This is a genomic window from Actinomadura pelletieri DSM 43383 (genome assembly GCF_003634705.1).
Classification (GTDB): domain Bacteria; phylum Actinomycetota; class Actinomycetes; order Streptosporangiales; family Streptosporangiaceae; genus Spirillospora; species Spirillospora pelletieri.
The window spans coordinates 341,922-456,389 of record NZ_RBWU01000003.1 but is presented as its reverse complement, the minus strand read 5'-3'; the positions used below and the strand labels follow the sequence as shown (position 1 = coordinate 456,389).

The following is a 114,468-nucleotide window of genomic DNA, read 5'->3' as shown; positions in this document are numbered from 1 at the left end:
ACGCGGGCGCCAACGCGACCGGCGTGGAAACACCGGACGGCTCGCCGCCCGCCGCCGCGTTCAGCACCTGGCTCAGCAGCTCGGCGATCGCGACGTCGGAGGCCGGGCCGTTCTCGGGCAGCAGGTCGTAGGGGCGCGTGGAGCGATGGCCGCGGGGCCGCGGGTCGAGGTCGGTCGGGCGGGGCGGCTCGGGACCGTCCGGGCCGGTGCGGACGAGTTGTTCGATCCGCACGATCCGGAACCGCCGCCCGGCCGCGATCACCTCGTCGGCGGCCTCCTCCTGCAGCGTCCGCGCCGCGACGGTGAGCCGGCGGGCCTCCTCCGCGTTCGCCAGGGCCGCCCGGTCATCCAGATGGACGGCCAGGAGTTCGCGTGCGCCCTGCGGCAGCGGGTCGCACGGGCACACGATCTGCCAGCCGCCGGGGACGCGCTCGGCCGCGGTGAACAGCGCGCCCAGCACCACGAGTTCCGGGTAGGCGGAGACGGCGCGGCACGCGTCGGCCAGCATCACCGCGGCGACCGGGTCGACGCCTTCGAGATCCTCCGGGAACAGCCGCCCCCCGGCGTCACCATCGCCCGATGTCATGGCGGCCATCCTCGCCCCGCGCGCGTCCCCGGGCCAATGGTTCAGACCAATTTGTTACCGGGCTGTGCACGTTCGGCTGCTTTCCGCCGCCGAACGGGCGCGACGAGGACGACCAGACTCACCGCCACCAGCCCGAGACCGCCGAGCGCGATCGGGCCGAGACGTTCGTCCAGCAGCGCGATGCCCAGCACCGCCGCCACGGCCGGTTCCGCCAGCGTCAGCGTCGTCGCCGTGGTGGCGGGCGTCGTGCGCAGGCCGCGCGCGAACAGCAGGTAGCCGCCGCCGGTGGTGACCACGCCCAGGTAGAGCGCGATCAGCGCGCCCGGCGCCGTGGCCAGCCAGCCCGTGGGCTGGGTCAGCAGGACCGGGACGAGGGGGACGGCCGCCGCCCCGAACAGCGCCCCGGCGACGGCCCGGTCCTCCTCGCCCCGGGTGATGAGGACGGACGCGACCGTCGCGTACACCGCGTACGACAGCCCGGACAGTAGCGCCAGCGCGATCCCGGCGGGGTCGGCGCCCGCGTCCCGGCCGCCGCCCACGAGGAGTGCGCAGCCGGCGACGGCGCCGGCGGTCGCCAGGGCCCAGCGGCCGCCCGGCGCCGACCGCCTGACCACCAGCCCGATCGCGCCGGTGAACGCGGGCGCGCTGCCGATCGTGACGACGGTGGCTATGGCGACGCCGGTGCGTCCGGCGGCGACGAAGAACGCCGTCTGGTACAGGGCGATCGTGACCGCGCCGGCGCCGACGAGTGGCACGTTGCGGCGGTCGCGGAACAGGTGGCGCAGCCCGGCGCCGCGCCGGGAGGCCGCGGCGAGCGCGAACAGGACCAGCCCGCCGACGACGACACGGATCGCGGCGACCGAGAACGCCGACGAGCCGTCCGCGAAGGTGCGGACGGTACCGGTGGTGCCCCACAGGGACGCCGCGAACAGGATGTGGAGGCCGCCGCGCCGGGCGCGGGCGGCCGTGTGCTGTGACACGAGGAGTGACTCCTGGACTCGAATTCGGAGAGGGGATCCGGATTCGGGGCGCAGGAGGACACCGGCCGGGCGCGCAGCGCGCCGGGCCGCCGTCTCAGGACTCGGTCAGCGAGTGCGGTCGCCGCGCCCCGTGCGGGGCGCGGGCGGGCCGCAGTTGGGGGTCCAGTACTCCATGGTGGGAACGATACCGATCAGGCGGGCACGGCGTCGGGGTCGGTCGCCCGGGTGAGGGCGCGGCCGACGATCGGCGGCAGGTCGCGGACGAGCTTGGCGAGTTCGCGCAGGTCGCCGTCCACAAGGGCCTGCGGGCCGTCGCACAGCGCCGTCTCCGGGTGCGGATGCACATCGATGATCACGCCGTCGGCGCCGACGGCGATCGCGGCGCGGGTCAGCGGCAGGACGAGGTCGCGGCTGCCGCCCGAGTGGGACGGGTCCACGATCACCGGCAGGTGGGAGAGGCGCTGCGCCACCGGCACCGCGGAGATGTCCAGGGTGTTGCGGGTGGCCTTCTCGAACGTGCGGATGCCGCGCTCGCACAGCACGATGTCGAGGTTGCCGCGCTGCGCCACGTACTCGGCGGCCATCAGCCACTCCTCGATCGTCCCGCTCATCCCGCGCTTCAACATGACCGGCTTGCCGGACTCGCCCGCGGCCTGGAGCAGCGCGAAGTTCTGCGCGTTGCGGGTGCCGATCTGGAGCATGTCGGCGTAGGAGGCGACGAGGTCGACGTCGGCGGCGTCCACCACCTCGGTGACGACCGGCATGCCCGTCTCCTCCCGCACGTCCGCGAGGATGCGCAGCCCGGCCTCACCGAGGCCCTGGAACGCGTACGGGGACGTCCGCGGCTTGAACGCGCCGCCGCGCAGCAGCGTCGCCCCGGCCGCCTGCGCCATCTGCGCGGCGCCGAGGGTCTGCTCGGGCGTCTCCACGGCGCATGGCCCGGCGATCAGCGTCATGGTCCCCGGGCCGATCGGCACGCCGCCGACCCGCACGACCGACCGTTCGGCGTGGTTCTCCCGGCTGACAAGCTTGTGCGGTGCGGAGATGCGCAGGACGTCGTGGACGCCGCGCAGCGCCCGCAGATTCAGCGAACCGAACTGCTGGACGTCGCCGACGAGCCCGACGATGGTCCGCTCCACGCCGCGGCTCACGAAAGCCTCACCCCCCGCCATCTCGACCAGCGAGACGACGGCCTCGATGTCCGCTTCGTTGGCCTCCGGGGCCATGACGACGACCATGGGTGTTGCCTCTCTCGTTCGCGCGGGGTCCCTGGTGGACCCCGCGAACATGCCCTGAAGACGACGGAAGCCCCGGGCCAGTGCGGCCCGGGGCTTCTCGTCAGGTGGTCTGTCAGCGCAACGTCCGGCAGACCAGCCGCCCGGGCTGGTCGAACCAAAAGAAATAGACGACGTTGCGCACGGACTCAGCTTAACCGGTCCGGCTCCGCGCCGACACCGCGCGGTCCCCGCGCGCACCCCGAATATGGCTCACCTCACGCCGGATGGCAGGATGGCCGCGTCATGTCCCACCCCGAACAGCCCGCACCGCCGCCCGGCGATCTGCCGCCCGGCCAGTACGTCCCCCGGGGCTGGCCGGTCCTGCACTACGGCCCCGTCCCGAAGTTCCGGCCCGACGACTGGGACTTCCGCGTCTTCGGCGCCACGGAGTCGGGGGAGCAGTACCGCTGGTCATGGGACGAGTTCGACGCGCTGCCCAAGTCCACCGCCGTCGGCGACTTCCACTGCGTGACGAAGTTCACGATCCCCGACAACGAGTGGGCGGGCGTCGCGGGCTCGGCGATGGTGGAGCTGGCGCCGCCCGCGCCGGACGTGACGCACGTGATGGTCTGGGCCGAGTACGGCTACAGCGCCAACATCCGGATGAGCGACTTCCTCGCCGACGGGACGATGTTCGCCACCCATCGCGACGGCGAGCGGCTCACCCCCGACCACGGGTTCCCGCTGCGTATCGTCGTCCCGCACCTGTACGCGTGGAAGAGCGTGAAGTGGGTGCGGGGCGTGGAGTACCTGGTGAAGGACCGCCGCGGATTCTGGGAGGAACGCGGCTACCACAACGTCGCCGACCCCTGGCGGGAGCAGCGCTACTCCTACCAGGAGGACGAGGGCGAGTCCCCACCGCTGTGACCGGGCCGCCGTGACCGGCCGCTGCGATCGGGCCGCCGTGACCTGTCGCTGCGATCGGGCTGCGGTAATCGGGCCGCCGTGACCTGTCGCCGTGACCTGTCGCCGTGACCTGTCGCCGTGACCGGCCGCTGTGACCGGCCGTCCGCCGCCACCGCGGATGTGGCCCAGCCGAGACCATCGTAAATGGGCAACACACTGACCCGCGGGGGCGACAGACGTTACCGTACGTTTCCATGGTCCTACCGTCCGTCGCCGCGGTCGTGGGGTGCGCCACGACCGCCTGCGCCGCCGCGGGGGCGTGGGCGCTGCGCCGGAGGCTCGGACTGCCCCGCGACCTTCGACGCGACCTCCCGCGCGGCTTCCCGCGCCCGCGCGGCCTGCTGCGCGGTCTTCCGCGCGGCCGGGCCCGCGGCCTGCCGCGCCGGGCGCCCGGTGACGCGGCCGAGAAGGCGACGTTCGCGGCGCTGCACCTGATCGCGCGGGCGTCGCCGCCGCTGCGCGGCGGGCTGACCGAGGACTCCGCCCGCACCGCCGCCCGGCGGCTGCGGCCGCTGCTCGGCGCCGAGGCCGTCGCGCTCGTGGGGGTGCTGCCGCCGGAGGAGGGGTTCGACGCCCCCGGGGTCCCCGGCGACGGTGAGTCCGGGCACGTCCCGGCGATGCCGAGGTTGCTGGCGTGGGACGGCGCGGGCCGCGGCGCCCACGCGCCCCGGGCCGTCCGGGACGCCCTGCCCGTGCTCGCCTCGGGCCGCCCCCGGGTCGTCGCCCCCGAGCTGCTCGGCTGCCGCGATCCGCGGTGCCCCGTCCAGGTGGCGATGGTCGCGCCGCTGACCGTCGAGGGGCACGTCGAGGGGGCGATGACGGTGTACTGGCGGACACCGTCCACGGCCAGGGTCCGGGCGGTCGGCGAGGCGGCCCGGCTCGTCACCGGCCAGCTCGAACTCGCCGGGCTCGACGACACCCGCCTCCGGCTCGCCGAGGCCGAACTGCGGGCCCTGCGCGCCCAGATCTCCCCGCACTTCGTGTACAACTCGCTGACGACGATCGCCTCGTTCGTCCGCACCGACCCCGAACGCGCCCGCGCGCTGCTGCTCGACTTCGCCGACTTCGCCCGGTACTCGTTCCGCAACCCGCGCGACTTCACCACCCTCGCCGACGAGCTTCGCTCCATCGACCGGTACCTGCTGCTGGAGCGCGCCAGGTTCGGCGACCGGCTGAAGGTCCGGGTCGAGATCGCGCCCGAGGTGCTGCCCGTCGCGGTGCCCTTCCTCGCGTTGCAGCCGCTCGTCGAGAACGCCGTCCGGCACGGCATGGCCGACGCGGGCGGGGTGTTCCACATCTCGATCGTGGCGCGCGACTCCGGCGCCGAGGCCGCGATCAGCGTCGAGGACGACGGTGTCGGCATGGACCCCGAGCGGCTCCGGGAGATCCTTTCCGCGCCGCTCGGGCGCCCGGGGCCGGTCGGCTGGGGGAGCGTCGCGGCCCGCGCGCGGCGCGGCGACTGCGGCGCCGGCATCGGCCTCGCGAACGTCGACGAGCGGATGCGCCAGGTCTACGGGGACGAGTACGGGCTGACCGTCGAGACCGCGCTCGGCGCCGGGACCAAGGTGAGTTTACGCGTCCCGAAGTACCGTCCCGGCGTGTTTCCGGACTGATCCGTGCCGCCGCGACACGCCACTCACTTTTCGGAACCGATTGCGGACAGACGGTAATCGCGGCAAAGTCGCCCTCATGCTTCACGTCCTGGCCGTCGACGACGAACGTCCCGCCCTGGAGGAACTGACCTACCTGCTCCGCAAGGATCCGCGGGTCGGCCGGGTCAGCCGCGCGGGCGACGCCTCGTCCGCGCTGCGCGACCTGAGCCGCATGCTCGTCGAGGGCGAACGCCTCGACGCCGTCTTCCTGGACATCCGCATGCCCGGTCTCGACGGGCTCGACTTCACCCGCCTGCTCACCGGCTTCGCCGCGCCCCCGCACGTCGTGTTCGTGACCGCGCACGACGACTGCGCCGTCACCGCCTTCGAACTCGGCGCGCTCGACTACCTGCTGAAGCCCGTCCGCCCGGAACGGCTCGCCGAGTCGGTGCGGCGCGTCGTCGGGGCCGTCGGACGGGCGGTGCCGCCGCCCGCGCAGGCCCGCGACCCCGACGACGAGATGATCCCCGTCGAACTCGGCGGACGGACGCGGCTCGTGTCCCGCCGCGCGGTCACCTACGTGGAGGCGCAGGGCGACTACGTCCGGCTGCACACCGCCGACGGCGGCTACCTCGTCCGCATGCCGCTGTCGGCGCTGACCAGACGGTGGGAGGCCGCCGGGTTCATCCGGATCCACCGCAGCACCCTCGTCGCCGCCGCGCACATCACGGAGGTCCGGTTCGACGGTGGCCGCGCCGCCGTCCAGATCGGCGACGAGCTTCTGCAGGTCAGCCGCCGCCACACCCGTGAGGTGCGGGAACGGCTGGTCCGCCGGTTCCACCAGCCGGACGGTACGGACGACGGCTCGGGAGGCGCGCCCGATGAACGGTGAACGCCGGACGGTGGTCTCCGGCAGGGTCCGCGCGCGGACCTCCGCGGACGCGGCGCCGCCGCCCGGGGCCCGCTCCGCCGACGACCGGGCCGGGGCGCCCGAACCGCCCGGAACCGAGCCACAGGACCCCGATCCCCTTCATACCGACCCCGACTGTTCGGGGGAGTGCGGGTGGACGGCTCCGCACGGTGACCCGCACCGGAACCTTCACGGAGACCTTCACGGGGACCTTCACGGAGACCTTCACGGGGACCTCCACGGTGAACCGTCGGGGCGTGCCGAGGTCTCCGCCCTGATCCGTGCCCAGTTGCGCATCGCCCTCGGGACCCTCGCGATCGTGCTGGCCGTGGTGGCGGGGCTGCCGGCGCTGCTCGCCCTCGTCCCCGCCGTCGCGCGGGCGCGGCTCGGCGGCGTCCCGCTGAGCTGGGTCGTCCTGCTCATCGCCGTCCAGCCCGTCTGGGTCGCGGTGTCGCTACGGCAGCTGAGACGTGCCGAGCGGGCGGAACGCGAGTTGACGAGGCCGGTGGACGGTCCGTGACCGCCGCCGCGGCGCTCGTCGCGCTGGTCGCGGTGCTGGCGGCGACGTCCGTCCACGGGGTCCGCAGCCGCCGCTCCGCCGGAACCGCCGCCGACTTCCTGGTCGCCTCCCGCGGTGTCACGCCCTGGTGGAACGCGTCGGCGATCGGCGGCGAGTACATCTCCGCCGCCGCGATCCTCGGCTCCGCCGGGCTGGTGCTCGCCTACGGCGCCGACATGCTGTGGTTTCCCATCGCCGCGACCGCCGGGTTCGTCCTGCTGCTGGCCTTCGTCACCGCGCCGCTGCGCCGGTCCGGCGCCTACACGGTGCCCGACTTCGCCGAATGGCGGCTCGGTTCCCGGGCCGTCCGGCGCATCGTCACCGGCTGCGTCTGCTTCGTCGGCTGGTTCTACCTGCTGCCGCAGTTCCAGGGTGCCGGGGTGACGTTGCGGGTCCTGACCGGCGCGCCCATCTGGACGGGATGGGCGGTCATCGTCGTCGTCGCGTTGCTGCTCGCCGCGTCCGGTGGGATGCGCGGGGTCACCGCCGTGCAGGCCGTCCAGTTCTGGGTGAAGCTGGTCGCCGTGGCCGTGCCCGCGGTCGTCCTGCTGAGCGTGTGGAACCTCGGAGACGGACACGACCCGGCCGCCGGAGACCCGCCGCATTTCGGGCCCACGACTCGGGTGCAGGTCAGCACCGACGTCGTCGTCACCGTCCCCGCCGCCGTCACGGTCACCGCGCGAGGGCGGGTGGACGGCGTCCGCCACCACGGCGACCTCGTGCCGCTCCGGCCCGGCAGGCACACCATCGGCGCGGGAACCGGCCTGGTGTTCCCCGCGGGCGCGGCGGTCCCGCACGCCGAGGGGCTGCCCGTCCAGGACGGAGCGACCTGGACGACGCCGTTCGGGCGCGACCGTCCCCACGGCCTGTTCCACACCTACTCCGCGCTGCTCGGCGTCCTCCTCGGCACGATGGGCCTGCCGCACGTCCTCATGCGCTTCTACACCAGCGCCAGCGGAGCGTCGGCCCGCCGCACCGCCGCGTTCGTGCCCGCCCTGCTGGCTCTGTTCTACGTGTTCCCCACCCTCTACGGGATGCTGGGCCGCCTCTACGCCCCCGAACTGCTGATGACCGGCGACACCGACGCGACCGTCCTGACCCTGCCGCAGCGGATGCTGCCCGGCCCCGGCGGCGCGCTGCTCACCGGCCTCATCGCCGCTGGGGCGTTCGCCGCGTTCATCTCCACGTCCTGCGGGGTCGTGGTGGCCCTCGCCGGGACGATCTCGCAGAGCACCCGCCGCAGGGGTGGCATCGCCGCGTTCCGCGCCGGCGCCGTGCTCGCCGTGGCCGCGCCGCTCGCCGTCCTGCCGAAGATCGGCTCGCACGGCGCGGCCGACCTGGTCACGCTGGCCCTGTCCGTCTCGGCGTGCTCCCTGTGCCCGCTGCTCGTCCTCGGCATCTGGTGGCGGGGGCTGACCGCCGCAGGTGCCGCCGCAGGGCTGCTCACCGGCGGGAGCCTCGCCGTCGCCGCAGGGCTCGCCCGCCTGTTCGCCGCCCCCTGGACGGGCTGGACCATGACCGTACTCGCCCAGCCCACCGCCGTCGCCGCCCCCGCGGCCTGCCTCGTCATGGTCGCCGTGTCGCTGCTGACCCGCCGCCGTGTCCCGCGCCGCGCCCACCGCGCGCTGATGAGACTGCACCTGCCCGACGGCAGGGTCGCCCGCTGACCGCCCGCGGACCGTCGACCGGCGCGTCCACCACGCCGTGGACCGTTCCCGCCGACCGTTCGTCCCGCCGAACCGACCGCTCATCGGACGACTACTCTACGCACATCTCCGACTACCTACCGCTCATCGAGGCCCGCGTTTCCAGGTGCATTGACGGAGGCATCACACCCCTAGAGTTCTCAGTGGCACCAACGACCACAACCGCCCCCGGAGGGGCGGGCGGCCGGATCACGCCGCGAGAACCTCCCACAAAAGCAAATCCGGAGATCCGGCGCACGCCGGATCGGAGTCGCTGGATCCCGTACCGGGGGGGTGGGATCCGGTGACCTGTGGCTCGGGCGTCGCGGAACAGTCGGGGGGTTGTTCAGCGGCGCCCGAGTCGACTTTCGCGCATGTCGCCCCGGCCCTCCGCGGAAGGTCAGAGGGCGTCGCGGAGGCGTTTGAGGGTGGCGATGTCCTTGGCGTGGGGCTCGGGGGCGCGACCCGGGGTCTCGATGAGGAACGGCACACCCGTCACGGCGGGGTGCCGGAAGAGGTCCGCGAAGGCCTGTTCGCCGATCCGGCCCGCGCCGATGTTCTCGTGACGGTCCCTGCCGGACGCGCACGGGTCCTTGGAGTCGTTGGCGTGGACGAGTCTCAGCCGCCCCTCCCCGACCGTGGCGACCAGCGCGTCGAGGGTCTCCTTGACGCCACCGGGTGCCGCGAGGTCGTGACCGGCGGCGAAGGCGTGGCAGGTGTCGAAGCAGACGCCCAGCTTCGGATGATGCTCCAGCCGGTCGAAGAACGGGCCCAGCTCCTGCACTCTCGCGCAGAGCATGTTGTTCTGGCCGGCCATGGGTTCCAGGAGGAGGTCCGGGCCGTCGTCGGGGATCTCCTCGAGGAGCGGGAGGACGTGCTCGCGGACCTGGGACATGGCCTGGTCATAGGTCTGGGAGACCGAGGAGCCGGTGTGCACCACCACGCCGCGGGCGCCGATCGCGTGCCCGCGGGTCAGGGAGTGACGGATCGCCGCGACCGACCTGGCCAGGGTGTCGGGGGTGGGCGAGCCGACGTTGACCAGGTACGGGGTGTGCACGTAGACGGGGACGTCGGTGCGGGCGCGCAGCTTCTCGTCCTCGGCGGGCCTGCCCGCGGGAAGCGCCCAGCCGCGCGGGTTGGCCACGAAGACCTGGACGGCCTCCGCGCCGATCTCGGCGGCGTACTTCAGGCCGCCGGTGGCGAGGCCACCGGCCACGGGGACGTGCGCGCCGACCGGGTTTCCCATGTCACGGCCCCCGCACGATCGTGACGGTGGAGCCGCGCGGCGCCTCGCCGTCGCTCGGGGACTGGAAACGGACCGTGTTCCCACCGAAACCCGTGATCTTCACCTTGAATCCGGAGTCTTCCAGGGCCCGCCTGGCGTCGTTCACGTCACGGCCCGTCATGTTCGGGACGGGGATGTTCTCGGTCGGCTCGCCGTCGTTGCAGCCGAACTCGAACGGGCCCGCGTCGACGATGCAGTCGCGCTTGTTGACGACGAGCGTGACCTCGTCGCCACGGGACACGCCGGTGCCCTCGGCGGGGTCCTGTTCGAGGACCGTGTTCGCGGGTTTGCCGTCGACCTTCTTCTTCTCGACCTTGACCTTCAGACCCATCGAGCGGAGCTGGTTGGCGGCGGTGTCGCCGTTCTGGCCGAGGAGGCCCGGCATCGACATGCCGGAGGAGACGACGATTCCGACCGGCTCGTCCGGGGACAGTCGCGCGCCCGCCTCGGGGTCGGTGCCGACGACCCTGTCCCTGGGGACGGTCTGGGAGGGGGTCCTGCTCGTCCGGCCGACGGTGAAGCCCTCGTCCTCGAGGGTCTGCTTGGCGTCGTCCAGCGACTTGCCCTCGACGTCGGGCACCTTCTTCGGCGTGATGCCCCTGGACGGGGTGAGTGTGACCGTCTCGCCCCTGGCGATGCGGGAGCCCGCGGGCGGGTCGGACCTGGCGACGCCGCCCTTGTGGACGCGGTCGTCGTAGACGGCCTTCGCGGTCTGCACATGCAGCCCGGCGCTCTCCAGCCGGTCGCGGGCGTCGGTGACCTTCATGCCGATGATGGACGACGGAACGCGCTCGTACTGCCCCGACGTCTGGTACCAGACCGCCCACCCGAGGATGACCGCGGCGACCAGGCCGAGGGCGAGGAGGACGTAAGGGCCGGTCAACGCGCCGATGGCACGGTCGGCCCGGGTGCGTTCGGGCCGCTGCGCGGCGGGCAGGGTGCCCGCGTCGAGGACGGCGGTGTGGTCGCCGGCGGCCGGGGCCTCCAGGACGCGCGTGTCGTTGTCCGACGCGTCCGCGATCCGGCCGTCGATGTCGGGGGGCAGCCCGCCGAACACCTCGGCGACCTCGGCGAGGTACTGGTTCGCGTCCTGCGGGCGGCGCTGCGGGTCGTGGCTCGTCGCGTCGGTGACCAGCTCGTCCACCCGGGTGGGGATGCCGGGGACCACGCCGGACGGCGCCGGCACCGTCTCGTTGACGTGCTTGTAGGCGACGGCGAGGGGCGTGTCGGCCTGGTGGGGGAGCCGCCCGGTGAGCAGTTCGAACAGCATGACCCCGGCGGCGTACACGTCCGAGCGGACGTCGGCGTCCCCGGACACGACCTGCTCGGGCGCGAGATAGCCGACCGTCCCGATGATGATCCCGGTCTTGGTCATCTTGCTCGCCGTCTCGGCCCGGGCCAGCCCGAAGTCGGCGACCTTGACCTGACCGTCCTCGGTGATGAGGACGTTCTCCGGCTTGACGTCGCGGTGCACGAGACCGGCGCGGTGCGCGGCGCCGAGCGCGGCCAGCACCGGCTGCATGATCTCCAGGGCGGCGCGGGGACCGAACCGTCCGACCGAGGTCAGCGCGTCGCGGAGCGTGTGACCGGCGACGTACTCCATGACGAGGAAGACGTGCTCGCCGTCGGTGCGCTGGTCGTAGACGGCGACGACGTTCGGGTGGGACAGCGCCGCCGCGGCCTTGGCCTCGCCGATGAAGCGGGCGACGAAGTCCTCGTCGGAGGCCAGCCCCGCGTGCATCACCTTGATCGCGATGACGCGGTCGAGTCGCAGGTCGCGCGCGAGGTAGACCGTCGCCATGCCGCCGCGCGCGATGCGAGACTCAATGCGGTAGCGCCCGTCGAGCACCCGCCCGACGAGGGGATCGGCAACCGTCGTGTCCATCGCTGCGAGTTTACGGGCGGTTCGGTAAGGAACTCATCAGTCGTGAGTATGAGCATCGATGAGCCCGGAGGGTGATTTCGCCGGGGACACCGGCTCGGGCGCGACGGCGCGGCGCGCCCGCCGGGTGCTGCGGGACACGGCCACACCGGCGAGGCAGAGCAGACCGCCGCCGAGGGTGATCAGGCCCGGGACCTCGCCGAGGAACAGCCACGACATCAACACGACCAGGGCCGGGACGGCGTAGGTGGTCGCGCCCATCTTCCCCGCGGACGTGCGCGCCAGCGCGTACCCCCACGTCGTGAACGCGAGCGCGGTGGGGAAGACGCCCAGGTAGACCATGTTGAGGGTCGCGCCGACCGGGGCGTCCGCGGCCTGCGAGACGAGTTGCCAGGAGAACGGCAGGCAGGCGAGGGTGCCGATCGCGCAGGCGAACGTGGTGAACTGCAACGCCGACGCGTGCCGCAGCGCCGGTTTCTGGCTGACGACGCCCGCCGCGTAGGTGACGGCGGCGACGAGGCAGAGCAGCACCCCGCCGACGGACGAACTGCCCTCTCCGGACATCGACAGCCCGACGACGGCCGCACCGGCGAACGACACGGCCATGCCGAGCAGCAGCCGAGGAGGCAGCCCCTCCTGCAGCAGCCAGCCGCCGAGCAGCGCGATGAGGATCGGTCCGATGTTGACGACCAGGGCGGCGGTGCCGGCGTCCACGAGCTGCTCGCCCCAGTTCAGGGCCACCATGTACGCGCCGAACCAGAGGATCCCAGCGGTGACGATGCCGGGCCACGCGCCCCTCGGTGGAAGCCCCTCGCGCCGGACGAGCCACAGCGCACCGAGGACGACCGTCCCGGACAGGAGCCGGCCGAGGGCGAGGGCGCCCGGGGAGTACTCGGCGCCCGCGCTGCGGATCGAGACGAAGGCGGACGCCCACAGGACCACCGTGACCGTGGCGGCCCCCACGGCGAGCCTGTCGACCCGCGCGCCGCTTTCCTGCTGCATGTCACGCACCTTAGGTATGGGACGTTTCCATGAACCCCGAAGCGGCGCGCCGGGTTGCGGCGCACGGGACCCGGGTGGACCGCTCCAGTGTCGAGCCGTCCACATTTCAGGTCCAGCGAAAATCGCTATACCCGACTCTTAAGATCTACTGCAGAGTCGCGATCCCGTCGAACGGCGAGGACGCCTGCGCGTAGCGGCGCTTGGGGATGCGTCCCGCCAACCGCGCCAACCGTCCCCCCTCCACGGCGTGCCGCATCGCGGCCGCCATCCGCGCCGGGGACTGGGCGCGGGTGACCGCGGTCGCCAGCAGCACCGCGTCACAGCCCAACTCCATCGCCAGCGCGGCGTCGGACGCGGTCCCGACCCCGGCGTCCAGGATCACCGGAACGCCCGCCCGCTCGACGATCAGCTCGATGTTGTGCGGGTTGCGGATCCCGAGCCCCGACCCGATCGGCGACCCGAGCGGCATCACCGCCGCGCACCCGATCTGCTCCAGCCGCCGCGCCAGGACGGGATCGTCGTTCGTGTACGGCAGCACGACGAACCCGTCGTCGACGAGCTGCTCGGCCGCGTCGACCAGCTCGATCGGGTCGGGCAGCAGCGTGTGCTCGTCCGCGATCACTTCCAGCTTGACCCAGTTCGTCCCGAGCGCCTCGCGAGCGAGCTTGGCGGTCAGCACCGCCTCGCCCGCCGTGAAACACCCCGCCGTGTTCGGCAGCACCCGGATGCCGCAGTCGTTCAGCACGTCCAGCACCGAACCGCGGGCCGAGGGGTCCACCCGACGCATCGCGACCGTGGTCAGCTCCGTCCCCGACGCGGCCAGCGCCTCACGCAGCACCTGCATGCTCGGCGCGCCCCCGGTCCCCATGATCAGCCGGGACCCCACCTCCTCACCCGCGATGACCAGCGTGTCCATGTCTTCCTGCGTCTCCATACGCCCCTCAACCTCCCTGGACGGTGTTGTGGTGGGGGGCGACCCCCCACGCCCCCCGGCAGGGGGGTGAGCGGCGTTTTCCACTCCGCTGGCGCTCCGTTCCATACGCCCCTCAACCTCCCAGGACGGTGTTTTGGTGGGGGGATGACCCCCCACGCCCCCCGGCAGGGGGCTGAGGGGCGTTTTCCACTCCGCTGGCGCTCCGTTCCATACGCCCCTCAACCTCCCTGGACGGTGTTGTGGTGGGGGGACGACCCCCCCCACGCCCCCCGGCAGGGGGCTGAGCGGCGTTTTCCACTCCGCTGGCGCTCCGTTCCATACGCCCCTCAACCTCCCTGGACGGCGGTCAAGACTTCCAAGCGGTCCGCGTCGCGCAGCGGGGTCGCCTCCCACGCCGAGCGGCGGATGACCTCGTCGTTCACCGCCGCCGCCACACCGGAGCCCGCGGTCGTGACGGACGCGACCGCGTCGGCGACGCTCGCGCCGTCGGGCAGCTCGCGCGGCTCACCGTTGACGATCACCTTCATGAGTGCACCTCGGGGGAGAAACGGCCGGGCGTGAACGGCCCGGCGACGTCGGGAACGGGCCCGTCCAGCAGCATCGCGGACAGGATGTCGGCGCTCACCGGGGCGAGCAGGATCCCGTTGCGGAAATGCCCGGTCCCGACGAACAGGCCGGGCAGCGCGGACGGCCCCATCACGGGCGCGTTGTCGGGGGACCCGGGACGCAGGCCCGCCGACACCTCGGCGAACTCCAGTTCGGTGACGCCGGGCAGCAGTTCGCGGGCGTCCCGCAGCAGCTCCCACAGGCCGCCCGCCGTGACGCGCGTGTCGAAGCCCATCTCCTCCTGGGTGGCGCCGAGGACGATCTCGCCGTCCAGGCGCGGCACCAGGTAGACCGACGAGCCCTTCACCAGCCCGCGGGTGGAGCGGCCGAGGAACGGCGTCCGGGTGCGGAGCCGGATCACCTGCCCCTTCACCGGACGGACGGGTGGAACGGTCCCGGGCGGAAGTCCGGCGAGGTCGCCGGACCAGGACCCGGCGGCCAGCAGGACCCGGTCGGCGCGGATCGTCGTGCCGTCGTCCAACCGGACGCCGACCGCCGTGTCGCGCTCGACGACGATCTCCGCGGCCCGCCGCCGGACGAGCCGGACGCCGAGCCGTTCGCCCGCCGCCAGCAGCGCGGGGGCGAGCCGTCGCGGGTCGATCGAGCCGTCCTCGGGGGCGAGCAGGCCGCCGCGGACGCCCGGCGCGAGCATCGGCTCCAGCCGCCGGGACTCCCGTCCGGTCAGCGTCTCGACCGGGATGCCGAGGCTCTCCTGGAAACGGCGTAGATCGTCCAGATAGCCCAGGTCGTCGGCGTCGAACGCGACCTCGATGATTCCGTCGGTGCGGTGGCCGGTGCCGAGGCCGGTCAGCTCCTCGAGTTCGGCGACGAACGCGCCGTACCGGTCGCGGGACGCGAGGCCGAGCCGGAGCAGCGGCTCCTCGCCGTAGGTCAGCTCGCTGACCGGGGTGAGCATCCCCGCCGCGACCGACGTCGCGCCGCTCGCGGGTTCGGGATCGACGAGGGTGACGGTGGCGCCGCCCGCGGCGGTGCGCCAGGCGGTGGCGAGGCCGATGACCCCGGCCCCGACGATCACGATCTCCATGCGCGCTCCCTTCGCCGGCATGATCCGGATCAGGTCGTGGCGGTCGGCGGCCCGTTCCAGCCGCCCTCTCAGCCCGGTCGTACCGGACTCCCGCGCTTTGTGCTGTTTTCGCCTGCTTCCACCTTACGGCCCCGCGAATGCGGCACGACGCCTGGTTAGGGTGACCTTTATGGACAAGGTGATCGTCGTGGGCGGCGGGCTCGCCGGTCTCCGCGCGGTGGAGGCCCTGCGAGGCAACGGCCACGAGGGTGCGTTGACGCTCGTCTCGGCCGAGCGGTACCGGCCCTACGACCGTCCGCCGCTGTCGAAGGCCGTCCTCGCGGGCGAGACCGACGACACGACGGTCGACGCCGACTGGGACGTGCTGCGCTGCGAGCTGCTCCTCGGCGAGCGCGCCACCGGCCTGCGGCTGGATCCGGCCGGTGGCGTGGTCGCGTCCACGGCCGGTGACCTGCCGTTCGACGGATTGGTCATCGCGACCGGGGCCGTACCGATCACGCTGCCGGGGGACGGGCGCCAGCACGTGTTGCGCACCATCGACGACGCCCGCGACCTGCGGTCCAGGCTCGTCCCCGGCGCCCGGATCGTCATCGTCGGCGCGGGTTGGATCGGAGCCGAGGTCGCCACCGCCGCCGCGAAGCGGGGCTGCTCGGTGACCGTCATCGAGGCCGCCGACACCCCGCTCGCCGCCGCGATCGGGACCGAGGTGGGCGCGTACACGGCGCCCTGGTACGAGGAGGCGGGTGTCGAGCTGCGCACCGGCGTCAAGGTCGCCGAGGTGCGGGACGGCGGACTCGTCCTCGCGGGCGGCGACCGGATCGACGCGGACGAGGTCGTCGTCGGTGTCGGCGTCCGGCCCGAGCTGTCCTGGCTGGACGGCTCCGGGCTGCTGCTGGAGCGCGGGGTCGTCACCGATGGCTCGTTCCGCGCCTACGTGGGGGCCGAGGAGCCCGGCTCGGTCCGCCGGGACGTCGTCGCCGTCGGCGACTGCGCCTCTTGGTGGTCGGCACGGTACGGGCGGCGGCTCCTGGTCGAGCACTGGGACGTGGCGCTGAACGCGCCGGAGGTCGCCGCCGCGTCCCTCCTCGGCCAGGACGCCGTGTACGACGCGGTCCCGTACTTCTGGTCCGAGCAGTTCGGGCGCATGGTGCAGTACGCGGGCAGTCACGCTTCGGCGGAACGGATCGTCCACCGTGGTGACCCGTCCGACCCGAAGTGGGCGGTGGCGTGGCTGACCGGCGACCGGCTCGACGCGATCCTCACCGTCGACCGGCCCCGCGACCTCGTCCAGGCGCGGCGGGTGATCGCCGCCGGGACGCCCGTGGACCCCGCGGCGATCGCCGACCCGGACGTGCCCGTCCGCCAGGCCGTTCGCGGATAGCGATCACCCGCGGAACCTCACGCCTGTGCAGGGGGTTTGAGGGTTCCGAGGACGTGGTAGGCAGGGTGACGTGACGCAGATGCACGCAACCGTTGACAGCGCACTGGACCCCCGGACCGACGCCCTCGCCGGGGAATGGCTCTCCCTCAAAGAGGCCGCCGAGCGGCTCGGGATCAAGCCCAACCGGATCAAGCAGCTCATCAGCGAGCACCGGCTCATGGCCGTCCGCCGGGACGGACAGCCGATGGTGCCCGCGGCGTTCATCAAGGACGGTCAGGTCATCAAGGGCCTGCCCGGCACCCTCACGCTGTTGTCGGACGCCGGGTTCGACGACGTCGAGACGATCCGCTGGCTGTTCACCGCGGACGACACGCTGCCGGGAACGCCCGTGGACGCGCTCACCGAGAACCGGGGAACCGAGGTCCGCCGCCGCGCCCAGGCACTGGCGTTCTAGCCCGCCCACTCGTCCACCGAACGGGGTCGCGCGAACGGCGCCACCGGCGCGCGACCCCACCGGCATGGGTTCGAGCACGTGAAAGGTAGCCTTCCCGCGTGGCCAGGCATCTTCCGACCGAACGCGGCGTGGCGTTGCGCGCCCGGCTCAGCAGGGCCCGCCTGTACCTGTGCGTGGACGCGCGAGAACGGCAGGGCGACCTGCCGGAGTTCCTCGACGCCGTGCTCGGGAACGGCGTCGACATCGTCCAGCTTCGCCAGAAGGGCCTGGAGGCCCGCCAGGAGATCGCCTACCTGGAGGTCTTCCGCGCGGCGTGCGAGCGGCACGGCGCGCTGCTGGCCGTCAACGACCGGGCCGACGTCGCGCACGCCGTCCGCGCCGACGTGCTGCACCTCGGCCAGGACGACCTGCCGGTGCCCGCCGCCCGCGAGATCGTCGGCGGCGACACGCTGATCGGCCGGTCCACGCACTCGCGGGAGCAGGCGTCGGCGGCGGCCGTCGAGCCGGGCGTCGACTACTTCTGCGCCGGTCCGGTGTGGCCGACGCCGACCAAGCCGGGCCGTCCCGCGCCCGGCCGCAAGCTGCTGGAGTACGTCGCCGGACGCCGGGTGACGCGCCCCTGGTTCGCGATCGGCGGGATCGACCTCGGCAACCTCGCCGAGGTCCGGGCGGCGGGCGCGACCCGCGTCGTGGTCGTACGGGCCATCACCGAGGCGGACGATCCGGGCGCCGCCGCGGCCGAGTTCGCGCGCCGGCTGGCCACCGACGTTTGACGCGCTTTGACCCGTATCACAGTGCGGGCCGCCGCTCGATCGCCCACAATGGGGATCATGAGCGTGGGACCCGACGACGACCGGCCGGTCCACCTGGACGAGGACCTGGAGATCCTGCCGGACCAGACGTCCGACGACACCGACACCGGCTGGGGCGAGTGGCGCGGCGACGACGACTCCCGCCTGTTCGAGGACCGTCCGCCGCACTGGTGAACCGACCCGGCAAGCCCCGTGGGAAGGACACGACCGGTCGGAACGGCAGGGCCGGTCGGAACGGCAGGGCCGGTCGGAACGGCAGGGCCGGTCAGAACAGCAGGGCCGGTCAGAACAGCAGGCCGAGGACGAAGCCGCCGGTGACGACGGCGGCGAGCGCGACCATCATCCGCCATCGGTAACGCGGGATTCGGGTCGGTCGCGGCTTCGGCATCGGACCCTGCCCTTCGCGAAGCGCCCGGACGATCTGCGGGGCCGTGGGCCGGGCGGCGGGATTCTTGTCCAGACAGCGGGCCGCGAGATCGCGCAGCGGCCCCTCCAGATCACCGAGGTCGGGGCTGCGGGACGTGACGCGCCGCATGACGGCCGCGCTCGGCCCGGTGCCGAACGGGGGGCGGCCCGTCGCGGCGAACACCAGCGTGGCGCCCCACGCGAACACGTCGGCGGGCGGGCCGACGGGCTCGTCCTCGATCTGCTCGGGCGCCATGTAGGCGGGGGTGCCGACCGGGCCGGTCGTCACGGGGGTGGCGTCGTCCCCGTCCAGATCCAGGCGCGCGATGCCGAAGTCGATGACCTTGGCGCCGTCCGGGCCGAGCAGCACGTTGCCGGGCTTGAAGTCGCGGTGCACGATCCCCGCGCGGTGGATCGCGGCGAGCGCCGCCGCCGTCCGCAGCGCGAGCTTGCGGAGCTTCGGCGTGGGCAGCGGGCCGCGGTCCTCGACGACGCGCTGGAGCGGCGGACCCTCGACGAACTCGGAGACGATGTACGGGCGGTCGCCGGTCATGTCGGCGTCCAGGACGCGGGCGGTGTGCCGTCCCGACACCCGCCGCGCCGCGTCCGCCTCCTTGACGAACCTGCGGTGCGCCCGTTCACCGGCCGAATCGCCGCCGCGCAGCAGTTTGACCGTGACGAGTTCGCCGTCGGCGTCGCGGCCCAGGTAGACGACGCCCTGGCCGCCCTCGCCGAGCCGGCCGAGCAGCGTGTAGCCGCCGAGGCCGCGCGGGTCGTCAGGGGCGAGCGGGGCGCGGGCGCCGGGTGGGACGGCGGGCCGCGCGCCGGATCCGCGGGCCGGGTGGCCGTCCTGGACCCGTCGGGGCGCGCGACCGGGGCTCGCGGCGGGCGCCCCGACGGGACGTCCGGGACGGGCGGCTGCGGTTCGCGCGGGACGGGGGCTCATCCTCCCGCAGGAGGTGTCGTGCGGCACTGGGGGACTCCGGCTGGGCGGGATGGACGAAGGATTTCCTCATTTGTACCGCGTGACCGGGACGCCCGGCAGTGGAACCGCGATCTTCGCTCAGGTGCTCCGGGTGGTGGCCGCCACCGCGAGGTCGGCGAGCGCCCGGCGCGCCTCCTCGGTGATCGGGGCGGCGCGCAGGGCTCGCTCCGCCTCGCCGAGATAGCGGTCGATCATCGCCTCGCACGCGGCGAGGCCGCCGGTGTCCTCGATGATCGACCGCAGTTCGTCCACGCCGGGACGGTCCAGGGCCGGGTCGCCGAGGCGCCTGCGCAGCGCCGTGGCCTGGGCCGCCGAGGCGCGTTCCAGGGTGAGGGCGATCAGCACGGTCCGCTTGCCCTCACGCAGGTCGTCACCCGCGGGCTTGCCGGTCTCGGCGGGGTCGCCGAACACGCCGAGGACGTCGTCGCGGAGCTGGAAGGCGATGCCGAGCGGCAGGCCGTAGCCGGTCAGGGCGGCGGTCACGTCCGGGCGGGCCCCGGCGAGCGCCGCGCCCATGTGCAACGGACGTTCGATCGTGTACTTGGCGCTCTTGAACTCCACGACGCGCAGCGCCGTCGCGGTGGTCGCCTCGCCGCGCGTGGTCTCCAGCATGTCGAGGTACTGGCCGCACATGACCTCGGTGCGCATCAGGTCGTACACGGCCCGCGCGCGGCGCCTGCGGTCGCCGCCCAGCCCGCACGTCTCGAACATCTCGCTCGACCAGGACAGGCACAGGTCGCCGAGCAGGATCGCGGCACCGGCGCCGAACGCCTCCGCGTCGCCCTGCCAGGCTTGGGCGCCGTGCAGCGCCTCGAACCTGCGGTGGACGGACGGCTGTCCGCGCCGGGTGTCGCTGGAGTCCATCACGTCGTCGTGGATCAGCGCGCTCGCCTGGAGCAGTTCGAGGGACGCGGCGGCCTGGACGACGTCGGCGCCGTCGGCGCCGTCGTCGCAGCCCGCGGCCCGCCATCCCCAGTAGCAGAACGCGGGACGGAGCCGCTTGCCGCCCGCCAGCAGCGCGTCCAGGGCCGACAGCAGCGGCGCGAGGTCGTCGCTGATGGCCAGCAGGGCGGGGCGCTGCCGGTCGACGAAGGCCAGAAGCGCCTCGTCGACCTCCTTGCGGATGCGGCTGGTCGACATGTCGTGATCGTATCCACCTGGGCAGATGTAACCGTCCCCCAGAAAAGTGAGAAGTCACTAGAACTTCGGAAATATGGACATAACGCCGTACGGTGTGCGGAGGGTCACTCGTATCGACGGCCCCGGGTGACGGCGGCCGCTTCTGTACTCTTGGGGGATGCCACGCCTGCGCCCAGCCCGTCCCCCGGCCGTCCGAGAGTTGCTGGCCTCCGGTGCCCCCTCCTTCTCGTTCGAGTTCTTCCCGCCCAAGACCGACAAGGGCGCCCGGAACCTGTGGCGCACGATCCGTGAGCTGGAGTCCCTGCACCCGACGTTCGTGTCCGTGACCTACGGCGCGGGCGGCGGCACCCGCGACAAGACCGTCGACATCGTCGAACGGATCGCGACCGACACCACGCTCACGCCCGTCGCCCACTTCACCGCCGTCGACCACTCGCAGGCCGAACTGCGCAACCTCATCGGCCGGTTCGCCGCCGTCGGGGTCCGCAACGTCCTCGCGCTGCGCGGCGACCCGCCCGGCGACCCGATGGGGGAGTGGGTCAAGCACCCGGAGGGCGTCGAGTACGCCTCCGACCTCGTCCGGATGATCCGCTCCTACGGCGACTTCTGCGTCGGCGTCGCCGCCTTCCCCTACAAGCACCCGCGCTCGCCCGACATCGAGAGCGACACCCGCTTCTTCATCGAGAAGTGCCGCGCGGGCGCCGACTACGCGATCACCCAGATGTTCTTCCGCGCCGAGGACTACTTCCGGCTCCGCGACCGCGTCGCCGCCGCCGGCTGCGACGTGCCGATCCTGCCCGGCATCATGCCGGTCACCCAGATCAGCACGATCGAACGGTCCGAGCAGCTGTCGGGCGCCCCGTTCCCGCCCGAGGTCAAGGCCCGCTTCGACGCCGTCGCGGACGACCCGGACGCCGTCCGCCGCCTCGGCATCGAGCACGCCGCCGAACTAAGCAGGGAGCTGCTCGAGCAGGACGCGCCCGGCATCCACTTCATCACGTTCAACAAGTCCACGGCCACGCGCGAGGTCTACGGGCTGCTGGACGGCGCCGGGTACGCCGCGAGCGGCAGCGTCCCGCCCATGACCGCGTAGCGGGGCCCGCCGCCGGGGAACTCGAAGTCGGTCAGCAGGTCCACCATCCCGACCGAGCGGTACAGGGCGCGGGCCGGCGTCTCCGGATGCTTGTCGAGCGTCGACAGCACGACGGTGCGTTCCGGCCTGCCCTCGCACAGCGCGTTCAGCAACGCCCGGCCGAGACCCCGGCCCTGCGACTCCGGGTGGACGTGAAGCTCGGCGACCTCGAAGGTGTCCTCCAGCCACGCCTCCGCGTGGTCGACGTCCCCCACGCCGCAGAGCGCCTGGAAGACGACGTCGTGCCACCACTGGCCGCGCGCCCCGTGGAACCCGTACGCGAACCCCTGGACGGGACCCGTCCGGACGGGCAGCGTCCCGCGCCGCTCCACCACGAACGCGCGGAAGCCCGGATACGACGTGTGCCGCTCCATGATGGCGTGCCGTCCCGGAAGCTGCTCGTACGGCGGTGACATCGCCGCGGCGTAGACGTCCAGCATGGGACCGATCCTGCGCTGGAAGGCACGCTCGTCGATCTCCCGCAGTTTCGGGTCCCTCACGTGACAGAGGGTAGACCCGGGCGGCGACCCGCCGCGGGAGATCGTCGACGTTCCGGCGTCCGCCGCGTCACCGGACGTCGACGACCCTGCGCACCGTGGCGTCGTCCCGCGCCACCACGGCGGTCTCACCGGTGAGGACGATCGGCCGCTGGATCAGCACCGGGTTCGCCGCCATGATCTCGATCCACCGGGCCCGGTCGTGCTCCAGGTCCCGCAGGCCGAGCTCCTTCGCGACCGGCTCGTTCAGGCGCGCCACGTCCCACGGCTCCGCGCCGATTTGCGTGAGCACCGTGTCCAGCTCCTCCGCCGTGGGCGGATCGTCCAGGTAGCGCCGCTCGGTGTACGCCACGCCCGCCTCGTCCAGCGCGGCCTTCGCCGCCCGGCTCTTCGAACACCGCGGGTTGTGCCAGATCTCCATGTCACTCCACCTCCGCCGGGGTTCCCCCGGTGATCCTCAGCAGCTCCTCGTACGACGTCGGGAACACCGTGTGCGGATGTCCCGCGGCGGCCCAGACCTCGTCGTACTTGTCCAGCCATACGTCCACGAGCGTACGGACCGGCGCCGGATGCCCCAGCGGCGCCACACCCCCGATCGGCTGCCCGGTCGCCTCCCGGACGAACTCCGGCGACGCCCGCCGCACCTTCGCCGCCCCCACCAACGCCGCGACCTTGGTCGTGTCGACCCGGTGCGCGCCGCTCGTCAGGACCAGCAGCGGCGCCCCGTCGGCGTCGAACACCAGGCTGTTGGCGATCGCGCCCACCTCGCAGCCCAGCTGCTCGGCGGCGGCCTGCGCCGTCCGCGCGGAGTCCGGCAATTCCACGACGGACCCGGTCGCGTCGCGTGCCAACAGGGCCTTCGCGACGATTTCGGTATTCGAATGCATGGGTAGCACTTTAAGGTCACCACATGCGAGGGACACCGATCGACGTGCGCACCGGCACGCTCGCGCTGACCGCCGCCGTCCTCCTGACGGCCTGCAACGGGACGGACCAGACGGTGGCCCCACCGCCGGCGCCGTCCGCGAAACCGACGACCCCCACCCCCACCGCCACGCCCACCCCCACGCGACGCAAGCTGAAGCCGGGCGCGAAGGGCGCCGACGTCGAGGAACTCCAGCGCCGCCTCAAGACCCTGCACTACGACCCCGGCAAGGTGGACGGAAGGTACGGGCCGTCCACCCAGATGGCCGTGTGGGCGTTCCAGGCCGTCCACGGCATGAAGCAGAAGAGCACGCTCGACACGTCGTTCTGGAAGGCCCTCGACCAGCCCGAACAACCCCGCCCGATGGCCAAGAAGCGCGAGAAGAACCGGGTGGACGTCGACCTCAAGCGCCAGTACCTCGTCCTCTACGAGGACGGCCGTCCTCGCCTCATCACACACATCTCGTCGGGTTCCGGCGAGTACTACTGCGCCAAGGACCGTGGCGCGAAGGTCCCCCGCTGCCGCTACGCTGTCACCGGCACGGGCGACTTCCGCACCGGACGCCGCTTCTCCGGCTGGGAGACCTCGCCCCTGGGGCGCCTCTACAACCCCGTCTACTTCAACGGCGGCATCGCCTTCCACGGCGCCCTGGACGTGCCCAGATACCCCGCCTCGCACGGCTGCGTCCGGCTGCCGATGCACATCGCCGAGTACTTTCCCGACCTCCTCGGGACGAACGTCCCCGTGCACGTCAGACGCCCCCGCTAACCCTCTGACCTGCGAGAAGAGACACACCTTCGAACACGTTGACGAATCGCCGACAGGGCGGTTTACTGGTCATGCGTCGAACTTATGTTCGAGGTGGCGCGAGACTCGCGGCTCGCGCCAGGGCGACGTCCCCGCCGGTCGCGGTGTTTCGGCGGGACGGACGGCCGGGCGGAGTGAGGGGAAGCTCTCCGCCCGGCCGGCCCGAGCCCGGAAGGAGGCAGCCATGTCCGCCACGAGGACCGCGCGGGGAATCCACTCCGCCACCCAGTCGGTGTCACCGAGCCCACGCCGCCGTCCGATGCCCGCACCCCGCCCGACGCACACCGCCGAGGGCCAGCTCCACGCCGCCCGCATGGGCCTCGCCGAGGCCGCCGAGGCGACCTCGCCCGCGGTCCGCTACGTCTGCGCCCACCTGGCCGCGCTGCGTGCCGCGGCCGCCGTGCTGGCGGCCAAGGAACCCCTGGAGACCCACCGCCGCGGCCGCCCCCGCAGCGTCTGGGTCCTGCTCCCCGAGGCCGAGCCCGCGCTACGCGAATGGGCCGCCTTCTTCGCCGCCGGCGCCGACAAACGCGCCGCCGCCGAGGCGGGCCTCCCACGCGCCGTCACCCCGCGCGAGGCCGAGGAACTCCTCCACGACGCCGACGTCTTCGTCACCCTCGTCGAGGACACCCTCGGCATCCCCGGCCAACCCACCCTCCCCGTCCCGGAGGCCAGCTGACCTCTCCCAAGGCCGTCCCCTCCTCCCCGGGCCGGCCCCGCCGGAGGCCGGGCTCCAGCCGCCGCCACACGCGCGGCCCCCGGCCTCCGGCGCCCGAACGATCGCGCCGGCGGCGCCCACCGACCCCCCGGCCCGGCCCACCGGCGCGATCCCCCACCGGACCCGCCACCAGCGGCCATGGCGGCGGGCGAGGCGCACGCAAATGCGGCGGCGAGGGCCCTGCAGGCGGCCGAGCTGGTCTTCCCCACCTTGCTCGGCGAGCAGTCCACGGTCCGCGCGGTGGCCAGCGTGGCACGGCCGCCGGGAGTACTGACCCTGCCGAGCGGTCGTGGAGCATTCTGGCCAGGCATCACGGGCCGGTTGCTGAACTTGAGCTGCTGCGCACACGCGGATTCCCGGGCCCTGCTACCGAGCGTTTGCCGACCGTGCTGTTCGCATCCGATGCGATACGACGACGTCCACCCGACCGACGCTGGTGGCACGCGACACGCCAGAAGCCGGACCACGGCGGCCCGGAGTGAACGCCAGCGTGGCCGTGAGGTCAGCGGGAGGCCTACGAAGGGCTGACGTACGGAGAACCGCCTGCGGAGGGACTGTGCGCGGAGGAGGCCCGGCTGTTCGGTACGGGTGGGGAGAGCGTGTGGGAGGGGCGGGCTGTGCCACGTGGGGGAGGGGTTGGGGGGCCTGTATGCGGAACGGAGCCCGGTTGGGGCCGGGCTCCGTTTCGTGGTGGTGCGGGTTAGAAGGACTCGACGGCGCGGCGCGCCTCCGGGTCCAGGACGCCCCAGCCGATCAGTTCCTCGGTGAGTTCGGTCGGGGACTTGTCATAGATGACCGCGAGTGAACGCAGGTCTTCCTGACGGATGGACAGGACCTTTCCGTTGTAGTCGCCTCGCTGGCTTTGAATCGTCGCGGCGTAGCGGGCGAGAGGACCGGCCTTGTCTTTCGGAAGCTGCTGCAACCGCTCTAGATCGATCACGAGCTTGGGTGTAGGCCCGAGCGGGCTCGGCGCGGCTCCGCCGGGCAGCAACTCGGAAACCGGCACGCCATAGAAATCGGCGAGCTCGGCCAGCTTCTGAACGGTGACGGCGCGGTCGCCCCGCTCGTACGAACCCACGACGACGGCCTTCCAGCGGCCACGGGACTTCTCTTCCACGCCGTGCAGGGACAGGCCCTGCTGGGTGCGGATGGCGCGCAGGCGCGCACCGAGAGCCTTAGCGTATTCAGACGGCATTCTTGGCCCCCCAGGCTCGCTTTCATCGTCGTCGGACTCCGGCGGTCGCCGGAGGGGGACTGATTCGAGAGGCCGTCCGGCCTCGGGAGTCCGCCCCCAGGGATGGTTACGGACAGTGACGGTAAAACGGGGACGGCCCTAGGTCAAGCTGATTGGAAAAAAGCGGTCGAATCCGCAGGACTTGATGTGGGCGGTTCGGATCGTCCGGAACCCGGGCGGGGGTGGTGCGGTGCGACCGGGGCCGGTTCCCAGGTCATGGCCGCTGTGACGGCTCTCACCTGCGCAGATGTGCCAGGTGGGGGTCGGTTCGGTGTGGTCGTGCTGCTACGGTGAGGAAGACGAGACGTCCTTTAAGACCCGTCCTGTGAGGCGGGAAAGGAGGTTTGGGCGGTGCATGCTGCCTCCGGGCCGGAAAGGCCCGCGGGAGCGCGCGTGGCGGACGGTGACCCCCGGTCGAAGGCCGTTCTGGAGGGTCCCGATATCAGGCGCGCGTTGACCCGAATCGCACACGAGATCCTCGAGCGGACCAAGGGCGGTCACGACGTCCTGCTGCTCGGCATCCAGACCCGCGGCGTGACGCTGGCCGAGCGGCTGGCGGAGGCGCTGCGCGAGGTCGAGGGCCGCCCGGTGCCCTGGGGCTCGCTCGACGTGACCATGTACCGGGACGATCTGCGGCTGCGGCCCGCCCGCGCGCTGGGACGCACCGAGCTGCCCCCGGACGGCGTGGACGACCGGGTCGTCGTCCTCGTCGACGACGTGCTGTTCTCCGGGCGGACGGTCCGTGCGGCGCTGGACGCGCTGAACGACCTCGGGCGGCCCCGTGCGGTGCAGTTGGCCGTGCTCGTCGACCGCGGGCACCGGCAGCTGCCGATCCGGCCCGACTACGTGGGCAAGAACCTGCCGACCTCGATGCGGGAGACCGTGAAGGTCCTCCTGGACGAGAACGACGGGCGCGACGCCGTGCTGCTCGGCCCGACGGGGGGCGCTGAATGAACCGCCATCTGATCTCCGCCGCCGACCTGAGCCGGGACGACGCGCTGCTCGTCCTCGACACGGCCGAGGAGCTCGCGCAGATCGCGGGCCGGGCCGTGAAGAAGCTGCCGACGCTGCGCGGCCGCACGGTCGTCAACCTGTTCTTCGAGGACTCCACCCGTACCCGCATCTCGTTCGAGGCCGCGGCCAAGAGGCTGTCCGCCGACGTCATCAACTTCTCCGCCAAGGGCTCGAGCGTGTCCAAGGGCGAGAGCCTGAAGGACACCGCGCTCACCCTGGAGGCGATGGGCGCGGACGGCGTCGTCATCCGGCACGGCGCGTCCGGGGCGCCGCACCGCCTCGCCGGATGGGTGCGGGGCAGCGTCGTCAACGCCGGTGACGGCACCCACGAGCACCCGACGCAGGCGCTCCTGGACGCGTTCACCATGCGCAAGCGGCTCGGTGACCTGGAGGGCAGAAAGGTCACCATCGTCGGCGACGTCCTGCACAGTCGCGTGGCACGATCCAACGTCCTGCTGCTCGACACGCTCGGCGCCGACGTCACGGTGGTCGCGCCGCCGACGCTGCTGCCCGTCGCGATCGACACCTGGCCGTGCTCGGTGTCGTACGACCTGGACGCGGTGCTGCCGAAGAGCGACGTCATCATGATGCTGCGCGTCCAGCAGGAGCGGATGAACGCCGCGTACTTCCCGACCGTCCGCGAGTACAGCCGCAGGTACGGGCTGGACGCCGAACGCATGGCGGAGCTGCCCGAGCACGCCATCGTCATGCATCCCGGCCCGATGAACCGCGGTGTCGAGATCGCCGCCGAGGTGGCCGACTCCGTCCGTTCCACGATCGTCGAGCAGGTCGCCAACGGCGTCAGCGCGCGCATGGCCGTCCTGTACCTGCTGCTCGGGGGTTCCGAGCCCGCCATCGGCAAGGAGGTCTCCCAGTGACCCTTCTCATCAAGGGCGCACGGCTTCTCGGTGGACGGGCCGCCGACATCCTGGTCCGGGACGGTTCCATCGTCGAGGTGGGGTCGGGCCTGGACGCGGCCGGCGCGCAGACCGTCGACGCCGACGGGCTCGTCGCGCTGCCGGGGCTCGTCGACCTGCACACCCATCTGCGGGAGCCGGGACGCGAGGACGCCGAGACCGTCGAGTCCGGGACGAAGGCCGCCGCGATGGGCGGGTACACCGCCGTCCACGCGATGGCCAACACCGACCCGGTCGCCGACACCGCGGGCGTGGTCGAGCAGGTGTGGCGGCTCGGACGCGAGGCCGGGTACTGCGACGTGCAGCCCGTCGGGGCGGTCACGCGCGGCATCGCCGGGGAGCAGCTCGCCGAGCTGGGCGCGATGGCCGACTCCGCCGCGCGGGTCCGGGTCTTCTCCGACGACGGGCACTGCGTGTCGGACGCGGTCATCATGCGCCGGGCGCTGGAGTACGTGAAGGCGTTCGACGGGGTCGTGGCCCAGCACGCGCAGGAGCCGCGGCTCACCGAGGGCGCGCAGATGAACGAGGGCGAGATGTCGGCTGCGCTCGGCCTGCGCGGCTGGCCCGCGGTCGCCGAGGAGGCGATCATCGCCCGGGACGTGCTGCTCGCCCAGCACGTCGGATCCCGGCTGCACGTGTGCCATGTGTCCACGGCCGGCTCGGTGGAGATCATCCGCTGGGCCAAGAGCAAGGGCTGCCCGGTGACCGCCGAGGTCACCCCGCATCACCTGCTGCTGGACGACGGCCGCGCCGGAACCTACGACCCGATCTTCAAGGTGAACCCGCCGCTGCGCACCGCCGACGACGTCACCGCGCTGCGGCACGCCCTCGCGGACGGCACGATCGACTGCGTCGCCACCGACCACGCCCCCCATCCGGTGGAGGCGAAGGAGACCGAGTGGGCCGTCGCCGCGATGGGCATGATCGGCCTGGAGACGGCGCTGCCGGTGGTGCAGGAGGCCATGGTCGAGACGGGCCTGCTCGACTGGGCGGGGGTCGCCGACCGCATGTCGGTACGGCCCGCGCGCATCGGCCGCCTGTCCGGGTACGGGCCCGCCGGACAGGGCCTTCCGCTGGAGGCTGGATCACCCGCCAACATCACGCTGTACGACCCGTCGCCGCGCCGCAATGTGGACCCGTCCGCGATGACGTCCAAGAGCCGCAACACCCCGTTCGCGGGGCTGGAGCTGCCCGGACGGGTCGTCGCGACGTTCCTGCGCGGTAAGCCGACCGTCCTCGAAGGGAAGCTCCAGTGAACCCTGCACTGCTCGTCCTGGAAGACGGCAGGGTCTTCCACGGGGTCGCGTACGGCGCCGAAGGGGAGACCTTCGGCGAGATGGTCTTCAACACCGGGATGACCGGCTACCAGGAGACCCTCACCGACCCCTCCTACGCCCGCCAGATCGTGGCGATGACGTCCCCCCACATCGGCAACACCGGCGTGAACGACGAGGACCCGGAGTCCGGCCGCATCCAGGTGGCCGGTTACGTGGTGCGCGAGCCCGCCCGGGTGGCGTCCAACTGGCGGGCCACCGGCTCGCTGGGGTCGGCGCTGCGCGACCAGGGCGTGGTGGGCATCGCCATTCCCGGCACGCGCGCGCTGACGCGGCACCTGCGCGACCGTGGCGCGATGCGCGCGGCCATCTTCAGCGGCACCGCGGCCGTCGCCCCCGGCGAGGACGCCCTGCTGGAGCGCGTGCGGCAGAGCCCGTCGATGGAGGGCGCCGACCTGGCACGGGACGTCTCCACCACGGAGCCGTACGTCGTCCACGCCAAGGGCGCCAAGCGCCACACCGTCGCCGCCGTCGACCTGGGCATCAAGGCGATGACGCCCTACCGGATGTCCGAGCGGGGCTGCGAGGTGCACGTCCTCCCGGCGACCAGCACCACCGAGGACATCCTCGCCCTGAACCCGGACGGCGTGTTCTTCTCCAACGGCCCCGGCGACCCCGCCGCGGCCGACTACGCCGTGGACGCGCTGAGAGGCGTCCTCGACACCGGCACCCCGTTCTTCGGGATCTGCTTCGGCAACCAGATCTTCGGCCGCGCGCTCGGACTCGGGACGTACAAGCTGAGGTTCGGACACCGGGGCATCAACCAGCCCGTCCAGGACCGGACGACCGGCAAGGTCGACGTGTCGGCCCACAACCACGGTTTCGCCGTGGACGCCCCCACCGACGGCCCGTTCGACACCCCCTTCGGCCTCGCCGAGGTCAGCCACGTCAACCTGAACGACGGGTGCGTGGAGGGGCTGAGGCTGCTGGAGCGGCCGGCGTTCAGCGTCCAGTACCACCCGGAGGCCGCGGCGGGCCCGCATGACGCGTCCGGGCTCTTCGACCGCTTCTGCGAGCTGATGGAGGGCCGGAGGTAATGCCGCGCCGTGCAGACCTGAAATCCGTCCTGGTCATCGGTTCCGGACCGATCGTCATCGGCCAGGCGTGCGAGTTCGACTACTCCGGCACGCAGGCGTGCCGGGTCCTCAAGGCCGAGGGGCTGCGGGTGACGCTGGTCAACAGCAACCCGGCCACGATCATGACCGACCCGGAGTTCGCCGACGCCACCTATGTCGAGCCGATCACGCCCGAGGTCGTCGAGAAGATCATCGCGAAGGAGCGGCCGGACGCGCTGCTGCCCACCCTCGGCGGGCAGACGGCCCTCAACACCGCCATCGCCCTCTACGAGAGCGGCGTCCTGGAGAGGTACGGCGTCGAGCTGATCGGCGCCGACGTCGACGCGATCCAGGCGGGGGAGAACCGGGAGAAGTTCAAGGAGGTCGTCGCCAAGGTCGCGCGGGAGCGGGGCCTGAACGCCGAGTCCGCGCGGTCGGTGATCTGCCACTCGATGGACGAGTGCCTCGCCGCCGCCGGCACCCTCGGCTACCCGGTCGTGGTGCGGCCGTCGTTCACGATGGGCGGCGCCGGGTCCGGGTTCGCGCACGACGAGGACGACCTGCGCCGCATCGCCGGGGCCGGGCTCGACGCGTCCCCGACCAGCGAGGTGCTCCTGGAGGAGTCGATCCTCGGCTGGAAGGAGTACGAGCTGGAGGTCATGCGCGACCGCCACGACAACGTGGTGATCGTGTGCTCGATCGAGAACCTCGACCCGATGGGCGTGCACACCGGCGACTCGATCACGGTCGCGCCCGCGCTGACGCTGACCGACCGCGAGTACCAGAACATGCGGGACGTCGCGATCGCCGTGATCCGCGAGGTCGGCGTCGACACCGGCGGCTGCAACATCCAGTTCGCCGTGCACCCCGGCACCGGCCGGATGATCGTCATCGAGATGAACCCGCGGGTGTCGCGGTCGTCGGCGCTGGCGTCCAAGGCCACCGGCTTCCCCATCGCCAAGATCGCGGCGAGGCTGGCGATCGGGTACACCCTCGACGAGATCCCGAACGACATCACCCGCGAGACGCCCGCGTCGTTCGAGCCCACGCTCGACTACGTGGTCGTGAAGGTGCCGCGGTTCGCGTTCGAGAAGTTCCCCGGCGCCGACGGCACGCTCACCACGCACATGAAGTCCGTCGGCGAGGCCATGGCCATCGGACGCTGCTTCACCGAGGCCCTGCAGAAGGCGCTGCGTTCGCTCGAACAGAAGGGCACGTCGTTCTCCTGGACGGGTGAGCCCGACGCCGCCGAGCTGGTCGAGTCGGCCAGGCGCCCGCACGACGGACGGCTCAAGGACGTCCAGCGCGCGCTCTGGGCGGGGGCGAGCATCCAGGAACTGTACGAGGCCACCGGCATCGACCCCTGGTTCCTCGACCAGATCGTCGCCATCAACGAGGTCGCCGACGACATCCGCACCTCCGACGACGCGCTCACGAAGGAGAAGCTCCTTCGCGCCAAGCGGCACGGGTTCTCCGACGCGCAGATCGGCGAGCTCCGCGGGCTCTCGGAGGAGGTCGTCAGGGAGGTGCGACACGCGCTCGGCGTCCGGCCCGTCTACCTGACGGTCGACACCTGCGCCGCCGAGTTCGCCGCGCAGACCCCGTACCTGTACTCCGCGTACGACGAGGAGACCGAGGTGCCGCCGGGCACCAAGCCGAAGGTGCTGATCCTCGGCAGCGGACCCAACCGCATCGGTCAGGGCGTCGAGTTCGACTACTCGTGCGTGCACGCCTCGTTCACGTTGGCCGAGGCCGGCTACGAGACCGTGATGGTCAACTGCAACCCCGAGACGGTCTCCACGGACTACGACACCTCCGACCGGCTCTACTTCGAGCCCCTCACGCTGGAGGACGTCCTGGAGGTCGTCCACGCGGAACAGCAGTCCGGGGAGGTCGCGGGCGTCATCGTCCAGCTCGGCGGGCAGACGCCGCTCGGGCTCGCGCAGAAGCTCAAGGACGCCGGCGTCCCGATCGTGGGCACCTCGCCGGAGAGCATCCACCTCGCCGAGGAGCGCGGCGCGTTCGGACGCGTCCTGCACCGGGCGGGGCTGCTCGCGCCCAAGCACGGCACCGCCACGTCCTACGAGGAGGCCCGGGAGATCGCCGCCGAGATCGGCTACCCGGTGCTCGTGCGGCCGTCCTACGTGCTCGGCGGGCGCGGCATGGAGATCGTGTACGACGACGCCACGCTGGACGCGTACATGACCCGGGCCACCGAGGCCAGCCCGGAGCATCCGGTCCTCGTCGACCGGTTCCTGGACGAGGCGATCGAGATCGACGTGGACGCCCTGTTCGACGGCGAGGAGCTGTACCTCGGCGGCGTCATGGAGCACATCGAGGAGGCCGGCATCCACTCCGGCGACTCGGCGTGCGCCCTGCCGCCGATCACCCTCGGGCACGACGACGTCCGCCGGATCCGGGAGTCGACGGAGGCCCTCGCGCGCGGCGTCGGCGTCCGGGGCCTGATGAACGTCCAGTACGCGCTCTCCGCGGGCGTCCTGTACGTGCTGGAGGCCAACCCGCGGGCGTCCCGCACCGTGCCGTTCGTGTCGAAGGCGACGGCCGTGCCGCTGGCCAAGGCCGCCGCCCGCGTCATGATGGGCGCCACGATCGCGCAACTGCGCGCCGAGGGGATGCTCCCGGCGGCGGGCGACGGCGGGACCCTGCCGCTGGACGCGCCGATCGCGGTGAAGGAGGCCGTCCTGCCGTTCGACCGGTTCCGCAACGAGAGCGGCCAGGGCGTCGACATCGTCCTCGGCCCCGAGATGCGCTCCACCGGCGAGGTCATGGGCATCGACGAGGTGTTCGGGACCGCGTTCGCCAAGTCGCAGCAGGCCGCCTACGGCGGGTCGCTGCCGACGAAGGGACGCGTGTTCGTCTCCGTCGCCAACCGCGACAAACGGCACATGGTGTTCCCCGTGAAGCGCCTCGCTGACCTGGGCTTTGAGATTCTTGCCACGGAAGGGACCGCCGAGGTCCTGCGCCGCAACGGCGTGCGTGCCAAGATCGTGCGCAAGCACAGCGAAGGTCCGGGCCCGTCCGGCGAGCCCACGATCGTGCGGCGCGTCCTCGACGGCGAGGTCGATCTCATCGTCAACACCCCCTTCGGCAGCCCCGGCCAGTCGGGGCCGCGGCTCGACGGGTACGAGATCCGTACCGCGGCCGTGCTGCGGGGCGTGCCGTGCGTGACGACCGTGCAGGGCCTCGCGGCGGCCGTCCAGGGCATCGAGGCCGTCGCCGGGGGCCAGGTCGGCGTCCGCTCCCTCCAGGAGCACGCCGAACGGCTCAGCGGCGCGCACGGTCGCACGGGCGGACGGTAGCCGGACCGGGACGGCGCACGCGACGACGAGAGGGAGACGGGTGTCCGACACACCGGTGCAGACGTCGGCGACGGTACTGACGGTCCGCCAGGTGCAGGACTACCACGCGGTGACGCTGGTGGCCCCGGCCATCGCCGAACGGTTCAGGCCGGGCCAGTTCGTGGCGCTCGCCGTGGGCGGTGAGCACACGGCCCGGCTGGTCCGCCGCTGCTTCGGGGTGTACGAGGTCAAGTCCGACTACGGCGGCACCGTCGAGCTGGTGTTCGCCGACACCGAACCGGGCACCGCCTGGCTCGCGGGACGCCGTTCCCGCGACCAGATCGACCTTGTCGGGCCGCTCGGACGCCCGTTCCGCCTGCCCCGCGATCCGGTCACCTGTCTCCTCGTCGGCGGCGGCCCCGGCGGCGCGGCCGTGTTCGCGCTCGCCGACACGCTGCTGCGGCGCGGCTGCCAGGTGCACTTCGTGCTCGCGGGGCCGTCCGCCAAGCAGGTGTTCGGGTCCCGGATGGCGCACCGCATCGGCGACAGCTCCACCGTCGCCACCGACGACGGGTCCATGGGCGAGAAGGGCACCGTCCGGGACGTCCTGCCCCGCGTCATCGAGGAGATCGGCGCGGACGTCGTCTACGGCTGCGGCCCCACGACGCTGCTGCGCTCGGTCACCCAGATCGCCACCGACTTCGGACTGCCGTCCCAGGTGTCGGTCGAGGAGTTCCTCCAGCGGACGGGCGCGTGCGGCATCGGCGTGTGCATGACCTGCATGCTGCCCGTGCACGGCGAGGACGGTGTGACCCGGATGGTCCGGGCGTGCGCGGACGGGCCCGTCCTGCGCGGCGACCTCGTCCGTTGGGGCGACCTCGGCACCATCCCGTTCGACGCGCTGGGCGCGCCGCGCGTCCTGAGCGTCTCCGAGGGGGGCTCCCTGTGAGCGACCGGCTCGGCACCGTACTCGGGCCCCTGGAGCTGCCCAATCCCGTCATGACGGCGTCCGGGTGCGGCGGGACGGGCCGCGAACTCGCCCAGTTCTTCGAACTCACCCGGCTCGGCGCGTTCGTCACCACCTCCGTCATGGCCCGGCCGCGGGCCGGACGCCCCACTCCACGCGTGACCGAAACCCCCAGCGGTTTGCTGACCGCAATGGGCCTACCGGGCCCGGGGATCGAGACGTTCCTCGAACACGACCTGCCGTGGCTCATCGAGCACGACGTCCGCACGATCGTGTCCGTGGCGGGCAACAGCGTCGAGGAGTACGGCGAGCTGGCGCGCCGCCTCCGGCACGTCCCCGGGGTCGCCGCGATCGAGGTCAACATCGCCTGCCCGAACGTCGAGGACCGCGGCCGGGTGTTCGCCTGGCATCCGACCGCCGCCGCGTCCGTCGTGCGCGCCGTCCGCGACCACGCCCGGCCCGGCACACCGATCTTCGCCAAGCTCGCGCCCGATGTGACCGACATCGTCACCATCGCCCTGGCCTGCGTCGACGCGGGCGCCGACGGCCTCACCCTGATCAACACCATGGAGGGCATGGCGATCGACCCGAAGACGCTCCGGCCCGCGCTGAGCGGCGTGTCGGGCGGCCTGTCCGGGCCCGCCGTGCGGCCCGTCGCGGTCCGCTGCGTCTACCAGGTGCACGCCGCGCTGCCGAGCACGCCCATCATCGGCGTCGGCGGTGTCGCCACCGGCCTGGACGCGCTGGAGTTCGTCCTCGCCGGGGCGTCCGCCGTCGCGGTCGGCACCGCCGTCTTCCACGACCCCACCGCCGGTCCCCGCGTCCTGCGGGAACTGGACGAGGCCCTCGCGGCCCGCCGCATCGGCCGCCTCGCCGACGCCGTGGGCCTCGCGCACAAGCCCGCCGGGTACGTCCCGCCGCAGGTGCGCCCCGAAGAACCCGCGGAGGAGAGACTGTGACCGCCCCCATCGCCGCCCCCATCGCCGTCGCCCTGGACGCACCCGACCTGGAGACGGCCGCGCGCTGGGCCACCCAGGTCACCCCGCACGTCTCGACCGTCAAGGTCGGCCTGGAGCTCTACCTGCGGTACGGGCCTGACGTGGTCGCCAGCGTCCGGGGCGCCAGCGGCGTCCAGGTCTTCCTGGACCTCAAGCTGCACGACATCCCCGCGACCGTCCGGGGCGCCGCCCGCGCCGTCGCCCGCCTCAAGCCGACCTACCTCACCGTGCACGCCGCGGGCGGCCCCGCCATGATCCGCGCCGCCGTCGACGCCGTGCCCGACGCGAAGATCGCCGCCGTGACGGTCCTGACATCGCTCGGTGCGGCCGATCTGGCCGCCCTCGGCATCGCGGGGCCGGCGCCCGACGCCGTCCGGCGGCTGGCGGTCCTGGCCGTCGACGCGGGCGCGCGGGCCCTGGTCTGCTCGCCGCGGGAGGTCACGGCCGTCCGTGCCGAGGTGGGCCCGGAGGTCACCCTCATCACCCCCGGCGTCCGTCCGGCGGGCGCCGACACCCAGGACCAGGCCCGCGTGGCCACCCCCGAGGAGGCGCTGTCCGCCGGTGCCGACCTCCTGGTCATCGGCCGTCCGATCACCGGGGCGCCCGACCCCGGCGCCGCGGCCGCCGCCATGGCCGCCGCGCTTAGACGCGTGTAACCGACATGCGGCGGACCGGGTAACGGACCGCGTAACGGAGCGGGCGACCCGCGCCGCCATCAACACGGCATTGCAATAGACGTCTCTCGCACTTTGTGGGTTTAGTGGCGCGCGAATGTGAGGGCGGAGTCTTCCGCATTGCCATACGCGCCGATCGATCAACTCGTGCACGCGCACGACGATTCCCACCGGAGCCGTCGCCGGTGTGATGGTCGTTGTTTCCGCGTTCAACTGGGAGCCCTGCCGGTGGGCGGGGAGCGAGTGCGGTGGTGGTGCCTCCGGTGCGGAAGAGAGCGATCGGGGCGGGGTGACCTGTTGTCGAGGATGACAGTTGCGGTGCCGCCGCGACGTGCGGAACGGCGCGGCGTGACGAGCGTCACTCGGTCGGGAACATTTGTGGGGGACCTCACAGAGACCCGCGGCCGCGGCGGTTCGGGGCCTGCGGGCGGTCGGCGGGATGATGACGGCGGGCTCCCGGTGGACCCTCGGACGGGACCGAAACACGGGGATCTAATGCCGCATATGGGGTCAGAACGGGGGGATTTTCCCGATCATGCGAAAGTCCCAGCAAGGCAAGGGGATGGGGCATCGGAGGGTCCGAGTTGTGTACACTGTGTATTCAGGACACTCCGAGGAGTGATATTCATGAATTTGTGGCGGGCTAAACGGCACTTCACGTTGCCTAATGGGCGGTGAACTCGCTAGTTTCCCAACCCGTCCGACTCCGTCGAGTGGAAACCTGAGGTGACCCGGCGTGGCTCTTCCGCCCCTAACCCCCGAACAGCGCGCCGCAGCCTTGGAGAAGGCTGCCAAGGCTCGCAAGGAGCGGGCCGAGGTTAAGAATCGGCTCAAGCATGGGGGAACCTCGCTCGCCGAGGTTCTCAAAGAGGGTCAGTCCGACGACGTCATCGGAAAGATGAAGGTGTCGGCTCTCCTCGAATCACTGCCCGGTGTGGGCAAGGTTCGTGCGAAGCAGATCATGGAGCGCCTGGGCATCGCCGAGTCCCGCCGTGTGCGGGGCCTCGGCGCCAACCAGCGCGCGTCCCTGGAGCGTGAGTTCGGCGGAAGTGCGAACCGCTGACGTACGACTCACGGACGGGCGCGACGGTATGACCGTCGCGGCCGGCTCGGGGCTACCCGGGCCCGGCACCATCCCGTCCGGCTCCGGCGCACAGGGTGTGCACGTCTCGTCCCCGGCCGGCCCGTACAGGCCGCGCGTCCACGGACAGGCCGGGTGAGATGGGTTCCTCCGCGTTGGAAGGCTCCGAATCGCATGACCCGCTCGCGCGGCGGCTGACGGTCCTGTCCGGACCGTCGGGCGTCGGCAAGAGCACGGTCGTCGCCGAGATCCGGCGATCACACCCCCGGGTGTGGCTGTCGGTCTCGGTGACCACCCGGCCCCCCCGGCCGGGTGAGACCCACGGTGTGCAGTACTTCTTCGTCGACGACGCCGGTTTCGACCGGCTCGTCGACGAAGGGCGGCTCCTCGAATGGGCCGAGTTCGCGGGCAACCGCTACGGGACCCCGCGTCGGCCCGTCGAGGAGCGGCTCGCCCGTGACGAGCCGGTGCTCCTGGAGATCGACCTGCAGGGCGCCCGTCAGGTCCGCCGGTCCATGCCGGACGCGCAACTGGTGTTCCTCGCGCCCCCGAGTTGGGACGAGCTCGTCCGGCGGCTCACCGGACGCGGCACCGAGCCCCCCGAGGTCATCGAACGCCGCCTCGAGGCCGCGCGCGTCGAGCTGGCCGCAGAGAAGGAGTTCGACGTCACGCTCGTCAACACGTCCGTACGGGACGTGTGCGATGAGCTGCTAGCCTTGATGGCTGTTCAATAGCCGGAGTCCTAGGGGAAGGCCACCGAGTGGCAGTCAGCAGTGAGGGCATCACCAACCCGTCGATCGACGAGCTCCTGGAGGTCGTCGACACCAAGTACGGCCTCGTGAGCATCGCGGCCAAGCGCGCGCGGCAGATCAACGCCTACTACGCCCAGCTGGGCGAGGGCCTGCTGGAGTACGTCGGCCCCCTCGTCGAGACCCAGGTCCAGGAGAAGCCGCTGTCGATCGCCCTGCGCGAGACGCGCGAGGGCCTCCTGAACGCCGAGCCCATCGAGGGCTGAGCCCGCCCGACTTCGTCCCGGCGTCCGCCGCTCGCCCGTCGTGTCCGCCCATGGGGGCGACCCCGGCGCGCGGGCGCCCGGCGCCTGATGCGACAGTGATCGCATGACCTCCCCAAAGCCGCGTGTCGTCCTCGGTGTGAGCGCGGGCATCGCCGCGTACAAGGTCTGCGAGCTGCTCCGGTCACTGACCGAGTCCGACCATGACGTCACCGTCGTCCCGACACCGGACGCGCTCCGTTTCGTGGGCGAGCCGACCTGGGCGGCGCTGTCCGGCAACCCGGTCTCCGCGCAGGTGTGGGACGGCATCGCCGACGTTCCGCACGTCCGGCTCGGTCAGGAGGCCGACCTGGTGTTCGTCGCGCCCGCCACCGCCGACCTGCTCGCCAGGGCCGCGCACGGGCTCGCCGACGACCTGCTCACCAACACCCTGCTCACCGCGCGGTGCCCGGTCGTGTTCGCGCCCGCCATGCACACCGAGATGTGGCAGCACCCGGCGACCCGCGAGAACGTCGCCACGCTCCGCGCCCGCGGCGCCGTCGTGATCGAACCGGCGTCCGGGCGGCTCACCGGCAAGGACACCGGCCCCGGGCGGCTGCCCGACCCGGCCGAACTGTTCGAGGTCGCCCGGCACGTTCTGGCCCGTGGCGCCGACGGCCGCGACCTCGCCGGACGGCACGTCGTCGTCTCCGCGGGCGGCACCCGGGAGCCCATCGACCCCGTCCGCTTCATCGGGAACCGCTCGTCCGGCCTCCAGGGGTACGCGCTCGCCCGGACCGCCGTGGCCCGGGGCGCGCGGGTGACGCTCGTCTCCGCCAACGTCGCGCTGCCCGACCCGGCGGGCGTCGAGGTCGTCCGTGTCGGGACCGCCGTCGAGATGCGCGAGGCCGTCGTCTCGGCCGCCGCCGGCGCCGACGCGGTCGTCATGGCCGCCGCCGTCGCCGACTTCCGGCCCGTCGACTACCGCGAATCGAAGATCAAGAAGTCCGAGGGGACGGAGCCGGAGCCGATCCGGCTCGTCAAGAACCCCGACATCCTCGCCGAGCTCGGCGAGATCCGCCGCCCCGACCAGGTGATCGTCGGATTCGCGGCCGAGACCGACGACGTCCTGGCCAACGGCCGCGCCAAGCTCGCCCGCAAGCGCAGCGACCTGCTCGTCGTGAACCAGGTCGGCGAGGACCTGGCCTTCGGGCGTCCCGACAACGCGGCGATCATCCTCGGCGCGGACGGTTCGCGGACCGATGTGCCGCGCGGCGCGAAGGAGGCGCTGGCCGAGTCCGTCTGGGACCAGGTCGCCGCGCGGCTCGCCCGCCACCCGGCCGGATGACGGGCCGGTGCCCGTGGTGCCGGTCATAGCGGCCCCCGGTGCTGATCGGGCTAGACTTCGGGTCAAGCGTTCGTAGGGGAAGCCTCGAGCGTCCGTGGGGAAACTGGGCGAGGGAACGCGCCCTTTCGAACTCGATGACTTATCCGTCCTGCGACATCAGTCAGCAGCCGCTGCAAGGAGTGCCCGTACGTGTCTCGCCGTCTGTTCACTTCCGAGTCGGTCACCGAAGGACACCCGGACAAGATCGCCGACCAGATCAGCGACGCGATCCTCGACTCGATGCTCAAGGACGACCCCGGTTCGCGGGTCGCCGTCGAGACGATGATCACGACCGGTCAGGTGCATGTGGCCGGTGAGGTCACCACCGAGACCTATGTGGACATCCCCGGCGTGATCCGGGAGAAGATCCTGGAGATCGGGTACGACTCGTCCAAGAAGGGCTTCGACGGCCACTCCTGCGGTGTGTCGGTGTCCATCGGCGCGCAGTCGCCCGACATCGCGCAGGGCGTCAACGACGCCTACGAGGTCCGCGAGGACGAGGACCGCGACCGGCTGGGCGACGACCTGGACCGGCAGGGCGCCGGCGACCAGGGCCTGATGTTCGGCTACGCCACCAACGAGACCCCCGAGCTGATGCCGCTGCCGATCACGCTGGCGCACCGGCTCGCGCAGCGGCTGTCGGCCGTCCGCAAGAACGGCGACGTGCCCTACCTGCGTCCCGACGGCAAGACCCAGGTCACCATCGAGTACGACGGCGACCGCGGCGTCCGCCTCGACACAGTCGTGGTGTCCAGCCAGCACGCCCCCGACATCGACCTGAAGGAGCTGCTGGCGCCGGACGTGAAGGAGCACGTCGTCGATCCGGTGCTCGCGCAGTTCGACCTCGACATCGACGGCTACCGGCTGCTGGTCAACCCCACCGGGCGCTTCGAGATCGGCGGTCCGATGGGCGACGCCGGGCTTACCGGCCGCAAGATCATCGTGGACACCTACGGCGGGATGGCCCGGCACGGCGGCGGCGCGTTCTCCGGCAAGGACCCGTCCAAGGTGGACCGCTCCGCCGCGTACGCGATGCGCTGGGTCGCCAAGAACATCGTCGCCGCGCAGCTCGCCGACCGCGCCGAGGTCCAGGTCGCCTACGCGATCGGCAAGGCCCACCCGGTCGGCGTGTTCGTGGAGACGTTCGGCACCGAGAAGGTCGCCCACGAGAAGATCGAGAAGGCGATCGGGGAGGTCTTCGACCTGCGTCCGGCCGCGATCGTCCGTGACCTGGACCTGCTCCGTCCGATCTACCAGCGGACCGCCGCCTACGGTCACTTCGGCCGTGAGGAGCCCGACTTCTCCTGGGAGTCGACCGACCGCGCCAAGGACCTCGCCTCCGCCGCCGGTCTGTAACGACCACCGGAACGACCGAAGGCCCTGGGAACGCGCGTTCCCAGGGCCTTTCGCGTGGGTCGGGTCACGTGGGTGGGGTCGCGTGGGTGGGTCGGTGGGCTCGGTCAGGATCGGCAGTGGTTGCCGCGCTTGAACCCGTACCGGGCCGCGATGGTGTAGCGGGCGGGCTTGGCGGCGTGCAGCCGGACGAAGTCGCCCTCGCGGGCCAGGCACGCGTCCCCGCCCGTCACCCGGAGCCAGGGCGACCAGGAGACCCGGACCAGCACCGACCCCTTGGACGGCATGTCGACGACCAGCCGACCGGCGTTGAGTTCCCGGACGGACGCCGGACGGTCGACCAGCGGCGTCGAGCGCAGCACCCGGAACAGGCGCCAGTGCCGGTCGCTCCAGATCTCCGTCAGGTACGGCTGGCCGCCTTCGACGAGGGCGGCCTCGTCCCGGGCCGACCAGTCCCTCTCCTGTTCGGGCAGGACGACGTACTGCACCGACCACTTGTACAGCCAGTCGCGGTAGGAGGCGGCGGTCAGCGCGCCCTCCTCGTAGAACAGCTCGTGGCGTTCCGCGTCGACCTGGCGGTTCCAGCCCCGGGCGAGGACGAAGTGGCGGCTCAGCCCGGACGACTCCCAGTGGGACCGCAGCGGGACGACCTCGATGCGGGCGTCTTCCGCGCCGACGGACTTCAGTTCGGCGATGAGGCCGCTGGCGTGCGCGGCCGCGGTCGCCGCGGGTTCGGTGTGGATCAGGTCTCCGACCGGCTTCACGACCTGCCAGGACGCGGTGACGATGAACGCCAGCGACAGCACGGCGATACGGACGCGGCCGTGCGCGCGCGCCACCGCCGACAGCAGGAACATGCCGCCGAACAGCAGCGCGAGGCGTTCGACGTTGCTGCCGACCGGCGACGGGATCAGCCAGGTCAGCGTGATCCCGAGCAGGTAGACGCCCGCGCCGACCCGGACGAGCGTCCAGCCGCGCGGCGCGCAGGTCAGGATCGCGATGACGGAGGCCACGGCGGGCAGCACGATGGCGGTGAGGGAGATCGGCTGGACGCCGTTGAACGGGAACAGCAGGCTCGTCGTCCCGACGACGATGGGCGGGCCCACGGCGATGCAGATCCCGGCGCGGCGCCGCCCGGTGAGGAACAGTGCGGCGGCCAGCACCATGAGGAACAGGCCCGCGACCGGGCTGGCGAGCGTGGACAGCAGCCCGAGGCCGACCATCCCGGCGGCGCGCAGCGCCGGGGTGCCGCGCGGTGTGAACGCGGCGATCGTCGCCATGAGCGCGAAGGTGAGGCCGAGGCCGAACGTGACCCGTCCGGACGCGGAGTTGCACGACAGCGCGAACGCGGCCCACAGGGACGCGGGCAGCGTGACGGGCGCCTTGAAGCGTCTCAGCAGGTACGCGGTGAGGGCGGCGGAGAGCGTGCCGGACAGGACCGCGACGGTGCGTATGCCGAACAGCGCCATCAGGTGCGGTGACATGACGCTGTACGAGGCGGGGTGCATCCCGCCGTACCAGGCGAAGCTGTAGGCCGCGTCCGGGTGCTTCCAGACGAAGTCGGTCCAGGCGGCCTGGGCGGCGAGGTCGCCTCCCTCGGTCGCCAGGTACAGCGCCCACACCAGGTGCAGGACTGCCGCCGTGACCGTGGCGGCCACCACGGGATGTCGCGGGTGGGCCCACTTCCTCCACGCGGCGGGGGAGGGGCCGGAGGATCGGCGGGACGGCTGCCCGCGCAGGGCTTGGGCGTCCGCCCGCTCTGGAGTGTGCGCTGTGGTCATCCGCCTGCATGGGCTCGTCGGACGGAGAGGGCACGGCGGGGGGTATCGGGTGATGAGCCAACGGCAGCGCGCCCCGTTTGATCAGTTCAACCCTAGCGTGCGCCGTGAGTTGTCGGGTTGATCTGGTAGGACGGGAGCGTGACGAAGGAGGGCGCGGGAACGGACCAGATCCCGGGGCTGGACGACCTGCCGCGAACGTCCCCGCAGAAGCCCGACAAAACCGCCAAGCCCGCTAGGTCCGGCAAGGCGGGCAAGGCGGCCAAGGGGGGGAAGAAGGGGGTTCGTCGCCCGGCCGAGGAGCTGCCCGTCGCGCGGATCGCCGTGGACGTGTCCCTGCCGCACCTGGATCGTCCGTTCGACTATCTCGTGCCCGCGCAGATGTCCGACGATGCCGTGCCGGGATGCCGGGTGAGGGTGCGGTTCGCCGGTCAGCTCGTGGACGGTTTCGTCCTGGAGCGGGTCGCCGAGAGCGACCATGACGGGAAGCTGCTGTTCCTGGAGCGGGTCACGTCGGCGGAGCCCGTCCTCACCCGCGAGGTCGTGGCGCTGGTCCGGGAGGTGGCCGACCGTTACGCGGGAACGTTCGCGGACGTGCTCCGGCTGGCCGTCCCACCACGGCACGCCCGCGTGGAGGCGGAACCCGCGCGACCGCCCACGGACACCGCCGCGGAACCGGCCGAGGACGGTGTCGCGGACGGCGTCGCGGGCGGCGTCGCGGGCGGCCTGGGGCCGTGGGCGCACTACCCGGCCGGGGCGTCGTTCCTGGGCGCGCTGGCCGAGGGGCGGGCCCCTCACGCGGTGTGGACGGCGCTGCCCGGCCCCGCCTGGACGGCGGCCATCGCGCGGGCCGTCGCCGTGACCCTCGGCTCCGGGCGCGGCGCGCTGGTGGTCGTCGCGGACGGCCGCGACGTGGCACGGGTCGACGCCGCGCTGACCGCCGAACTGGGGGAGGGCGTTCATGTCGCCCTGACGGCGGAGCTGGGGCCCGCGGAACGCTACCGGCGGTGGCTCGCCGTCCTGCGCGGGTCGGCGCGGGCGGTCGTCGGCACGCGCGCCGCGATGTTCGCGCCGGTCGCCGACCTCGGACTGGTCGTGCTGTGGGACGACGGGGACGACGTCCACGCCGAACCGCACGCCCCCTACCCGCACGCCCGCGACGTCCTGGCCCTGCGCGCGCACCGGGCCGGAGCGGGGGCGCTCATCGGCGGGTTCGCCCGGAGCACCGACGCCACCCAGCTCGTCGAGTCGGGGTGGGCGCACGCGCTCGCCGCCGACCGCGCGCACGTCCGGGCGGTGATGCCCCGCGTCCGCTACGTGGGAGAGGACGCCCAGCTCGCCCGGGACGCCGCCGCCCGCAGCGCCCGCCTCCCGAACATCGCCTTCGAGGTGGCCCGGAAGGCCCTGGAGGACGGGCCCGTCCTGGTGCAGGTCCCCAGGCGCGGGTACGTCCCGACCATCGCGTGCGGCCGGTGCCGTACGCCCGCGCAGTGCACCGCCTGCCAGGGGCCGTTGTCGTTGCCGTCGTCCCATGCCGCGCCGTACTGCCGCTGGTGCGGACGCATCGCGGGCGACTGGCAGTGCCCCGAGTGCGGGTTCGTCCATGTGCGCGCCGTGGTGGTGGGCGCCAAACGCACGGCCGAGGAGTTGGGCAGGGCGTTCCCCGGTGTGCCGGTGCGCACCTCTGGACGAGACGCCGTCCTCGAACGGGTCGGCCCGGAACGCGCGCTCGTGGTGGCCACGCCGGGCGCCGAGCCGCCCGCGGACGACGGCTACGGCGCGGCGCTGCTCCTGGACGGCTGGGCGCTGCTCGGACGCCCCGACCTGCGTGCCGGTGAGGAGACGTTGCGGCGCTGGTTGAACGCGGCGTCGCTCGTCCGGCCGAAGGGGCCGGTGGTGGTGGCCGCCGAGGGGACGCTGCCCGCCGTCCAGGCCCTCGTCCGGTGGGACCCGGTCACCTACGCGGAACGGGAACTGGCCGAACGCCGGGAGGTGGGCTTCCCGCCCGCCGCGCGGATGGCGTCGCTGACCGGCACGTCCGGCGCGATCCGTGAGTTGCTCGCCGACGCCCGGTTGCCCGAGGGCGCCGAGGTGCTCGGGCCCGTGCCGGTGCCGTCGCCGCCCGGCCCCGGCACCGACACGCGGGACAGGGAGCGCGCGCTGATCCGCGTTCCCCGGGCCGCGAGCCTCGCGCTGGCGCGCGCGCTGAAGGAGGCGCAGGGTGTGCGCAGCGCGCGCAAGGCGGCGGAGACGGTCCGGGTCCAGATCGACCCCCTGGAGCTGATCTGACCAATAGGGTTCTCGGGTGGCCGACAACTGGGTGGAGACCACCGCGACCGACCTGCGGCGGTGGGCGGACGATCGCGGCGAGGAACTGGACGAGCAGGGCGCGCGCATCCTGCTGGACCTGCTGCGGAAAGAGATGGGCCTGACCGGCCCGGAGGCGCTGACCCCGGAGGGGGTCGGTCGACTGCTCCTGGACGTGTTCCCCGAGTCGGTGGTCGCCGCGAGCGACGACGTTCCCACCGTCCTGGACGCCCTCCGCCGGATCGTCGCCTACCTGCGCGACACCGGCGCGGTGTCCGAACGGGCGGCGGCCGACCTGGACGCGGAGATCGACCGGACCGCGCCCGCGTTCTCCGACCTCGTCGCCGAGATGGACACCGAGGAACGGCACGCGGCGGCGGAGGTCATCGGCGGGCTGATGCGCGCCGACGGGATCTCCCTCGACGACCAGGACGCCGTCGACGCGTGGCTCCGCGATTTCGAGGCGCTGCCCGAGGAGGAGCGGTACGCGCGAACCGAGGACTACCTGCGGCAGGCCGAGGAACTGGTGGTGCCGCCGGTCCGGCTCGCGTCCGAGGCGGACGTCGCGGACGCCGCGCGCCGTTCCCCGCTGACCGTGAACGTCGTGGCCCTGGCGCGTTGGACGGGCGAACGGGCCCTCACCGAGCACGACACGCTCACCGAGACCGATGCCGAGGCCGCCGCCTCCGCGCTCGGCCTGGAAGGCCCGCGCCGCCACGGCCGGATGGAGGACGCGGGCGTCCTCGAACGTCTCTGGTGGGCGGCGGTCGAGGCGAGGGTCATCACGGCGGAGAAGGGCACCGCCGAACCGGGGCCCGCTCTGGACGCCCTCCGGTCCGACGACGACGCGACCATGCTCGCCGCCTGGCTGCCGCTGTTCGAGGCGTTGGTCGTCCCGGGGCACGACTACGCCGACGGTCTTGACGCGGTCGAACTCGTCCAGAACGAGATGACGGGCGTCCTCATCCACCTCTACGAGCAGGAGGCCCCGGCGACCCCCGACGTGCTCGTCGGCGCGCTGCTCGACCACGTGGCGGAGGCCTACGACCTCACCGACGCCGACACCATGCCCGAACTCGTCACGGACGCCTTCCACCTGGAACTGGCCACCCTGGAGGAGTGGGGCGTCGTCGAGTCGTCCGGGCAGGGGCGGGCGTTGACGCCGCTGGGCGTGTGGGCCGTCCGGGAACTGCTGCTCGCGGACGGGTTCACCGCGCCCGTCATCGGTGAACTGGCCGGGGCGCGGGCGTCCGAGCTCATCGCGGGACTCACCTGGTACAGGCCGGACGCCGCCGACGAGGAGATCGACGGCTGGCTGGCCCGTCACGACCCCAAGGACGCCGCCGCGGACCTCCTCGACGTGATGCGGACGGGCGGCCCCGGCGCCCGCAACCTCGCCGCCGCCGTCCTGCACCGCATCGGCCCGGAGGCGGCGGCCGTGGTCCGCGCCGCGCAGGAGCATCCGCTGGTGTCTCCCTACGCCGCCCTCTGGCTGAACGCCACAGGAGACCCGTCGGGCCGGGAACTCGCCCGCGAGGAGTACCTGTGGGTGTTCGTCGACACCGTCGCCGGGATGCTGGAGACCGCCGACCCGAAGGAGGCGGTCGAGGCCGCGCTCATGGACACGCCACCGGGAGCGGAGATGAAGGACATGGTCGACGACCTGTGGCGCACCGACCATCCCGGAGTGGCCGACGTCCTGGAGGCACTGGGCGCGCACCACCCCGACAGGGCCACCGCCAAGGCGGCCCGCACCGCCGCCTACAAGGCGCGCTCCCTGCGCTGAGGTCACCGTGCGCTGACGTCACCGCGACAGAGCGCGCCCGCGATGCGCGATGCGCGCGCATCGTGCTCCGTAGACTGGACGGAGCATCCAGATCTCCCACGAAACGGAGTCCTCGTTGGCCGTCAAGCCCATCCGCCTCTTCGGCGATCCCGTGCTGCGCACGCCCGCGGAGCCGGTGAAGGACTTCGACAAGGAGCTGCGCCAGCTCGTCAAGGACCTCACCGACACGATGATCGACGCTCCCGGTGTGGGCCTGGCCGCGCCGCAGCTCGGCGTGAGCCTGCGGGTGTTCACCTACTACGTCGACGACCGGCTGGGCCACGTGGTCAACCCGACCCTGGACCTGTCGGACGAGCAGGAGACCGACGACGAGGGCTGTCTGTCCCTGCCGGGCCTGGCGTTCCCCACGGCGCGGGCGGTGCGGGCCGTGGCGAAGGGCTTCAACATGCACGGCGAGCCGATCACGCTGGAGGGCACGCATCTGCTGGCCCGCTGCGTCCAGCACGAGACCGACCACCTCGACGGCGTGATCTTCATCGACCGGATGGACCCCGAGCAGCGCAAGGCCGCGGTGAAGGCGATCCGCGAGGCCGAGTGGTTCGGCGAACCGGCGCCGGTGGTCAAGGAGTCGCCGCACCGCACCCTCGGGAAGGCGATCTAGATGCGGTTGGTCTTCGCTGGAACTCCGGAGACGGCTCTTCCGGCCCTCACGGCGCTTCTGGGGTCCTCGCACGAGGTCGTGGCGGTCGTGACCCGTCCGGACGGGCGTTCGGGCCGTGGGCGGCGTCTCAGCGCCAGCCCGGTGGCGGAACTCGCCGCCGAGGCGGGCGTGGAGGTGCTCAAGCCCGCCAAGGCCCGTGATCCCGAGTTCCTGGACCGGCTCCGCGAGATCGCGCCCGACTGCTGTCCCGTCGTCGCCTACGGCGCCCTGCTGCCCCGCGAGGCGCTCGACATCCCCCGGCACGGCTGGGTGAACCTGCACTTCTCGTTGCTGCCCGCCTGGCGTGGCGCGGCGCCCGTCCAGCGCGCGATCCTGCACGGCGACGACGTGACCGGCGCGGCCACGTTCCAGATCGAGGAGGGCCTGGACACCGGCCCGGTCTACGGCGTGCTCACCGAGCCGATCCAGCCGACCGACACCGCCGGTGACCTGCTGGGCCGCCTGGCCGTCGCCGGTGCGAGCCTGCTGCTGGACACCATGAACGGCATCGAGGCGGGCGTCCTGGAACCGCGCCCGCAGCCGACGGAGGGCGTCTCCCACGCGGCCAAGCTGACGCCCGAGGACGGACACGTCGACTGGAAGAGCCCGGCCCTGCACATCGACCGGCTCGTCCGGGCCTGCACGCCCGCGCCCGGAGCGTGGACGCTGTTCCGTGACACGCGCCTCAAACTGGGGCCCGTCCGTCCGAGACCCGACGCCGAGAACCTGGCGCCCGGCGAACTGCGGGCGGGAAAGAACGAGGTGCTCGTGGGAACGGCAACGCATCCCGTCGCGCTGGGCGACGTCCAGCCGCAGGGCAAGCGGCCCATGGCCGCGGCCGACTGGGCGCGCGGCGTCGACCTCACCGGCGACCTCACCGGTAAGGACGCGCTGCACTGATGCCACCCGCCCGCCACCACCGACGCGCCCCGAACCGCAGGCCGGGCGGCCCGCGCAGGACGGGACGCCCGCAGGACCTCGTGCGGCGCACCGCCTTCGACGTGATCCGCGCCGTCGAGACCCGCGACGCCTACGCCAACCTCCTGCTACCGGGCCGCCTGCGCGACCGCGGTCTCACCGGACGCGACGCCGCCCTCGCCACCGAACTGACCTACGGCACGCTGCGCGGACGCGGCACCTACGACGCGGTGCTCGCCCTGTGCAGCGACCGTGAGCTGCGTCGTATCGACGCGCCGCTCCTGGACGTGCTGCGCCTCGGCGCCCACCAGATCCTCGCGACCCGGATCCCGCCGCACGCGGCCGTGGGCACGGCGGTCGAGCTGGCCCGTTCCGTCGCGGGTCCGGGCCAGTCCAAGTTCGCCAACGCGGTGCTCCGCAAGGTCGCCACCCGCGACCTGGACGCGTGGCTGGAGATCGTGGCGCCCGCCGACGCCGACACGTCCACCCGCCTGTCCGTCCGGCACAGCCACCCGAAGTGGATCGTGTCCGCGCTGCGGGACGCCGTCGGCGACGGCGAGATCGACGAACTGCTCGCCGCCGACAACGTCCGTCCACGCGTCACGCTGGTCGCCCGTCCGGGCCGGGCCACCGTCGAGGAGTTGCGCGACGCGGGCGCGGAACCCGCCCCCTACTCGCCGTTCGGCGCCGTGCTGCCCGAAGGGGACCCGGCGGAGGTCGCCGCCGTCCGCGAGGGGCGCGCCGCCGTCCAGGACGAGGCCAGCCAGCTGGTCGCCCTCGCCCTGGCGGAGACGCCCCTGGACGGCCCGGACGCGCGCTGGGCGGACCTGTGCGCGGGCCCCGGCGGCAAGGCGGGCCTGCTGTCCGCACTCGCCGCCCAGCGGGGCGCGCGGCTGCTCGCCGCCGACGTCCAGCCGCACCGGGCCCGGCTCGTCCGCGGCGCGGTCGACGACCGCACCGGCGTGGTCGCGGCCGACGGCACCGCCCCCGCGTGGCGCCCCGCCTCCTTCGACCGGGTCATGGTGGACGCGCCGTGCACCGGCCTCGGCGCGCTTCGCCGCCGCCCGGAGGCCCGCTGGCGGCGCGGCCCCGAGTCGATCGCGGAACTCGGCCCGTTGCAGCGGGCGCTGCTCGCCGCGGCGCTGGACTCCGTCCGGCCGGGAGGCGTCGTCGCGTACGTCACCTGCTCCCCGCACCTGGCGGAGACCCGGGTGGTCGTGGACGACGCCCTACGCGGCCGCGACGACGTCGAACGGCTCGACGCCCCGTCCGTCCTGGCGTCCCTGGCCGGGGACCTCACCGGCCTGGGCGACGGCCCGTACGCGCAGTTCTGGCCCCACCGCCACGGCACGGACGCGATGTTCCTGGCACTGCTGCGTCGCACGTAACCCCCGAAGGAGGCGCGTTGACCGGCTTCATGCACGTCATGTCGTTCCTGGGCAGTGCCGCCTTCTACGTGCCCGTGCTGGTGGTGTTGTTCTGGTGCGTGGCTCCGCGTCTGGCGGCGCGGGCCGCGGTCGTCCTGCTGTTCAGCGCGTTCCTCAACACGCTCCTGAAGATGGTGTTCCACGACCCCCGTCCCTACTGGACGGACCCGTCCATCGAAGGGAAACAGTCCTACACGTCGTTCGGGATGCCGTCCGGCCACGCCCAGAACGCACCGGTCGCCTGGGGGTTCTTCGCCGCCCAGACCAGGCGATGGCTCGTGTGGACAGCCGCGGCCATCCTGATCGTCCTGATCGGGCTTTCCCGCGTGCACCTGGGAGTCCACTCGATCAGCCAGGTTCTCGCGGGCTGGGCCGTCGGCCTCGCGCTCCTGATAGCCGCCCTGGGCCTGGAGCCCGTCATCGTCCCGTGGTGGACCCGCCGCCACCTCGCGGTGCAGATGGCTCTCGCCCTCGCCGTCTCCCTGCTACTACTGGCGGCGGCCTGGGGCGCGTTCCAGCCACTCCAGGACTGGACCTGGCCGGACGCCTGGGCCCGCGCCATCCAAGCGGCGGGAGGAGCGACCGAACCCCTCACGCTCGTCGATTCGGCCAGGGCCACGGGCGGCATCTGCGGCGTCGTCGCCGGCCTGTCCCTGCTCGCGTCCCGCGGCTGGTTCGAGCCGGCGGCGAAGCTCTGGCGCCGCGTGGCCCGCGTTCCCGTTGGCCTGGCCGGTGCCGCCGCGATCGCCGCGCTCGACGGGTCCCACCTCGTTCAGACGTTCGTCGTCCAGGTGGTGCTCGGGCTCTGGATCACGGCCGGGGCGCCGGAGGCGTTCGTCCGCCTCCGCCTCGCGAGCCGCACCGTGCCCGCCCTCACCCGGTCGGGTGAGGATCGGGAGGAACTGCCCCAATAGACTTCAGGGCATCATGGCTCCACAGATCGCACCCAGCATCCTGTCCGCCGACTTCGCGCACCTGGCCGACGACGTCGCCCGCATCGCCGACTCCGCCGACTGGGTTCACGTCGACGTCATGGACAACCACTTCGTCCCCAACCTCACCCTGGGACTGCCGGTCGTCCAGGCACTGCTCAAGCACAGTGCTCTGCCGCTCGACTGCCACCTGATGATCGAGGACCCCGACCGCTGGGCGCCGGAGTACGCGGAGGTCGGCGCGCAGAGCGTCACCATCCACGCCGAGGCCGCCAAGGCGCCGATCCGCACCCTGCGCGCCATCCGCGCGGCGGGCGCCCGCGCGGGCCTCGGTGTGAATCCCGCCACACCCGTGGACGGGTTCGAGGACCTCCTCGGCGAGATCGACATGCTTCTCCTCATGACCGTCGAGCCCGGGTTCGGCGGCCAGAAGTTCCTGGACGTCGTCCTGCCGAAGGTCCGCCGCGCCCGCGAACTCATCCGGGGCCGCGACCTTCCCGTGTGGCTCCAGGTGGACGGCGGCGTCAGCGCGGAGACCATCGAACGGTGCGCGGAGGCCGGGGCGGACGTGTTCGTCGCGGGCAGCGCCGTGTACGGGGCCGACGACCCCGCCGAGGCGGTCCGCCGACTCCGAGCCCAGGCGGAAGAGGCGACGACGAAGGCGAACTGGTGAACTTTCCCTGCACGGCCGTCCTGTTCGACGTGGACGGCACCCTCGTCGACTCCACGCCCCTCGTCGAACGCGCCGCCCGCGAATGGGCCGCCGAGTACGGCATCGACGCGGACGAGTTCCTCGCCGACGCCCACGGACGCCGAACCATCGACCGCGTGGCCGAGTTCATCCCACCCGACCAGGTCCACGCCGCCACCGCCCGCCTGGACGAGTTGGAGGCCACCGGCACCGAGGGCATCAGCGCCCTGCCCGGCGCCCTGGACCTTCTGACGAACATGAACGGTCTGCCGTGCGCGTTCGTCACGTCCATGGACAGGGCCCAACTGAGACTCCGCGCGGACATCGCGGGCGTGCCGCTCCCGCCGGTCGTGGTGACGGCCGAGGACATCCCGGACGGCAAGCCCGACCCGTCCGGCTACCTTCGGGCCGCCCGGCTCCTGGGCGTGGACCCGTCCGCCTGCGTCGTCTTCGAGGACGCCCCCGCCGGTGTGGCGGCGGGCCGCGCCGCCGGTGCGACCGTCCTGGCGGTGACCACCAGCCACGACCCGGCGGTGCTGACCGACGCCCACCACATCATCCCGAACCTCACCCACGTGAAGACGACCTCAACGGGCGTGCACCTGACCGGCTAGGACGCGGCGATTCCGAGCGCGGCGCGGAACATGTCGTGGATCCGGAACCGTTTCACCGCCGCGAGGTTGAGGTGCTGCACCTGGTGGCTTCCCAGGAAGGTGCCGTCCCCGTTGGCCTGGGCGCTGAGCAGGCCCGACCGCCACAGCACCTCGATCAGGTCGTTCGGGTCGCACCGCGGCAGCCATGACCGCGTCCCGTGCGTGGGGATCTCACCGACGGCGAGTTCGAGGCAGAGCATTTCGAGCTCATCCCGTTCGAACGTGTCCGGGCGACTGCGGAAGACCTCAAAAATGCTCAACAACCCCGGATACTGAAAACGGTATTCGGCGGCGATATCTCTGAGCCGCTCCACGGAGTAGCCGTACTCGGAACGCTCGATCGCCGAATAGGGAACAGGCAGCCGCGAGGTTCGCGTCCTCCCGTTCGCCAGCGCCTCCGAACAGAACTGGATGATCTCCCTGGGCCGGTACAGCGTCCTGTCGACCATGTACCGGAACGACGCTTTCGAGCCCCGACCTCGCGGCGAAGAGAAGATCGCCGACCAGCAGGCCCAGTCCCCGGCCTGTTCCAGGGCCTCCACGTCGAAACCCTTCTCATGCGCCGAATGCCTGATCCGCTTGGCGATCAACTCCAGCAGGGACTCCTCCGACCAGTAGATCTTCTCCACCAGGTCCCGGTGTTTCTGCGCGTCGTCATAAAGCGACGGAATATCGTCATACAGCTCCTGCCGTAGCGATACATAAACACGCAGATTACGATGCAGCGCGTTGATGGAAACACACGCCTGGAACAACCCGGAGACGAACGCCTTGGCGTCCTCGGACGAATCCCACCCCCGGTCGAGTTCGTCGACCAGCACCACGACCCGCTCGCCGTCCAACACTCTTTGCAAAGCGGGCAACAGGTTGTGTATCTCTTCAAGTTTGTAGAGCCGGTCCAGCTCCCGCGTCCGCAGCCCCGCCTCGATCGGCCCGAGTTTGACGGCCTCCAGCCGCTTCAGATACGACACGAGCAACGACAACGGCCCGAGCTGCTGCGCGCCGTGGATGTCCCGGACGTACTTGTGGATCTCCCGGCCGCCGCCCTTGGTCAGCCGCAGCCCCTTCCGCGCCAGCGCCTTCATCACCAGTACATAGATCAGGTACTTCCACGCCGCCGCATAGGCACCCTGTTTCGCCCACGACCCCGCGTCCTCGGCCGCCATCGTCGCGCTGAGCAACTCGTACGAGTAATCCTCCGGGCTCAGCACGATCACATGGCTGCCGGCCTCGCGTTCCCGCTTGGCCAGCACCTGGAAGATGGCGCTCTTCCCCGCCCCGCGGTTCCCCATCAGGATCGTCTTCGCCCCCGACCGGACCCGCTGGTAGGCGTCGGACTCGACGAAGTACTTCTCCAGCCCCCGGGAGATGTCCCGCTCGGCCGACGGAGTCCCGAAGTCGAGAACGTCCAGGATTTTCGGTGACAAGGTAAGTCCGCCCATGCCCCATCCTCGATCCCTCGGCGCCCTTTCAGTCAACGAGTTTCACGTGCCGCCCGCCCAACGGCAACCCCTGCCGGGCACCCTCAGTTGGGGGAGAGGGCGCGCAGGATGACCGTCGCGACACGATCGAGGTAGTCGGGCTCCGAAGCGCCGTGCAGGCCGTTCAACCGCCAGAAGATGAGAGCGATCACCAGGTCGAGGGCCATTCCCATGTCGATGTCGGTGGCCGGTTCGCCCCGCTCGACGGCCCGCCGGAAGACCGCCTCGCCCCGCGCGCGACGCGGCACGCCGATATCGACGAGCGTCGCCCTGGCCAGTGCCTCGTTGCGCACCCCCTCCGCGATCAGGTCCGGAAGGATTCAGGCGATGCGCGGATGGCTGAGCCAGTCGGCCACCCCTTGCAGGAGCGCGCGCAGATCACCGTGGAGCGACCCGGTGTCGGGCACCTGCGCCATATCGGCACGCTCAATCCGGACAGGACGGCGAGGACCATCTCCTGCTCGCCGTTGCCTTTTAAGTTCGATCCGATCGCCCAGTACGAGCGTGAGCGGTCGGGGCCGGTGGCTCTGGCTGAGGGGGCGGCGGGGATTGCCTGCGTGGCGGTGACCGGAGGGAGGGCTCAGCCGCGCCGCCGGGGGGAGGGGGCGGCGCGGCTCGGGGAGCCTTAGAAGAGGGGGTCCAGCAGGGTTAGGCCCGGGTGGGGGTCTGAGGCGTAGAGGACGAACACCGCGAGGGCGCCGCCGGTGAGGCTGAGGTTCTTGCTGAACTGGATCTGCTCCAGTTGGCGGGCCTCGGGGGTCTCCTGGCGCCAGAAGTCGTGGAAGATCACGGCGGTGAGGAGCAGGAACGGGACGAGGGCGAGCGCGGCCAGGTCGGGCCAGATGCCGAGGACGAGGAGGAGCGCCGCCACCAGCATGTAGGCGCCCGAGGCCTGGACGGCGAGTTTCGGCTGGGGGAGCTTCTTGGCCGCCGCGTAGGGGGCCATGGCCTCGGCGGAGGTGAGATGGCTGAAACCGGCGCCGAGGAAGATGAAGGCTAACGCGATGCGGGCGATGAGAGCGACGACGTCCATGACTGCCTCCAGGGGGGTTATGTGACAGGCGTCACTTTGGTCACGGTATCTAACCATCCCCGTGATTGTTGAGCGTTGAACTGATTTGTCATGGGTGGTCCGTGGTGATGGTCACACCGGGCGGGAATGAGTTGCGTGGCACACTGGTTGACGACCATGAACGCGTGCTCCGGGGTCGGTGAAATTCCGAACCGGCGGTGACAGTCCGCGACCCGGCCGAAGCCATCGGCCGGTTGACCCGGTGGAACTCCGGGACCGACGGTGAAAGTCCGGATGGGAGGCAGCGCGCTGTACGCCCCTGCGCAGGGGGCGTGCGTCGATGTATGGACGTCCCCCGGAGCCTTATCTAGGAGGCCCGGGTAGAGATGTTCACCGGCATCGTCGAGGAGCTCGGCGAGATCGCGGCGATCGAGCCCGCCGGGGACTCGGTCACGCTCGCCGTCCGCGGTCCGCTCGTCACGGAAGACGCCGTGCACGGCGCGTCGATCGCCGTCAACGGGGTCTGTCTCACCGTCGTGGACGTCAAGGACGAGGTCTTCACTGCCGACGTCATAAAGGAGACCCTCGACAAGTCGAGTCTCGGGGCGCTGGAACCCGGCTCCAAGGTCAACCTCGAACGGCCCGTACGGCTGTCCGACCGGCTCGGCGGGCATCTCGTCCAGGGCCATGTCGACGGCGTCGGCGAGATCATCTCCCGGGAGCCGGGGGAGCGGTGGGACGTCGTCACCGTGTCGCTCCCGTCCCAGCTGAGCCGCTACCTGGTCGACAAGGGCTCCATCACCGTGGACGGCATCAGCCTCACCGTGGTGGAGGCGGGCGCCGACCGGTTCAGCGTCGCGCTCATCCCGACGACGCTCGCGCTCACCACGCTCGGGCACAAGGGCCCCGGCGACCCGGTGAACCTCGAGGTGGACGTCGTCGCCAAGTACGTCGAACGCATGCTCGGTGATCGGCAATGAGCTGGTTCGACGCGGGCTTCGAGGTGTTCGGCGAGCACATCCTGTGGACCGATCTCGTCGGCAACGTCCTGTCCCTGGCCGTCGTCTGGCTCGCCATGCGCAAGACGCTGTGGACGTGGCCGGTCCAGCTCACCGGGGCCCTTCTGCTGCTCGCCGCGTCCATGAACGCGCACGTCCCCGGAAACGCCCTGAAGCAGGTGCTGTTCTGTGGGCTCGCCCTCTACGGGTGGACGATGTGGGCCCGTGGACGGCGGGAACCGAGCGGGCTCGTCGTCCGGCAGGCGACGCCGCAGGAACGTCTGGTGCTGGTCGCCGCGCTGCTGTTCGGCACGGCGCTGGTCGCCCAACTGTTCGTCCACCTCGACTGGCTGAAGATCGCCTGGTCGCCGTGGGCGAACGCCTACATCTTCGTCGGCAGCGCGGTCGCGACGTTCGCGCAGAGCCGCGCCCTGGTCGACTTCTGGATCGTCTGGGTGCTCGTCGACCTGGTCGGAATGCCGCTGGCGTTCAAGTCCGGGCTGTACGTCTCCGGCGCGGTCTACGGGATCTTCTTCGTCATGGTGATGGTCGGGTTCAGGAACTGGCTCCGGGAGTCCCGGGGCGTGCACACCCCACAACGTGAGGCGGTGACCGCATGAGCGGCAACGACGGTGACGGGGTCTTCGACCCCATCGAATCGGCGATCGAGGACATCGCGGCGGGACGTCCCGTAGTGGTCGTCGACGACGAGGACCGCGAGAACGAGGGCGACATCATCTTCGCCGCGTCGAAGGCGACGCCGGAGCTGCTGACGTTCACGATCCGGCACACCAGCGGCGTCATCTGCGTCCCCATGGAGGGCGCCGACCTCGACCGGCTCCAGATCCCGTTGATGACCGCGCAGAACAACGAGCGGATGCGCACCGCGTACACGGTCAGCGTGGACGCCCGGCTCGGCGTCACCACCGGCATCTCCGCCGCCGACCGGGCCCGGACGATCCGGACGCTCTGCGACTCGGCGTCCGAACCGCGCGACCTCGTCCGGCCCGGCCACATCTTCCCGCTGCGCTATCGGGAGGGCGGCGTCCTGCGCAGGCGCGGCCACACCGAGGCCGCCGTCGACCTCGCCCGGCTCGCCGGACTCCCACCGGCCGGCGTCCTCGCCGAGGTGGTCAACGAGGACGGCACCATGGCCCGCCTCCCGGAACTTCAGATCTTCGCCAAGGAACACCGGCTGAAGCTGATCTCCATCGAGCAGCTCGCCGAATACCGCCGACGCAACGAGGCGATGGTCACCCGCGTCGTCGAAACCCGCCTGCCCAACCGGTACGGAGAATGGCGCGCGATCGGATTCTCCAGCGCCATCGACGGCGGTGAGCACGTCGCGCTGGTGCTCGGCGACCTCGGCGACGGCCAGGACGTTCTGATCCGGGCCCATTCGGAATGCCTCACCGGGGACGTGCTGCACTCCGAACGCTGCGACTGCGGCACCCAGCTCGACGCCGCCATGGAACGCATCGCCGAAGAGGGACGCGGCATCGTCCTGTACCTGCGAGGTCACGAAGGACGCGGCATCGGCCTGCTCGCCAAACTCCAGGCCTACGCACTCCAGGACAACGGGTCCGACACCGTCGACGCAAACCTCGAACTCGGGCTCCCCGCGGACGCGCGCGAGTACTCCAACGCCGCGCATATGCTGCGTGACCTGGGCGTACACTCGATCCGGGTACTCACCAACAACCCGGACAAGCTCAAGGGGCTGGACGGATTCGGCCTCGACGTGCGAGGACGCGTGTCCATGCCCGTCATCGTCACCGAGCACAACCGGCGCTACCTGACGGTCAAACGCGACCGTCTCGGACACCAGATCGAAGGACTCACATGAGCGGCGCGGGGCGCCCCGACGACACCGCCGTCGACGCGGCGGGCCTCACGCTCGGCATCGTCTGCACCCGCTGGCACGAGCCGATCACCGACCGGCTCCTGGAACGGGCGCTGGCCGCGGCGAAGGCGTGCGGTGTGGACGAACCCGTCGTCGCCCGCGTCGCCGGGGCCATGGAACTGCCCGTGGTGGCGCAGCAACTCGCCCGCGACCTCGACGCCGTCGTCTGCCTCGGCGTCGTCATCCGGGGCGCGACCGCCCATTTCGACTACGTCTGCGACTCCGTCACCGCAGGTGTGACCCGTGTCGCGCTGGACGAGTCGACTCCGGTGGGCAACGGAGTTCTCACATGTGACACCATTGAGCAGGCGATGGAACGCAGTGGGCTGCCGGGCAGCTCCGAGGACAAGGGATGGGAGGCGACTGTGGCCGCACTCGACACGGCACTGACCCTGCGAGGTCTGCGGCATCACGGTCACGCCGGGCACCGCTCGGAGCATAGGTAGGAAGTCCGGGAATTCCCCTGAACGACCTGCTTCCGGGCTCCTGAGCATCCCGGGGTCCGCATCCTCATCCATCGAAAGGCAATTCCGTGCTGTCACTCGTCCTGCCCAAGGGGTCGCTCGAAAAGGCGACCATGCAGCTGTTCGACGCCGCCGACCTCACCGTCCAGCGCACGTCGGACCGCGACTACCGCGCGTCCATCGACGACCCCCGCATCGAGCGGGTCCGGGTCCTGCGCCCGCAGGAGATCCCGACCTACCTCGAACAGGGCCTGTTCGACCTCGGCATCACCGGCCGCGACTGGATCACCGAGACCGACGCCGACGTGGTCAGCCTCGGTGAACTCAAGTACTCCAAGGCCACCTCCAACCCCGTCCGCGTGATCATGGCGGTGCCGGACGGGGCGCCCTGGCAGAAGGTGTCCGACCTGCCGGAGGGCGTCCGGATCTCCACCGAGTTCCCGGCCATGACCAAGCGGTTCCTCGAACGGCACGGCGTCAAGGCCACGGTCGTCCCGTCCTACGGCGCGACCGAGGCGAAGGTGCCCGACATCGTGGACGCGATCGTCGACCTCACCGAGACCGGCTCGTCGCTCCGCAAGAACGGCCTGCGCATCCTCGACACGCTCCTGACCAGCTACACCGAACTCGTCGCCAACCGCGACGCCTACGAGGACCCCGAGAAACGCGCCGCCATGGAGGACATCTCCCTCCTCCTCCAGGGCGCGATCCGGGCGCGCGGCAACGTCCTGCTCAAGCTGAACGTCGCGCAGAGCGACCTGCAGAACGTCCTCGACATCATGCCGTCGATGTCGTCGCCGACCGTCACGTCGCTGGCCGGCGGGGAGTCGAGCGCCGTGGAGTCGGTGGTCGCCAAACGCGGCGTGAACACGCTGATCCCGGCGCTGAAGGCCGCCGGTGCCCACGACATCCTCGAAATCCCCATCTCGAAGATCGTTGACTGAGCCACCGGCGCTCCCGACCGTGTGGCGTCCCCGCACCACCCGGCTCGTCGCCTACCTCACGGCGGGCGTGATCATGCTCGGCCTGATCGTGCTCGCCGTGGTGGTGGCGCCCCAGTTCAAGACGTTCGACCGCGTCCTCATGGTCGCCTTCGGCGCGTTCGTCGCCTGGATCCTGCACATGCTGGCCCGCTGCCGCGTCGCCGCCGACGAGTCGGGCCTCACGGTCGTCAACGCCTTCCGCACCCGCCGCCTCGAATGGCCCGAGGTCGTCGACGTCACCATGTCGGTCGGCGAACCCTGGCCCACCCTCGACCTGGCGGACGGCACGTCCCTCGGCGCCATGGGCATCAACGGTGCCGAGAAGACCCTCGCCGCCCGCCAACTCGCCGAACTCCAAGCCCTCCTCCACACCCGAGGCGAAGCCCCCGACCCCACCTGACCGACCGTCCTTGCTCCATGTCTCAGTTCTAGACTGTTGTCAGGACCGGGAGAGCGTTCGTGTGCGACAGTGTGTCCATGAGCGCTCAGAGTGTCGAGGCGTACGCCGAAAGTAGCCACATGGACTCTGGATCGCTGCCAGACTGGGTGTTCCCCCCGCCGGATGGATTCACCGCCGACGACTTCCTTCGTATGCGCGGTCTGCCCCGGCATACCGAGCTGATCGACGGGAGCCTGGTCTTCGTGAGCCCGCAGAGACTGTGGCACGACTGGGTGCTGGACTTGCTCCGCACCGAGTTGGACCACCAGGCGCCCCCGGAGATGCGAGCCGTCCGGGAGATGTCGGTCAAGTTGGCCAAGCGCCAGGTTCCCGAGCCCGATGTGTCGGTGGTCAGAGCGGAGTTCCTCGATCCGCGGCGCACCTATTTCCTCGCGGAAGACGTCGTTCTGGCGATCGAAGCCGTCTCACCGAGTTCCGAGGAGTTCGACCGGGAAACGAAGCCCCGCCGGTACGCCGCCGCAGGGATCAAACACTTCTGGCGGGTGGAACTTGAGGACGATCGGACGGTCGTCTACTCGTATGAGCTCGACCCGCCCATGGGCGCGTACGTCGCGACCGGCATCCATCATGATCAGCTCAAGCTCACGGTGCCGTTCGACATCGAGATCGACCTCACCGCCGTCGGTAGGCGTCGGTAGGCCGAGAGCACCGGCTAGAGCGCGGTGACGAGGGTGATGGTGCCCGCGGTGATGAGGGCGGTGGCCCAGAGGCGGTCGAGGTCGAACCAGGCGCGGCGCAGGATGGTCAGGCCGACGATCTCGTAGACGGCTACGGCGATGACGCCCGCGACCGCGAACATCGCGAGGGTGTGGACGGCCGTGACGAACACGCCGGTGGAGAGCGCGCTGCCCGACGCCGACGCCAGGCCGTGGTCGTGGCCCGCCGGGGCCGCTCCTGATGAGGTCAGCACCGGCAGCAGCATCAGGCCGGCGCCGTGTGCCGACGACATCAGGAACGACCATCCGGCGAGTTGCCGCAGCGAGAGCCGCATTCCGACCCAGCGGAAATGGCGCCGGGACAGCAGTCGCCACAACCCGAAACCGACGAGCACGACGCCGCCGCCGACCGCGACGGCCCGTGTCGCGACGACGGAGCGGGTGAGGGTGATGAGGATCGCGACCGCGCCGACCGACGCGGCGTGACCCGCCGCGATGGCCGGGAGCGACTGCAGCACGAGGGAACGGCTGCGCTCCTGGAGGCCGCGCGCCACGGCGAACAACCAGCCCATGGCGGGGTTGACGCCGTGGAACGCGCCGAGCGCGACCAGCGCGGCCAGCGAACCGTCGTTCACGGATAGCAGTACGAGTCCGAGGAGGCGTCGCCGCCCTGGAGGCGCGTCTGGTGCGGGCGCAGGCCGCGGAACGCGTCACCGTGGGGGAAGAAGCGCTCGTCGAACGTGAACTTGTCGGGTGTGGAATCGAGTTTGGCCATCCAGGCGCCCACGCCGTCGGGGAAGAACTGGTCGTCCCAGGAGCCGTACAGGGAGTTGGTGACGTAGACGCGTTCGCCGTCCCGGCTGACCTCCACCATCTGCGGGCCGCCCGCGAGGGGCAGGTCCGGGGCGGCGGGGTGCGGTGTCCGGCCGACGATGCCGCCGATGCGCACCGAGCCCGCCTCGACCGGGTTGAACGGGTCGCTGACGTCGTAGCGCTTCAGTTCTCCGGTGCCCCAGCACGACACGTACAGCCACTGGTCGTCGACGGACAGGTCGATGTCGGTGATCAGCGGCGGGACCGCGCCGAACGGCGCGATGACCGGTGGGAGGGACGCCGCGTCCGCGGGCTCGGCGGGGACGGTGATGACCTTCCGCGCCGCCCAGGAGTCGCCGTCGCGGTGCCAGAGCCAGACGGACGCCGACAGGTCCTCGACGTTCACGACCACGCCCGCGAACCCGTACAGCTTCGTCGGGTCGTGGGCGGGACGCAGTTCCAGGACCATCTGGTGCTCGTCACCGAGGTCGACGGTCTGGACGTGCTTGCGTTTGCGGAGGTCGAAGAAGTTCAGCGCGTGCCCGTACTTGCGGCCCAGCAGGAGTTCGCCGACGACGCCGTCCTCCACCATGGACGGAGTGCCCCACTCGGACGTGACGAGCACGTCGTGCGCGATGTGCCACCACGCGTCATAGGCGAGGTACTGGGGGCCGCGGTCGACCTCCCAGCGTCCGAGCACGTCGAACGAGGTGTGGTCGAGCAGCGCGATACCGCCCGGGCCGTCCTCGCCGTTCGCCCCGCCGAGCGCCGTCAGGTACAGGCCTTCGGGCCCGCAGTGGACGGTGTGCGGACGCGAGTACCCGGCGCGCTTGGCCAGCTCGTCCGGCTCGATCACCTTGACGATCTTGGGTGCGGTCGGGTCGTCCTTGGTGTCGATGACGTACACCCGGGACGACCGCAGCCCCGGAACGATCAGGTAGCGGCGTTCCACATGCGGGTGCGGGGACCCCGGGCACAGTGCGCTGCTGCACGCGTTCCATCCGAAGTGGTGCAGCTCGTCGCCGAGGTAGGGCAGGTCGGTCCAGCCGACGACGGTGCCGTAGGAGGCGGAGTCCGGATCGACGTCCAGGACGGCGATGGCGTCCGGCTTCTCGGCGGCGCGGTCGAACGCGGCCACGTAGGCGAGCTTCTCGGGAGGCGCGGAGGCGGCGTCGCGCGGGGAGGCGTAGAACGTCGGGTCTGGTTTCCAGAGCGCCATGGGGGTCCTCTCGGGCACGTGACCGGTTCCGCGACATGGCCAGCGTCCAGCCGGGCGGGCGCGTTGTCCCGCGATGTACAGGGGCCTGTCACCGGCCGGCAAGGCCAATGCCGCTGCATAAATAAAACTATCCCTACCTATTTACCATAGAAGACTTCGCCGTGTGAACGGACAGCCCTGCTGAGTAGCCTGACTCCGTGGCGGCCGGTGGGTGGTGGCGCGCGATCTCATGGCACGTGCCGCCGTCGACCCGGTCGGGACGTCTGCGCCTGGGTTGCGGGGCTTAGCGACATCCCTGTCCCTGAGTAGCCTGAGGGTTGTGGGGGGACGGTGGGGATGACCGTGGACCTGGTGGGATCGCCCGCGGAGCTTGCGGGGCTCCTTGATCGACATGCCTATCTGTGCGACGAGGGGCTCGCGACGGCGTGTTTTCTCGCGTTGCGCATGGGGCGGCCCCTGTTTCTGGAGGGTGAGGCCGGGGTCGGGAAGACCGAGCTGGCCAAGACTCTCGCGCGGGGGCTCGGAGCGCCGTTGATCCGGCTTCAGTGCTACGAGGGACTGGACGCCTCCCAGGCCCTCTACGACTGGGATTTCCCCCGGCAGCTGCTGCACCTGCGTGCGGCCGAGGCGGCGGGTGTGGGTGATGTGGAGCGGCTGGAGGGCGAGCTGTACGACCGGCGGTTCCTGTTGGCTCGGCCGTTGTTGCGGGCCCTGGAGACGTCGCCGAGTGTCCTGCTGGTGGACGAGCTCGACCGTGCCGACGACGAGTTCGAGGCGTTCCTGCTCGAAGTGCTCAGTGACTTCACCATCACCGTTCCGGAACTGGGCACGATCCGGGCGGAGCGGCCGCCGGTCGTCGTGGTCACGTCCAACCGCACCCGTGAGGTCCACGACGCGTTGAAGCGGCGGTGCCTGTACCACTGGTTGGAGCATCCGTCGTTCGAGCGCGAGGTCGCGATCATCAGACGGCGGTTGCCGGACGCGGCGGAGCGGCTCGCCGGGCAGGTCGCGCGGGCGGCGCAGCGGATGCGGACGGCCGATCTGTTGAAGCCGCCCGGTGTCGCCGAGACCCTCGACTGGACGGAGGCGCTCGTCGCGCTCGGTGTCCGCGACCTCGACCCGGGCACGGCCGCGGTGACGCTCGGCGCCGTCCTGAAATACCGCGAGGACCAGCAGCGCGTGCTCGGCGGCGGCCTCGACGCCCTCCTCAACGGGGGTTGAGATGGAGCGGGACGTCGTCGAGACCATGGTCGGGTTCGCGCGGACGGTCCGCGCGGCGGGCGGCGCCGCCGACCCGGAGCGGGTCCAGGCGATGCTGGCGGCGCTCGACCATCTCGACGTCCTCGATCCGGCCGAGGTGTACTGGGCCGGGCGCCTGACGCTCTGCGCCGACCCCGACGACCTCGCCCGCTATGACCGGTGCTTCGCCGCGTACTTCTCCGGCGCGACCGTCCGGCCGACCGCGCGGCCGGTGGTCGTCAGGCGGGCGGCGGTTCCCGGCGCGGAGGGCGGCGAGGGGCGGGCGGGTGAGCTGCGGGCCGGGTCCGCGAGCGCCGTGGAGGTGCTCCGTGATCGCGATGTGGCCCGGCTGACCGAGGCGGAGCGTGCCGAGGTCGCTCGGCTCATCGCGGTGCTGGACGCGGGAGCCGAGCGGCGCAGGTCTCGCAGGTTCGCGCCTGCGTCCACGGGTCGGCTCGACCCGGCGCGGACCGTTCGGGAGACGCTGCGGCGTGGCGGCGAGACGGCTCTGCTTCGGCATCGGACGCCGCGAAGCCGTCCGCGCCGTGTCGTGCTGATCGTGGACGTCAGCGGGTCGATGAGTCCCTACGCCGACGCCCTGCTGCGGTTCGCGCACGCCGCAACCCGCTCCGGCGGACGAGACGTCGAGGTGTTCAGCGCCGGGACGCGGCTGACCCGCCTCACCCGGGAACTGCGGCACCGCGACCCGGACACGGCGATGGCCTCGGCGTCCGCCGCCATCCCCGACTGGAGCGGCGGCACCCGGCTCGGCGAGGAGCTGAAGGAGTTCCTCGACCGGTTCGGGCGGCGCGGTCTGGCCCGCGGCGCGATCGTGGTGATCGCGTCGGACGGGTGGGAACGCGGCGACGCGGCGCTGCTCGGCGAGCAGATGGCGCGGCTGCACCGGCTCGCGCACCGGGTCGTGTGGGCGAACCCGCACAAGGCCCGACCCGGGTATGAGCCGCTCACGGCCGGGATGGCGGCGGCGCTTCCGCACGTGGACGACTTCACGTCCGGACACAGCCTCGGGGCGCTGGAGGAACTGGCCCGCCTCATCGGCAACGGGAGGGGAACCGCACATGCGTGACGTGCTCGGCGACATCACCGGCTGGTACGCGTCCGGGGAGACGTTCGGGCTCGCGACCGTCGTCAACACCTTCCGCAGCGCGCCGCGCCCGCCCGGCGCCGCGATGGCGGTGTCCCCGGACGGCGAGGTCGCGGGCAGCGTGTCCGGCGGATGCGTCGAGGGCGCCGTGTACGAGCTGGCGCGGTCGGTGATGGAGACCGGCCGGCCGGTCGTCCAGCGGTACGGGGTGACCGACGACGACGCGTTCGCCGTCGGGCTGACCTGCGGTGGGATCCTCGACGTGCTGGTGGAGCCGGTCGGGCCCGCGACGTTCCCGGAGTTCGCCGACGTCGCCGCGTCGATAAAGGCCCGCGAACCCGTCGCCGTCGCCACCGTCGTCGCCGGGCCGGGGAGGATCGGCGCCCGTCGGGTGGTGTGGGGCGACCGCGCCTCCGGGTCGCTGGCGCCCGGCGCCGCGTACGCCGCCCGCCTCGACGCCGCCGTCGACGACGACGCGCGCGGCATGCTCGCGCAGGGTCTCACCGGGCAACGTCACTACGGCCGGGAGGGCGAGCGGCGGCTGGACGAGCTGACCGTGTTCGTGCACGCGTTCGCGCCGCCGCCGCGCCTGCTGGTGTTCGGCGCGATCGACTTCGCCGCCGCCGTCGCCCGCGTCGGAACGTTCCTCGGCTACCACGTGACGGTGTGCGACGCGCGGCCCGTGTTCGCGACGTCCAAGCGGTTCCCGGACGCAGACGATGTCGTGGTGAAGTGGCCGCACAAGTACCTGCAGGAGACGGCCGACGCCGTGGACGAGCGGACGGCGATCTGCGTCCTCACCCATGACCCGAAGTTCGACGTCCCGCTGCTGGAGGTGGCGTTGCGGACCCGCGCCGGATACGTCGGCGCGATGGGGTCGCGCCGCACCCACGACGACCGGCTCGCCCGTCTCCGGGAGGCGGGGCTGACCGACGCGGAACTCCGGCGGCTGCGCTCGCCGATCGGCCTTGACCTCGGCGCCCGCACCCCCGAGGAGACCGCCGTGTCGATCGCGGCGGAGCTCGTGCAGCTCCGCTGGGGCGGCTCGGGGCGACCGCTCACCGAAACCACCGGCCGGATCCACGGCGACCCGCCCTGACGGCACTACCCTCGTCAGGATGACGTTGCACGGTCAGGAACCCCCGGCGGGCCTGCTGCTCGCGGCGGGGGAGGGCAGCCGGTTCGGGCGTCCCAAGGCGACACTGGAACTGGACGGCGAACGCCTCGTCGACCGCGGTGTCCGGACGCTGCGGGACGCGGGCTGCTCCCCGGTCGTCGTCGTGGTCGGGGCCGAACCGGTCGAGGTCATCGGCGCGGTCGTCGTCCCGAACGCGGACTGGCGCGCGGGCATGGGCTCGTCGCTGCGCGCGGGCCTGGCCGCGCTGCCGCCCGCCTGCCCCGCCGTGGTCGTCGCGCTCGTCGACCAGCCGCTGGTCGGCGCGACGGCGGTGCGGCGGCTGATCGCCGCGTACGAGGCGGGCGCCGCGATCGCGGTCGCGACCTACGGTGGAGCGCCGCGCAACCCCGTGCTGCTGCGGGCGGAGCATTTCGCGGGCGTGGCCGACGCCGCCGTCGGTGACATGGGGGCGCGCGACTTCCTGCGCGCGCATCCCGACCTGGTGACGTCCGTGCCGTGCGACGACGTCGCCGCGCCCGACGACATCGACACCCCGGACGACCTCGCCGCCCTCACCCGCCGCGGGCGAGAGCGCGGCTAGGGGGCGCTCAGGAGGGCAGGACGCTCTCGTCCAGCGCGCCGCAGTCGACGGCGCGGCGCAACCGGGACGTCAGCGCCCGGATGGTGGCGGGCTCGTCCAGCACGCCGTTCCCACCGGCCGCCGCCTGCTCGTGCCACGCCCGGACCCGCCCGATGACGTCGTCGACACCGGCCAGGTGGAACGCGTACACGGCCGCGTACCGGCTCGGCAGATGCGCGGGATGCAGGTCCCAGCCCTGGTAGAAGCCGTGCCGCAGCGAATGCCTGACATGCGCGGCGTGCGTCGCCCATGTCGCGTTGACCTCGTCGGGGCCGTCGTTGCGGGGGACGACGTTGGTGGAGCCGTCCGACAGCCGCACCCCCGTCCCGGCGAGCGACACCTGCATGACGTGCCGGGCGAAGTCGCAGGCGGGATGGTCCAGGCGCTGCTCGTGCGGCGGCAGCCCGAGCGCGGCCGTGTAGTCGTAGACGCCGAAGTGCGCGGCGGTGAGGCGGCCCGCGGCGGCGTCCACGATCGCGCGCAGCCCGATCCGTCCGTCGTCGTCCACGACCGCCTGGGGCGTCTCGATCTGCACCTCGAACCGCAGGATGCCGGTCGGCAGGCCGAGCGAGGTCTCCAGGTGTTCCAGCCACTCGGTGAACAGCGCGACGTGCTCGGCCGTGACGACCTTCGGGAACGTGATCGTGAACCCGCCGGGGAGCCGTCCGAGCCGGTCGCGGAGCGTCGTGAGGAACCCGTCGAGCGTCCGCATCGACCGGTCGTGCCCGCCGTCCGCGAACGACTTCACCCGCACGCCCCAATAGTGGGGGAGCGCCTTGACCTGGTACGCGGCGGCGACGGCCTCGACGACCTGCTCGACGTGCGCGTCCTCCTCCGCGTCGGAGCGGGTCCCGTAGCCGTCCTCGAAGTCGATCCGGACGTCCTCGACCGGTTCGGTGGCGAGCTTCGCCGCGACCCGTTCGCGGACCGGCCCGGCGAGCTCCGGGCCCAGCGCGAACACCGCGCCGAACGACCCGTCTCCCGGCGCGTGCGTGTTCAGCAGCCGCAGCGCCTCCGCGCCGAAGTCGGCCGGGGTCGTGCGGGAGAAGCGGTCGGCGGGCACGTACACCGTGTGCACCGGCTGCCGCCCGTCGGCGGCGGCGCCGGGACGGCGCTCGCCGTGTTCGTCGCGGACGGCGGCGATCCGCGCGGACAGGTCGTCGTACGAGGACACGCTGAGATTCACCTCGACATGATCCCCCAACTACGGCCCGTTGGGAAACCCGCGAACCCCCGCCGTCCCCGGGGGGCGGGCGGACGCGGCGAGTGCGTCGAGCGCGTCGGCGAACACGTTCGGCGGCGGTTCGACGAGCCCCGCGCCGACCTGTCCCGTGCCCGGCTCGCGGCCCGCGATGCCGGTGTCGATGACCGGCAGGATCCCGGTGCGGACGACGCGGGTCACGTCCACGCCGACCGGGGTGCCGCGGAACGACAGCGACGGGATCTGAAGCACCGGATGCTCGGCGAGGGCGATCTCGTACATCCGGTGGGTCGCGGCGAGCGCGTCGGCGACCTCGCCGCCGACGAACCGGACGATCGCGGGCGCGGCGGCCAGCGCGAACCCGCCCATCCCGACCGTCTCGGTGATCGCCGAGTCGCCGATGTCGGGATTGGCGTCGTCCGGGCCGTAATCGCCGAGATAGAGGCCGTCGGGGACATTCGCGGGCCCGGTGAACCAGCGGTCGCCCGTCCCCGACACCTGGACGCCGAAGTCGGTGCCGTTGCGGGCCATCGCCACGACCAGGCTGGAACCGGGGACGTTGCGCGCCGCGTCCGCGCACGCCTTCGCCGCCGCCATTCCCACGTTCAGGAAGAAGTGATCGTTGTCCGCCGCGAACCGCAGCGCCGCCGCGGCCCGGTCGCGCGGCACCTCGTCCGCGGCGAGCAGCGCCGGTGCCAGCTCGCGCAGCAGCAGCGACGTCGCCGCCCGGTTCCGGTTGTGCAGCTCGTCGCCCATCTGCAGCGCCTGCGCGATGAGCGCCATCAGGTCGAGGGGGCCGTGGGCGCGCACCGCCGCCGCCAGCGCGGGGCCGAGGACCTCGCCCATCCACGTCAACCGGTCGATCACCTCCGGCCCGTACGCCCCGTACCGCAGGACCTTCCCGAGGCCCTCGTTGAGCGAGCAGTACGCGGTGCCGCCGTGCTCGGCGTCCTCCACCACCAGCATCCACATGGACGGGCCGACGACGCCCGCCATCGGCCCGACCGTGGCGTGCCGGTGGCACGGTTGGAGCGTCGCCGCGCCGCGTTCCAGGGCGTGTTCGGCGCCGAGCGGGGTCTCCGCGAGCCCTTCGAGGAGCATCGCGCCGACGAGCGCGCCGCGCATCGGGCCCGACGCCCGCTCCCAGTCCAGCGGCGGGCCCGCGTGCAGGAACGTTCCGGTGTCGAGGCCGAGGACCTCACGGGCCGGGCGGACGTCCACCAGGTGGGGCCGGGCGGTCACCATGCGCCGCACGGCGCGGGCGTTGGCGTCCGCGTGGCCCGGGTCGCCGAGGACCGCCGCGAGCGCCGTCTCCGTCCCGGCGGGCGGCGGCCGCCAGTCGACCGGCACCACCGGCACGGCCTGCGCGGCGAGCGCGTCGGCGAAGATCTCCGCCCCGGCGGTCACCACCACCGGATCGCGGGTGAGGAGCCCGCCGAGCCGGTGCGCACGCTCGGACGCGGGGTCGGTCATCCGGTCGACTCCTCCCGCCGCGGCCCGTCGAGCATCGACAGGGCGTGCCGGGTGGCCTGGGCGTTGGAGGCGAACACGTCCGCGCCCGCGCCGCACAGCGCGGCGGCCTGCCGGTCGCGGTCCTGCGGGTCGGCGGGCGTCCCGCACAGGGACACCACGACGGCCAGGTCCGGACGGTCGCGAACCGCGTCCGCGATCGCCGGGGCGAGGGACGCGGCCGGGTCCGGTTCGGCGCCGTGGCCGAGGACGACGTCGACCAGCAGCACCCCGCACCCGGGGTCGGCCGCCTCGGCCCGGACGGCCGCCAGCCGCAGGGTCGGGTCGATCATGGGGTGGGCGCGGCCCCGCGTGTAGGCGTCGTCACCGAAGTCGGTGAACCGGTGACCGTGGGCGTCCAGGGCCCGGCCGAGGGCGGCCAGCGCGATCGTCTCGGCCTCGTCGCGGAGGGTTCCGCCCGCGAACAGTCCGCGCAGCGCCCGTCCCGCCACCGGACGCGGACGCCGCGACGCCGTCCAGCGCGGCCACGCGGGGACCGTCCGGCCCACCGCCTTCAGCGTCCGCTCCGCCGCCGTCGTCAGATCGTCCTCGCCGGTCGTCGGCAGCGCGAACACCACCGGGGTGTCCAGCCGCCGCGCCGCCTCCCGGACCAGGTCGGCGACCTGCGGCGCGGGCGGCTTCGACACCAGCACGATCAGCTCGGTGCCGGGATCGGCGTCCAGCGCCGCGAGCGCCGCCAGCGCGGACCGGCCGCTCACCTCCGGGGACAGGTCCCGGCCGCCGACGCCGAGGACGTGACTGACGCCGACGCCCGCCGCGTCCAGCAGGCACATCAGCTGCTGCGCGCCCGTGCCGGACGCCGCGACGACGCCGACGGGCCCGGGGCGCACCGCGTTCGCGAACCCGAGGCCCGCGCCGCCGATCACCGCCGTCCCGCAGTCGGGGCCCATCACGATCAGGCCGCGGCGCGCCGCCGCCTCCTTCAACGCGATCTCCTGGTCGAGCGGCACATGGTCGCTGAAGACCATCAAGTTGAGGCCCGCTTCCAGCGCGTCCATCGCCTCCGGGAACACGTGCGGGCCCGGCACCGACAGCAGCGCGACCGTCGCGCCGCTCCCGGGACGGGCGGCCGCCGCCCCGGTCGTGCGCGGCGCCGGAGCCGCGTCCGTGACCGGCGCCCGAGGAGTCTCGCGCAGCAGCCCGTCCAGCGCGGCCCTCGCCTCGTCGAGGCCGTCGCCCCGCACCCGGACGGCGACCACCAGGTCGTCCGGGCCCGCGTCGGACGGCACGTCGAACCCCATCCGCGCCAGCAGCTCCAGGTTCAGCGCGGTGCCCATCGCCACCATCGCCGCCGTGACGTCCGACCGCTCCGTGAGCGACCGGCTCGCCCGCATCAACGTGACCGAATCGTGGTAGGCCCCCCGCCGCACCTCGACCCAGTCCGTCATGCAGTCACCATGGCGGCGGCATGTCTCGTGGCCAGCGACAGCACCGCCCGGCACCCGGCGAGGACGCCGTGCGCGAGGTCGGTGCCCGAGGTGTGGCCCACGGCGAGCAGGCGGCGGACGGCGGTGTCCGGCGGCTCGTCGCCCGCGACACAGCGCAGCACCGCCGCGACCTCGGCGCCCGCCGCGCCCGCCGCCGCGCAGTGCAGCAGCGTCGCGGCCAGCGCGGTCGTGCGCGTTCCGGCGTCGGCGGTGACGGCGGCGCCGAGCCAGTCGGCCAGCCACACCGCGTCCTCGCCGTACCGGACCGCGTCGCCGACCAGCCGCAGCGTCACCAGCAGGCCGCACAGGACGTCGTCGCCGCTCGGCGTCAGACCGGGGCCGAGACCGACGATCCGCTCCGCCGCCTCGACGGCGCCCGCGAGGTCGCCCGCGGCGCAGCACGCGGCGAGGGCGGCCGGGTCCGGATGGTCGCCGAGGCCCCCGCCGGTCAACCCGGTGTCGGCCAGCGCCCCGGCGCGGGCGAGTCGGGCCTCCAGGGCCCGGACGCCGTCCTCGAGCGTCGCGGGCCGCATCGGGCCGAGCGGCGCCGACGGGTCCCACCAGCGGCGGACCCGTACGTTCAACGGACCCGCCTCCACTCGCCCCTCGCCGACCCACGCGTCACGGCCCTCCCGGACCGAGCGGAACGGCTGCTCCCGGCGTGTCGCGACGATCACCACCGCGTTCGGGAGCCGGTGGGCGTCGGACGTGACGACGGCGAGCACCCGGGGTTCGGGGCCGCCGCGCATCTCCAGGTACACCGCCGACGGGAACACGGCGATGACCCGGGCCGCGCGGCGCGGCGGATCGAGCAGCGGCCGCAGCGTCAGGCCGGCCGCCCCGGCGGTGGGCGGTCTGCCTCCGGGCCTGGCCGGAAGCGGGATGGGGTCGCGGACGAGAGCGGTCACGGATCCTCCCGAGGCCGGCGTCGGTTGCCGCCCGGCGCACGGACGGCCCGGCCCCTGCCGAGACGGTAGAACGGGCCCCGCACCGGACGTATGGAGAAAGCTGCCAAGGATGCTTGTCATCGTTCGTCTGAGTTGTCAGTGTTGATCAGGAACCGGTAGCGATCACGCCGTAACGGGCGATGTACGCACCAAAAGGCGAGGTGACCCCTGGCATGAGTTACACCACCACCGCGGACCCGGGCCCACCGGCCCTCAGGCTCGCCAGCACCGGAACACTGACCTACGGCCTGTCGGTCGGGGAGGTCCTCGGCGTCAGCACCCTCAACGGCGCCCGCCTCATCGCCGGTCGGGCCGGACTGGAGCGCGTCGTCCAGCGCCTCAACGTGATGGAGGTCCCCGACATCCTGTCGTGGGTGAAGCCGAACGAGCTTCTCCTGACCACCGGCTACCCCCTGCGCAACACCCCGCAGTCCCTCGACCACCTGGTCGCCGACCTGGACGAGCGCGGCCTCGCGGCCCTGGCGATCAAACTGGGCCGCTACCTCGACTCCCTGCCCGCCGAGATGATCGCCCAGGCCGATCGGCGCGGATTCCCCCTTATCCTGCTCCCCAACGACGTCGGCTTCGACGACATCCTCAACCAGGTCCTGACCGACATCCTGAACCGGCAGGCGTCCGTCCTCGCCCGCACCGAGGAGGTCCACCGCGCGCTCGTGCAGATCGTGCTGTGCGGCGGCGGCCTCAAGGAGGTCGTGGACGAGGTCGCGTCGCTGCTGGACGTCGCGGTCGTCGTCGTGGACGGCGAACAGCGCGTGATCGCGGGCGCCGGGCCGGACGAGCACGTCCAGGCCATGCGGGCGTTCGACGCGGGCCGGCACGCGGCCTGCGGGCGCGGCGGCTGCGGCATCATCGGCGCCCACGGCACCGGCGACCATCTCGTCGTGCCGGTGATGGCGGGCGGCTTCGACCACGGCCGGATCATCGCGTTCAGCCCCGGCGGCAACCTGCGCGGCACCGATCTCGGCATCTTGGAACGCGCCGCCACCGTCGCCGCGCTCGTGGTGACGAAGCAGCAGGCCGTCGCCGCCGTCGAGAGCAAGTACCGCGCCGACTTCCTCCGCGACATCCTCGCGGGACGCGCCGGCGACGACGACCGGGTCGTCGCGCACTGCGCGGGCTTCGGCTGGGATCTCGACCGTCCCGTCATGGTGGTCGTCGCCGAACTCGACGGCCGCCCGCGCGGCAACCCCGGCCCGTCGACCCCCGAGACCGACGGGAAGGGCCGCGCCCGGGGCGCCGAGCACGAGGGCGGCACCCGCGGCTCCCGCGGCGCCGAGGAGCGGACCGCGCAGGAGCGGCTCGCCGCCGCCTGGACGACGGCGGTCCGCCGGCACGACCGGGGCGCGGCCGTGGCGAGCTTCGCGCACGAGGTGGTCGCGGTGATCGGCGCGGACGGCGGCGACCCCGCCGAGCTGGCCGACGGTCCCGTCCAGGCGATGCTCAAGGAGGCGTCGTCGATCTTCGCGGAGCATCTGCCGGTGCGGCGGACGTTCTCCACCGGGATCAGCCGGACGGTGACGTCCCCGGCGGCGCTGCCCGAGGCCTACGAGCAGGCCGTCAAGGCCGTGCGGGTCGGGCGGCAGCTCAACGGCGCGGGCGCGCGGGCGCACTTCGACCAGCTCGGCGTGTACCGGCTGCTGAGCCTGGTGTCGGACCCGGAGGAACTGCACGCGTTCGTCCGGGAGACGCTGGGCGACCTCGCCTCCGACGACGAGCCGGAACTGGTCGACCTGCGCCGCACCCTCCAGGTGCTGCTGGAGACCAACCTCAACGTCGCCGAGACCGCCCGCCGCCTCCACTTCCACTACAACACGCTGCGGTACCGCATCGGGAAGCTGGAAAGGATGCTCGGCGCGTTCACCGAGGACGCTCATCTGCGGCTCAACCTCACCCTCGCCCTTCACGTGCTGCGCATGCGCGGAATCTGAGGGTAATCGAGGGTAGTGCCACCGCTCCGTGACCGTCCGGTGACGCGCCGGTCCCGCCGAACCGGCGGACGGGCTTTGGCAGATGTCGCCGATGCCCGCCCAACAGGGTAGATCTACCGTGCCCGCAGGAACCTGGCCGGTTGAGCAGGAGGACCACGCATGGTGTTCGGCTGGAGGCCGCACGGCGACGAGCTCCCGTTCCATTCCGAGGTGCCGTTCCCGGTGGCACCACCGTCGTGCCGTACGGCATGATCGGGCTGCTCGGGGCGAAGAAGCCGGTGGAGTTCGCCGGTCCCGCCGTCCTCGCCCCGGTCGTCGCCCGGAACACCCTCGTCCACGGGAACGTGACCTTGCAGATCACCGGTGACCCTCCGTCGTGGGGCGTCGCGCCCGGCGACGCGGACCGGGCCGCGGAGGCCGACGGGACGGCGCGGTGAAGCCGCCCCCGTTCGGGTACCGGGCCCCCGTGACCGTCGACGAGGCGCTCGACGCGCTGGCCGCGCGACCGTCCGGCAAGGTCCTCGCCGGCGGGCAGAGCCTCGTCCCGCTGCTGAACATGCGGCTCGCCGCTCCGCCCGAGCTGGTCGACATCAACCGCGTCACGGAGCTGGACACCCTGCACGTGGGGGACGGCGGCGTCCGCGTCGGCGCGCTCGCCCGGCACGCGCGGGTGGAGCGCTCCGTGGCGGCCGCCACCGTCCAACCGCTGCTCAGACGGGCGCTGCGGCATGTCGCGCATCCCGTCATCCGCAACCGCGGCACCGTCGTCGGGAGCCTCGCGCACGCCGACCCGGCCGCCGAGCTGCCCGCCGTGCTGGCCGTCCTCGACGGGACGGTCGACACCGCGTCGACGCGGGGACGCCGGACCATCCCGGCCGCCGACTTCTTCGTCGGTCCGCTGGAACCGGCGCTGGAACCCGGCGAACTCGCCGTCTCCGCGTTCTTCCCGGCCGCGCCGCCCCGCACCGGGTCCGCGTTCATGGAGACGGCGCGGCGGCACGGCGACTACGCGATCGCCGGAGTCGCCGCCGTCGTCACCCTCGACGAGGACCTGCGCGTGTCCGCGGCCCGCGCCGGATATCTCGGGATCTCCGCCACACCGCTCGTCCTCGACCTGACCGGCGTCGCCGGCCCGCACGGCGACTGGACGGCCGCCGCCGCGCACGTCCGGGACACCGTCGACCCCGTCGCCGACATCCACGCGGGCGCCGCGTACCGGCGGCACCTGACCGGTGTGCTCACCGAGCGCGCCCTGAAGCGCGCGGCGGCCGAGGCGCTGCGCCGGGCGGAGGACTGACATGGGGGAGGCCCGCGAGGAGCCCTTCGACGAGACCGGCGGCGAGACCCGCGAGGAGACGTTCGACGTCGCGCTGACCGTCAACGGGACGCCCCGTACCGCCCGAGTCCCGGCGCGCCGTCTGCTGTCCGACCTGCTGCGGCACGATCTCGGGCTCACCGGCACGCATGTCGGCTGCGAGCACGGCGTGTGCGGTTGTTGCACCGTCCTGCTGGACGGTGACCCGGTGCGGTCGTGCCTGATGTTCGCGGTGACCGCGTCCGGCCACGAGGTCACGACCGTGGAGGGCCTCGCCGCGCCGGACGGGACGCCGTCGCCGGTGCAGCGCGCGTTCCGCGAGTGCCACGGCCTGCAGTGCGGCTTCTGCACGCCCGGGTTCCTCTGCACGGTGACGGCGCTGCTGCGCGAGACGCCGCGTCCCACGCAGGACCAGGTGCTGGAGGGCATCTCCGGGAACCTGTGCCGCTGCACCGGGTACCAGAACATCGTCGCGTCGGTGCACCGCGCCGCCGACCTGATCGCCCGGTCCGCCGAGGAGGGGGAGACGTAGTGGGGACGCGGGTGTTCGGCGAGCCGGTCCGGCGCCGCGAGGACGGCAGGCTTCTCACCGGCCGCGGCCGCTACCTCGACGACCTCGGCCGGGGCGCCCTCGCCGCGGCGTTCGTCCGGTCGCCGCACGCGCACGCCCGGATCGTCGACATCGACGTGTCCGGGGCCCTGGACGTGGACGGTCTCGTCGCCGTCTACACCTCCGAGGACCTTCCCGGACGGATCGGGGAGCGGCTGCCGCTGCTGATCCCGCACCCGTCCCTCACCCACGGCCGCACCGGGTACCCGCTCGCCCGCGACGTCGTCCGGCACGTCGGCGAACCCGTCGCGATGGTCGTCGCCCGCGACCGGTACCTGGCCGAGGACGCCGCCGAACGCGTCCGGGTGGACTACGAGCCGCTGCCCGCCGTCGTCGGCATCGAGGCCGCGTCACGCGCCGAGCGGCTCGTGCACGACGACGTCCCCGGCAACGTCGGCGCGGTGCTCGTCCAGGAGACCGGCGACGCCGCCGCCGCGATCCGCGCCGCGCCGCACGTGCTGGAGTTCCGGCTCGCGATCGAACGCAGCGCCTCCACGCCCCTGGAGGGACGCGGCGTCTACGCGCGGTGGGACGCAGACGACGGGTCGCTGCGCGTGTACTCGTCCACGCAGGCGTCCACCGGTGTCCGCGCCGCGCTCGCCGCCCGGCTCGGCCTGCCCACCGGCAAGGTCGAGGTGATCGCCCCGGACGTCGGCGGCGGCTTCGGCGTCAAGATCGTCCACCCGTGGCCGGAGGAGATCCTCGTTCCGTGGGCGGCACGGCTGCTGGACCGCGGGATCAAGTGGACCGAGGACCGCCGCGAGCACTTCGTCTCCGCCGCGCACGAACGCGGCCAGCTCCAGGACGTGCGCGTCGGGTTCGACGACGAGGGCCGCGTCCTCGGCCTGGACGTGCGGATCCGGCACGACCACGGCGCCTACACCCCGTACGGGATCATCATCCCGATCGTCACGTCCACCCAGCTCCTCGGCCCCTACAAGATCGGCGCGTACCGGGCGGAGGTCGTCAGCCTCTACACCAACACCCTGATCGTCACCCCGTACCGCGGCGCGGGCCGCCCGCAGGGCGTGTTCTGCATGGAACGGACCATGGACAGGATCGCCCGGCATCTCGGCCTCGACCGCGCCGACGTCCGCGCCGCGAACCTCATCCAGCCCGACGAGTTCCCCTACGACCAGGGCCTCACGTTCCAGGACGGCCGCCCCCTGATCTACGACTCGGGCGACTATCCGGAGCTGCTCCGCAAGGCGAAGGCGATGATCGGCTGGGACGGTTTCGCCGCCGAGCGCGCCGCCGCCGCGTCCCGGGGCCGCCGCCTCGGCATCGGCCTCGGCGTGTACGTCGAGGGGACGGGCGTCGGCCCGTACGAGGGCGGCCATGTGGAGATCGACACGGCCGGACGGGTGCACGTCTCCACCGGGCTGACCTCGCAGGGGCAGGGCCACGAGACCGTGTTCGCGCAGATCGCCGCCGCCGAGCTGGGCGTTCCGATCGGCGACGTCCAGGTCACGACCGGCGACACCCGCCGCTTCGGGTACGCGGTCGGGACGTTCGCGTCCCGCGCGGCCGTGATGAGCGGCAACGCGATCGCGCTGGCGTGCCGGAAGGTCCGCGACAAGGCGCTGCGGATCGCGGCGGAGGCCCTGGAGGCCGACCCGCGCGACCTGGACATCACCGACGGGGTCGTGCACGTCAGGGGCGACGTGTCGGCGGCCGTGCCGCTGCGGACGGTCGCGGTCCTGTCGAACCCGCTGCGGTACGCGTTCGACGAGGAGACCGCGAGGGCGACGCAGTTCGCGGTGGGCCGCCCGGTCACCGAGCCGCCGATCGCGGCCGGGGAGGAGCCGGGCCTGGAGGGGCGCGACTACTACTCGCCCGTCCGGTCCACGTTCGCCGCGGGCGCGCACGCCGCCGTCGTGGAGGTCGACCCGGACACGGCGGAGATCGCGATCCTGCGGTACGCGGTCGTCCACGACTGCGGGCGCCTCATCAACCCGATGGTGGTGGAGGGGCAGATCCACGGCGGCGTCGCGCAGGGCATCGGCGGCGCGCTGTACGAGCGGATGGTCTACGACGAGTCGGGGCAGCTCCTCAACGCGTCGTTCATGGACTTCCTCATGCCCTACGCGACGGAGATCCCGCGCATCCGGACCGGCCATCTGGAGACGCCGTCGCCGCTGAACCCGCTCGGCATCAAGGGCGCGGGGGAGGCGGGCGTCATTCCCGTGTCGGCGGTGATCGCGTCGGCGGTGGAGGACGCGGAGGGCATCCGCGTCGACGCGATGCCGTTGTCACCCGACGCGCTCCACACGCTCCGGCAACGCGCGGCGACGGACCCGTCCCTGGTCGTCCGCGCCGAGTGAGGGCACCGACCCGGGCTCGCCGGAAGGTGGATGCTGGCGGGGTCGGCTCGGGTGCGGGGGACCTCAACCCCGCCAGCGTGGTCGACCCTAATGAACGGAAACGCGGGCGCTGGGCGTAACCGGGATTCCTCCGGGAAGGTCGGCTTTCACCCGGGCGTGGTGGGCTGGTCGGGGGCGTTGCCGCCGAGCGAGCGCGGCAGGTAGTTCTCGACCGCGGCGGGCCGGAACCCGGCCTGTTCGATCCAGCCGAGCATCGTCTCCATGTCGCGGGCGAGGCCCTTGCGGTAGTGCATGAGGATGATGTCGCCGGGTTTGAACCCCTTGCCGCCGTCGCCGCGCGCGAAGCCGTTGTAGCCGACACCGGGGCCGGTCGTCCCGTTGTAGAACTCCGCCGACCACAGCAGGATCGACTTGATGCCGCACTGCTTGGCGGCCTGCCGGGTGGTCTCGTTGTAGCTGCCGAACGGCGGACGGAGGATCTCCGACCGTCGACCGTACTGCTTCTGGATCGCGTCGGACGCGTCGCAGATCTGCTTGCGCTGCGTCTCGGGGCTGAGCGTCGCCATGTTGGGGTGGCTGACGGTGTGGTTCTCCATGCGCGATCCGGCGTTGCGCATCGCCCAGAAGTACTGGCCCTGGCCCTTGATGTAGGTGGTGGTCAGGAAGGTCATGATGGGGACCTTCCGCTTGCGGACGATGTTCACGAACTCGGAGTCGTAGACGTAGCCGTCGTCGATGGTGAGGAACACGACGCGTTCCTGGGTCTCGATGCGGTTGACGACCGGGGGAAGCCCGTCCGTGGCCGGTTTCGGCATCGTCCACGATCCGGGTTTCGGCTTCGGCCACGTCTGGTCACCGAGGACGGCGGCCAGCTCCGTCCGCATCGCGGGATCGGAATCGCCGCCCCCCGTGGGCAGGACGGGCCAGCCGCCCGCGGCCACGCCGATGACTCCGGCGACAACCATGGTGACCACGGGCGTCCTACCTCGCATCGGCCGCGTACTCCGTTCGGTTTCGTGGGCAGGGGATCTCGTATCGGTTGACGCGCCGGGGAGGGAACGAGTTCGCCGCCGGCATGACCTGCCGGACATATCTGACCATTTCCGGCGGTCAGGCGTGCGCATCCGCCCAATGTTCGGCGTGTACTCGGCAGGTGTTGCCGTTCGGCGCCGCGCGCCTCGTTCTCTACAGTCTTGTCATGCAGCTCACCGGCAGTGCCACCGTCGCCGCGCCGCTCGCCCGCGTCTGGGACGCGCTCCAGGACCCGGCCGTCCTGGCGAGGACGATACCCGGGTGCCGTTCCCTGGAGGAGACCGGCCCCGACACGTACCGTATGACCGTCTCGGCGGGCGTCGCCTCACTCCAGGGTACGTACATCGGCCAGGTCGAACTCGCCGATCCCGACCCGCCGCGCTCGTTCGTCCTGCGCGCGCACGGGCAGGGGGCGCCCGGCACGGTGGACGCGACCGTCCGCGTCCGGCTCACCCCCGGCGACGGCTCCACCCGCATCGACTACGACGCCGACGCGGTCGTCGGCGGGATGGTCGGCGGCGTCGGCCAGCGGATGCTGGGCAGCGTCGCCAAGCGCACCGCGGGGCAGTTCTTCGCCGCGGTGGAACGCGACCTCGCCGCACCGGCGCCCGCGCCCGCCCCGGCCGGCGCCGCCGGCGCGGCCCCGGCCGGAGCGGCCGCCCCCGCCCACGCGGGAGCCGCCGCGCCGACCGTGGCCTGGCCGATGGTGATCGCGTTCGGCTCCGGCGGCCTCGTCGCGCTCGTCGGCGTCGCCCTCGGCTACCTGCTCGGCCGCCGTTCCCGGCGGGACTGAGAGGTCAGTTCACCGCGACGAGGTCGACGACGAAGATCAGCGTCTCGCCGGGCTTGATGGCCGGGCTGGGGCTGCGGTCGCCGTACGCCAGGTGCGGCGGGATGACGAGCTTGCGCCGACCGCCGACCTTCATCCCGACGATGCCCATGTCCCAGCCCTTGATGACCCGTCCGCCGCCGAGCTCGAAGTCGAAGGTGGAGCCCCGGTTCCAGGACGCGTCGAACTCCTCGCCCGTGGACCACGACACGCCGACGTAGTGCATCGACACGTTCGAGCCCTTGGTGGCCTCGTCGCCGTCGCCCTCGACGATGTCGGTGATGTCGAGGTAGGCGGGCGGCTGTCCCTCGGGGAAGTCGATCTCGGGGCGTTCCAGCGCCATGAAGAGGCTCCAGCGGTCTCGTCGGATATGGAAACGCCCAGCCTAGACCCACCGCCCCACTCCGGCGCCGTCAGGACGAGCTGATGACCGAGCGGTCCCGTCCGTCTCGTGGGCCACGACCTGCACGAGCGGCAACGGCCTGCGAACCCGGCCTCGGGACGAGTGACGCGGTGCGCGGCTGGGAAGAGTTGTGCCGACTCGCTCTGGCCAACACGCGGCGATGCTTCGAGACACTTCGATTCGAGCCGCGCTCCCGCGCCAACCCGCGTCGGCAGCACCGGCTTCGGGGAGACTTGGCGACTCACCGGCACAACGGTCGTGACCTGGAACAATGGGAGTACGAGGTCACTAGCGGAGGCCGCGTGCGGTACGTCATCGACGATGAGGCCCACACGGAGGGCTCGACGACATTCTGGGGCGGGTCGCGGGGCATGGCGTCGTCCATGAGCCGGTGGAGACCTTCGGCGATGGTGTCCGTCATGTCGTGGTGCTCGATCCGGACGGGAACAGCCTGTCGCTCGCGGAGGCGCTCGCCCAGTAGGCGCCGTCAGAGGGCTGTGAAGTGGTGCTTCGTGAAGGAGGTGCCGTCCACGAGGAGGTCGGCGCGGGAGCGGGTGGCGTCGGTGATGAAGTGGGCGGTCTCGCGGGTGGTCCAGGCGTCCCAGGCGGCGGCGTACTCGGGGCCGTCGCGGTCGAGGGCGCGGGCGCGGCGCAGGTCCGGTGGGGCGTCGATCCAGACGCGGTAGGCGGCCGGTGACCCCGCCCAGGCCGCGCCGACTCCCTCGACGATGAGGACGGGCGCGGGCGGAAGCTCCTCCGGTGGGCCGTAGTGGTCGCGATGCCAGTCGTAGCGGCGCAGGGTGGCGGGACGGCCGTCCCGGAGCGGGGCGAGGACGGTGGAGCGGAGCGGCTCCCACCAGGTCAGCGGGTCGGCGTCCCACGGGACGCGGAAGTCGTCCGAGCGGACGACCGGAGCGCCGACCAGGGCGACGGACAGGTGGTCGGTGAACGTCGACTTGCCCGCGCCGCTCGGGCCGTCCACCGCGACCAGGCGTACCGGGCCGCACGACGGCGGCAGCGTCAGCAGCCGCGCCGCGAGCGCGGGGTAGGTCAGGGCGGTGCCCGAGAGGAACGCCACGGACGGCATACTTCCAGGACGAGATCAGAGGGGGCGAACATGGACCTGCTCGGCGCGGCGGGCGGACCGGTGCGGATCGCGGGACGCGACCTCTCGCGCGAGGAGCTGTTCGGCTGGGCGTCGGCCGTCGCCGCGGAGATCCGGGGAGCGGACGCCGTCGCGGTGCACGCCACCGCGTCGGCGGAGACGGTCGCGGCGGTCGTCGGCGGCATCCTCGCGGGCGTCCCCGTCGTGCCGCTTCCGCCCGACTCCGGTCCCGCCGAGCGCGCCCACATCCTCGGTGATTCCGGCGCGGATCTGCTGCTGGCCGCCCGCGGTGTGGAACACGGCGACGGGGAGCCGCCCCTGGTCGCCGTTGACGCCCTCTCTCGAAATGGGAGTGCGCGTGGTGAGGTGGGTGCTGAGAAGACCGCGCTGATCCTCTACACCAGCGGGACGACGGGTGCGCCGAAAGGTGTGCTGATCTCGCGGGGCGCGGTGGCCGCAGGGCTCGACGCCCTCGCCGAAGCCTGGCGGTGGACGCCGGACGACGTCCTGGTCCACGGGCTGCCGCTGTTCCATGTGCACGGGCTCGTCCTCGGGGTGCTCGGGGCCCTGCGGGTCGGGTCGCGGCTCGTCCACACCGGACGGCCCCGGCCCGGTGACTACGCGGCCGCGGCGGAGGACGGCGGGACCCTGTTCTTCGGGGTGCCGACCGTCTGGTCGCGGACGGCGGCTGACCCGACCGCCGCCGGGGCGCTGCGGAGCGCGCGGCTGCTCGTCTCCGGCAGCGCGCCCCTCCCCGTCCCCGTCTTCGAACGGCTCGCCGACCTCACCGGGCACCGGCCGGTCGAACGGTACGGCATGACGGAGACGCTCATCACGGTCAGCGCCCGCGCGGACGGCGAGCGGCGCCCCGGATACGTCGGCACACCGCTGCCCGGAGTGGAGACGCGGCTGGCGGGCGAGGACGGGCGGCCCGTGCCTGCGGACGGTGAGACGCCCGGTGAACTGCACGTCCGCGCGCCGCTGCTGTTCCAGGGTTACCTCAACCGGCCCGAGGCCACCGCGGAGTCGTTCACCGGGGACGGCTGGTTCCGCACCGGCGACATCGCGACGATCGGGCCGGACGGATGGCACCGCATCGTCGGCCGCGCCTCCACCGACCTGATCAAGAGCGGCGGCTACCGCATCGGCGCGGGCGAGGTCGAGAACGCGCTGCTCGCGCACCCGGACGTGCGGGAGGCCGCCGTCGTCGGCACCCCCCACGACGACCTCGGCGAGCAGGTCACCGCCTATGTCGTCGCGGACGGGATCGGGGAGCGGCAGCTCATCGACTTCGTCGCCGGGCGCCTGTCCGTCCACAAACGTCCCCGTGTGGTGCACCTGGTCGTGGCGCTGCCCCGCAACGCCATGGGCAAGGTCGTCAAGACCCGTCTCGGGGACCTCGTCTAGAGCCCGTATGACAGCTGTCATCAAGATCGGCTGACACGCGCTTCTACCGGACCGCGCGCCGGACCGCGACGCTGGAAGCATGCACACCGACACAGCCATCTCGGTCGAGGAGCTCCGCCAACGGTACGGGGACTTCGAGGCCGTCGCCGGTATCTCCTTCGAGGTCGCGGCGGGTGAGCTGTTCGCGCTTCTCGGCACCAACGGCGCCGGGAAGACGACCACTCTCGAAACCCTGGAAGGGCACCGGGCCGCCCACGCGGGAACGGTCCGGGTCCTCGGCCACGACCCGCACCGCGAACGCCGCGCCATCCGCCCCCGGATCGGCATCATGCTCCAGGAAGGCGGCTTCTTCGCCGACCTCACCGTCGCCGAGACCGTCGACCACTGGCGCGGCTTCACCCCCGCGCCACGCGACCGCGACGAGGCCGTCGCGCTCGCCGGGCTCACCGACAAGGCCGGGGTGCGGGTGCGGCAACTGTCCGGCGGCCAGAAACGCCGTCTCGACCTCGCGCTCGCGCTGCTCGGCCGTCCCGCGGTCCTGTTCCTGGACGAACCGACCACCGGCATGGACCCCGAGGCACGCCGCGCCACCTGGAAGATCGTCCAGGACGTCGTCGCGGACGGCACCACCGTACTGCTCACCACCCACTACCTGGAGGAGGCCGAGCACCTCGCCGACCGGCTCGCCATCCTGCACCGCGGCCGCATCGAGACGTCCGGGACGGTCGAGGAGGTCGTCGCCGGACACGGCGACCGCATCACCTTCCACATGCCCGACCACCTCCAGGTGGCCGAACTCCCCGACGTGCGCGGCGCCCGCCCCGACGTCGCCGTGACCGGCGGCCGTGCCTTCGCCACCTACACCGTCACCCACACCGTCACCCACACCGTCACCGGCTCCGGACTCCAGCGGAGCCTGTACGACCTGCTGCGCTGGGCCGACGAGAAGGACGTCCGGCTGGACGGCCTGGAGGCGCGCAGCGCGTCCCTTGAGGACGTCTTCCTCCGCACCGCCGAAGGAGCCGACCGATGAACCACACCGCCATGCTCCGCGTCTCCCGCCTCGACCTCACGCTGCTGTGGCGCAACAGGACGGCGATGTTCTCCGTGTTCGGCCTGCCGCTGCTGTTCGCGGGGATGCTCGTCCCGATGAAGGGCCAGGTGATCGGCGGCGTGGACGGCGCGCTCCTGCAGGGCACCGGCCACCTCGGCTTCTTCCTCCTGTTCGCGATCTTCATGAACCTCGTCAACGTGTTCACCGCCCGCCGCGAGGACCTGACGCTCAAACGGCTCCGCGGCACCGCGCTGTCCGACGCGGAGATCACCGGGGGCAGCATCGTCACCGCGACCGCGATGTACGCCCTCCAGGTGCTGGCGCTGGTCGTCGTGCTCGGCGTCGCGCTCGGCGGCCGGTTCCCCGCCGACCCCGTGCTCCTGCTCGTCGGGCTCGCGGGCGGCGTCGCGGTCTTCGCGACCCTGGCCTTCGCGATCTCCGGACTCACCCCGAACGCGGAGCTGGCGCAGCTCACCGTCCTGCCGATCATGTTCGGCTGCATGCTCGGGGGCGGGGTGATGTTCCCGATGGACGGCCTGCCGGACTGGCTCGCGCAACTGACCCGGCTCCTCCCGCTCAGTCCCGTCGTGGAGATCAGCAGGACCGGCTACTTCGGGCAGGACTTCTACGACCATGGCGCGCACCCGTCCGTCGGCGTCCTGGAGGGCTGGTGGACCTGCCTGCCCTCGTTCCTCGTCCTCGCCGTCTGGGGCGCCCTCGGTCGCGTGCTCGCCACCCGCTGGTTCCGCTGGGAACCCCGGCATGCCTGATGGACCGACCGGCACCGATTACAGTGCGGGACTGAAGGGAGGGGCCATATGACGGTCGCGACCACGGCGGACCTGGAAGCGCGCGACACCCAGAGGCTCGAACGTTACCAGCGGGTCACCTACCGCTCGTTCCTGATCGCCGCCGTCGGCTTCGTCGCGCCGAGCCTCGTCGGGTTGGGCGCCGCCTACACCGACGACGACGTCGGCGTCCCCCTCGCCGTCGTGGTCCTCGCGGGCCTGGTTCTGCTCACCTGGTACTACGCGCGGCTCGTCAAGACGGGCCTGGCGGGCGGGGCGTCGCGCCGCGACCTCGTGCTCAGCGGCACGCTGGCGGCCGCGATGAGCACGATGATCCTCATCGGCCCGCTGTTCAACCTCATCCCGATCTTCTGGGTGTCCGCGGTGGTGATGTCGCCGCTCAGCCGCAGGCAGCTGGTCGCCCTGTGCGTCGCCGTCGGCGGGGTGTGCTCGGTCCTGACCACGATCTCCGTGCAGCGGCTCGCCCCGGACGCCGCCCTCCCCTGGTACGGGGTCTTTCCGCTCATGTTCGTGATCTACGTCGGCGGCTGCGCCGTCACCGTGTTCGTCAACCGGTACCAGCGCCGCATGTGGGAGATGCACCGGGAGACCCACGCCGCCCGCGACGCCCTCGCCCGGCTCGCCGTCACCGAGGAACGGCTTCGCTTCTCCCGCGACCTGCACGACCTCCTCGGCCACAGCCTCTCCCTCATCGCCGTGAAGAGCGAACTGGCCATGCGGACGGCGCGCACCGACCCCGACCGCGCCGCCACCGAGATGGCCGACGTCCGCCGTACCGCCCGGGAGGCGCTGCGCGAGGTGCGCGCCGCCGTCAGCGGCTACCGCGCCATCGAACTGGACACCGAACTGGTCGGGGCGCGCGCCGTGCTGGAGGCCGCCGGAATCCGCTGCGAGATCGGCGACCCGCAGGACGCGCTCCCGTCGGAGGTCCGCTCGGTGCTGGCCTGGATCATCCGGGAGGGCGTCACCAACGTGATCAAGCACAGCGGCGCGCGGCGCTGCGAGGTGACGCTCACGGCCTACGACGGGTCCGTGGTCCTGGAGATGGGCAACGACGGCGTCCGCGGCGACGGCGGCGTCCGCGAGGATGGGAGCGGCTCGGGCCTCACCGGCCTCGCCGAACGCGTCGCCGTGCTCGGCGGCGAGATCACCGCCGGGCGCCACGGCCGGGACGGCTTCCTGCTGCGCGCCGTCGTCCCGCTTCCCGCGTCCGACGCGGACGCCGTGCCCGCCGGAACGGCCGCGGGGAGAACCGCGTGATCCGCGTCCTGCTCGCCGACGACGAGCACCTCATCCGCGGCGCGGTCGCCGCCCTGCTCGGCCTGGAACCCGACCTTGAGGTCGTCGCGGAGGTCGGACGCGGCGACGAGGTGGCCGCCGCCGTCGCCGAGCACGATCCGGACGTCGCCGTCCTCGACATCGAGATGCCCGGCGCGGACGGCCTCACCGTCGCCGAACGGCTGACCGCGTCCGGCGCGCGCTGCTCCATCTGCATCCTCACCAGCTTCGGACGTCCCGGATACCTGCGCCGCGCCATGGCCGCCGGGGTCCGCGGCTTCGTCGCCAAGGACGCCCCCACCGAGGAACTGGCCGCCGCGATCCGCAAGGTCCACGACGGCGGCCGCTACCTGGACGCCGAACTCGCCGCCAACGCCATGGCCGCGGGCGACAACCCCCTCACCGACCGCGAACGCGAGATCCTCCGCCTCACCGGCACCGGAACCGGGACCGCCCAGATCGCGACCCGCCTGCACCTGTCGGAGGGCACCGTCCGCAACTACCTCTCCACCGCCATGGCCAAACTCGGCGCCCCCACCCGCGTCGCCGCCGCCCGCGCCGCCAAGGACATGGGCTGGATCTGACCGCGGCCCGCCATGCCTCCGCAGGGGGGGTGGGGCCCTTAGGCTTGCCTCGTGAGCGAGCCACTGGTCGAACGCATGCGGGAATTCGGCGAGACGATCTTTGCCGAGATGTCAGCACTCGCCGTACGGACCGGCGCGATCAATCTCGGCCAGGGCTTCCCTGACGAGGAGGGACCGCAGGCCGTGCTCGACACGGCGGTCGAGGCGATCCGGACGGGGGCCAACCAGTATCCGCCGGGGCCGGGGCTGCCCGGGTTGCGGGAGGCGGTGGCGGCGCAGCGGCTCGCCCGGTACGGGCTGGCGTACGACCCGGCGACCGAGGTGTTCGTGACCGTGGGGGCCACCGAGGGCATCGCGGCGTCGGTGCTGGCGCTGGCGGGGCCCGGTGACGAGGTCATCGTGTTCGAGCCGTACTACGACTCGTACGCGGCCGTGATCGCGCTCGCCGGGGCGGTGCGCAGGCCCGTCACGCTGCGTCCGGTGGAGGGACGTTTCACCTTCGACCCGGATGAGCTGCGCGCGGCGGTCGGGCCCCGCACCAAGGCGATCCTGGTGAACTCGCCGCACAACCCGGCGGGCACCGTGTTCACGCGCGCCGAACTGGAGAGCATCGCCGACGTCTGCCGGGAGCACGACCTCGTCGCGATCACCGACGAGGTGTACGAGTACCTGACGTTCGACGACGCCGAGCACATCCCCCTGGCCACGCTCGACGGCATGCGCGAGCGGACGGTGTCGGTGTCGTCGGTGGGCAAGTCGTTCTCCGTCACCGGCTGGAAGACCGGGTGGGTGACGGCGCCCGCGCCGTACGTCCGGGCCGTGCAGACGGTGAAGCAGTTCCTCACCTACGCGGTCAGCGCCCCCTACCAGCGGGCCACCGCGTACGGGCTGGCCCACGAGCTCGCCTGGGTCGAGGAACTGCGCAAGTCGTTGCAGGCGAAACGTGACCGGCTCATCACCGGGCTGGAGGCCGCCGGGTTCGCGACGTACCGGCCGCAGGGCACGTACTTCGTGCAGGCCGACATCCGGCCGCTCGGGTTCACCGACGGCATGGAGTTGGCGCGGGCGCTGCCGGAGAAGGCGGGCGTGGTCGCCATCCCGACGCAGGTGTTCTACGACCACGCGGAGGCGGGGGCGCACTTCGTCCGGTTCGCGTTCTGCAAGAAGGACGAGGTCATCGACGAGGCCGTGGAACGGCTCGCCCGCCTCCGCTGAGAGACCGCGGGCACGCACGGTAAGCGGCGGCGCCGGACGGTCGTCGGGGCGTCGACCCGGGTAGAGATCGGGTCGACGAACAGCTGCCGAGGAGTGTCGCCGTGCCTGATCCGATCGAAGTCCGCAAGATCCCCATCGAGAGCGTGACCGACGCGTCCGGGCTGGCCCGGCTGATCGACGACGGTGTCCTGAACGCCGACCGGGTTCTCGCCGTGGTCGGCAAGACCGAGGGCAACGGCGGCGTGAACGACTACACGCGGCTGCTCGCCGACCGCGCGTTCCGTGAGGTGCTGGTCGCCCGGGGGACGCGGACGGCGGACGAGGTGGGGCGCGTCCCGCTGGTGTGGTCGGGCGGCACCGACGGCGTCCTCAGCCCGCACGCCACCGTGTTCGCCGCCGTCGACCCGGCGACCGTGACGCCGACGGACGAGCCGCGCCTGTCCGTCGGCGTCGCGATGAGCGAGATCATCCTGCCGGAGGACATCGGCCGTCCGACGATGGTCGACACCGTCGCCGCCGGGGTCCGGGAGGCCATGAAGACCGCCGGGATCGACGACCCGGCCGACGTCCACTACGTCCAGACGAAGACACCGCTGCTGACGCTCGACACCATCAACGACGCCAGGACACGCGGCCACGACGTCGTCACCGACGACACCCTCGCGTCGATGGACATCTCCAACTCGACCACCGCGCTCGGTATCGCGGTCGCGCTGGGTGAGATCCAACCGCCGTCCGCCGACCGGATCCACCGGGACCTGTCGCTGTACTCGTCGGTGGCGTCGTGCTCGTCGGGTGTGGAACTCGACCGGGCGCAGATCGTCGTGGTCGGGAACGTGCGCGGCATCGGCGGCCGGTACCGCGCCGGGCACGGGGTGATGAAGGACGCGCTGGACGCCGACGGCATCTGGGACGCGATCAGATCCACCGGGTTGGACCTGCCGGAACGGCCGCGGGCGTCCGACCTCGGCGACCGGCTCGTCAACGTGTTCATCAAGTGCGAGGCCGACCCGAGCGGTCACGTGCGGGGCCGCCGCAACATCATGTTGGACGACTCCGACGTGCACTGGCACCGGCAGATCAAGGCGTGCGTCGGCGGTGTCGCCGCGTCCGTGACGGGCGACCCGGCCGTGTTCGTGTCGGTCGCCGCCGTGCATCAGGGGCCGTCCGGCGGCGGCACGGTCGCGGCCATCGCCGACCTCGGTTGACCGCCGCGGACGCGGAGAGTGCGGAGAGTGCGCGAATAGTCGCCCACCGCGGTCGCCGAAGGTTATAGCCTTCCAGCCGTGCCCGGACTGACCATTCCCGAACCACAGTTCCCCGACGACGACGGCACCGCCGACCCGCGGTTGTGCGAGGCGCTCGCCGGATACGCGGCGGGACGCGTCGCCGCGCACACGGTGTTGCGGCGGCTGCGGGGCGTGCGGCTGCTGGTGCCGATCGTCGCCGTCCTCACCGAGGAGGAAGAGACGCCGCCCGGCGGGCTGCGCCGGGAGAAGTCGAGCGACATGGCGTTGCCCACACTGATCGGCGACGACGGGCGGCGCGGCGTCCTCGGCTTCACCTGCGTCGAGACGATGAAGGCGTGGCGGGCCGACGCCCGTCCGGTGGCGGTCCGTGCCAGTGAGGCCTGCCGCGCCACCCTGGACGAGGGCGCCGACGCGCTGGTCGTCGACGTGGCGGGGCCGGTGCCGTTCGCCGTGGACGGGATGCGCCTGCACATGCTGGCCGAGGGCCGTCCGGTTCCGCCCCCGCACGAGGACCCCGACGTGCTCGCCGCAGTCGAGGCCGCGTTCGGCACCGACCAGGCGGTGAGCGGGGTCCGGGTCAGCGAGGGCGAGTCGACGGAGCTGGCCGTCCGGTTCTCCATCGTCCCCGGCCATGACGAGCGCCGTACCGTGCAGCGAGTGTCGGACCGGCTCGCCGAACTGCTGCGCGGCCACATCGTCGGCGGCGTCGAGTTGAGCGTGACGCGCCGCGCCTGAACCGCATGTCCTCTCCAGGGCGGGTTCCGCCGTCACGGGTGGTGGCGTGGACTCAATAGGATCGGGGGCATGCTGCGATGGTTGACCGCCGGTGAGTCCCACGGGCCTGCCCTGACCGCGATTCTGGAGGGGCTCCCGGCCGGTGTGCGCGTGACCTCGGACGACATCGCCGAGGAGCTGCGCCGCCGCAGGCTCGGCCACGGGCGGGGCGCCCGGATGAAGTTCGAACAGGACCGGGTGACGGTCATCGGCGGGGTCCGCCACGGCAGGACGCTCGGCGGGCCCGTCGCGATCGAGGTCGGCAACAGCGAGTGGCCCAAGTGGGAGACGGTCATGTCGGCCGACCCCGTGGACGCCGCCGTCCTGGAGGTCCAGGCGCGGAACGCGCCGCTGTCGCAGCCGCGGCCCGGCCACGCCGACCTGGTCGGCATGCAGAAGTACGGCATCGACGACGCGCGGCCCGTCCTGGAGCGGGCGAGCGCGCGGGAGACCGCGGCACGGGTCGCGCTCGGAACCGTCGCCAAGGCGTTCCTCAAGCAGACCCTCGGCGTGGACGTCCTGAGCCACGTGATCGCGCTCGGTGAGGTCGAGGCACCGGCGGGCGTCCTGCCCGAACCCGGTGACCTCGCGCGGGTGGACGAAAGCCCGGTCCGCTGCTTCGACGACGACGCGTCCGCGAAGATGGTCGCGCACATCGACGAGACGAAACGGGCAGGGGACACCCTCGGCGGTGTCGTGGAGGTCCTCGCCTACGGCCTGCCGCCCGGCCTCGGCAGCCACGTCCACTGGGACCGGCGGCTCGACGCGCGGCTCGCGGGGGCGCTGATGGGCGTCCAGGCGATCAAGGGCGTGGAACTCGGCGACGGGTTCACCACCGCGCGTCGTCCCGGCTCGCGGGCGCACGACGAGATCGACGCCACGCCCGACGGGGTCCGGCGGCGGACGAACCGCGCGGGCGGTGTCGAGGGCGGCATGACCACCGGAGAAGTACTGCGGGTCCGGGCCGCGATGAAACCGATCTCGACCGTCCCGCGCCGTCTCGACACCATCGACGTGCGGACCGGCGAGCCCGCCAAGGCCATCAACCAGCGCAGCGACGTGACCGCCGTGCCCGCCGCCGGGGTCGTCGCGGAGGCGATGGTGGCGCTCGTCCTCGCCGACGCGGCGCTGGAGAAGTTCGGCGGCGACTCCGCCGAGGAGACCGCCCGCAACGCGCGGGGATACCTGTCCTCACTGACCGTCAAGTGAACGGGACGACCATGCGACCGAAGGCCGTGCTCATCGGGCCGCCCGGATCCGGCAAGTCCACGATCGGCGCGGCGCTCGCCGAACGGCTCGGCGTGGCGCTGCGCGACACCGACTCCGACATCGAGACCGCGGCGGGCAAACCGATCGGCGAGATCTTCATCGACGACGGCGAGGAGCGGTTCCGCGAGATGGAACGCGCGGCCGTCGCGGCGGCGCTCACCGAACACGAGGGGATCGTCGCGCTCGGCGGCGGAGCCGTCCTGGCGGCGCAGACCCGGGAGCTGCTCGCCGGGCACACCGTCGTCTACCTGCGGGTCGGACTGTCGGAGGCGATCAAGCGGGTGGGGCTCGCGTCGGCGCGGCCGCTGCTCGTGCTGAACCCGCGCAGCCAGATGCGCAAGCTCCTGGAGGAGCGCCTGCCGATCTACGAGCGGCTCGGCACCGTCGCCGTCGACACCGACGGCCGGGAACCCGCCGACATCGTGGCGGAGATCACCAAGGCCCTGGAGGACGCGTGACGCGGATCCGTGTGGGCGGCGCCGCACCCTACGACGTCGTCGTCGGGACGGGCGTCCTCGGCGAGCTGCCCGGCATGGTCGGCGAACGCGCCCGGACCGTCGCCGTCGTGCACGCCGCGGGGCTCCCGGAGATCGCCCGGCCCGTGTGCGGCGCCCTGGAACAGGCCGGATACGTCGTGCACGCGCTGCCCGTCCCGGACGGCGAGGCCGCCAAGGAGGCCGGGGTCCTCGCCGGTCTGTGGTCGTCGTTCGCCCGGTTCGGCATGACCCGGACCGACGTCGTCGTCGGCGTCGGCGGCGGCGCCACCACCGACCTCGCGGGGTTCGCGGCGGCGTCGTGGCTGCGCGGGGTGCCGGCCGTGCTCGTCCCGACGACGCTGCTCGGCATGGTGGACGCGGCCGTCGGCGGCAAGACCGGCATCAACATCCCGGAGGGCAAGAACCTCGTCGGCGCGTTCCACCCGCCCGCCGGGGTGGTGTGCGACCTGGCCACGCTGGTGACGATGCCGCGCGAGGACTACATCAGCGGTCTCGCCGAGATCATCAAGGCGGGATTCATCGTCGACCCCGTGATCCTGGACCTGGTCGAGGACGACCCGAAGGGCGCCGCGTCCCCGGACGGCCCGCACACCCGCGAACTGGTCGAACGCGCCGTCCAGGTCAAGGCGGACGTGGTGTCCGCCGACCTGCGGGAGAGCGGCCTGCGAGAGATCCTCAACTACGGGCACACGCTCGCGCACGCCATCGAGAAGGCGGAGGACTACCGGTTCCGGCACGGCCACGCCGTCGCCATCGGCATGGTGTACGCGGCGGAACTGGCGCGCCTAGCCGGACGGCTGCCCGCCGAGGCGGTGCGACGACACCGGGACGTCCTCACCTCCGTCGGCCTGCCGGTCTCCTACGCCGCCGACTGGCCGGGGCTGCGCGCCACCATGAGCATCGACAAGAAGTCACGCGGATCGACGCTGCGGTTCGTCGTCCTGGACGGCATCGCCGAGCCAGGCCGCCTGGAGGGTCCGGACGAGGACCTGCTCGCCGCCGCCTACCGGGAGATCGGCCGATGACCCCCGTGTTCGTTCTGAACGGCCCGAACCTGCGGCGCCTCGGCGTCCGCGAACCCGAGAAGTACGGAACGACGACCTTCGACGAACTGGCCGCCCTGTGCCGGGACGCCGGACGCCGCCTCAACCTGAGCGTCGAGGTCCGCCAGACCGACGACGAGGCCGAGATGCTGCGGTGGCTCCACGAGGCCGCCGACGGACACGTCCCGGTGGTGCTGAACCCCGCCGCCTTCACGCACTACTCGTACGCGCTGCGGGACGCGGTCGCCCAGCGCACCGCCCCGCTCGTCGAGGTCCACATCACCAACCCGGCCGCCCGCGAGGAGTTCCGCCACACCTCCGTCGTCGCCGGAGTCGCCACCGGCACGATCGCCGGTTTCGGCATGATGTCGTACGTCCTAGCCCTCCAGGCCATCGCCGAACTCATCGCGGAGAACGCGCGTAATTAATTGCAGGCCCGGCCCACTGCGCTCGTCTTGCGGCTTGCTGCGTGACCGTTCCTGTGCGAACGCGCATCGCTTCGCGATCCGTCCGGCTCCGCTCGCCTCCGGCATCGCTGCGTCGGGCGGGTCAGGTGTTCGGGCGGGGCTATGGCCTCCTCGGAACAGGCTCTAGGACTCCTGGGCGGCCTCGCGGGCCAGGGCCTTCAGTTCGGCGACGACGTCGTCGAGGGGGGCGACGTCGCGGTGGGCGCGGCACAGGATCGTCGCGCCCTCGACGGCGGCGACGATGAGGCGGGCCAGCCGTCCGGCGCGGTCGTCGGGGACGCCCGCGTTGCCGAGGCCGGTGGCGAGGGTGTCCTGCCAGCGGTCGAACGCGGCGGCCGCCGCCGCCGCGAGCTGCGGCGCGTCGTCGTGGCTCTCGACGGTGACGGCGACGACCGGGCAGCCCGCGCGGAAACCGCTTTTGATCAGCACCTGGCGCCACCAGCCGACGAACGCGTCCACGGCGGATGCGGCGTCGCCGCCCTCGGTGGCGGCGAGGATGCCCGCGTTCAGGAAGTCGCCGGCGTAGCGGACGGCCTCCTCGGCGAGCTGCGCCTTGCCGTGCGGGAAGTGGTGGTAGATCGACCCGCGCGGCGCACCGCTGTGCGCGATGACCTCGCGGAACCCGGTGCCGCTGTAGCCGCGCTCCCGGAAGAGGGAGGCGGCGCTGCGGACCATGCGCTCCCGGCTGTCGCTCCCCATGAACCAAGTATGACATTCATCATAAGCCTGGCGCATCAACCATGACGACGGTCATAGAAGAGCGATCTGGTCCATGATGGACGTCATACCGAAGGCCATTCGGCTGGGAGGGAAAGGGGAACGTCGTGATCGACCTTCAACGTGACGGAGACGTGTACGTCCTGCGGTTCGACGCGGGTGAGAACCGCTTCGGCCCGGACTTCCTCGACGCCGTCGAGGACGCGCTGGACACCGTGGAGAAGAACGACGGGCCGGGCGCGCTCGTCACCGTGGGCACCGGCAGGTTCTACTCCAACGGGCTCGACCTCGACTGGCTCGGCGCAAACCCGGACCGCTTCGAGGACTACCTGCGCCGCGTCCACGGCCTGTACGCGCGCGTCCTGTCGCTGCCCATGCCGACGATCGCGGCGCTCAACGGGCACGCGTTCGCGGGCGGCGCCATGCTCGCGCTCGCCCACGACTTCGCGGTCATGCGCACCGACCGGGGCTTCTTCTGCCTGCCCGAGGTCGACCTCGGGCTTGGTTTCACCCCTGGAATGAACGCGCTGATCCGCTCCCGGCTGTCGACGGCCACCGCGCACGAGGCGATGATCACCGGCCGCCGGTACCCGGCGGGGGAGGCGCTGGCGGCCGGGATCGTCCAGCGCACCGCCGCCGCGGACGAGGTCCTGCCCGGTGCCGTCGCGTGGGCGGCGTCGCTGGCGGGCAAGGATGGCAAGGTCGTCGCGAGGATCCGCGCCGACCTGCACCGACCCGCGCTGGACGCCCTGAACGGCCCCGCGCTGGCGGCCTCCTGAACGCCTCCGACCGGCCCCCGCGTCGCCGCGGGACCGCCGAGGTAGGTTACCGTCGGCTGGAACGACATTCGGTCCATGGAGGGACGCCGATGCGCATCGGGATGGCGCTCAGCTACTCCGACGGCGGGTTCAAGCAGACCGTCGAGGAGCTCGCCGACTTCGAGAAGGCCGGCCTCGACGTCGTGTACGTCGCGGAGGCGTACAGCTTCGACGCCGTGAGCCAGCTCGGGTACATCGCCGCCAAGACCCGGCGGCTGGAGATCGCCTCCGGGATCCTCCAGCTCTACACGCGGACCCCGACGCTGATGGCGATGACCGCCGCCGGGCTGGACTTCGTGTCCGACGGCCGGTTCACGCTCGGCATCGGCGCGTCGGGACCCCAGGTCATCGAGGGTTTCCACGGCGTTCCCTACACCGCGCCGCTCGGCCGCACCCGCGAGATCATCGAGATCTGCCGGAAGGTGTGGCGGCGCGAGCTGCTCCGCCACGAGGGCAGGCACTACACGATGCCGCTGCCCGCCGACCGCGGCACCGGGCTCGGCAAGCCGCTCAAGCTCATCAACCATCCGGTCCGCGCCGACATCCCGATCATGGTCGCCGCGATCGGGCCGAAGAACGTCGAGCAGACCGCGGAGATCGCCAACGCCTGGGAGCCGATCTTCTACATGCCGGAGAAGGCCGCCGACGTCTGGGGCGCCTCCCTCGCCGCGGGGAAGGCCCGCCGCGACCCGGCCCTCGGCGAACTGGACGTCGTCGGCCAGGCCGCGCTCGCCATCGGCGACGACGCGCACGGCTTCCTGGAGTTCGGCCGCCCGATGGCCGCCCTCTACATCGGCGGCATGGGCGCCAAGGGCCGGAACTTCTACAACGACCTCGCCCGCCGGTACGGCTACGAGAAGGAGGCCGAGGAGATCCAGGACCTCTACCTCGACGGCAAGAAGGACGAGGCCGCCGCCAAGGTCCCGCACGAACTGCTGGAGAAGATCTCGCTCGTCGGCTCCGCGGGTCACGTCCGGGAAAGGCTCGCCGCGATGAAGGAGTCCGGGGTCACCACGCTCAACGTGACCCCGATCGCGGGCGACCACAAGGGCCGCCTCGCACTGATCGAACAGGTCAAGGAGATGGCCGCCGACCTGTGACGGACGGACGGGTGGCGGGAGGCGTGCCGCAGGCGCCCCGGCACGCCTCCCGCCCGGTACGGGCGCCCGCACCGTCGATCACGCTAGCCAGGCCCCGGGCCGAAGTCGAGGCTCGTTCACGTCGGATCGCACCGGGACCGATCCCCGCGCGCCCCGACCGTTGATCTAGAGTTCGACCATGGGGGAGACGCATACCGCGCGGCGCCGCGAGCTGGCCGCGCTCCTCGCCGCACGCGACGCCGACGCCATGCTGGTGACCCGGCTGGTGAACGTCCGCTACCTGACCGGCCTCGACAGCTCCCGAGCCGCGCTGCTCGTCCCGGCAGACGGACCCGCCGTCCTCGCGACCGACGCCCGGTACGCCGGGACGGCCGAACGGGTCTGCCCGGAACTGCCCCTCCTCATCGACCGTCACGTGACGGACGCACTACTGGCGAGGGCCGCCGGGGACGGCCGCACCCGGCTCGGCTTCGAGGCCCACGACATCACTGTCGAACAGCACACCCACCTCACCGAACAGGCGGAACGGGCCGGGGTCGAACTGACGCCGACGGGCCGCCCGGTCGAGGAACTCCGGCTCGTCAAGGACGAGGAGGAGATCGCCCTGCTGCGGGAGGCGTGCGCCATCACCTGCCGGGCGTTCGAGTCCGTCCTCGGCGAGATCCGCGCCGGGGTCACCGAACGGGCCGTCGCCATCGCGCTCGAACGGGCCATGGTCGACCACGGCGCCGAGGGGCCCGCGTTCGCGACGATCGTCGCGTCCGGCCCGAACGGCGCCGTCCCGCACCACCGTCCCGGCGGCCGCGAGCTGCAGAACGGCGACCTCGTCACCATGGACTTCGGCGCCCTGTACGGCGGCTACCACGCCGACATGACCCGGACCGTCGCGATCGGCGAGCCCGCCGCCTGGCAGCGCGACGTCTACGACCTCGTCCGCCGCGCGCAGCGGGCCGGGATCGACGCCGCCGTCCCGGGCGCGGAGAGCAAGGCCGTCGACGCCGCCGCCCGCGACGTCATCGCCGCCGCCGGACACGGCGACGCCTTCACCCACGGGCTCGGTCACGGCGTCGGCCTGGAGGTCCACGAGGACCCGTTCCTGGGGTACGACAAGACCGGTAAGCTGAGGGACCGGGTTCCGATCACGGCGGAGCCGGGGGTCTACCTCACGGGCCGGGGCGGGGTCCGCATCGAGGACACACTCGTGGTCCGCGCGGACGCCCCGGACATCCTCACCACGACCACCAAGGACCTGCTCGTCCTCTAGGACGCGCGGGCCCGCGACCGGGAGAACAGCCAAGTGGCGACGACGAACGACCTGAAGAACGGCATGACGCTGAACCTCGACGGCCAGCTGTGGACCGTCCTGGAGTTCCAGCACGTCAAGCCCGGCAAGGGCGGCGCGTTCGTCCGCACCAAGCTCAAGAACGTGCTGTCCGGCAAGGTGGTCGACAAGACCTTCAACGCGGGCACCAAGGTCGACGTGGCCAGCGTTGACAAGCGCGAGATGCAGTACCTCTACCGCGAGGGCGAGGACTTCGTCTTCATGGACACCGAGACCTACGACCAGCCGCACATCTCGGCGGCCGTCGTCGGCGACGCCGCGAACTACCTGCTCCCCGAGCAGAACGCCGTGATCGCCTTCAACAACGAGAACCCGCTGTACATCGAGCTTCCCGCGGCCGTCGTGCTCGAGGTCACCGAGACCGAGCCCGGCCTGCAGGGCGACCGCTCCACCGGGGGCAGCAAGCCCGCCACGGTGGAGACCGGCGCGCAGATCCAGGTGCCGCTGTTCATCACCACCGGCGAGAAGGTCAAGGTCGACACCCGCTCCGGCGAGTACCTCGGCCGGGGCTGATGGCCGCCAGGACGAAAGCCCGGAAACTCGCGCTGGACGTCCTGTTCGCGGCGGAGCTGCGAGAGGAACAGCCGACGGCGGTGCTCGCGGGCCGCGGCCGTCCCAACCGGGACGAGCTCGCCGAGTACCCGCACGCCGTCCGGCTGATCGAGGGCGTCCAGGAGAACCGGGAACGCATCGACGACCTGATCGCCACCTACGCGACCGGCTGGACGCTGGAGCGGATGCCCGCCGTCGACCGCAACATCCTGCGGATGGGCGCCTACGAACTGCTGTGGGTGGACGACGTCCCCGACGGCGTCGCGATCTCCGAAGCCGTCGCCCTCGCGACCGAACTGTCCACCGACGAGTCCCCGCGCTTCATCAACGGTCTACTGTCCCGCTTCCAACAACTGAAGCCCTCCCTCTCCCTGTAATCTGGCGTAGGCATGGATCCCAGCGACCCCAGCCACCCCGCGACGACCTCAGGGTTCGCGATCGCGCCCGAAGGCAGGTCCGAGCGAAGCGAGAACCTGATCGCGCAGCGAGCCGCAAGGCGAGCCGAAGCGATGCCAGCGATCGCACCGCGTTTCACGACGATGGAGGGCGCCCAGCGCCCGAAGGAGGAGTGAAAAGGCAATAGACACAATGACCTCAGCCCGCCTCCGTAACCCCGCGACAACCTGGACCACTGCGATCGCGTCCGAAGGCAGGTTCGAGCGAAGCGAGAACCTGATCGCGAAGTGAGCCGCCAGGCGAGCCGAAGCGATGCAGCGATCGCCCGCGTTTCACGACGATGGAGGGCGCCCAGCGCCCGAAGGAGGAGTGAAAAGGCAATAGACACAGTGACCTCAGCCCGCCTCCGCGACCCCGCGACAACCTGGGCCACTGCGATCGCGTCCGAAGGCAGGTTCAAGCGAAGCGAGAACCTGATCGCGAAGTGAGCCGCCAGGCGAGCCGAAGCGATGCCAGCGATCGCCCGCAGTTCACGACGATGGAGGGCCCTCCGGGCCCGAAGGAGGAGTGCACTGCAATGAACACAGCACAACGACCTCAGCCCGCCTCCGCAACCCCGCGACAACCTGGACCACTGCGATCGCGTCCGAAGGCAGATTCAAGCGAAGCGAGAACCTGATCGCGCAGCGAGCCGCAAGGCGAGCCGAAGCGATGCCAGCGATCGCCCGCGTTTCACGACGATGGAGGGCGCCCAGCGCCCGAAGGAGGAGTGAAATGCAATAAGTAGGGAGGGAAATGGCGGTCAGACATACCGCGGTGCTGTGGGACGCCCTTCAGGGGGTTCTCGATCGCATCGCGCCCGCGGCCGGGCACAGTGACGTCGTCGACGTCGGCGGTGGCACCGGCGGCTTCGCGGTGCCGCTCGCCGAGCTCGGGCACCGGGTCACCGTGGTCGACGCCAACCCCGACGCGCTCGCCGCGCTGGAACGGCGGGCCGCCGAGTCCGGGGTGAAGGTGCGGGCGGTGCAGGGTGACGCCGTCGACCTGCCCGACCTGCTCGGCCCGGACGCCGCCGATCTGGTGCTCTGCCACAGCGTCCTGGAGTTCGTGGACGATCCCCGCGCGGCGATGGCCGCGTTGACCGGAACGGTCCGGCCCGGCGGGTCGGTCAGCGTTCTGGTCGCCGGGCAGATCGCCGCCGCGCTGCACCGCGCGCTGTCGGGGCATTTCGACGATGCCCGCCGGGTGCTGACGGACCCGTCCGGGCGGTGGGGCGAGGGCGACCGGATGCCCCGCAGGTTCACGCGGGAGACGCTGTCGGCGCTGGCGCGCGACGCCGGGCTGCGGGTCTCGGAGTTGCAGGGTGTCCGGATCTTCACCGACCTGGTGCCGAGCGGGCTGCTGGACGGCGACGCCGACTCCGCCGACGCGTTGCTGGCGTTGGAGTCGGTCGCGGCGGTCCATCCCGTCCTGCGTGACCTCGCCACCCAGTTGCACCTGGTGGCCGACCTGGTCCCCACGTCGGAGGGCCCGGCGGGGACGGGCCGTGAGCCGTAAGCAGCAGTTGCACCGGCCGGGGCCGCAACCCGGTCCGCCCGCCGACGACACCGGCTGCCACATCCTGCATGTGGACATGGACGCGTTCTTCGTCAGCGTCGAACTGCTGGAGCGGCCGGAGCTGCGCGGCCGTCCGGTGATCGTGGGCGGGGACGGGCCGCGCGGTGTGGTGTCCGCGGCGTCCTACGAGGCCCGCCGGTTCGGGGTGCACTCGGCCATGCCGATGTCGCGGGCGCGGCGGCTGTGCCCGCAGGCCGTCGTCCTTCCGGTCGGCCACGGCAAGTACTCCCGTGTCTCCGCCGCCGTGTTCGAACTCTTCCGGTCGGTGACGCCGCTGGTGGAGGGCCTGTCCCTGGACGAGGCGTTCCTGGACGTGGCGGGCGCCGGACGGCGGCTCGGATGGCCCGCCGAGATCGCCCGGATGATCCGGGAGCAGGTCCGTGACCAGCAGGGCATCACCTGCTCGGTCGGGATCGCGAGCACCAAGTTCGTCGCGAAGCTGGCCTCGACCCACTGCAAGCCGGACGGGCTGCTCGTCGTGCCCGCGGACGGCGTCGTCGACTTCCTGCACCCGCTGCCCGTCGCGGCCCTCTGGGGTGTCGGCGAGCGGACCGAGGAGACGCTGACCCGGCTCGGGCTGCGGACCGTGGGGCAGCTCGCCGAGGTGCCGCCCGACACGCTGCGGCGCGAGCTCGGCGCCGCGGTGGGCACGCACCTGCACGAGCTGGCCTGGGGGCGCGATCCCCGCGAGGTCGTTCCGCACTCACCCGACAAGAGCATCGGCGCCGAGGAGACGTTCGACATCGACGTCGACGACCCGGAGGTCATCCGCCGGGAGCTGCTGCGGCTGGCGGAGAAGGTCGGCGTTCGGCTGCGCGCGAGCGGGAACGCGGGCCGGACGGTCAGCGTCAAACTCCGGATGGCGAGCTTCAAGACGATCACGCGGGCGCGGACGCTTCCGGAACCGACCGATCTCGCACGTGTGATCTATATCACAGCATGTGAGCTCTATGAGGGGGCCGGTCTGGAACGGGTACGACTCCGGTTGGTCGGGATCCGGGTGGAGAACCTGGGACCGGCCGGCGCGGCCCCCCGCCAGCTCGCCTTCGACGAGCCGGAACGCGGTTGGCGTGAGGCCGAGCGAGCCATGGACCAGGTCGCACACCGGTTCGGCGGTGGAGCGGTGCGCCCCGCCGCACTGGTCCGGCCGACCGACGGTGACTCATGTGACGGCAGGGACGGAACACAATGAAAGAAGGCTGTGAGGTGACCGGCGCCGGGTCCTCAGGGGACCGTTCGCTTTCGTGCGCGGCACAGTGCTCGTATTCTGGGCATATCACCGTTGACGTTCGCGTCCTGCATCGGATTCCCCGCCGCGGGGCTGTCGTTGGGAGGTGCCGTGCCGCTCTCTGAGCACGAGCAGCGCATGCTCGAACAGATCGAATCGGCCTTGTACGCCGAGGATCCGAAGTTCGCTCACGCGGTTCGCTCGACCAGCCCGCAGGTCCACTACAAGCGCAGGATCGTCAAGGCGGCGTTGGGTTTCGTCGTCGGCGTCGGCGCGTTGATGGCCGGTCTCGTGATCAACGAGGGCACGGTCACCATCGCGGTCAGCGTCACCGGCTTCCTGCTGATGGTGGTGTGCTGTGTCTGGGCGCTGACCAGTTGGAAGCGGATGACCGGCATCGGTAACGAGGCCGCGCGTGGCGGCGGAGGCCGTCAGGTCGGACGGGGCGGCCCGTCCAGGCCCGCCAAGACCGGCTTCATGGACCGCATGGAAGAGCGCTGGCGCCGCAGGACCGAAGGCGACTGACCCCTCCCCGAGTTCTGATCGTCCCGGCCGTACACGGGTTCGTCCCGTGGGCCGGGACGAACGCGTATCCAGGGTGAGCGTCCGTACGGGCCGTGCCGTCGCCTGACGCCGTGGGTTCCGCCGTGGGTTCACCCGCGGCGGAGGCGGGCGGGTAGATCCCGCAGCCGCGCCACCGCGTCGTCCAGGCGTGTCCGCGCGTCCAAAGCCCGGTTCCCCGCCGCCTGGAATGTGGCCCGGGTCTGCTCGATCGTGGACGGCGGCAGCAGGCGGGCACGCCACCGGGCCCGCACGCCCACGGACGAGGCGAACGCCTCCCGGACGGTCCGCACGTCGGCGCGCAGCCGCTCCGGCGGTTCGGGGGAGCGGGACAGGGAGTAGCGGGCCAGTTCCTCGGCGCGGGCGATGCGGTCGAGGGCCCGCGCGCCCTCCGCGTCCAGCGACTCCCCAAGGCGCCGGGCGGTGGCGCGCGGCGAGTCGCTGGCGCGCCATTCGAGGCCGTGGTCGAGCGCGTCGGCGCGCATCTCCCGCCATGCGGCGTGCGCCGCGCCCGCCGGGTCCGGTGGAAGTCGCTGGGCTGCGCCGCCGTTCGCCGTCCCGCGCGGTCCGGGCCGGCCGCCGGGTCGCGCTCCGGACGACGCCGCGGACGGTTTCGTCAGGCCCGCCCAGCGTCGCCGCCGGGTGACCGCCCGCAGCACCATCGGCGCGGCCACCAGCAGCAGGACCAGCGTCCCGCCCGCCAGCCAGGGCGCCGCCGAGAACCCGCCGTCCTCGTCGTCCCCCGCCGCGGAGCCGCTCTCCGCGTCCGGGTCGTTGCGGTGGGGCGCGGACGCCTCCGGCGACGCGGAACGGTCGTCGGTGGGTGACTCGGCGTCCGGCGCGGGCGCCTCCTCGTTCCCGTCGGCACCCCCACCGGTGGTCGCGGGAAGGCTGTAGTCGGGGGTGTCGGCGGTGCCCTGCCCGCCCACGCCCGACGGCGTCGGCTCGAAACGCACCCACCCGGTGCCGTCGAAGTACAGCTCCGGCCAGGCGTGCGCGTCCCGTGACCGGACCACCCACTCGCCGGGCCTGACCTGGCTGCCCGACGTGTACCCCATCGCCACCCGGGACGGGATGCCGAGCATCCGGGCCATCAACGCCATCGAGGCGGCGTACTGCTCGCAGTACCCGCGCTTGCTGCTCAGCAGGAAGTCGGCCAGGTCGCTGCCGTGCTTCGGCGCCGGCGCGGACAGGTCATAGGTGAACCCGCCGTCCAACGTGAACCAGCGCTGCAACCGCACGGCCTGCGACAGCGCCGTCGTCGACCCGGCCGTGACCTGCCGCGCGAGCGCCCTGACCTCCTGCGGGACGTTCTTCGGCACCTGCGTGTAGCGTGTCACGATCTCGTTCGGATAGGTCGTGGCGGCGGCGAGTTGGGCGGCCGTCGGCTCCGCGCGCCTGCTGGTGACGGTGTAGGAACGGCCGCCCGCCGAGTCGCGCAGGGAGTAGATCATCAACGACCGTTCGTCGACCCGCCAGTCACCGCTGATCGACACCTCGGACGGCGCGTACGGAGCCGGCAGGAACGTCATTTCCCTGACCTCGGGCCGCACCTGGATCCGGGTCGTCACCTCGCGGGCGGACGCGAGCGACAGCCCCGGTGGCGGCGGGATGTCGCGCTCGCTGAGACGGTCCTTGGGGTGGCTGTCCAGGTCGGTGTAGGTCCACCGGTCTCCCTCGAACTTGTCGAGGGCGTACAGCCGCAGGTAGTCGGGCGACACGGAGTCGTTCGTCCGGTAGGTGAGGACGATGGAGTCGTCCAGCCGGGTCAGCTCCCGCTTCAGGCTGACCAGCGGATCGGGCGTGGTGACGGTCTGCGTGCCGCCGTCGCCGGGCCCGCCGATGCCGAACAGGCCGCGCGGCTGCAGTCCCGGAACGGCCGCCGGGACCATCACCGCCACGGCGACCGCGCCGACCGCGATCCGGCGGCCGGACGCCGCCAGCGCCGCCACGTCGAGCCGGGTGGGCTCCGCCGGCGCGGGTTCGGATCCCGCCAGCGGCACGTCCCGCTGCCGATGCGCGGTGACCATCCGTCCCCACCCGCCGACCTGGTCACGGGCGTCCGCCATCAGCAGGGCGAGGAAGCCGAGCGCGCCGACCCCGAACGCCAGCCAGCTGATGCCGTCGTCGCGGACCGCGGCGGGCACGCTGTACATGGCGAGCAACGGCAGCCCCGCCGGCGCGGCGCGACGCAGCCGCACCGCCAGCAGGTCGACCAGGACGGCGACCAGCCCGACACCGGCGGCGGTCATCAGCTCGATCCCCGGCAGGACCGGGACGGGCGCCGCGTACCGGTTGGCCGCCTGCCAGCCGTTCCCGGCCAGCTCGTCGAGGTCCCGCAGCGACTCCGGCGACGGGATCAGCAGCCACGAGGACTCGCCCGCGTACACGAGGTTCAGGTACAGCAGCAGCCCGACCAGCCCGAACAGCAGGTTGACCACCGCGGGGACCCGCAGCCGCCGGGCCAGCAGGCCCGCGCCCGCGACCGCCAGCACCGCGCCGAGGCACGCCGTGAACCAGGCGCCCGTCTCGAACAGCGGGTACAGGCCGATGGAGCCGGCGAGCGTCGCCAGGCCCGCCATGATCGTCATCCGGGTCCTCATGAACCGCCCCTGACGAGGTCGTCGCCGGTCTGCCCGGCCTGCCGCCACACCCCGGCCAGCTCTGCCGTCGACCGGATGGTCACCACCCGCCAGCCGCCCGCCCGCAGCAGCCGCGCGGCCGAGGCCGCCGACCCCGCGCGCGGGCCCGCGCCCGCGCCGTTCCCGGCGCCGTCGCCCGTCGGCGCGCCCCGGCCGTGCCCGCGGGCCTCGACCAGCACCGCCACGCACGTCCCGGTACCGCGCCGCGCGGTCGCCAGCGAACGCGCCTCCGCCTCGGACAGGGTGCCGAGCACCGCCACGACCAGCCCGTCGCCCTCCCGGGCCGCGCCCGCCCGGCCGCGCAGCGCCGCCAGCCCCGCCGACAGCGACACCGCCGTGGACACGCGCGCCACCGCCAGCGCGTCGAGCAGCCGCCCCTCGAACGTCCCGTCGGCGGGTGCCGTGGGCAGCGCTTCGCCCCCGTCGGTGACGAACCGCAGGTTCATCCCCGACCGGGCCAGGTGCACCCCGATCGACGCGGTCGCCGACACGGCCTGCTCGAACGTGCCCGCGGGACCGTCGCCCCAGTGCACGCCGCGGCGGGTGTCGAGGAACAGCGTCCCGCTGCTCTGCTGGTGCTGCTCCTCGCGCCGCACCATCAGCTCACCGTGCCGGGCCGTGGACCGCCAGTGCACGCGGCGCAGGTCGTCGCCGTGCCGGTACTCGCGCGGCGTCACGTCGTCCTCGCCCGCCGCCGACACCGCCCGGGCGACGCTGTCGCCGCCGCCCGCCCACGCGCCGGCCGGCCGCCCGGCGGGCAGCGGGACGATCGCCGGTGTCACCGTGAGCGTGTCGGCCAGGCTGAACGAGCGGACCAGCTCCACCATCCCGAACGGGTCGGCCAGCCGGACGGTCAGCGGCCCCACGCGGAACCGGCCTCGCACGTCCGAACGGATCCGGTACCCGAGATGGCGCTTGCCGTGCGCCTCGATCCGGTCGAGGACGAACCGGGCCCGCCCGCCGAGCGCGTACGGGACCCGGTCCTCCACCAGCAGCAGCCCGCTGGGCAGCCGCGACACGTTCTCCAGCCGCAGGTCGACGCGGGCCTCACGGCCGACCGGCAGCCGCGGCGGGTCGAGCCGCCGCGCGCACGCCAGCCGGTACCGGGTCCGCGACACCGCGAGCGTGCACAGCAGCGGCAACGCCAGCACGAGGACCCCGGCGCGCAGCAGGTCGCGCTCGCCGAGGACGAACGCGCACACGATCGCGGTCATCCCGGCGGCCACGAACGACCGCCCGCGGGTGGTCAGGCCGGCCAGCGCACGTCTCAACGGTCACTTCCCCGGGGACGGCACCGGCAGGCGCTCCACCAGGTCGGCGACGACCTGCTCGGGTCGGCGCCGGTCCATCTGCGCCTCCGCGGTCGGCAGCAGCCGGTGGGCGAGCACGGGCACCGCGAGTTCCTGGAGGTCGTCGGGGACGACATAGTCGCGTTCGTCGAGCGCCGCGTACGCCCGCGCCGCCCGCACCAGGTGCAGGGTCGCCCGCGGTGAGGCGCCGAGCCGCAGCTCGGGATGGGTGCGGGTCGCCGAGACCAGGTCGATCGCGTACTGCCGCACCGCCGGCGAGACGTGCTGGCGGCGCACCACCTCGATGAGGTCGCGGACGTCGGCGGCGTGCGCGACCGGGGTGAGCAGGTCGAGCGGGGACGCCTGGCCGTGCGTCTCCAGCATCTCCAGCTCGGCGGCGGGGTCGGGGTAGCCCATCGAGATGCGGGCGGTGAACCGGTCGCGCTGCGCCTCCGGCAGCGGATAGGTGCCCTCCATCTCCACCGGGTTCTGCGTGGAGATCACCATGAACGGCGGTTCCAGGGTGTAGGTGGTGCCGTCCACCGTGACCTGGCGCTCCTCCATGCACTCCAGCAGCGCCGACTGCGTCTTCGGCGACGCCCTGTTGATCTCGTCGCCGACCACGATGTTGGCGAAGACCGGGCCCGGCTTGAACTCGAACTCGCGCAGCTCCTGGTTGTAGGCGCTGACCCCGGTGATGTCGCTGGGCAGCAGGTCGGGCGTGAACTGCACCCGCCGCACCGAGCAGTCGACCGAACGCGCGAGCGCCTTGGCGAGCATCGTCTTGCCGACCCCGGGGACGTCCTCGATCAGCAGGTGCCCCTCCGCCAGCAGCACGGTCAGGGCCAGCCGCACCACCGAGGGCTTGCCCTCGATCACCGACTCCACCGCGTCCCGGATCTTGTTCGCGACCTGGGCGAGGCCGTCGAGGCCCGGACCCGCACCGTCGCGTCCCGTGGCGCCGTGCGGGGCCGGGTGGGATGCCGGGGGGTCGGTCTCCATGAACGACTCGCCGTGCGTGCCTACTGCCACCAAACCCTCCTCGGTGCGGCGCTCTTTACGTCCGCCCAAACGACAGTACGTCGTCCCGCGGTCCGCCGCGATGTTCGTGGTGAACGCGTGCCCATTGTGCTTCACGGGACCGCGCTCCGAACCCCGGGCGGCGCACCATTTCCCTCCACCATTTCCCGCCGCCCCTTCGCACCGTCCGCCACCGTCCGTGGGCACGCGTCCCCCGGCGCGCTCCGCACGCCCGAACGCGCGGTCGGAACGACCCCGCCGGACATGATCGCGGCGGCGCGGCACGCGGAGCGGCCGCTCGGCGCCCCCACTCCGCCCCACCCCCTCTGAACTGGGGTTTCGCTCGCAGAATCCGTCGCTGGAACGTGTTTTTCTTGTTGACGGTGGGGAAGAGTGGAGTACAGTGGGGCGCCGTGGGGAGCATGCGGGCCCCATGCGGCGCGGGAGGTGGGGCCGGTGTTCCTCGGCACCCATTCGCCGCGTCTCGACGACAAGGGACGACTGTTCCTGCCGGCGAAGTATCGCGAGGAGCTGTCGGGGGGATTGGTGATCACGAAGGGCCAGGAACGCTGCCTGTACGTCTTCCCTATGGCGGAGTTCCAACGGATTACCGAGGCCCTGCGTGCCGCACCGGTCACCGAGAAGGCCGTTCGCGGCTACAGCCGGGTCTTCTTCGCCAGCGCCTCCGACGAGGTCCCCGACAAGCAGGGCCGCGTCACGATTCCTCCGCCACTGCGCAAGTACGCGGGCCTCACCCGCGACTGCACGGTCATCGGCGCCAACACGCGACTGGAGATCTGGGACGCGCAGGCCTGGGAGGACTACCTGGAGCAGGAGGAGCAGATGTTCTCCGACATCTCGGAGGAGGTGTTGCCAGGGATCCTCTGAGATACGACTCGTCGGTCCGATGACCGGCTTTGGCCCACGTTCGGCCAGGTCTCCAGCCGCTCTCCGAGCCAGCTGGCGCAGCTTCCCCGGCGCCAGACGGCGACCCCCCGCGCTACCACGCGGTGTGCTTCCTCCAGGGCAGCGGATGGGGACCTGGCCGGGCGAGGCCGCCGGGGGGTTCGGAACGGTCGTCCGGCCCGGCGACGCCACGCAGTCCGCGAGCGAGGTGGCACCACAGGGGGTGGAGCATGGACGTGGGAGACCACGCGGCCACGGCCGGTCACGTACCGGTCATGCTCGGTCGCGTCCTGGAGATCCTCACCCCCGCCGTCGAGGCCGTCACCGGCCGCGACCCGGTGTACCTCGACGCCACCCTCGGCATGGGCGGTCACGCCGAGGCGATGCTCGGGACCGTTCCGCGGCTCCGACTCGTCGGCCTCGACCGCGACACCACCGCACTCGAACGCTCCGCGCGACGGCTCGCCCCGTTCGGCGACCGCGTGACGCTGGAGCACGCCGTCTACGACGAGATCCCGGCCGTTCTCGACCGGCTCGGAGTTCCCGCGGTGGACGCCGTCCTGTTCGACCTCGGCGTCTCGTCCCCGCAACTCGACGAGGCCGACCGCGGCTTCGCCTACTCCTATGACGCGCCGCTCGACATGCGGATGGACCGGACCCAGCGGCTCACCGCCGCCGAGGTCGTCAACGGCTACCCGCCCGCCGAGCTCGCCCGCATCCTGCGCGAGTACGGCGAGGAACGGTTCGCCCAGCGCATCGCCGCCGCGATCGTCCGCGAACGCGAGCGCGCACCGCTCGACTCCACCCGGCGCCTCGCCGACCTGGTGCGCACCTCCATTCCGGCCGCGACCCGCCGTACCGGCGGCAACCCGGCCAAGCGCACCTTCCAGGCGCTGCGCATCGAGGTGAACGGCGAGCTCGACATCTGGCGGCGGGCGCTGCCCGCCGCGCTCGACGCGCTCCCGGTCGGCGGCCGGGTCGCCGTCCTCGGCTACCACTCCCTCGAGGACCGCATCACCAAGCGGATCCTCGCCGCCCAGGCGGCCGACACGACTCCGCCGGAGCTACCCGTTCCGCTTCCCGAACACGAGCCGAGATTCCGGCTTCTAACACGCGGGGCGGAACTGCCGTCCGACGAGGAGACCACGACCAACCCACGGGCCGGATCGGTGCGGTTGCGCGCCGCCGAGCGGGTCCGGGAGGCGACATGACCACGACGACGAAGCGTCCGCCGGCCAAGGCGCCGAAGAAGAAGCCGCCCGCGCGGCGCACGCCCGCGAAGCCCGCGGCGCCCACACCCGCCAAGAGCACGAGGGCGAGCGCCGCGCCCAAAACCGGCGCCCCGAAGACCACCGGGCCGAAGAGCACCGGACCGAAGACCACCGGGCCGAAGACGACCGCCGCGAAGACCGCCGTGCCGAAGACCGGCGCGGTCAAGGTCGCCGCGACGGCCGCCACCGGGCGGAGCACGGCCCGACGCGCGCCCGCGCGGACACCGCCGCGCACACCGTTCGTGCTGCTCATCGTCGGGCTGCTCGGCGGCGCCCTGGTCAGCCTGCTGCTGCTCAACACCGTCCTCGCGAAGGACGCGTTCACGCTGACGCAGCTCCAGCAGAGCAACAAGCGCCTCGACCAGCAGCGGCAGGACTACGAGGAGGCCATCGCCCGCGCCGGCTCGCCGGCGAACCTGGCGCGGCAGGCCGAGCGGCTCGGGCTGGTCCGCAGTCCCCGGGGAGGGTGGTTCTTCTCCGGCAGCGGTCAGGCGAGCGGCGGCGCGCTGCGTCCCGTCCCGACCGACGCCATCGCGACGACGGGCGCCGCGGGCGTGATCGGCGTCCCCGGCACGGTGGTGCCGGGCGACGGGATGCCGCCCGCCGCCGGTCAGGGCGCGCGGTGACGAAACGGCCGGGACGCGGGACCGCGGGCCCTTCGGCCGGTCGGAAACGCGGCTCGGACGGCGCGGCACGGCCGGGCACCAAGGGCGGTGCCGCCCGTCGTCCCGCGCGCGGTGGCACGGTCCCGCCACCGCCCAAGGAGACACCGCCCACGAGGACGCCGCGCAAACCCAAGGAATCCAAGCCCAAGGAGACCAAACCCAGGGAGACCAGGCCCAAGGAGACGTCCCGTAAGCCCAGGGAGGCGCCGCGCAAGGCGGCCCGGGAGCAGAAGAAGCCGCCCGTGAAGAGCGCGCTTCCGACCGGCGCGCCCCCGAAGAGCGCGTCCGGGAAAGGCGCCATGGGGAAGGGCCGGCCGAACGGCACGGCGCGCGGTGGCCACGCCGCCAAGGCCGGGAACGGCGCGGGCGGACGTCGCGGCCCGGGAGGCGGTGGCCCGGGACGGCGACCCCCCGGCCGGGGCCCGCGCGCCCGCGCCCCCTTCCACCGGCGCGACCCGCTGAAGCGGCTGAACATCGGGCTCCTCGTCATCGCGTTCGTGCTGTCGCTGTTCGCCGGACGGCTCGTCCAGCTCCAGACGATCGAGTCCGGCAAGTACACCGAGCAGGCGATGCGGCAGCGGCTGCAGCGGATCGACCTGCCCGCGATCCGCGGCGACATCACCGACGCGCAGGGCCATCCGCTCGCGATGACCGTGGAGGCGCGGGCGATCTACGCCGACCCGTCCCTGATCAAGCCCGAGAAGCGGCAGCCCATCGTCAACGCGCTGGCTCCGACGCTCGGCCTGAACCCCGCGACGCTGATGCAGAAGATCAGCAAGACCGGGACCCGGTTCGTGTACCTCGCGCACGGGGTCCGGCCCGACCAGGCCCGGCTGATCGCCTCATGGAACTTCCTCGGCATCGGGACATGGCCGGAGTACCGCCGCGAATATCCCAACGATTCGCTGGCCGCGGGCGTCATAGGGTTCGTGAACGACACGGGGAACGGCGCCGCCGGCCTGGAGAGCTCGATGAACGACGTGCTCGCCGGCCGCGACGGGCGGCAGTGGGTCGAGATCAGCCCCGAAGGCCAGCACATCCCCATGGGCAAGGACCAGAAGCGTCCGTCCGTGCCCGGCCGTGACCTGCGGCTCACGCTCCAGCGCGACCTGCAGTTCATGGCGCAGCAGGCGCTGGAGAGGCAGGTCAGGGCGTCGAAGGCGAAGAGCGGCAGCGTCATCGTCATGGAACCGCGGACCGGCAGGCTGCTCGCCATGGCGTCGGCGCCCGGGTTCGACCCGAACCGCTACGCCGAGTCGGACCGCCGCCTGTGGGGCAGCCCCCTGGTGCAGGAGGCGTACGAGCCGGGCAGCACCGGCAAGGTCGTCACGGCGGCCGCCGTCATGGAGCACGGCGGCGTCACCCCGCAGACGCCCTACACCGTCCCCGACCGGATCAAGAAGTACGACACCGTGTTCGGCGACTCCCACCGCCATCCGACCGAGCGGCTCACCTTCGCCGGGGTCCTCGCCACGTCCAGCAACGTCGGCACCATCCTGGCCAGCCAGACCATCTCGTCCCAGCGGCTCTACGGGACGCTGCGCGAGTTCGGGTTCGGCAGCAGGACCGGGCTGCCGCTGCCCGGCGAGACCGCCGGGCTGCTGAAACCGCCGTCCCAGTGGTCGGGCACCGACCACTACTCGATCGCGTTCGGGCAGACCCTGTCGGTGAACGCGGTGCAGATGGCGAGCGTCTACGCGACCATCGCCAACGGCGGCGTCCGCGTGGCGCCGACCCTCGTCGCGGGCACCGTCGGCGAGGACGACAGGTTCACGCCCGCGCCCGCACCCGAGCGCAGACAGGTGATCAGCGCGAAGACGGCCCGGCAGATCAGCGACATGTTGGAGGGCGTCACGACCGAGGAGGGCACGGCCCCCAAGGCGCAGATCCCCGGGTACCGGGTCGCGGGCAAGACCGGCACCGCGCAGATGGTCAATCCGCGCTGCGGCTGCTACAAGGGCGGCGGCTACATCGCGTCGTTCGCGGGGTTCGCCCCGGCGGACGATCCGCGGTTGGTCGTCCAGGTCGTCCTTCGCGACCCCCAGCGGGGCAGCCACTATGGTGGCGATGCGGCGGCCCCGGTCTTCCGGGACGTGATGGGCTTCGCCCTGCGGTCCCAGAAGATCCCGCCGACGGGGAGTCGACCGCCGACCGTCCAGATCCACGCGCGAGACTGATCGCAGCGAGTACTCTCCTCGCCTGTGAGTCCACCACGACCCTTGTACCAGCAGCCCCGTTCCGTTCGCAGTGAAAGAAACGTCATGCGTCCCACGACCAATCCGGCCCGTCCGCTGAGCGGGCTCGCGGCGCTTCTCGGGATCGAGCGCCGCGGCTGGGACGAGGTGTCGGCGACGGGCATCACGCACGACTCGCGGGCGGTGCTGCCCGGCGACGTCTACGCGGCGCTGCCCGGCGCCCGCGCGCACGGCGCCCAGTTCGCCGCGCAGGCCGCGGAGGCGGGCGCCACGGCGATCCTCACCGACACCGCCGGGTACGACCGGGCCGCGGCGACGGGCCTGCCGGTGCTGGTGGTGGCGGACGTCCGGGCGCAGCTCGGCGACGCCGCGTCATGGGTGTACGGGGAGCCGGGACGCGACATCACGATGATCGGCGTCACCGGCACCAGCGGCAAGACCACCACGGTGTTCCTGCTGGAGGCCGCCCTGCGCGCCGCCGGGATCGAGACCGGCCTGGTCGGCGGTGTCGAGATCCGCGTGGGCGGCGACCGGGTGCCGAGCGCGTTGACCACGCCGGAGGCGACCGACCTGCACGCGCTGCTGGCGATGATGCGCGAGCGGGGCGTCGGCGCCGCCGCGATGGAGGTGTCGAGCCACGCGCTGAAGCAGGGCCGGGTCGGCGGCGTCACCTACGAGGTCGCGGTGTTCACGAACCTGTCCCAGGACCACCTGGACTACCACCCGACCATGCAGGACTACTTCCTCACCAAGGCCCGGCTGTTCACCCCCGAGTACTCGCGGGTCGGCGTCGTCAACCTGGACGACCACCACGGCCGTGAGCTGCTGGAGATCGCGACGGTGCCGACGACGACGTTCTCGGCGTCCGGCGACCCGGCTGCGGACTGGCGGGTCGAGAACGTGCGGGTCGGCGCCGACGGCAGCGTGTTCCGCGTGGTCGGGCCCGGCGGCATCGAGGCGGACGGCGAGGTCCGGCTCGCCGGGCCGTTCAACGTCGCCAACGCGCTCGCCGCGATCGTGGCGCTGGTCGAGGCGGGCATCCCGTTGCAGTCCGCGGTGCGCGGGGTCGCGTCCCTGCCCGGCGTCCCCGGCAGGCTGGAACGGGTGGACGAGGGCCAGGAGTTCGTCACCCTGGTCGACTACTCCCACAAGCCCGGCGCGGTCGAGGCCGTCCTGAACGCGCTGCGGCCCGTCACCGAGGGCGAGTTGACGATCGTGCTCGGCTGCGGCGGCGACCGCGACCGCGGCAAACGACCGCTGATGGGGGAGGCCGCCGCCCGGCTGGCCGACCGCGCGTACTTCACCGACGACAACCCGAGGTCGGAAGATCCGCTCGCGATCCTCGCCGCTATGGTCGAGGGCGGGCTGAAGGTGCCGCGACGTGAACGGGCGCGCATCGTGGTGGAACCCGACCGGGCCGCCGCGATCGCGCTGGCCGTCGACCGCGCCCGCCGCGGCGACGTGCTCGTCATCGCGGGCAAGGGCCATGAGCAGGGCCAGAACGTGGCGGGGGTGGTCCACCCGTTCGACGACCGCGAGGTCGTCCGGGAGGCGCTCCGGCAGCGAACAAAAGGGACAAGAGGGGACGGGACTGAGGCGTGATCCCACTTCCGCCGTCGACGATCGCGGAGATCACGGGAGGCACCCTCCACGGGCCTCCGGACGTCATGGTGAACGGTCCCGTGGTCATCGACTCCCGCGCGGTGGAGCCCGGGGCGCTGTTCGCGGCGCTGAAGGGCGAACGCGCGGACGGGCATGACTTCGCTCCGGCCGCCCTCGCGGCCGGAGCCGCCGCCGTCCTGGCGCAACGTCCGCCGGAGGGGCCCGTGGACGGGCCGTTCGTGGTCGTGGACGACGTCCAGGCGGCGCTCGGACGGCTCGCCAGGGGAGTGCTGGAGCGGCTGCCGGACGTGACCGTCATCGCCGTCACCGGCTCGGCGGGCAAGACGTCCACCAAGGACCTCGTCGGGCAGGTCGTGGGCCGCGCCGGACCGACCGTCTTCCCGCCCGGCTCGTTCAACAACGAGATCGGGCTGCCGCTCACCGTGCTGCGCGCCGACGCCTCGACCCGCCATCTCGTCCTGGAGATGGGCGCCCGCGGCATCGGCCACATCGCCTACCTGACCGGCATCGCCCGTCCCGACGTCGGGATGGTGCTGAACGTCGGCACCGCGCACGTCGGGGAGTTCGGCGGCCGGGAGAACATCGCCCGCGCCAAGGGCGAGATCGTGGAGGCGGTGCCGCCGGGCGGGACCGCCGTCCTCAACGCCGACGACCCGCTCGTCGCCGCCATGGCGTCCCGCACGCGGGCCGAGGTGGTGACGTTCGGACGGTCCCCGGACGCCGCCGTCCGCGCCGAGGCGGAGACCCTCGACGAGCAGGGCCGGGCCGCGTTCACGCTCGTCACGCCGGAGGGGTCCGCGCCGGTCACGCTGCGCCTGCACGGCGCGCAGGCCGTGCTCAACGCGCTGGCCGCCGCCGCGGCGGCGCGCGCCGCCGGGATGGCGCTGGACGACGTCGCCGCGGGCCTGTCGGCCGCGACGCCGGTGAGCCGGTGGCGGATGGAGGTCACCGAGCGGGCCGACGGCGTGACGGTGGTGAACGACGCCTACAACGCCAACCCCGACTCGATGCGCGCCGCGCTGGACCTGCTCGTCCACCTGTCCGGCGACGAACCGGGCGGTGGGCGACGTCGCCGGGCGTACGCGGTCTTGGGGGAAATGGCCGAACTAGGGGACTCGTCCGCGGCGGAACATGCCAGGATCGGGGAGCATGCCGCGCGGAGCGGGATCGCCGGCCTCGTCGTCGTCGGCGCGAACGCGGCGGCGACGGCGGACGGGGCACGGCGGGTGAGGTCATGGACGGGAGAGTGCGTGCAGGTGGATGACGTCGGCGCGGCGGTGACCGCGATCGGCGAGCGGCTCGCGCCGCGCGATGTGGTGCTGGTGAAGGCCTCCCGCGTGGCCGGGCTGGAACGGGTCGCCGCGGCGATCCTCGCGGAGGACGCCCGATGACCAACATCATCCTCGCGGCCGGGGTCGCGTTGATCTTCGTGATGGTCGGCACCCCGGTGTGGATCCGGATCGTGAACCGGCTCGGCTACGGCCAGATGATCCGGGACGAGGGCCCCGAGGCGCACCTCACCAAGCGCGGCACGCCGACGATGGGCGGGACGGTCTTCATCGTCGGCTCGCTCGTCGGCTACGCGGCCGCGCACCTGGTCACCGGGACCGAACCGACGATCTCCGGCGTCCTGGTGCTGTTCCTGATGACCGGCCTCGGACTCGTCGGGTTCGTGGACGACTACATCAAGGTGTTCAAGCAGCGCAGCCTCGGCCTGCGCAGCGGCGCCAAGATGATCGGCATCATCCTGGTCGGGGTGGTGTTCGCGGTCGCGTCCCTCAACTTCCCCAACGGCTACGACATCACCCCCGCCGACCCCCACCTGTCCTTCCTCCGTGACTTCGGCCCCTCGATCGGCCCCTACCTGTTCGTGGTGTGGGCGCTGCTGCTCATCGCCGCCATGTCCAACGGCGTGAACCTGACCGACGGGCTCGACGGCCTCGCGGCGGGCCCCGCCGGCATGGTCCTGGCCGCCTACGTCATCATCGGGAACTGGCAGCTGCGCAACAGCTGCACCGACTTCGCCCTCGCCCCCAACTGCTACAGCGTCCGCGACCCCCTCGACCTCGCGGTGGTCGCCGCGGCCGTGCTCGGCGGCGTGTTCGGGTTCCTGTGG

Annotated in this window: 110 protein-coding genes and 2 riboswitches (2 of these 112 running past the window's edge); of the genes, 78 read left to right on the top strand and 32 right to left on the bottom strand. The window is 72.4% G+C overall.

The features are described from left to right. The 3 genes from BZB76_RS15305 to aroF all read right to left on the bottom strand — a co-directional run. Positions 1-586: the 5' portion of a DUF5954 family protein gene (locus tag BZB76_RS15305; protein WP_121435035.1), read on the bottom strand. Its footprint begins 302 nt before the window's first position; the window shows 586 of its 888 coding nt (coding positions 1-586); the start codon lies at positions 584-586; the stop codon falls past the left edge of the window. A 41-nt stretch (positions 587-627) separates the two neighbouring features. Continuing rightward, positions 628-1,566 (bottom strand): DMT family transporter, encoded by a 939-nt coding sequence (locus BZB76_RS15300; protein WP_121435034.1) that lies wholly within the window; start codon positions 1,564-1,566, stop codon positions 628-630. A gap of 191 nt (positions 1,567-1,757) precedes the next feature. Beyond that, positions 1,758-2,804 carry a 3-deoxy-7-phosphoheptulonate synthase gene (aroF, locus tag BZB76_RS15295; RefSeq protein WP_121435033.1) on the bottom strand — a complete coding sequence of 349 codons (1,047 nt, stop codon included), beginning with the start codon at positions 2,802-2,804 and terminating at the stop codon, positions 1,758-1,760. A gap of 282 nt (positions 2,805-3,086) precedes the next feature. On the opposite strand from aroF, the gene BZB76_RS15290 reads away from it, so the two are divergent. The 5 genes from BZB76_RS15290 to BZB76_RS15270 all read left to right on the top strand — a co-directional run bounded on the left by BZB76_RS15290 (position 3,087) and on the right by BZB76_RS15270 (position 8,477). Further along, positions 3,087-3,710, top strand: coding sequence for a sulfite oxidase-like oxidoreductase (locus tag BZB76_RS15290; protein ID WP_121435032.1), 624 nt, complete (start codon positions 3,087-3,089; stop codon positions 3,708-3,710). A 233-nt stretch (positions 3,711-3,943) separates the two neighbouring features. Beyond that, the gene (locus BZB76_RS15285; RefSeq protein ID WP_121435031.1) at positions 3,944-5,362 is read left to right on the top strand and encodes a histidine kinase; all 1,419 of its coding nucleotides are present in this window, start codon (positions 3,944-3,946) and stop codon (positions 5,360-5,362) included. A 76-nt stretch (positions 5,363-5,438) separates the two neighbouring features. Next, positions 5,439-6,233: a LytR/AlgR family response regulator transcription factor gene (locus tag BZB76_RS15280; RefSeq protein WP_121435030.1), complete on the top strand. Its 795-nt coding sequence runs from the start codon at positions 5,439-5,441 to the stop codon at positions 6,231-6,233. Then, on the top strand, positions 6,223-6,771 hold the full coding sequence (locus BZB76_RS15275; protein ID WP_121435029.1) for a hypothetical protein: 549 nt from the start codon (positions 6,223-6,225) through the stop codon (positions 6,769-6,771). The genes BZB76_RS15280 and BZB76_RS15275 overlap by 11 nt, the downstream gene beginning before the upstream one ends. After that, complete coding sequence (locus BZB76_RS15270; RefSeq protein ID WP_121435028.1) at positions 6,768-8,477, top strand: sodium:solute symporter family transporter; 1,710 nt, start codon at positions 6,768-6,770, stop codon at positions 8,475-8,477. The genes BZB76_RS15275 and BZB76_RS15270 overlap by 4 nt, the downstream gene beginning before the upstream one ends. Before the next feature lie 418 nt (positions 8,478-8,895). Here the strand turns inward: BZB76_RS15270 and BZB76_RS15265 are convergent, their stop codons facing one another. The 6 genes from BZB76_RS15265 to thiO form a co-directional block, all read right to left on the bottom strand. Further along, the gene (locus BZB76_RS15265) at positions 8,896-9,741 is read right to left on the bottom strand and encodes a deoxyribonuclease IV (protein ID WP_121435027.1); all 846 of its coding nucleotides are present in this window, start codon (positions 9,739-9,741) and stop codon (positions 8,896-8,898) included. A 1-nt stretch (position 9,742) separates the two neighbouring features. Further along, positions 9,743-11,665, bottom strand: coding sequence for a Stk1 family PASTA domain-containing Ser/Thr kinase (gene pknB / locus BZB76_RS15260; protein ID WP_121435026.1), 1,923 nt, complete (start codon positions 11,663-11,665; stop codon positions 9,743-9,745). A 36-nt stretch (positions 11,666-11,701) separates the two neighbouring features. Next, positions 11,702-12,664 (bottom strand): DMT family transporter, encoded by a 963-nt coding sequence (locus tag BZB76_RS15255; protein WP_121435025.1) that lies wholly within the window; start codon positions 12,662-12,664, stop codon positions 11,702-11,704. 145 nt (positions 12,665-12,809) lie between these two features. After that, the gene (locus BZB76_RS15250) at positions 12,810-13,598 is read right to left on the bottom strand and encodes a thiazole synthase (protein ID WP_281273872.1); all 789 of its coding nucleotides are present in this window, start codon (positions 13,596-13,598) and stop codon (positions 12,810-12,812) included. Between the two features lie 326 nt (positions 13,599-13,924). After that, positions 13,925-14,125: a sulfur carrier protein ThiS gene (gene thiS / locus BZB76_RS15245; RefSeq protein WP_121435024.1), complete on the bottom strand. Its 201-nt coding sequence runs from the start codon at positions 14,123-14,125 to the stop codon at positions 13,925-13,927. Then, positions 14,122-15,249 carry a glycine oxidase ThiO gene (thiO, locus tag BZB76_RS15240; protein ID WP_121435023.1) on the bottom strand — a complete coding sequence of 376 codons (1,128 nt, stop codon included), beginning with the start codon at positions 15,247-15,249 and terminating at the stop codon, positions 14,122-14,124. The genes thiS and thiO overlap by 4 nt, the downstream gene beginning before the upstream one ends. After that, a riboswitch (TPP riboswitch) is annotated at positions 15,239-15,353 on the bottom strand. Its footprint overlaps the gene before it by 11 nt. A gap of 65 nt (positions 15,354-15,418) precedes the next feature. Between thiO and BZB76_RS15235 the strand changes: the two genes are divergently transcribed. The 4 genes from BZB76_RS15235 (at position 15,419) to BZB76_RS34790 (ending at position 18,070) form a co-directional block, all read left to right on the top strand. Then, positions 15,419-16,630: an NAD(P)/FAD-dependent oxidoreductase gene (locus tag BZB76_RS15235; RefSeq protein ID WP_121435022.1), complete on the top strand. Its 1,212-nt coding sequence runs from the start codon at positions 15,419-15,421 to the stop codon at positions 16,628-16,630. Positions 16,631-16,709: 79 nt separating this feature from the next. Continuing rightward, complete coding sequence (locus tag BZB76_RS15230; protein WP_121435494.1) at positions 16,710-17,084, top strand: Rv2175c family DNA-binding protein; 375 nt, start codon at positions 16,710-16,712, stop codon at positions 17,082-17,084. A gap of 98 nt (positions 17,085-17,182) precedes the next feature. Then, the gene (gene thiE, locus BZB76_RS15225; protein ID WP_121435021.1) at positions 17,183-17,857 is read left to right on the top strand and encodes a thiamine phosphate synthase; all 675 of its coding nucleotides are present in this window, start codon (positions 17,183-17,185) and stop codon (positions 17,855-17,857) included. Positions 17,858-17,914: 57 nt separating this feature from the next. Continuing rightward, entirely contained in the window at positions 17,915-18,070 is a 156-nt protein-coding gene (locus BZB76_RS34790; RefSeq protein ID WP_170180641.1) for a hypothetical protein, read from the top strand. Between the two features lie 109 nt (positions 18,071-18,179). Here BZB76_RS34790 and BZB76_RS15220 read toward each other — a convergent pair whose 3' ends face one another. Beyond that, entirely contained in the window at positions 18,180-19,247 is a 1,068-nt protein-coding gene (locus tag BZB76_RS15220; protein ID WP_121435020.1) for a serine/threonine-protein kinase, read from the bottom strand. A 117-nt stretch (positions 19,248-19,364) separates the two neighbouring features. Continuing rightward, positions 19,365-20,426, bottom strand: a complete 1,062-nt coding sequence (locus tag BZB76_RS15215) for a polyprenyl synthetase family protein (RefSeq protein WP_121435019.1) — start codon at positions 20,424-20,426, stop codon at positions 19,365-19,367. A gap of 157 nt (positions 20,427-20,583) precedes the next feature. Between BZB76_RS15215 and metF the strand changes: the two genes are divergently transcribed. Next, positions 20,584-21,519: a methylenetetrahydrofolate reductase [NAD(P)H] gene (metF, locus tag BZB76_RS15210; RefSeq protein ID WP_121435018.1), complete on the top strand. Its 936-nt coding sequence runs from the start codon at positions 20,584-20,586 to the stop codon at positions 21,517-21,519. Here the strand turns inward: metF and BZB76_RS15205 are convergent. The 3 genes from BZB76_RS15205 to BZB76_RS15195 all read right to left on the bottom strand — a co-directional run bounded on the left by BZB76_RS15205 (position 21,456) and on the right by BZB76_RS15195 (position 22,942). After that, the gene (locus tag BZB76_RS15205; RefSeq protein ID WP_121435017.1) at positions 21,456-22,058 is read right to left on the bottom strand and encodes a GNAT family N-acetyltransferase; all 603 of its coding nucleotides are present in this window, start codon (positions 22,056-22,058) and stop codon (positions 21,456-21,458) included. The genes metF and BZB76_RS15205 overlap by 64 nt on opposite strands. A gap of 67 nt (positions 22,059-22,125) precedes the next feature. Beyond that, positions 22,126-22,476, bottom strand: a complete 351-nt coding sequence (locus BZB76_RS15200) for an arsenate reductase family protein (protein WP_121435016.1) — start codon at positions 22,474-22,476, stop codon at positions 22,126-22,128. Between the two features lies 1 nt (position 22,477). Continuing rightward, complete coding sequence (locus tag BZB76_RS15195; protein WP_121435015.1) at positions 22,478-22,942, bottom strand: YbaK/EbsC family protein; 465 nt, start codon at positions 22,940-22,942, stop codon at positions 22,478-22,480. Between the two features lie 23 nt (positions 22,943-22,965). Between BZB76_RS15195 and BZB76_RS15190 the strand changes: the two genes are divergently transcribed. Continuing rightward, positions 22,966-23,748, top strand: coding sequence for a L,D-transpeptidase family protein (locus BZB76_RS15190; RefSeq protein WP_121435014.1), 783 nt, complete (start codon positions 22,966-22,968; stop codon positions 23,746-23,748). A 223-nt stretch (positions 23,749-23,971) separates the two neighbouring features. Continuing rightward, on the top strand, positions 23,972-24,466 hold the full coding sequence (locus tag BZB76_RS15185) for an SAV_6107 family HEPN domain-containing protein (protein WP_121435013.1): 495 nt from the start codon (positions 23,972-23,974) through the stop codon (positions 24,464-24,466). Between the two features lie 739 nt (positions 24,467-25,205). On the opposite strand, the gene bldD is transcribed toward BZB76_RS15185, so the two are convergent. Continuing rightward, positions 25,206-25,700, bottom strand: a complete 495-nt coding sequence (gene bldD, locus BZB76_RS15180; RefSeq protein ID WP_021597992.1) for a transcriptional regulator BldD — start codon at positions 25,698-25,700, stop codon at positions 25,206-25,208. Positions 25,701-26,132: 432 nt separating this feature from the next. Between bldD and pyrR the strand changes: the two genes are divergently transcribed. From pyrR to metK, 13 genes are all read left to right on the top strand, one after another. Further along, complete coding sequence (gene pyrR, locus BZB76_RS15175; protein WP_121435012.1) at positions 26,133-26,693, top strand: bifunctional pyr operon transcriptional regulator/uracil phosphoribosyltransferase PyrR; 561 nt, start codon at positions 26,133-26,135, stop codon at positions 26,691-26,693. Beyond that, positions 26,690-27,631: an aspartate carbamoyltransferase catalytic subunit gene (locus tag BZB76_RS15170; RefSeq protein ID WP_117399240.1), complete on the top strand. Its 942-nt coding sequence runs from the start codon at positions 26,690-26,692 to the stop codon at positions 27,629-27,631. The genes pyrR and BZB76_RS15170 overlap by 4 nt, the downstream gene beginning before the upstream one ends. Next, on the top strand, positions 27,628-28,926 hold the full coding sequence (locus tag BZB76_RS15165) for a dihydroorotase (RefSeq protein ID WP_121435011.1): 1,299 nt from the start codon (positions 27,628-27,630) through the stop codon (positions 28,924-28,926). The genes BZB76_RS15170 and BZB76_RS15165 overlap by 4 nt, the downstream gene beginning before the upstream one ends. Further along, the gene (gene carA / locus BZB76_RS15160) at positions 28,923-30,041 is read left to right on the top strand and encodes a glutamine-hydrolyzing carbamoyl-phosphate synthase small subunit (RefSeq protein ID WP_121435010.1); all 1,119 of its coding nucleotides are present in this window, start codon (positions 28,923-28,925) and stop codon (positions 30,039-30,041) included. The genes BZB76_RS15165 and carA overlap by 4 nt, the downstream gene beginning before the upstream one ends. Further along, the gene (gene carB, locus BZB76_RS15155; RefSeq protein WP_121435009.1) at positions 30,041-33,379 is read left to right on the top strand and encodes a carbamoyl-phosphate synthase large subunit; all 3,339 of its coding nucleotides are present in this window, start codon (positions 30,041-30,043) and stop codon (positions 33,377-33,379) included. Before carA ends, carB begins: the two co-directional genes overlap by 1 nt. Before the next feature lie 40 nt (positions 33,380-33,419). After that, positions 33,420-34,307 carry an iron-sulfur cluster-binding protein gene (locus BZB76_RS15150; RefSeq protein ID WP_121435008.1) on the top strand — a complete coding sequence of 296 codons (888 nt, stop codon included), beginning with the start codon at positions 33,420-33,422 and terminating at the stop codon, positions 34,305-34,307. After that, complete coding sequence (locus BZB76_RS15145) at positions 34,304-35,284, top strand: dihydroorotate dehydrogenase (RefSeq protein ID WP_121435007.1); 981 nt, start codon at positions 34,304-34,306, stop codon at positions 35,282-35,284. Before BZB76_RS15150 ends, BZB76_RS15145 begins: the two co-directional genes overlap by 4 nt. Beyond that, positions 35,281-35,979: an orotidine-5'-phosphate decarboxylase gene (pyrF, locus tag BZB76_RS15140; protein WP_121435006.1), complete on the top strand. Its 699-nt coding sequence runs from the start codon at positions 35,281-35,283 to the stop codon at positions 35,977-35,979. Before BZB76_RS15145 ends, pyrF begins: the two co-directional genes overlap by 4 nt. A 754-nt stretch (positions 35,980-36,733) precedes the next feature. Next, complete coding sequence (gene mihF / locus BZB76_RS15135; protein ID WP_026405770.1) at positions 36,734-37,060, top strand: integration host factor, actinobacterial type; 327 nt, start codon at positions 36,734-36,736, stop codon at positions 37,058-37,060. A gap of 158 nt (positions 37,061-37,218) precedes the next feature. Next, positions 37,219-37,812: a guanylate kinase gene (gmk, locus tag BZB76_RS15130; RefSeq protein ID WP_121435005.1), complete on the top strand. Its 594-nt coding sequence runs from the start codon at positions 37,219-37,221 to the stop codon at positions 37,810-37,812. Between the two features lie 26 nt (positions 37,813-37,838). Further along, positions 37,839-38,093 (top strand): DNA-directed RNA polymerase subunit omega, encoded by a 255-nt coding sequence (gene rpoZ / locus BZB76_RS15125; RefSeq protein WP_121435004.1) that lies wholly within the window; start codon positions 37,839-37,841, stop codon positions 38,091-38,093. A gap of 103 nt (positions 38,094-38,196) precedes the next feature. Beyond that, positions 38,197-39,417 (top strand): bifunctional phosphopantothenoylcysteine decarboxylase/phosphopantothenate--cysteine ligase CoaBC, encoded by a 1,221-nt coding sequence (gene coaBC / locus BZB76_RS15120; protein WP_121435003.1) that lies wholly within the window; start codon positions 38,197-38,199, stop codon positions 39,415-39,417. Between the two features lie 189 nt (positions 39,418-39,606). After that, on the top strand, positions 39,607-40,812 hold the full coding sequence (gene metK, locus BZB76_RS15115; protein WP_121435002.1) for a methionine adenosyltransferase: 1,206 nt from the start codon (positions 39,607-39,609) through the stop codon (positions 40,810-40,812). A 104-nt stretch (positions 40,813-40,916) separates the two neighbouring features. On the opposite strand, the gene BZB76_RS15110 is transcribed toward metK, so the two are convergent. Continuing rightward, the gene (locus BZB76_RS15110) at positions 40,917-42,590 is read right to left on the bottom strand and encodes an MFS transporter (RefSeq protein ID WP_246006960.1); all 1,674 of its coding nucleotides are present in this window, start codon (positions 42,588-42,590) and stop codon (positions 40,917-40,919) included. A 138-nt stretch (positions 42,591-42,728) separates the two neighbouring features. On the opposite strand from BZB76_RS15110, the gene BZB76_RS15105 reads away from it, so the two are divergent. The 8 genes from BZB76_RS15105 (at position 42,729) to BZB76_RS15070 (ending at position 51,962) form a co-directional block, all read left to right on the top strand. After that, positions 42,729-44,876 (top strand): primosomal protein N', encoded by a 2,148-nt coding sequence (locus BZB76_RS15105; RefSeq protein WP_121435000.1) that lies wholly within the window; start codon positions 42,729-42,731, stop codon positions 44,874-44,876. 16 nt (positions 44,877-44,892) lie between these two features. Continuing rightward, on the top strand, positions 44,893-46,680 hold the full coding sequence (locus BZB76_RS15100) for a hypothetical protein (protein ID WP_121434999.1): 1,788 nt from the start codon (positions 44,893-44,895) through the stop codon (positions 46,678-46,680). A 115-nt stretch (positions 46,681-46,795) separates the two neighbouring features. Continuing rightward, on the top strand, positions 46,796-47,341 hold the full coding sequence (gene def / locus BZB76_RS15095) for a peptide deformylase (protein ID WP_121434998.1): 546 nt from the start codon (positions 46,796-46,798) through the stop codon (positions 47,339-47,341). Further along, positions 47,342-48,280: a methionyl-tRNA formyltransferase gene (gene fmt / locus BZB76_RS15090; protein ID WP_121434997.1), complete on the top strand. Its 939-nt coding sequence runs from the start codon at positions 47,342-47,344 to the stop codon at positions 48,278-48,280. Next, complete coding sequence (locus BZB76_RS15085) at positions 48,280-49,686, top strand: RsmB/NOP family class I SAM-dependent RNA methyltransferase (RefSeq protein ID WP_121434996.1); 1,407 nt, start codon at positions 48,280-48,282, stop codon at positions 49,684-49,686. The genes fmt and BZB76_RS15085 overlap by 1 nt, the downstream gene beginning before the upstream one ends. A 17-nt stretch (positions 49,687-49,703) precedes the next feature. After that, a complete protein-coding gene (locus tag BZB76_RS15080; protein WP_121434995.1) occupies positions 49,704-50,639 on the top strand; it encodes a phosphatase PAP2 family protein in 936 nt (311 codons plus the stop codon). A 13-nt stretch (positions 50,640-50,652) separates the two neighbouring features. Continuing rightward, a complete protein-coding gene (gene rpe, locus BZB76_RS15075; RefSeq protein ID WP_121434994.1) occupies positions 50,653-51,330 on the top strand; it encodes a ribulose-phosphate 3-epimerase in 678 nt (225 codons plus the stop codon). Further along, positions 51,327-51,962, top strand: coding sequence for an HAD-IA family hydrolase (locus tag BZB76_RS15070; protein ID WP_121434993.1), 636 nt, complete (start codon positions 51,327-51,329; stop codon positions 51,960-51,962). The genes rpe and BZB76_RS15070 overlap by 4 nt, the downstream gene beginning before the upstream one ends. Here the strand turns inward: BZB76_RS15070 and BZB76_RS15065 are convergent. The 3 genes from BZB76_RS15065 to BZB76_RS15050 form a co-directional block, all read right to left on the bottom strand. After that, on the bottom strand, positions 51,959-53,443 hold the full coding sequence (locus BZB76_RS15065) for a P-loop ATPase, Sll1717 family (RefSeq protein WP_121434992.1): 1,485 nt from the start codon (positions 53,441-53,443) through the stop codon (positions 51,959-51,961). The two genes, BZB76_RS15070 and BZB76_RS15065, sit on opposite strands and share 4 nt — an antisense overlap. Before the next feature lie 83 nt (positions 53,444-53,526). Next, positions 53,527-53,790, bottom strand: coding sequence for a TetR-like C-terminal domain-containing protein (locus BZB76_RS15060; protein ID WP_337959758.1), 264 nt, complete (start codon positions 53,788-53,790; stop codon positions 53,527-53,529). A gap of 317 nt (positions 53,791-54,107) precedes the next feature. Continuing rightward, positions 54,108-54,515, bottom strand: coding sequence for a DoxX family protein (locus BZB76_RS15050; protein ID WP_121434989.1), 408 nt, complete (start codon positions 54,513-54,515; stop codon positions 54,108-54,110). A 160-nt stretch (positions 54,516-54,675) separates the two neighbouring features. After that, positions 54,676-54,806, top strand: a riboswitch (FMN riboswitch). A gap of 74 nt (positions 54,807-54,880) precedes the next feature. Here BZB76_RS15050 and BZB76_RS15045 point away from each other — a divergent pair. From BZB76_RS15045 to BZB76_RS15015, 7 genes are all read left to right on the top strand, one after another. Further along, complete coding sequence (locus tag BZB76_RS15045; RefSeq protein ID WP_121434988.1) at positions 54,881-55,474, top strand: riboflavin synthase; 594 nt, start codon at positions 54,881-54,883, stop codon at positions 55,472-55,474. Then, positions 55,471-56,112: a nicotinamide mononucleotide transporter family protein gene (locus BZB76_RS15040; RefSeq protein ID WP_121434987.1), complete on the top strand. Its 642-nt coding sequence runs from the start codon at positions 55,471-55,473 to the stop codon at positions 56,110-56,112. The genes BZB76_RS15045 and BZB76_RS15040 overlap by 4 nt, the downstream gene beginning before the upstream one ends. Beyond that, positions 56,109-57,338, top strand: a complete 1,230-nt coding sequence (locus tag BZB76_RS15035; RefSeq protein WP_121434986.1) for a bifunctional 3,4-dihydroxy-2-butanone-4-phosphate synthase/GTP cyclohydrolase II — start codon at positions 56,109-56,111, stop codon at positions 57,336-57,338. Before BZB76_RS15040 ends, BZB76_RS15035 begins: the two co-directional genes overlap by 4 nt. After that, positions 57,335-57,841: a 6,7-dimethyl-8-ribityllumazine synthase gene (ribH, locus tag BZB76_RS15030; protein ID WP_121434985.1), complete on the top strand. Its 507-nt coding sequence runs from the start codon at positions 57,335-57,337 to the stop codon at positions 57,839-57,841. The genes BZB76_RS15035 and ribH overlap by 4 nt, the downstream gene beginning before the upstream one ends. Positions 57,842-57,927: 86 nt before the next feature. Beyond that, positions 57,928-58,803 (top strand): ATP phosphoribosyltransferase, encoded by an 876-nt coding sequence (gene hisG, locus BZB76_RS15025; protein ID WP_121434984.1) that lies wholly within the window; start codon positions 57,928-57,930, stop codon positions 58,801-58,803. After that, complete coding sequence (locus tag BZB76_RS15020) at positions 58,796-59,242, top strand: PH domain-containing protein (RefSeq protein WP_420534781.1); 447 nt, start codon at positions 58,796-58,798, stop codon at positions 59,240-59,242. Before hisG ends, BZB76_RS15020 begins: the two co-directional genes overlap by 8 nt. A gap of 77 nt (positions 59,243-59,319) precedes the next feature. Beyond that, positions 59,320-59,940, top strand: coding sequence for a Uma2 family endonuclease (locus BZB76_RS15015; RefSeq protein WP_246006958.1), 621 nt, complete (start codon positions 59,320-59,322; stop codon positions 59,938-59,940). A gap of 14 nt (positions 59,941-59,954) precedes the next feature. Here the strand turns inward: BZB76_RS15015 and BZB76_RS15010 are convergent, their stop codons facing one another. Next, entirely contained in the window at positions 59,955-60,593 is a 639-nt protein-coding gene (locus BZB76_RS15010; protein ID WP_121434982.1) for a hypothetical protein, read from the bottom strand. Beyond that, the gene (locus BZB76_RS15005) at positions 60,590-61,990 is read right to left on the bottom strand and encodes a selenium-binding family protein (protein WP_121434981.1); all 1,401 of its coding nucleotides are present in this window, start codon (positions 61,988-61,990) and stop codon (positions 60,590-60,592) included. Before BZB76_RS15005 ends, BZB76_RS15010 begins: the two co-directional genes overlap by 4 nt. A gap of 336 nt (positions 61,991-62,326) precedes the next feature. Here BZB76_RS15005 and BZB76_RS15000 point away from each other — a divergent pair, with 336 nt between their 5' ends. From BZB76_RS15000 to BZB76_RS14985, 4 genes are read left to right on the top strand one after another with little or no spacing between them, the layout of a single operon-like run. Continuing rightward, positions 62,327-63,211, top strand: a complete 885-nt coding sequence (locus BZB76_RS15000; protein ID WP_121434980.1) for an AAA family ATPase — start codon at positions 62,327-62,329, stop codon at positions 63,209-63,211. Between the two features lies 1 nt (position 63,212). Continuing rightward, on the top strand, positions 63,213-64,316 hold the full coding sequence (locus BZB76_RS14995; protein WP_121434979.1) for a vWA domain-containing protein: 1,104 nt from the start codon (positions 63,213-63,215) through the stop codon (positions 64,314-64,316). Then, positions 64,309-65,433 (top strand): XdhC family protein, encoded by a 1,125-nt coding sequence (locus BZB76_RS14990; RefSeq protein WP_121434978.1) that lies wholly within the window; start codon positions 64,309-64,311, stop codon positions 65,431-65,433. The genes BZB76_RS14995 and BZB76_RS14990 overlap by 8 nt, the downstream gene beginning before the upstream one ends. Positions 65,434-65,452: 19 nt before the next feature. After that, on the top strand, positions 65,453-66,052 hold the full coding sequence (locus tag BZB76_RS14985) for a nucleotidyltransferase family protein (RefSeq protein ID WP_121434977.1): 600 nt from the start codon (positions 65,453-65,455) through the stop codon (positions 66,050-66,052). A 7-nt stretch (positions 66,053-66,059) separates the two neighbouring features. On the opposite strand, the gene BZB76_RS14980 is transcribed toward BZB76_RS14985, so the two are convergent. Genes BZB76_RS14980 through BZB76_RS14965 form a run of 4 tightly spaced genes read right to left on the bottom strand, consistent with a single transcriptional unit; the run spans position 66,060 to position 71,157 of the window. Further along, positions 66,060-67,277: a DUF6986 family protein gene (locus BZB76_RS14980; RefSeq protein WP_121434976.1), complete on the bottom strand. Its 1,218-nt coding sequence runs from the start codon at positions 67,275-67,277 to the stop codon at positions 66,060-66,062. Between the two features lie 18 nt (positions 67,278-67,295). Further along, positions 67,296-68,765 carry a YlbE family protein gene (locus BZB76_RS14975; protein ID WP_121434975.1) on the bottom strand — a complete coding sequence of 490 codons (1,470 nt, stop codon included), beginning with the start codon at positions 68,763-68,765 and terminating at the stop codon, positions 67,296-67,298. After that, entirely contained in the window at positions 68,762-70,210 is a 1,449-nt protein-coding gene (locus tag BZB76_RS14970; RefSeq protein WP_121434974.1) for an FdrA family protein, read from the bottom strand. The genes BZB76_RS14975 and BZB76_RS14970 overlap by 4 nt, the downstream gene beginning before the upstream one ends. Continuing rightward, complete coding sequence (locus BZB76_RS14965) at positions 70,207-71,157, bottom strand: oxamate carbamoyltransferase subunit AllH family protein (protein WP_121434973.1); 951 nt, start codon at positions 71,155-71,157, stop codon at positions 70,207-70,209. Before BZB76_RS14965 ends, BZB76_RS14970 begins: the two co-directional genes overlap by 4 nt. Before the next feature lie 212 nt (positions 71,158-71,369). Between BZB76_RS14965 and BZB76_RS14960 the strand changes: the two genes are divergently transcribed. From BZB76_RS14960 to cutA, 5 genes are all read left to right on the top strand, one after another. Beyond that, positions 71,370-73,145, top strand: a complete 1,776-nt coding sequence (locus BZB76_RS14960) for a PucR family transcriptional regulator (RefSeq protein WP_121434972.1) — start codon at positions 71,370-71,372, stop codon at positions 73,143-73,145. Positions 73,146-73,381: 236 nt separating this feature from the next. Next, on the top strand, positions 73,382-73,582 hold the full coding sequence (locus BZB76_RS14955) for a hypothetical protein (RefSeq protein WP_121434971.1): 201 nt from the start codon (positions 73,382-73,384) through the stop codon (positions 73,580-73,582). Between the two features lie 29 nt (positions 73,583-73,611). After that, the gene (locus tag BZB76_RS14950; RefSeq protein WP_246006957.1) at positions 73,612-74,442 is read left to right on the top strand and encodes an FAD binding domain-containing protein; all 831 of its coding nucleotides are present in this window, start codon (positions 73,612-73,614) and stop codon (positions 74,440-74,442) included. Between the two features lies 1 nt (position 74,443). Then, entirely contained in the window at positions 74,444-74,992 is a 549-nt protein-coding gene (locus tag BZB76_RS14945; protein WP_121434969.1) for a (2Fe-2S)-binding protein, read from the top strand. Continuing rightward, positions 74,992-77,394, top strand: a complete 2,403-nt coding sequence (cutA, locus tag BZB76_RS14940; protein WP_121434968.1) for an aerobic carbon-monoxide dehydrogenase large subunit — start codon at positions 74,992-74,994, stop codon at positions 77,392-77,394. The genes BZB76_RS14945 and cutA overlap by 1 nt, the downstream gene beginning before the upstream one ends. 146 nt (positions 77,395-77,540) lie before the next feature. Here the strand turns inward: cutA and BZB76_RS14935 are convergent, their stop codons facing one another. Continuing rightward, positions 77,541-78,359, bottom strand: coding sequence for a polysaccharide deacetylase family protein (locus BZB76_RS14935; RefSeq protein WP_246007022.1), 819 nt, complete (start codon positions 78,357-78,359; stop codon positions 77,541-77,543). Positions 78,360-78,592: 233 nt separating this feature from the next. On the opposite strand from BZB76_RS14935, the gene BZB76_RS14930 reads away from it, so the two are divergent. Next, a complete protein-coding gene (locus tag BZB76_RS14930) occupies positions 78,593-79,219 on the top strand; it encodes an SRPBCC family protein (protein WP_121435492.1) in 627 nt (208 codons plus the stop codon). 4 nt (positions 79,220-79,223) lie between these two features. Here the strand turns inward: BZB76_RS14930 and BZB76_RS14925 are convergent, their stop codons facing one another. Both BZB76_RS14925 and BZB76_RS14910 read right to left on the bottom strand, forming a co-directional pair. Then, the gene (locus BZB76_RS14925) at positions 79,224-79,598 is read right to left on the bottom strand and encodes an FKBP-type peptidyl-prolyl cis-trans isomerase (protein ID WP_121434966.1); all 375 of its coding nucleotides are present in this window, start codon (positions 79,596-79,598) and stop codon (positions 79,224-79,226) included. A gap of 547 nt (positions 79,599-80,145) precedes the next feature. Continuing rightward, positions 80,146-80,736: a uridine kinase family protein gene (locus BZB76_RS14910; protein WP_420534780.1), complete on the bottom strand. Its 591-nt coding sequence runs from the start codon at positions 80,734-80,736 to the stop codon at positions 80,146-80,148. Positions 80,737-80,775: 39 nt separating this feature from the next. Here BZB76_RS14910 and BZB76_RS14905 point away from each other — a divergent pair, with 39 nt between their 5' ends. From BZB76_RS14905 to aroQ, 12 genes are all read left to right on the top strand, one after another. After that, positions 80,776-82,170 (top strand): acyl-CoA synthetase, encoded by a 1,395-nt coding sequence (locus tag BZB76_RS14905; protein WP_121434965.1) that lies wholly within the window; start codon positions 80,776-80,778, stop codon positions 82,168-82,170. A 79-nt stretch (positions 82,171-82,249) separates the two neighbouring features. Then, positions 82,250-83,203, top strand: a complete 954-nt coding sequence (locus tag BZB76_RS14900) for an ABC transporter ATP-binding protein (protein ID WP_121434964.1) — start codon at positions 82,250-82,252, stop codon at positions 83,201-83,203. Beyond that, positions 83,200-83,994, top strand: a complete 795-nt coding sequence (locus tag BZB76_RS14895) for an ABC transporter permease (RefSeq protein WP_121434963.1) — start codon at positions 83,200-83,202, stop codon at positions 83,992-83,994. Before BZB76_RS14900 ends, BZB76_RS14895 begins: the two co-directional genes overlap by 4 nt. A gap of 48 nt (positions 83,995-84,042) precedes the next feature. After that, a complete protein-coding gene (locus tag BZB76_RS14890; RefSeq protein WP_121434962.1) occupies positions 84,043-85,293 on the top strand; it encodes a sensor histidine kinase in 1,251 nt (416 codons plus the stop codon). Beyond that, positions 85,290-85,895, top strand: a complete 606-nt coding sequence (locus BZB76_RS14885) for a response regulator transcription factor (RefSeq protein ID WP_121434961.1) — start codon at positions 85,290-85,292, stop codon at positions 85,893-85,895. The genes BZB76_RS14890 and BZB76_RS14885 overlap by 4 nt, the downstream gene beginning before the upstream one ends. A 51-nt stretch (positions 85,896-85,946) precedes the next feature. Next, entirely contained in the window at positions 85,947-87,110 is a 1,164-nt protein-coding gene (locus BZB76_RS14880) for a pyridoxal phosphate-dependent aminotransferase (RefSeq protein WP_121434960.1), read from the top strand. A 101-nt stretch (positions 87,111-87,211) separates the two neighbouring features. Continuing rightward, positions 87,212-88,318, top strand: a complete 1,107-nt coding sequence (bar, locus tag BZB76_RS14875; RefSeq protein ID WP_121434959.1) for a barbiturase — start codon at positions 87,212-87,214, stop codon at positions 88,316-88,318. Positions 88,319-88,396: 78 nt separating this feature from the next. Then, a complete protein-coding gene (locus tag BZB76_RS14870; RefSeq protein WP_121434958.1) occupies positions 88,397-89,095 on the top strand; it encodes an SseB family protein in 699 nt (232 codons plus the stop codon). A gap of 69 nt (positions 89,096-89,164) precedes the next feature. Continuing rightward, the gene (gene aroC / locus BZB76_RS14865) at positions 89,165-90,343 is read left to right on the top strand and encodes a chorismate synthase (RefSeq protein WP_121434957.1); all 1,179 of its coding nucleotides are present in this window, start codon (positions 89,165-89,167) and stop codon (positions 90,341-90,343) included. An 11-nt stretch (positions 90,344-90,354) separates the two neighbouring features. Beyond that, complete coding sequence (locus BZB76_RS14860) at positions 90,355-90,861, top strand: shikimate kinase (RefSeq protein ID WP_121435490.1); 507 nt, start codon at positions 90,355-90,357, stop codon at positions 90,859-90,861. After that, the gene (aroB, locus tag BZB76_RS14855; protein ID WP_121434956.1) at positions 90,858-91,925 is read left to right on the top strand and encodes a 3-dehydroquinate synthase; all 1,068 of its coding nucleotides are present in this window, start codon (positions 90,858-90,860) and stop codon (positions 91,923-91,925) included. Before BZB76_RS14860 ends, aroB begins: the two co-directional genes overlap by 4 nt. Beyond that, positions 91,922-92,371, top strand: a complete 450-nt coding sequence (aroQ, locus tag BZB76_RS14850; protein ID WP_121434955.1) for a type II 3-dehydroquinate dehydratase — start codon at positions 91,922-91,924, stop codon at positions 92,369-92,371. Before aroB ends, aroQ begins: the two co-directional genes overlap by 4 nt. 162 nt (positions 92,372-92,533) lie before the next feature. Here the strand turns inward: aroQ and BZB76_RS14845 are convergent, their stop codons facing one another. After that, complete coding sequence (locus BZB76_RS14845) at positions 92,534-93,109, bottom strand: TetR/AcrR family transcriptional regulator (RefSeq protein WP_121434954.1); 576 nt, start codon at positions 93,107-93,109, stop codon at positions 92,534-92,536. Positions 93,110-93,234: 125 nt separating this feature from the next. On the opposite strand from BZB76_RS14845, the gene BZB76_RS14840 reads away from it, so the two are divergent. The 8 genes from BZB76_RS14840 (at position 93,235) to BZB76_RS14800 (ending at position 100,705) form a co-directional block, all read left to right on the top strand. Next, positions 93,235-93,906 (top strand): enoyl-CoA hydratase-related protein, encoded by a 672-nt coding sequence (locus tag BZB76_RS14840; RefSeq protein WP_121434953.1) that lies wholly within the window; start codon positions 93,235-93,237, stop codon positions 93,904-93,906. Between the two features lie 89 nt (positions 93,907-93,995). Continuing rightward, positions 93,996-95,045: an LLM class F420-dependent oxidoreductase gene (locus BZB76_RS14835; RefSeq protein ID WP_121434952.1), complete on the top strand. Its 1,050-nt coding sequence runs from the start codon at positions 93,996-93,998 to the stop codon at positions 95,043-95,045. Positions 95,046-95,223: 178 nt separating this feature from the next. After that, the gene (locus BZB76_RS14830) at positions 95,224-96,309 is read left to right on the top strand and encodes a M24 family metallopeptidase (RefSeq protein ID WP_121434951.1); all 1,086 of its coding nucleotides are present in this window, start codon (positions 95,224-95,226) and stop codon (positions 96,307-96,309) included. Between the two features lie 33 nt (positions 96,310-96,342). Further along, positions 96,343-96,900, top strand: a complete 558-nt coding sequence (gene efp / locus BZB76_RS14825) for an elongation factor P (protein ID WP_121434950.1) — start codon at positions 96,343-96,345, stop codon at positions 96,898-96,900. Further along, positions 96,900-97,316, top strand: a complete 417-nt coding sequence (nusB, locus tag BZB76_RS14820; protein WP_121434949.1) for a transcription antitermination factor NusB — start codon at positions 96,900-96,902, stop codon at positions 97,314-97,316. The genes efp and nusB overlap by 1 nt, the downstream gene beginning before the upstream one ends. 814 nt (positions 97,317-98,130) lie before the next feature. Further along, a complete protein-coding gene (locus BZB76_RS14810) occupies positions 98,131-98,892 on the top strand; it encodes a methyltransferase domain-containing protein (RefSeq protein ID WP_121434947.1) in 762 nt (253 codons plus the stop codon). Next, positions 98,882-100,144, top strand: coding sequence for a DNA polymerase IV (locus tag BZB76_RS14805; RefSeq protein WP_121434946.1), 1,263 nt, complete (start codon positions 98,882-98,884; stop codon positions 100,142-100,144). Before BZB76_RS14810 ends, BZB76_RS14805 begins: the two co-directional genes overlap by 11 nt. Positions 100,145-100,291: 147 nt before the next feature. Beyond that, on the top strand, positions 100,292-100,705 hold the full coding sequence (locus BZB76_RS14800) for a DUF3040 domain-containing protein (RefSeq protein ID WP_121435489.1): 414 nt from the start codon (positions 100,292-100,294) through the stop codon (positions 100,703-100,705). A gap of 128 nt (positions 100,706-100,833) precedes the next feature. Here the strand turns inward: BZB76_RS14800 and BZB76_RS14795 are convergent, their stop codons facing one another. Genes BZB76_RS14795 through BZB76_RS14785 form a run of 3 tightly spaced genes read right to left on the bottom strand, consistent with a single transcriptional unit; the run spans position 100,834 to position 105,674 of the window. Beyond that, positions 100,834-103,344 carry a transglutaminaseTgpA domain-containing protein gene (locus BZB76_RS14795; protein WP_246006956.1) on the bottom strand — a complete coding sequence of 837 codons (2,511 nt, stop codon included), beginning with the start codon at positions 103,342-103,344 and terminating at the stop codon, positions 100,834-100,836. Continuing rightward, entirely contained in the window at positions 103,341-104,654 is a 1,314-nt protein-coding gene (locus tag BZB76_RS14790; RefSeq protein WP_121434944.1) for a DUF58 domain-containing protein, read from the bottom strand. Before BZB76_RS14790 ends, BZB76_RS14795 begins: the two co-directional genes overlap by 4 nt. A gap of 3 nt (positions 104,655-104,657) precedes the next feature. After that, a complete protein-coding gene (locus tag BZB76_RS14785) occupies positions 104,658-105,674 on the bottom strand; it encodes an AAA family ATPase (protein ID WP_121435488.1) in 1,017 nt (338 codons plus the stop codon). A 117-nt stretch (positions 105,675-105,791) separates the two neighbouring features. On the opposite strand from BZB76_RS14785, the gene BZB76_RS34220 reads away from it, so the two are divergent. From BZB76_RS34220 to mraY, 8 genes are all read left to right on the top strand, one after another. Continuing rightward, positions 105,792-106,022: a hypothetical protein gene (locus BZB76_RS34220; protein ID WP_147449436.1), complete on the top strand. Its 231-nt coding sequence runs from the start codon at positions 105,792-105,794 to the stop codon at positions 106,020-106,022. 126 nt (positions 106,023-106,148) lie between these two features. Beyond that, on the top strand, positions 106,149-106,580 hold the full coding sequence (gene mraZ, locus BZB76_RS14780) for a division/cell wall cluster transcriptional repressor MraZ (protein WP_121435487.1): 432 nt from the start codon (positions 106,149-106,151) through the stop codon (positions 106,578-106,580). 248 nt (positions 106,581-106,828) lie between these two features. Beyond that, entirely contained in the window at positions 106,829-107,809 is a 981-nt protein-coding gene (gene rsmH / locus BZB76_RS14775) for a 16S rRNA (cytosine(1402)-N(4))-methyltransferase RsmH (protein WP_121434943.1), read from the top strand. Then, the gene (gene ftsL, locus BZB76_RS14770; protein WP_121434942.1) at positions 107,806-108,495 is read left to right on the top strand and encodes a cell division protein FtsL; all 690 of its coding nucleotides are present in this window, start codon (positions 107,806-107,808) and stop codon (positions 108,493-108,495) included. The genes rsmH and ftsL overlap by 4 nt, the downstream gene beginning before the upstream one ends. Then, the gene (locus BZB76_RS14760) at positions 108,492-110,711 is read left to right on the top strand and encodes a peptidoglycan D,D-transpeptidase FtsI family protein (RefSeq protein ID WP_246006954.1); all 2,220 of its coding nucleotides are present in this window, start codon (positions 108,492-108,494) and stop codon (positions 110,709-110,711) included. The genes ftsL and BZB76_RS14760 overlap by 4 nt, the downstream gene beginning before the upstream one ends. Positions 110,712-110,795: 84 nt before the next feature. After that, positions 110,796-112,331 carry a UDP-N-acetylmuramoyl-L-alanyl-D-glutamate--2,6-diaminopimelate ligase gene (locus BZB76_RS14755; protein WP_121434941.1) on the top strand — a complete coding sequence of 512 codons (1,536 nt, stop codon included), beginning with the start codon at positions 110,796-110,798 and terminating at the stop codon, positions 112,329-112,331. Then, entirely contained in the window at positions 112,328-113,743 is a 1,416-nt protein-coding gene (locus BZB76_RS14750) for a UDP-N-acetylmuramoyl-tripeptide--D-alanyl-D-alanine ligase (RefSeq protein WP_121434940.1), read from the top strand. The genes BZB76_RS14755 and BZB76_RS14750 overlap by 4 nt, the downstream gene beginning before the upstream one ends. Continuing rightward, positions 113,740-114,468 carry the 5' portion of a phospho-N-acetylmuramoyl-pentapeptide-transferase gene (mraY, locus tag BZB76_RS14745; RefSeq protein WP_121434939.1) on the top strand. The gene runs 333 nt beyond the window's last position, so the window shows 729 of its 1,062 coding nt (coding positions 1-729); its start codon is at positions 113,740-113,742; the stop codon falls past the right edge of the window. The genes BZB76_RS14750 and mraY overlap by 4 nt, the downstream gene beginning before the upstream one ends.

Coding starts and splice junctions, on each gene's coding strand:
- BZB76_RS15170 (WP_117399240.1), top strand. CDS start 26,690: ATGAACCGCCATCTGATCTCCGCCGCCGACCTGAGCCGGGACGACGCG.
- aroC (WP_121434957.1), top strand. CDS start 89,165: ATGCTGCGATGGTTGACCGCCGGTGAGTCCCACGGGCCTGCCCTGACC.
- BZB76_RS15085 (WP_121434996.1), top strand. CDS start 48,280: ATGCCACCCGCCCGCCACCACCGACGCGCCCCGAACCGCAGGCCGGGC.
- BZB76_RS14795 (WP_246006956.1), bottom strand. CDS start 103,344: ATGAGGACCCGGATGACGATCATGGCGGGCCTGGCGACGCTCGCCGGC.
- carB (WP_121435009.1), top strand. CDS start 30,041: ATGCCGCGCCGTGCAGACCTGAAATCCGTCCTGGTCATCGGTTCCGGA.
- BZB76_RS14785 (WP_121435488.1), bottom strand. CDS start 105,674: ATGGAGACCGACCCCCCGGCATCCCACCCGGCCCCGCACGGCGCCACG.
- BZB76_RS15200 (WP_121435016.1), bottom strand. CDS start 22,476: ATGGAGATCTGGCACAACCCGCGGTGTTCGAAGAGCCGGGCGGCGAAG.
- fmt (WP_121434997.1), top strand. CDS start 47,342: ATGCGGTTGGTCTTCGCTGGAACTCCGGAGACGGCTCTTCCGGCCCTC.
- BZB76_RS14890 (WP_121434962.1), top strand. CDS start 84,043: ATGACGGTCGCGACCACGGCGGACCTGGAAGCGCGCGACACCCAGAGG.
- ftsL (WP_121434942.1), top strand. CDS start 107,806: ATGACCACGACGACGAAGCGTCCGCCGGCCAAGGCGCCGAAGAAGAAG.
- rpe (WP_121434994.1), top strand. CDS start 50,653: ATGGCTCCACAGATCGCACCCAGCATCCTGTCCGCCGACTTCGCGCAC.
- BZB76_RS14905 (WP_121434965.1), top strand. CDS start 80,776: ATGGACCTGCTCGGCGCGGCGGGCGGACCGGTGCGGATCGCGGGACGC.
- BZB76_RS15035 (WP_121434986.1), top strand. CDS start 56,109: ATGAGCGGCAACGACGGTGACGGGGTCTTCGACCCCATCGAATCGGCG.
- BZB76_RS14970 (WP_121434974.1), bottom strand. CDS start 70,210: ATGACGGACTGGGTCGAGGTGCGGCGGGGGGCCTACCACGATTCGGTC.
- BZB76_RS15015 (WP_246006958.1), top strand. CDS start 59,320: ATGAGCGCTCAGAGTGTCGAGGCGTACGCCGAAAGTAGCCACATGGAC.
- pknB (WP_121435026.1), bottom strand. CDS start 11,665: ATGGACACGACGGTTGCCGATCCCCTCGTCGGGCGGGTGCTCGACGGG.
- metF (WP_121435018.1), top strand. CDS start 20,584: ATGCCACGCCTGCGCCCAGCCCGTCCCCCGGCCGTCCGAGAGTTGCTG.
- BZB76_RS15290 (WP_121435032.1), top strand. CDS start 3,087: ATGTCCCACCCCGAACAGCCCGCACCGCCGCCCGGCGATCTGCCGCCC.
- BZB76_RS15215 (WP_121435019.1), bottom strand. CDS start 20,426: ATGTCGACCAGCCGCATCCGCAAGGAGGTCGACGAGGCGCTTCTGGCC.
- nusB (WP_121434949.1), top strand. CDS start 96,900: ATGGCCGCCAGGACGAAAGCCCGGAAACTCGCGCTGGACGTCCTGTTC.
- BZB76_RS14900 (WP_121434964.1), top strand. CDS start 82,250: ATGCACACCGACACAGCCATCTCGGTCGAGGAGCTCCGCCAACGGTAC.
- aroQ (WP_121434955.1), top strand. CDS start 91,922: ATGACCCCCGTGTTCGTTCTGAACGGCCCGAACCTGCGGCGCCTCGGC.
- BZB76_RS15230 (WP_121435494.1), top strand. CDS start 16,710: ATGCACGCAACCGTTGACAGCGCACTGGACCCCCGGACCGACGCCCTC.
- BZB76_RS14895 (WP_121434963.1), top strand. CDS start 83,200: ATGAACCACACCGCCATGCTCCGCGTCTCCCGCCTCGACCTCACGCTG.
- thiS (WP_121435024.1), bottom strand. CDS start 14,125: ATGAAGGTGATCGTCAACGGTGAGCCGCGCGAGCTGCCCGACGGCGCG.
- bldD (WP_021597992.1), bottom strand. CDS start 25,700: ATGCCGTCTGAATACGCTAAGGCTCTCGGTGCGCGCCTGCGCGCCATC.
- coaBC (WP_121435003.1), top strand. CDS start 38,197: ATGACCTCCCCAAAGCCGCGTGTCGTCCTCGGTGTGAGCGCGGGCATC.
- BZB76_RS15275 (WP_121435029.1), top strand. CDS start 6,223: ATGAACGGTGAACGCCGGACGGTGGTCTCCGGCAGGGTCCGCGCGCGG.
- BZB76_RS15235 (WP_121435022.1), top strand. CDS start 15,419: ATGGACAAGGTGATCGTCGTGGGCGGCGGGCTCGCCGGTCTCCGCGCG.
- BZB76_RS15065 (WP_121434992.1), bottom strand. CDS start 53,443: ATGGGCGGACTTACCTTGTCACCGAAAATCCTGGACGTTCTCGACTTC.
- BZB76_RS15190 (WP_121435014.1), top strand. CDS start 22,966: ATGCGAGGGACACCGATCGACGTGCGCACCGGCACGCTCGCGCTGACC.
- BZB76_RS14810 (WP_121434947.1), top strand. CDS start 98,131: ATGGCGGTCAGACATACCGCGGTGCTGTGGGACGCCCTTCAGGGGGTT.
- BZB76_RS15110 (WP_246006960.1), bottom strand. CDS start 42,590: ATGACCACAGCGCACACTCCAGAGCGGGCGGACGCCCAAGCCCTGCGC.
- BZB76_RS15255 (WP_121435025.1), bottom strand. CDS start 12,664: ATGCAGCAGGAAAGCGGCGCGCGGGTCGACAGGCTCGCCGTGGGGGCC.
- gmk (WP_121435005.1), top strand. CDS start 37,219: ATGGGTTCCTCCGCGTTGGAAGGCTCCGAATCGCATGACCCGCTCGCG.
- BZB76_RS15285 (WP_121435031.1), top strand. CDS start 3,944: ATGGTCCTACCGTCCGTCGCCGCGGTCGTGGGGTGCGCCACGACCGCC.
- rsmH (WP_121434943.1), top strand. CDS start 106,829: ATGGACGTGGGAGACCACGCGGCCACGGCCGGTCACGTACCGGTCATG.
- BZB76_RS14930 (WP_121435492.1), top strand. CDS start 78,593: ATGCAGCTCACCGGCAGTGCCACCGTCGCCGCGCCGCTCGCCCGCGTC.
- BZB76_RS15005 (WP_121434981.1), bottom strand. CDS start 61,990: ATGGCGCTCTGGAAACCAGACCCGACGTTCTACGCCTCCCCGCGCGAC.
- ribH (WP_121434985.1), top strand. CDS start 57,335: ATGAGCGGCGCGGGGCGCCCCGACGACACCGCCGTCGACGCGGCGGGC.
- BZB76_RS14935 (WP_246007022.1), bottom strand. CDS start 78,359: ATGGTTGTCGCCGGAGTCATCGGCGTGGCCGCGGGCGGCTGGCCCGTC.
- BZB76_RS14845 (WP_121434954.1), bottom strand. CDS start 93,109: ATGGGGAGCGACAGCCGGGAGCGCATGGTCCGCAGCGCCGCCTCCCTC.
- BZB76_RS14990 (WP_121434978.1), top strand. CDS start 64,309: ATGCGTGACGTGCTCGGCGACATCACCGGCTGGTACGCGTCCGGGGAG.
- BZB76_RS14925 (WP_121434966.1), bottom strand. CDS start 79,598: ATGGCGCTGGAACGCCCCGAGATCGACTTCCCCGAGGGACAGCCGCCC.
- BZB76_RS14830 (WP_121434951.1), top strand. CDS start 95,224: ATGGGGGAGACGCATACCGCGCGGCGCCGCGAGCTGGCCGCGCTCCTC.
- BZB76_RS14995 (WP_121434979.1), top strand. CDS start 63,213: ATGGAGCGGGACGTCGTCGAGACCATGGTCGGGTTCGCGCGGACGGTC.
- BZB76_RS15040 (WP_121434987.1), top strand. CDS start 55,471: ATGAGCTGGTTCGACGCGGGCTTCGAGGTGTTCGGCGAGCACATCCTG.
- BZB76_RS14835 (WP_121434952.1), top strand. CDS start 93,996: ATGCGCATCGGGATGGCGCTCAGCTACTCCGACGGCGGGTTCAAGCAG.
- BZB76_RS14860 (WP_121435490.1), top strand. CDS start 90,355: ATGCGACCGAAGGCCGTGCTCATCGGGCCGCCCGGATCCGGCAAGTCC.
- BZB76_RS15195 (WP_121435015.1), bottom strand. CDS start 22,942: ATGCATTCGAATACCGAAATCGTCGCGAAGGCCCTGTTGGCACGCGAC.
- BZB76_RS15050 (WP_121434989.1), bottom strand. CDS start 54,515: ATGGACGTCGTCGCTCTCATCGCCCGCATCGCGTTAGCCTTCATCTTC.
- BZB76_RS15045 (WP_121434988.1), top strand. CDS start 54,881: ATGTTCACCGGCATCGTCGAGGAGCTCGGCGAGATCGCGGCGATCGAG.
- BZB76_RS15250 (WP_281273872.1), bottom strand. CDS start 13,598: ATGGAGACGCAGGAAGACATGGACACGCTGGTCATCGCGGGTGAGGAG.
- BZB76_RS15000 (WP_121434980.1), top strand. CDS start 62,327: ATGACCGTGGACCTGGTGGGATCGCCCGCGGAGCTTGCGGGGCTCCTT.
- aroF (WP_121435033.1), bottom strand. CDS start 2,804: ATGGTCGTCGTCATGGCCCCGGAGGCCAACGAAGCGGACATCGAGGCC.
- BZB76_RS14945 (WP_121434969.1), top strand. CDS start 74,444: ATGGGGGAGGCCCGCGAGGAGCCCTTCGACGAGACCGGCGGCGAGACC.
- BZB76_RS15185 (WP_121435013.1), top strand. CDS start 23,972: ATGTCCGCCACGAGGACCGCGCGGGGAATCCACTCCGCCACCCAGTCG.
- BZB76_RS15220 (WP_121435020.1), bottom strand. CDS start 19,247: ATGAGCCCCCGTCCCGCGCGAACCGCAGCCGCCCGTCCCGGACGTCCC.
- thiO (WP_121435023.1), bottom strand. CDS start 15,249: ATGGAGATCGTGATCGTCGGGGCCGGGGTCATCGGCCTCGCCACCGCC.
- BZB76_RS14975 (WP_121434975.1), bottom strand. CDS start 68,765: ATGACCGACCCCGCGTCCGAGCGTGCGCACCGGCTCGGCGGGCTCCTC.
- BZB76_RS34790 (WP_170180641.1), top strand. CDS start 17,915: ATGAGCGTGGGACCCGACGACGACCGGCCGGTCCACCTGGACGAGGAC.
- BZB76_RS14960 (WP_121434972.1), top strand. CDS start 71,370: ATGAGTTACACCACCACCGCGGACCCGGGCCCACCGGCCCTCAGGCTC.
- BZB76_RS15265 (WP_121435027.1), bottom strand. CDS start 9,741: ATGGGAAACCCGGTCGGCGCGCACGTCCCCGTGGCCGGTGGCCTCGCC.
- BZB76_RS15280 (WP_121435030.1), top strand. CDS start 5,439: ATGCTTCACGTCCTGGCCGTCGACGACGAACGTCCCGCCCTGGAGGAA.
- BZB76_RS14985 (WP_121434977.1), top strand. CDS start 65,453: ATGACGTTGCACGGTCAGGAACCCCCGGCGGGCCTGCTGCTCGCGGCG.
- BZB76_RS14755 (WP_121434941.1), top strand. CDS start 110,796: ATGCGTCCCACGACCAATCCGGCCCGTCCGCTGAGCGGGCTCGCGGCG.